Below are 112,860 nucleotides of genomic sequence, written 5' to 3' on the forward strand. Positions count from 1 at the left end.
TGCCCGCCAACGTCGCCTCGCGAGCCAGTGGTAGGCCCACGTATCCGAGCCCAAGTATGACTACGTCGACAGCCACGGTCGCTCCTTCTTGCTGGGTGAACTAGGCCCCGTGTGCCCAGCCGGGTCGAACAAGCTCAGGCGAGTACGCCCGAGCCGAACTTCGCGCCTGAATCCAACTACTACATCCAGAATCGCGAGGACGCTCTACGCGCGCCGCGACGCATCCGACCTAGCCGCCGGAAAGGCAGGTCAGGTACGGAACAACTGACTCCTTGAAGGTCTCCAGGTTCCGCGGGGTGTCATCGAAACGCCAGTCCGCAGTGGAATGCGGCGGCGGCGCCTGGGTCCAGATCAGTCCGATGACGTTCGGATGGGCGCGCATCCAGGGTCCCAGACTAGTCATCCACTGGGCCTTGTTGACCCCAGCCACACCGGTCTCGGCAAGAACGACCGGTTTGGAGTATCGATCAAGAAGCTTCATGGTGGCATCGAACGTCTGGCTCGCCGCGGACTCGAACCCGAAGGTGCGACTCCCAACCCCGTAACCGGTGAAGCCGACCAGATCGACCCAGCTGTCACCCGGCCAGAACTGATGGATGCTTTGCACCGCTGCGCCACGAAGGATGTTCGGAGCCCAGAGCCACAAAACGTTGGTCGCGCCCGCCTTACGGAACAGCGTCACCACATGCCGCCACGCCTTGACGTACTGGTCCGGCGTATTGCCGTTGACACCGGCCGCCCACGGTGACCAGTTCCCATTCATCTCAGGCGCGTAACGGATCACTACCAGGTCGCCATATTCGACAACGATGTCCGCAACGGCCCGCAGCTCTGAATCGCGTTTACCCGAGGCGACCGACGCGAGCGACCAGCGCTTCTGCTCGACGATCGAGCCCAGGTCCTTTGGCTGCACGGTCAGGAAGGGAACACCCGCGGCATCGGTCAGCCTGGACATCTCGAATGGGGCCCCGATGGAAGCGTAGACGCCTCGCCACACCGGCCGACATCCAGTCTCTTTCGCAATCAGATCAGAATCTTCTGTAGCTACCTTGTCCGACGTGACACCGAAGACGGGCTTGTCCGCCCGAAGCATGGAGACGTTGGCATGGATCGGACTAGCGCGTAAAGCCGGATCGGTCGCGCTCGCCGCGGACTGCCGGCCCTGGAAAGAAGATGACGGTTTCATCGCGCATCCAGCCAGTAGCAGCAGCGGCAGCACCAGCAAGTACCTTTTCATGATCACCTCCGATCGCCACCTCGATCTGCTGACGGGTGCCCCACTTGAAGCTCATGCAGGAGGCGATGGCCCAGAGCCGCCACACTCGCAACACCGACCACTGCCACAGGGTCGCAACCGGAGCAAGGAACAGGAACCAACCCAGTTGTGCCGGCCTCGTTTGATCGGACCGTCGCACCGTGAAGATCCGCAACAGTTGGACGTACCCGAACACGATAAGCATTCCGAGCGCCAGCAAAAGCATCTTTGCGTCCGCTACCAGCGCGTCAGTTCCCGCCCCGCGCAACCAGGCGACGGCATCGGCCACCGGCTTCACCAGGACGAGCGAGAACACGACGATGGTGGAGGCGATGGCCTGCACCCACTTCAGTGCGTGCAGCCAGTACGCGATCCGGTGCACGGGCAGGTACTTGAAACGCCAGAAGGATCGGATGAACGATCCGCGCAACCAACGCATGAACTGCCGGCGGTGGTTGGAGAGGCGCTCCGGCATGATGCAAAACGCGAAGGCGTTTGCCTGCTGGACGGTCTTGCCCCGGAGCAACGCCTGCAGCGTCAAGTAGGAGTCGTCGGAGAACTCGACGCGACGTCCGAAGAACTCCTCATTCGCGTAACCATGGCGGCACTCGTCGATCACCCGCGCGCGGTACAGCGAGATCCCGCCCGAGTTGACGAGCACCGAGCCCAGCGCCGACGTCGCGGACCTGTCGGTCAACTGCGACGCCGTGCAGATCAGATCCACCGCCCGGGCGATCGGTCCCTTCAGGTTGTAGGTGAGGAACACGCCCGCGACCGACATGACCTTGGGATCGGCTAGCGGCTTGATCAAGTTCTCAAGCGCGTCCGGCGCGAGCACAGAGTCGGAATCGATCGTCAGGTACGCGTCGGCCCAGCCGGCGAAGCGTAGAGACGCGGCGACGTGAGTGGCCCGCTTGCCCCGATTCCGGTCGCGCACCCACACGAGCGGAAGTCCCACCTTGTTCGCGGCTTCGATTGCCCACAGCTCAGTGGGCAGGTAGTCCACCTTGTTCGATCCGTCATCGCGAACAAAGATCGCGTCCGGAAGGCGGGTCTGCCCGAGAAGACCGCGGATAGTGGCGATTACCGCATCGACGTCCTCGTTGTAGAGCGGGACGACTGCCACCACCTTCATCTTTGCCAACGCGGCAGCTTGCCTGGGCTTAACCTGTCTGGGGCGATCGAAGGTCGCAAGAACGACCTGCAGAAAGAACATGAGGTAGGCGAACGCGTAAACTACCTCAAACGCGGACACAGTGTCGACGTCCTCGAACCGGGTCACATGGTGGAAGAGCCACAGCGACGCGACACCGAGCATGAGGATCACTGCGGGCAGGGCTCGCCCGGGCGTCCATCGAGCGGTCTTGGCGGCCTTCGTCACGGCCTCATCCCGCGCCTCCAGAAGAGGCGCACGCCCAACGCGAAGGTCGTCACCACGCCGACTGCAGCGAAAAGGATCTCGAACAAGCCAAGGTGGGAAGGCACGCGAACTCAGCTCTCATCAGGGACGGCCGCTCGCGACGGCCCACGACATGCTACAGCCGGACGGCATGTCGCACCGCCCCCGTTCTCTGGAGTGACAAAATTCTCCAGCACCGCGGGCATATTCGGTGTTTTCATCCTTGTTGCTGCACCTCGGAGTCCCCTCCCGGGGCTGGCGTACCAGCAGGTACTCAGATCGCTGGCGTACTCCGCGCCGCGCTCTTACGCTACGGTGTGCGCCATGACCTACGACTACGGCGAGGGCGCACCCCCACGTGATCGGGGTCAGTTCCGGGATCGCCGGAACGATTCAGCCGACGTCGGCGCTTCCCCGCACAGCGACGGTCGGCCCCAGCCGCCCTCCTACGAGCCGCGCCGCCAATGGGCTGGCGAGGGCCAGCACGGCAGTCCCCCGTATGCCGCAGGTTACCGCGAGCCGCAGGCGCCGCAGTGGGACCAGGCAGCGCGGCCGGCCGGCTTCCAAGCGCCCCGCCAGCACCCAGCGTGGCCGAGTGACGTGGCTCAGCGGACCGGTCCGCATCGAAACGGCGAGCACGGCGTCCCCAACCAGAACGGCAACGCCAACCCGTACGGCATGGTCGGCGACCCGACGAAGTATGGCCGCCATCCGCGCCAGAGCAGCACTGCCGCGTACGGTGGCCAGTCCGGCGAACATGGCGCCGGCCCGAGGCGTGTGCCTGAGCAGTACGGAGCGCCCCGCCCCCAGTTCCAAGCGACCTTTCACGAGTCCGACAGGGCCGACGCGGGGCCGAAGGCCGGGCGTCGGTCCCGCAAGCCGCTCGTCTTCGCGGTCATCTTCGTGGTGCTGGTGATCGGCGGCGGCGCCGGCTGGTACTTCCTGCAGGGCTCAGCCAATCGACCTCTCACCGAGCAGGAGCGTAGGGTCGCGGACCAGCACGTCGACCCCGTCCCGCTGACCGCGGCCGAGGTTTTCGGCTCCGCGGCGATTCCCGGCGCCGAGGGCAAAGAGTCTTACAAGGTCCTCAAGACGCAGGTGTCCACCGAGTGCAAGGTGGCGGCCGGCGGTGCCATCGCGGAGCAACTGACGACGGCTGGCTGCACCCAGGTCGTACGGGCAACGATGATGTCGCTCGACGGCGAGCTGGTCATCACGGCTGGCATCTTCAACCTCGAAAGCCAGCAGAAGGCCGAGAAGGCGGCGGCCGCGATCAAGACTGCCGTCGATGCCCAGAAGGGCCGGTTCAGCGGCATGGTCGCGGGCGGCGCGTCGGACATGGTCAGTCGGGCCGCCGCGAACCTGGCATGGGACGTGCGCGGTCACTACCTGACGTACTGCCTCGTCGCGCACGCGAAGGGCAGCGCGATCGCGGCGGACGACCCCCGCACCGAATCGGTGCGACACGACCTGGTCGAGAGATACCTCGGCGACGTTGTCATTCACAAGCGCCAGACCGCCGCCGGTCCGACGGCGCCTCCGTCGTGACCGCATATTTGGGACATCCCGCTCGCCTTTCCCGGAAGTCTCGAAAATGGGTCAAACGGCGGTAGGGCGGAGGCCTTTCACCTGGTGATACCCCATATGAGATACTTCGGCCGTGCCCCTCAGAAAGACGCAACTGATCGCTGTACTCGGTAACGAGTTGTGGTGCTCGACCCTTTCCCCCAACGCGCCCTGGCTGAGTGCCGAGCTACGCGAACGGATGAAGCGGCCGCGCATCGGTGACATGGTGGTCGAGTTCTCTGCCGGGCAACGCGGCGACCCAGACGGCGTCGGATGGCTCCGCGGCATCGAATTCGCGGACGGCCGCGGGGGTGAGCACGTGAACATCGACGGCAGGCGCGTTGTCGACGCGTGGGTGATTGAGCCGATCGACAAGCCCGGGCAGACGATCCGATGGAGCAACGCGACATTCTTCGCCATACCGACACAGAGCGCGCGACAGTGGCTGGCTCAGTAGCGCTCCGTCCATAAACGTCACCCGGACCCGGCCGCGATCTTCCAACCCTTTCTACTGGCGGCAGGGGGCAGCCGCCGGTCAGGATCGCTGCGTGGCAGGCAACCTCTCCGCCGTCGTCGGCGTGCTCTCCCTCGGCACAGCGCTGGCCGCAGCCGTGTACGCGGTCGTCCGGCTGCGCGCCCGGCGGGGCATCGCCACGGCCACCCAGCGGGCCACGTACGAGGTGTTGCACACCGCCGGGCTGGCCGCCGATCCGCTGCGCGCCGGACTGACCGAGGCGGGCGCGACGAAGGCCGTACGCCACCTGCGGGCCCTGGTGGGGGCGGTCGGGCTGGCCCTGACGGACCGGGACCGGCTGCTCGCCCTCGACGGGCGCGGCGGGCACCACGGCGACCAGCTGCTCGCGGCGGCCCGGCGGGCGGCGACGGCCGGACGGTCGGCCGTGCTGGGGGAGTCGGAGCTGCACTGCGACCGCGTCGACTGCCCCGTCCGCGGGGCGGTGGTGGCCCCGCTGCGCGCCGACGGCCGGGTGGTCGGGGCGCTGGTCGCCGTCACGGACGGTCCCCCGGCCCCGGGGCTGGTGCAGGCCACCCTGGAGACCGCCCACTGGGCCGGCAACCAGCTCGCCCTGGCCGAGCTGGACCGCTCCCGCGAGCGGCTGGCCCGGGCGGAGGTACGCGCGCTGCGCGCCCAGATCAGCCCGCACTTCATCTACAACGCGCTGACGGCGATCGGCTCGTTCGTCCGCACCGACCCGGAGCGGGCCCGGGAGCTGATCCTGGAGTTCGCCGAGTTCACCCGGTACTCGTTCCGGGCGCACGGGGAGTTCACCACGCTGGCCGAGGAGCTGCGGTCGATCGACCGCTACCTGACCATCGAACGGGCCCGGTTCGGCGACCGGCTCCAGGTGCGGCTGCAGATCGCCCCGGAGGTGCTGCCGGTGACGCTGCCGTTCCTCTGCCTCCAGCCGCTGGTCGAGAACGCCGTCCGGCACGGGTTGTCACGCAAGCCCGGCACCGGCATGGTGAGCATCGAGGCCCGGGACGCGGGCGCGGAGTGCCACATCACGGTGGAGGACGACGGAGTGGGCATGGACCCGACGACGCTGACCGCCGGCATCGCCGAGCTGGCCGGCGCCGGCAGCGACCCGACCGACGACCCGGGCCAGCACGTCGGCCTCTCGAACGTCGACGAGCGGCTCCGCTCGGCGTTCGGGGACCGGTTCGGCCTGGTCGTCGAGACCGGGCTCGGCTCCGGTACGCGGGTGAGCCTGCGGGTGCCGAAGTTCCACCCCGGCGTACGGGCCGGTTCGTGACCGCGGCCCCGCCCGGTTTCCTCCGGGTGCTGGCGGTCGACGACGAGCCGCCCGCGCTGGACGAGCTGGCGTACCACCTGCGCGCCGACCCCCGGGTGGCCCGGCTGCACACGGCGGGGGACGCGACGGAGGCGCTGCGGGTGCTCCGCGACGGCGACATCGACGTGGTCTTCCTGGACATCCGGATGCCCGGGCTGGACGGCATGGAGCTGGCCCGGGTGCTGCGCCGGTTCGCCCGGCCCCCGGCGATCGTCTTCGTCACCGCGTACGACGACGGCGCGGTGGACGCCTTCGACCTGGGCGCCACGGACTACGTGCGCAAGCCGGTGCGGGCCGAGCGGCTGGCCGAGTCGCTGCGCCGGGTGATCGGCTCCCGGGTGGTGCCGACGCACCCGGCGGCGCTGGCCCGGGCGGAGGAGGACCCGACGATCCCGGTCGAGCTTGCCGGCACCACCCGGATGCTGCCGCGCTCGGCGGTGCGCTGGGTGGAGGCGCAGGGCGACTACGCCCGCCTGCACACCGCCGACGGCTCACACCTGGTCCGGGTGTCGCTGGCCACCCTGGCCGAGCGCTGGGCGGACGCCGGTTTCGTCCGCATCCACCGGTCGTACCTGGTGCAGCTGAAGCTGATCGCCGAGCTGCGGCTGGTCAACTCCGGGTACGTGGTGGTGGTCGACTCCACCGAGCTGCCGGTGAGCCGCCGGCACACCCGGGAGCTGAAGGACAAGCTGGTCCGCGCGGCGAAGCAGGACTGGAACCGCTGAGCCGTACTCGGCCGGTCAGTTCCGCGCGAACGCGGCTGCCCACAGCGTTGTCCACCGGGTTATCCACAGGTGTGGAGAGTTCTCCACAGGTTGTTCACAACGCGCCCCACCGATCTCCACGGCCGCTGCCTACAGTCACTTCCCATGAAGGAGCGCAGGGTGCTGGTGGTCGAGGACGAGCGGACGATCGCCGAATCGGTCGCCACCCGCCTGCGGGCCGAGGGCTTCGCCGTGGAGATCGCGGCGGACGGGCCCGCCGCCGTGGCCCGGTTCCGGGCGTGGCAGCCCGACCTCGTCGTCCTCGACGTGATGCTGCCCGGGTTCGACGGGCTGGAGGTGTGCCGGCGCGTCCAGGCCGACCGGCCGGTGCCCGTCCTCATGCTCACCGCCCGGGACGACGAGACGGACCTGCTGGTCGGGCTCGCCGTCGGCGCGGACGACTACCTCACCAAGCCGTTCTCGATGCGTGAGCTGGCCGCCCGGGTGCATGTGCTGCTGCGCCGGGTCGAGCGGGCAACCGTGGCCCCGCCCGCCGCGGTTACCCTCGGCGACGTGGAGATCAACCAGTCCGAGCGGCGGGTGTTGCGGGCCGGCGTCGAGGTGCACCTGACCCCGACCGAGTTCGACCTGCTGGTCCATTTCGCGGGCCGGCCGCGTACGGTGCTGGCCCGGGAGCGACTGCTCGCCGACGTGTGGGGCTGGGCCGACGGCTCCGGCACCCGTACGGTGGACAGCCACGTCAAGGCGCTGCGTCGCAAGCTGGGCGCCGACCTGATCCGCACGGTGCACGGCGTCGGCTACGCGCTGGAGGTGCAGCCGTGATCGAGCGCCAGGTCACGTGGCTGAACCGGGTGCTGCCGCGTCCCCTCGACCCGGTCCGCTCGATCAAGGCGAAGCTCGGCCTCCTGCTGGTCGCCTCGGGCGCGGCCGGGATGGGCTACTTCTGGTACGCCATCGGCTGGCTGCCGCCGATGACCTCCGCGACCGCGATCGGCGTGGCGCTGCTGACCTCGCAGGTGCTGGCGCACGGGATGACCTCGCCGCTGCGGGAGATGACGGCGGCGGCCGGGGCGATGGCCCGGGGCGACTACTCCCGGCGGGTGCGGGCCACCTCGCGGGACGAGGTGGGCGAGTTGGCCCAGGCGTTCAACAAGATGGCCGCCGACCTCGCCGCGGCCGACCAACGCCGGCGCGAGCTGATCGCGAACGTCTCGCACGAGCTGCGTACGCCCATCACCGCGTTGCAGGCCGTGCTGGAGAACCTGGTCGACGGCGTCGCCCCGACGGAGCCGGCCGCGCTGCGGGCCGCGCTGGCCCAGACCGAGCGGCTCGGCCACCTCGTCGCCGACCTGCTCGACCTGTCCCGGCTGGACGCCGGGGTGGTGCCGCTGCGCCGGGTGGCCATCGACCTCGACGACTTCCTTGAGGACGCGGTGAAGCAGGCGGCGGCGACCGCCACCGGGGTCGGGCGGGACGTCCGGTTCCGGCTCCGGCCCCTGCCGGCCCCACTCACGGTGTACGCCGACCCGTGGCGGCTGCACCAGGTCTTCGCCAACCTGCTGGACAACGCCGCGCGGCACAGCCCGGCCGGCGGGACGGTGCTGGTCAGCGCGGAGGAGCGGGCTGGCCAACTGCACTTCGAGGTGAACGACGAGGGCGAGGGCATCCCGGTCGCCGAGCGGTCCCGGGTGTTCGAGCGGTTCACCCGGGGCGACCGTTCCGGCGGTGGCGGGACCGGGCTGGGCCTGGCAATCGCGCGCTGGGTGGTCGAGCTGCACGGCGGGAGCATCGCCGTCCTCGACCCTCACCCGGGGGCCGACGGCTCCCACCCGGGCTGCCGCATCCAGGTCACCCTTCCCGTGACCACCCCGGCCTGACCGCCGTTCTTCCTCTTCCCTTCCTTCTTGAACCCATCGTGTCCGTCCGTGGACCGATCGTGTCCTTCCGTGGACCCATCGAGGAGTTGTCGTGCCCGAAAAAGGCGAAATGCCAGCAGAGTCAGGCTCGGAGAAGCCCACCACCGACAGCCCCTTTGCTCTGCACCCACCCATGCAACAGGCACGGGCGGTAACCGGTGCGCCGACGGGTGCAGAGCAAAGCGGGCCGAAAGACACGTCCCGCCAGGCGGCGGCGGACAAGGCGGGCGCGAGATCTTGGTGCGAAACGGCCCCTGGAGGGGCACCTTCGTACCAAGATTCGAGTTCGTCAACCGAGCTGCCCGCACGCCAGGCCGCGACCGGTGAGGTGCGAGGGGTTCCGGGCGGGCAGGCCCCGCCGGGGCTGCCGCCGCGCCAACCGTCCTTCTGGCAGCGTCGCTGGCCGGGTCCGACGGCAGCCGCCCGGCCCGTCGTGCTCGGCGCGGTGGCCGTCGCCGCCGCGGTGGCGGCGTCCGTCGTCCCGCTCGACCGCCCCGGCCTCGGCTGGCTGCTGGCCGCGCTAGCCGCCACCGCCGCCCTCGTCCCGGCAGCCCGCGCCTCCGCGTCGGCCAAGACCGGCGCCGGGCCCGCCGGAACCGCATCAACCAAGACCGACCAGGACAAGTCTTCGCCGGCCGGAACCGCCGCCACCCGAACCGTCCAGGACAAGGTCCCGCCAGTCGGCACCGCACCCACCCGCACCAGCCCCGACAAGGCCCCGCCGACCGACATCGCAGCCGTCACCACGGGCAGCACCGACAGCGCATCCACCACCAGGAGCAGCGCGGAGAACGGCGACATCCGGGTCGCGGTCCGTCCCGACGCCACGGGGGCGCCGGGCCGGACGGCGAGCCGGCTGGTCTGGGCCGCCGCCACGATCGCCCTGGTCTCCGTCGGGTACGTCCGGGCCGCCGGCTGGCTCTTCGTGCTCTGCCTGCTCGCCGCCCTGGTCACCGGTGCCCTCGCCGTCACGGGCGGCCGGACGCCGCTCGGCATGCTGGCGGCGGCCGTGCTCACCCCGGCCGCACCGTTCCGGGCGCTCCCGTGGGCGAAGCGCGGGCTGCCCCGCTCCGGGCCCGGCCCGTCGGCGCTCGGGCGCGGGCTGGCGACCGCCGCCGCCTCGGTGGGCCTGCTGGCCGTCTTCGGCCTGCTCCTCTCCTCGGCCGACGCGGTCTTCGCCGACCTGCTCGCCACCGCGCTGCCCGAGTTCTCCGCCGGCGGCACGGTCGGCTGGCTGTTCCGCTTCGGGCTGGTCGGCGGCGGCCTGCTCGGCGGGGCGTACCTGCTGGCCGCGCCGGCCGACCTGGACGGGCTGCGGGCGGCCCCGGCCCGGCCCGTCCGCCGGCTGGAGTGGGCGGTCCCGCTGGCCCTGCTGGACGCGCTCTTCGCCGCGTTCGTGCTGGTGCAGCTCACCGTGCTGTTCGGCGGCTCCGACCACGTGCTGCACACCGCCGGCCTCAGCTACGCGCAGTACGCCCGCAGCGGCTTCTGGCAGCTCCTCGCGGTCTCGGCACTCACCCTGCTCGTGCTGGCCGGGGCGGCCCGCTGGGCGCCCCGGTCCACCTGGGTGGACCGGCTGCTGATCCGGTTCCTGCTCGGTACGCTCACCGCGCTCAGCCTGGTCGTCGTTGCGTCGGCGCTGTACCGGATGCAGGTCTACGCCGACGCGTACGGGGCGACCCGGCTGCGGCTGGTCGTGGCGACCGCCGAACTGTGGCTCGGGGTGCTCTTCCTGCTGGTCGGGGCGGCGATCGTACGGTTGCGCGCCGGCTGGCTGCCCGGGCTGGTCGTGGGCACGGCGGTGCTCGCCCTGCTCGGTTTCGCGGCGGTGAACCCGGACCGGCTGATCGCCGAGCGCAACGTCGACCGGTACGAGCGGGTCACGCGGATCGACCCGGAATACCTGTCCCGGCTCTCCGCCGACGCCGTGCCGGCGCTGGACCGGCTCCCAGAGCCGATGCGCTCCTGCGTGCTGCGGGAGATCGCCGCCGAACTGCCGGACGACGGGTTCCGGACGGCCAACCGGGGCCGCGCCACCGCCCGCGACCTGCTCGCCCAGGAGCCCGTCGTGACGAGCACGCACGACTGCCCCGGCTTCCTCTACCGGTGACGCCGGCCCTTGACATTCCCGGCAATCCGGCAAGACTGCCGGGGTGGCCGCTCCCGACGACCCCGTACCGGCCCCCCGCACGCCGGCCCCGCCCGGAACGCCGGCCGACCCGCCACCGGCCCCACGCCGGGCGCCGGCCAACCCGCCACCGGCCCCGCGCCGGACGCCGGCCGACGGGCCGGCGGCCGTCGCCCCGGGGCGCACCCGGATCGTGCTGGCCGAGGTGTCCCGGCGGGACACCGGCGCCGATCGCACCCGCGTCGAGCTGACCCAGCAGACCCAGGTCGGTGAGGCGCTGGTCCGGGGCCTGGTCCGGGCCCAGCTCGCGCTGGCGCTGCGGCTGAGCCTGGTGGTCGCGATCGGCCTCGGCGGCCTGCCGTGGCTGTTCGCCATCGCGCCCTCGGTGGGCCGGGTAACCGCGTTCGGGGTGAACCTGCCCTGGCTGCTGCTCGGGGTGGCGGCCTTCCCGTTCCTGATCGCGGTCGGCTGGGCGTACGTGCGGTTGGCGGAGCGCAACGAGCAGGACTTCACCGACCTGGTCCAGCGGCCGGAGCGCTGAGATGCACAACGGGTACGTCGTCCCGGCGATCGTCGCCGTCACCCTGGCCACCCTCGGGATCGGCTTCTACGGGCTGCGGCTGGCCCGGACCACCTCCGACTTCCTGGTCGCCTCCCGGACGGTCAGCCCGACCTGGAACGCCGCCGCGATCGGCGGGGAGTACCTGTCGGCGGCGTCGTTCCTGGGCGTGGCCGGCCTGATCCTCAAGTACGGCGTGGACGTGCTCTGGTACCCGGTCGGCTTCGCCGCCGGCTACCTGGCCCTGCTGCTCTTCGTGGCCGCCCCGCTGCGCCGCTCCGGCGCGTTCACCCTGCCCGACTTCTGTGAGCTGCGGCTCGGCTCGCGCCGGCTGCGTACCCTCGCCACCGTCTTCGTGATCTTCATCGGCTGGCTGTACCTGGTGCCGCAGCTCCAAGGGGCGGGGCTGACGCTGGCCACGGTGACCGGCTCGCCGTACCCGGTGGGGGCGCTGGTGGTGGCCGGGGTGATCACGGCGAACGTGGCGCTGGGCGGGATGCGGGCGGTCACGTTCGTCCAGGCGTTCCAGTACTGGCTGAAGCTCACCGCGCTCGCCGTACCCGCGATCTTCCTGATCCTGCAGTGGCAGGCCGACGGCCGCCCGGCGGTGACCCCGCCCGACGGGCCGGCGTTCCGGACCGCGACCACCGTCGTGGTCGAGCACCGCGCGACCCTCACCCTCGACGACGGCGACATCCGGGAGGTACGCCCCGGGGACCGCCTCGACTTCGCCGCCGGCGACCCGGTGCCGCAGGTCAGCGGTACGGCGACCGACGCCGCCGACTGGCTGCTGCCGAACGTGGCCGGGGACGACGACCGGGGGCTGTTCGCCACGTACTCGCTGATCCTGGCGACGTTCCTCGGCACGATGGGGCTGCCGCACGTGCTCGTGCGTTTCTACACCAACCCGGACGGTGCGGCGGCCCGCCGCACCACCCTGGTCGTGCTGGCCCTCGTCGGCGCGTTCTACCTGCTGCCCACCCTGTACGGCGTGCTGGGCCGGATCTACGCCCCGCAACTGCTGGTCGCCGGGCAGACCGACGCGGTGGTGGTGCTGCTGCCCGGGGCGGCGCTCGGGGACGGGACGACGGGCCGGCTGCTGGCCGCCCTCGTCTCCGCCGGGGCGTTCGCGGCGTTCCTGTCCACCTCGTCCGGGCTGGTCACCAGCGTCGCCGGGGTGATCTCCACCGACGTGCTCGGGCACGGCTCGGTACGCGGCTTCCGGCTGGCCACGCTGATCGCGGGCGGGGTGCCGGCACTGCTCGCGCTGAACGTCTCGGGGATGGACGTCTCGCAGGTCGTCGGGTTGGCGTTCGCGGTCGCCGCGTCCAGCTTCTGCCCGCTGCTGGTGCTCGGCATCTGGTGGCGGGGGCTCACCGACGTGGGGGCCGCCGCCGGGGTGCTGGTCGGCGGCGGCGCGGCGATCGGCGCGGTACTGCTCACGGTGCTGGGCGCGCCGCTGACCGGCTGGCCGGCCACGCTCACCGCGCAGCCGGCCGCGTGGACAGTTCCGCTCGCGTTCACCGTCATGGTGGCGGTGTCGGCGGCGACCCGCCGCCGCCTCCCGCCCGGCGTCGGGGCGACGATGCTCCGCCTGCACGCCCCCGAGACGCTCCGCTTGTAGGGGCGGTCACGGCGGGCCGGCCCCGCCGTGTCGGCGACATGGCGGTATCCGCGCCACCCCGACCCCGCCATGTCGGCGACATGCACCGCTACGCGCGTGGCCCGGGTTCCTCGTCGAGCAGAACGGCCGCGGCACTTTCCACCTCGGCGCAGACGTGGTCGGGTGGGCTCAACTCGCCGGGCCATGCCTGGCCTCTACTTATCCAGACGGTCGAGAGCCCCGCCGCGCGGCCGCCCGCCACGTCGAGCGTGGGGCTGTCACCGATCACCCAACCCCCGTCGTCCAGCCGGACACCGCATCCGCGTGCCGCGGCCTCGAACAGTCCCCGCGCGGGCTTCCTGATTCCCAGTTCGCCGGACACCGCCCACGCATCCACGTGCTGGTCCAGCCCGGTGCGGCGGATCTTGCCGAGCTGGTTGTCGGCCTGACCGTTCGTCACGATCGCGATCCGCCAACCTCGCTCCCGCAGCGAGGTCAGCAGGTTCCGCACCCCCGGGCGGCAGCTCACCAGCTCCGGCATCCGGCGCCGGTACTCCTCCCACAGGTGGTCGGCCGGCGCGGCGAGACCGAACCGCTGCCGCACCTCGCCGAAGAACCAGTCGCGCGGCACGAAGCCGTCCCCGTCGGTGGCGAGCAGCCAGGCGAGGGCGTCTTGCGGAAGGTCGTGCTCCGCGCAGAACCCGGCCGCCCAACGCCGGAACGCCTCGCTCCTGTCGACCAACGTGTTGTCGAGATCGAAGAGCGCCAGTCGCTGCACGATCACGGACCCTACCGGTCACCCGGATCCGACACGCTCGTCGCGAGCCGCCGCTGTTCCATGGACCCGGGCGTCAGGCGCTCTGGACCTGCCCCGGCTGTGCTACCGCCCTGGTCTACGAGACACGGGTGGATGGCCGACTCGGGTCCCCGGTAGCGCAGGCGGGGCAGCTCCACAGTGAGCACTTCGAGTAGGTGCAGGAGGACGAACGTGCGCGCCACCCCGAGCCCCCAGCCGGACAGGGGCCGCCAGGCGTCACCGGCGTCGCATGAAGGCGTACACGAGGTTGCTGCTGTTGACGCTGGTGACGTTGACCAGGTCCCACCCGTAGTGCGACAGGTGCTCGACGGCCTCCATCAGCTGGGACACGCCGCTGCCGGTGAACCCGGGGCTGGCGACCAGGGCGAGGTGCCGGTGGGGATAGGCGCGCAGGTCCACCTCGTTGCGGAGCACGGCGTCCGCGTTGGCGATGCGGGTCTGGGCGAGTGGCTGCCGGGTGAACGGGGACATGCCCGCACGGTAGATCACCCGCGCACGGAAGCTCGTCGCGGACGGCAGGCGGCCACTTGGCCCGGAGCTGCACAATGGGCCGGTGCCCGTCGTCGAAGCGGTGACGACCGTCCCGGTGCCGCCCGAGCTGGCCTTCGCGGTGTCGCAGACCGTCGCGCCCGTCCGCTACCGCTGGGATCCCTTCGTACGGGAGCAGCACTTCACCGACGGCGCCACGCGCCCGGGCAAGGGGGTACGCACCTTCACCCGGTCCCGGCACGGCCTGACCATGGTCAGCGAGTACGTCTCGTTCGCGCCGCCGAGCCACGTGGGCATGAAGATGGTCCAGGGACCGTGGTTCTTCGAGTCGTTCGCCGGCGGGTGGCGGTTCGCGGCCGGCCCCGAACCGGGTACGACGATCGCCACCTGGCGATACAACTTCCGCTGCCGGCCCGCGTTCCTGCGCCCGGTCGCCGACCGGGTCGGGCTGTGGCTGCTGGGGCGGGACATCCGCCGCCGGATCGCCGGGTACGCCGCCGGTTGCGCCGACCCGGAGGTCCTGGCCGCCGCCCGCCGCTCGTTGCCGGCGGGCGACTGAGGCTCAGTCCCTTCGGGTCTCACCCGTCGCCAGCGCGACGAAGCGGCGCCAGGCGTCGGGGCGGAAGGTGAGCACCGGGCCTGACCGGTCCTTGCTGTCCCGCACCAGCACCACCCCGGGCACATTGCCCGCCACCTCGACACAGTTGCCTGAATCATGCGAACGGGTGGACGTACGCCAGCGGGGAACCACGTCGATCATGGCGTTACCTTCAGCTTGTTGATCAGATCCAACGATGCGCGTTGCGAAAGCGCCTCACCCAACAGACTCTCCCACTTGCGCAGCATCATGCCAATCCACTCGGGATAGTCCACGATTTGTCCTCGGGCCGCGTTGTCGAGACACAACATGCCCTCGTTGCCCGGCATCTCCGCGATCACGAAGCCGCCGCCGAGCGAGACGTGCGCGCCGACGTCGAGGGGGAGAACGTGCAGGCTGACATGAGGCAGTTCGGCAGCCTCCATCAACCGGCCGAGTTGACGGTCCATCACAGCCGGTCCGCCGATCGACCGGTGCAGGGCGCTTTCGTCGATGACGAAGACGCACTCCGGCGGGTCGTTCCGATGCAACATCTGTTGCCGGCTCATGCGTAGCGCGAGAAACTGCTCCACCTCCTCGCCGCGCTGGAGACCCCCGGCCGAGAAGATCGCTTTGGCGTATTCCTCCGTCTGCAACAGGCCAGGGACCAGGCAGGGCTCGAAGTTGCGCAGCCTGACTGCTCTCTCCTCGTGGTCCCGCCAAGCGGTGAACCACAGATGAGAGCGATCCGATTCGGGTTCTTCGAGCAGGCCGGCGAGGAGGCCGCCCGTACCCAGGACCTCGTCGGCGGCCACCGCGAACTCCATGGTTGGCCGGCGGCGGCCGGTTTCGATCGCCGCCACCGTGGACGGACTCCACCTGATCAGGGTCGCCAGCCCCTCCTGCGACACCTCCGCCCCGGCCCGGGCGGCCTTCAACGCTCTGATCCACTTCTCGTAGTTCACCGCTTACCTCTCCGGTAAGTACGCGACCGCGCTGCGTAGTAAGCCCTGGCATCCTCCCCTGTCCGGCACTTCGAGTCCAGGGTGGAGGGCACGCGGCCCGGCTGGTGGAGGCGACGACCCGGCGGCCGGTCCTGCGCGGGCCGCCCCGGTCACTCCCCCTGGGCGGGGCGGCCCCTCTACCGAAGGAGGCCACCATGTTCCCGCTGCTCCGTCGGCTCCGCCGACGCAACGCCGCCGCGCACGCGTACCAGACGACGGTGCCGCCAACCCGCCGGAACCCCGTGCCGGACTGGGCGTCGTGGCCGACCGTGGCATACCCGCGGCCGGGCCGGGCGGGCTGGCTCACCCCGGCCCAGACCTGGCGGGCGAACGGTGGCCGGTGGTGACGCCGCCGGCCCGGTCGGGGCACGGCGGAGCGACCGGGCGGTGAGCCGGTACGTCCCGCACGTGGCGATGCGCCCGCTCTGGCGGTGCCGGGCCTGCGGCGCGCCGTGGCCCTGCCAGCCGGCCCGACTGGGTCTGCTCGTCGAGTACCGAGGGCAGCGGACGGCCCTGCTGGTGTACCTGGCCGGGCTGCTGGCCGAGGCGGGCGACCAGCTCGGGCAGCTCGGCGGGCACGCCCGCCCGGCTGACCTGCACGACCGCTTCCTGGGCTGGGCGCGCGCCCGGTCGACGCCCGACGGCTTGAACGTTGACGGTAGAACGGCACGGATTCGGCGTGTCGCAGTCGCTCAGCCGTCAACGCTGACATCAGACCAAGCGATACCCGGCGACACGATGACCGAAGGCCGGGCGACGCGCCACAAGCCACCAGGCGACGCGCGGCCGAGCGGCGAATCCCGCGCCGCTGCCCGGGTCACAATGTTTCACGTGAATCATGATCCGGGCGCCGAGATCCACCACACCGATCCGTTCGCCGTACCCGTCGGTCAGAGGTCCCCGGCGCGACGGCTGCGGGGTCGCCTCGCGGCGCCGGTGACGCTCTGGACGGCGCCCGGGCCCGCCGGGCTGACCGTGTCGTCCACGCTGGTCGCCGAGGGCGAGCCGGACCGGGTGCTCGGGCTGGTCGACGCCGAGTCGGACCTGTGGGCGGCGGTCGAGGAGGCCGGGCGGTTCGCGGTCGCGCCGCTGGGCCCGCCGCACCGGCAGCTCGCCGACCGGTTCGCCGGCCTGTTCCCGTCGCCGGGCGGCCTGTTCGCCAACGGCTCGTGGACCGACACGGAGTACGGGCCGGTCCCGGCCGACGCCGGCGGCTGGGCGGGCTGCCGGCTGGACTCCGCCCGCGAGTACGGCTGGGCGCTGCTCGTCGAGGCCACGATCGAGGCGGTCGACCTGTCGGAGGAGACGGCACCGCTCCTGCACTACCGGGGGCGCTACCGCGAGCTGACCTGACCGGCGCCGGGTCGTCGCCATATCGGCGACATGGCGGTGTCCGGGCCCGTCGATACGGCCATGTCGCCGACATGGCGGCATCGGCGCCGGCATCGACGCGGGCATCGCGCCGACCGGTCACCGGAGTGACCTGGGTCACTCGGCGCAGGAGGGGGACCGTTCAGCGCAGGGGGTGACCAGGCTCGATCTGGCCCTTCCCGGGCGGGGGACACCGTTTCTACGGTGCCCGAAACTCCCCTCGCCTGTGAAGGTGGTGATCCACAGATGTCCACGGACACACCCGCGCCGGACACGCCGGTGCCGGCCGAGTCCGCCGCCGAGCGGTACCTCGCCGTGCAGCGGTCGGACGAGTTCGCGGGGCTGCGTCGCGCCCTGCGCGGCTTCGTCTTCCCGATGACCGTCGCGTTCTTCCTCTGGTACGCGCTCTACGTGATCCTCTCCGCGTACGCGCGGGACTTCATGGGCGCGAAGCTGTTCGGCAACATCAACGTCGCCCTGGTCTTCGGCCTGCTCCAGTTCGTCTCCACGTTCCTGATCGCCTGGCTGTACTCCCGGTTCGCCGACCGGCGGATCGACCCGGTGGCCGACCGCATCCGCGCCGAGATCGGGGAGGTGACCCATGAGCACGGTCCTCGCGGCTGAGGCGGGCGGCAGCACCGCCCGGAACCTGACCATCACGCTCTTCCTGATCTTCGTGGCGGTCACCCTCGCGATCACGATCTGGGCCAGCCGGCAGACCAAGACCGCCACCGACTTCTACGCGGGCGGCCGGTCGTTCTCCGGCTTCCAGAACGGCATGGCGATCGGCGGCGACTACATGTCGGCCGCGTCGTTCCTGGGCATCGCCGGGCTCATCGCCCTGTACGGCTACGACGGCTTCCTCTACTCGATCGGCTTCCTGGTCGCCTGGCTGGTCGCGCTGCTGCTCGTCGCCGAACTGCTGCGCAACTCCGGCCGGTACACGATGGCGGACGTGCTGGCGTTCCGGATGCGCCAGCGCCCGGTGCGTACGGCGGCGGCGGTCTCCACGATCACCGTGTCGATCTTCTACCTGCTGGCCCAGATGGTCGGCGCGGGCGCGCTGGTGGCGCTGCTGCTCGGCATCAAGCCGGGCACCACCTTCCTGGGCATGGACGCCGACACGGCGAAGGTCGCCACGATCATCCTGGTCGGCGCCCTGATGATCATCTACGTCACCGTGGGTGGCATGAAGGGCACCACGTACGTCCAGATCGTCAAGGCGTTCCTGCTGCTGTCCGGCGCGCTGCTGATGACCCTGCTGGTGCTGGCCAAGTACAAGTTCAACCTGTCGTCGCTGCTCGGCGACGCCGCCGCGTCCTCCGGCAAGGGCAGCGCCTTCCTGGAACCGGGCCTGCGGTACGGCGTCGAGGTCGCCGGTAACGCCACGCAGACCTTCTACAACAAGATGGACCTGCTCTCGCTGGGCATCGCCCTGGTGCTCGGCACGGCCGGCCTGCCGCACATCCTGATCCGCTTCTACACCGTCCCGACGGCCAAGGCGGCGCGCAAGAGCGTGCTCTGGGCGATCGGCATCATCGGCGCGTTCTACCTGCTCACCCTCGCACTGGGCTTCGGCGCGGCGGCGCTGGTGGGCGGCAAGGAGATCGTCGCGCAGGACAAGGCCGGCAACACGGCCGCCCCGCAGCTCGCCGAGGCGCTCGGCAAGGACTTCCTCGGCGGGAACCTGGGCGGGGCCACCCTGCTCGCGATCATCGCGGCGGTCGCCTTCGCCACCATCCTGGCCGTGGTCGCCGGTCTGACGCTCGCCTCGTCGTCCAGCCTGGCGCACGACTTCTACGCCAACGTGGTGAAGAAGGGCCAGGCGTCGGAGCGCCAGGAGGTGACGGTGGCCCGGCTCTCCGCCCTGGTCATCGGCGCGGTGTCGATCGCGCTGTCGATCTACGCGCAGAGCCTCAACGTGGCCTTCCTGGTGGCGCTGGCCTTCGCGGTGGCCGCCTCGGGCAACCTGCCGGCGATCCTGTACAGCCTGTTCTGGAAGCGGTTCAACACCTCCGGCGCGGTCTGGGCGATCTACGGCGGCCTGCTCTCCGCGGTGATCCTGGTGTTCTTCTCGCCGGTCGTCTCCGGCGCGCCGACCTCGATGTTCCCCGAGCACGACTGGCAGTGGTTCCCACTGTCCAACCCGGGCATCCTCTCCATCCCGTTCGGCTTCCTGTGCGGGTGGATCGGCACGGTGATCTCGAAGGAGCACGACGAGGAGAAGTACGCCGAACTGGAGGTCCGCTCGCTCACGGGCGCCGGCGCCCACTGACCCTGGCCCGCTCGGCACCGCACCTGCCGGGCACACGGCGAGCCCCCCGCCGGACGGCAGGGGGCTCGCCCACTTCTGCCCCTCCTACTCAGCCGATGCCAGGTCGGCTGAGTAGGCTGGCCGGCATGAAGGTTGCTCCCCGCTTCGGCTCCGGCCACCGCGTCCTCGTCACCGGCGGCGCCGGCTTCGTCCCGTCGCACCTGGTGGACTCCCTCATCGACCGTGGCTGCGCGGTCGTGGTGCTGGACAACTTCGTCACCGGATCCAAGGACAACATCGCCCACCTGGTGGAGAAGCCGACCTTCACTCTGGTCGAGGCCGACATCTCGGAGGGGCTGCCGAGCCACCACCCGGCGCTGGCCGAGCGGTTCGACGCCATCCTGCACATGGCCTCCCCGGCCAGCCCCACCGACTTCGAGAAGCTGCCGGTGGAGATCCTCCGGGTCGGTTCGGTGGCCACCCTGCACCTGCTGGACCGCGCCCTCGCCGACGGCGCCCGCTTCCTGATGGCGTCCACCTCCGAGGCGTACGGGGACCCGAAGGAGCACCCGCAGCGCGAGACGTACTGGGGCAACGTCAACCCCATCGGCATCCGCAGCGTCTACGACGAGGCCAAGCGGTTCTCCGAGGCGGCCACCATGGCGTACCACCGCAGCCGGGGGCTGGACGCGGCGATCGTGCGGATCTTCAACACGTACGGCCCGCGGATGCGGCCGGACGACGGCCGCGCCATCCCGACCTTCATCTCCCAGGCGCTGCGCGGCGCGCCGATCACCGTGCACGGCACGGGCAACCAGACCCGGTCCATCTGCTACGTGGACGACCTGGTGCGCGGCATCCTGCTGCTGCTCGACTCGACCGAGACGGGGCCGATCAACTGCGGCACGGAGCACGAGCTGACCATGCGGGAGCTGGCCGAGCTGATCGTGTCGCTCTCCGGCAGCAGTTCGGAGGTGACCTACGTCACCCGCGCGTCCGACGACCCGGAGATGCGCCGCCCGAACCTCACCCTGGCCCGCGAGCTGCTGGGTTACGAGCCGACCGTCGCGCCCGAAGAGGGCCTCCGGCGCACGATCGAGTATTTCCGCGAGCGGCTAGGGTAACCGACGCGCACCGCCCGCGGGCTCGCTTCACGGCAGGACTCGACGGGGCTACGTACTCTCGGTTACATGTCAGCGACCACTCCCGCCGGGGCCTCCCTCCCGTACCTGCACCGCAGTTCCGGGCGTGCCTCGGTGCCCGGCCGGGGCTCGCCGGGCCGGGCCCACACCCCTCAGGCCCAGTGGCACCCCTCGCACGACGACCGGCCGTACGGCGGCGGGCCGGGCGGCCCCGCGGGACCGGGCGGCCCCGGCGGCCCGCGTGACCCCGGTGGGTCGGGCCGACGCGGCCCGCGTCCGCGGTGGGGCCGGATCGGCCTGGTGGCCGGCGTCGCGGTGCTGGTGCTCGCGCTGCTCGGCGGGGCCGGCGCGTGGTTCTACGCCCGCAACCTCAACAACGACCTGGCCCGCACCGACCCGTTCGCGGAGCTGACCGGCGGGCGGCCGGCGAAGCAGGTGGACGGCGCGCTGAACATCCTGCTGGTCGGCAGCGACTCCCGGGACCCGGACGCCCCGGTGGACCAGCGGAGCCAGTGGCGGGCCGACACGATCATCGTCATGCACATCCCGGCGGACCACAAGGAGGCGTACCTGGTCTCCATTCCCCGGGATCTGTACGTTCCGGTCCCCGAGAACGCCCAGGCGGAGTGCGGCTCCGGGCAGCGCCACAAGATCAACGCCGCGTTCGCGTTCGGGGGCCTGCCGCTGGCGGTCAAGACGGTGGAGTGCTTCACCGACGTCCGCATCGACCACGTGATGGCGATCGACTTCGCCGGCTTCAAGGAGGTCACGGACGCGCTCGGCGGGGTCGACCTGAAGGTGGAGCGGACGATCACCTCGATCCACAAGCCGTACCGGAAGTTCACCAAGGGCGTCAACCACATGAACGGCGCCGAGGCGCTGGACTGGATCCGTCAGCGCAAGCAGTTCCCGGACGGCGACTTCGCGCGGATGCGCCACCAGCAGGAGTTCCTGCGGGCGCTGATGGACAAGGCGGCCAGCAGCGGGACGCTGACCAACCCGGGCAAGCTGAACGCGTTCCTCCAGGCGGTCACCAAGGCGGTCACGGTGGACGAGGGCTTCTCCGTGGTCGACATGGCGCTGCAGTTCCGCAGCCTGCGCGGGGAGAACCTGACGTTCGTCACCAGCCCGAACCTCGGCGGCCAGATGGTCAACGGCGAGTCCGTGGTGGTCTCCGACCGGGAGAAGGCGCTGGCCATGTACCAGGCCATGTCGGCGGACACGATGGCCGACTGGGTGCAGGCCAACCAGCCGGCCGGGGGCGCGAGCAACGCGAACTGAGTCGCGCCACTTCGACGGGCGTCATCGCGGCCGGCGGTTGGATCCTTGTCCTCAGGGCTCCAACCGCCGGCCGGTTGTATTCATTTGGACGTTCGGACGATTGTCACCGGCGGCTACCCGGAAGAACGGAAATTGTCCGGCTGACGAACTCGCCATGACGGGAAGCGGTACGTAAAGTTGTCCCGCCCCCCGATCACGCGAGCTGGAGCACGCATGCCGGTTCAAGCCAGCCGTCGCCCCTCGTCACTGGAGCCCGCCGGGCCGTCCGCGCGGATGTCCCCGCAGCGCTCCAGCGGCGGTCGGCGATCCGGCGGCGCCGCGAAGAAGCGGACCCGCCGCAAGGACCCCCTCTGGGCCCGCCTCACCCTGATCTTCGGTGCGGTCCTGATGCTGACCAGCGGCATCGCCATCGTCGGCAGCAAGGCGATCATCAGCCAGGCGACCGCAGGCATCGCGCAGGGCAACCTGCTCGGCGACGCCGGCAAGTCGGGCGCCGAGGGCGGCAAGAACCTCGACGGCCCGATCGACATGCTGCTGCTCGGCGTGGACGCCCGCGAGCGCTGGGCCGCCGACGACGTCCGGGCGGACAGCATCATCGTGTTGCACATCCCCGCCTCGCACGACCAGGCGTACATGATCTCGATTCCGCGCGACACCCAGGCGGACATTCCGGGCCACGGGCCCAACAAGATCAACGCAGCCTTCCAGTACGGCGCCCAGAACGGGGGCGGCTGGGAGGGCGGCGCCCAGCTCATGGCCAAGACGATCAAGAGGATGACCGGGGTCAGCTTCGACGGCGCGGCGATCATCAACTTCGGTGGCTTCAAGAAGATCATCGACACCCTGGGCAGCGTGCGGATCTGCGTCAGCCAGCAGGTGACGTCGCACCACATGTCCTACGTCGACGGCAAGCCGATGTGGAACGCCGAGGCCAAGAAAACGGGCAGGACGATGACCCCGGTGGTGCACAAGAAGGGCTGCCGGGAGATGAAGGGCTGGGCGGCGCTGGACTACTCCCGACAGCGCTACGGCCTGGACGGCGGCGACTACGACCGCCAGCAGAACCAGCAGCAACTGATCAAGGCGATGGCGAAGAAGGCGACCGAGAACGGGACGCTGACCAACCCGGTGAAGCTCAACGCGCTGATGAAGGCGGCCGGCAAGGCCCTCGTCCTCGACGTCGGCGGGGTGCCGATCGCCGACTTCATCTTCACCATGCGCGGGGTCACCGGCAACGACCTGACCATGCTGCGTACCAACGGCGGCAGGTTCAACCCGACGGCCGACGGCAAGGAAGCGCTGAGCCCGCTGAGCCTGCAGATGTTCCAGGCGGTGAGGAACGACAAGCTGGCCGAGTTCGTGTACGCGAACCCGAGCGTCCTGTCGACGCGGAAGTAGCCCGACGCCACTCCCGCCGCCGCTCCCGGCGGCCGACCTGCGCAAAGCCGCCCGGGGCCCGGAGGCTTCCCCGTAGCCTGACCTGAGCGGGTCTCACGTACGGCGGCGGGGAGGACGTCACGGCCAGGTCAGGGCGAACCGGACGGGACCGAGGCGGCCCCGCCGGCCGGCGCGTACCCCGGCGGAGCCGCGCGCTGCTCGGGGTCGGCCTGGCCCTGGTGCTGCTGGCCGGCGCCGCGGTGGCCGCGATCGAGATCCTCGGCCGGCGGTACGACCGCGCCGTGGCGCGTGAGCAACTGCTCGACCCGAGCGCCCGGCGGGACCGTACCGACCTCGGCGGCTCGCTCAACTACCTGCTCGTCGGATCGGACCGCCGCCCAGGGGAGAGCGGGCCGGACGAGCGGTCGGACACCATCCTGCTGGTGCACGTGCCGGCCGGCACGAAACAGGCGTACCTGATCTCCGTCCCCCGGGACCTGCTGGTCAGCATCCCGGCGGCCCCGAACGGGTACGGGGGCGGCAGCGACAAGATCAATTCCGCGTACGAGCACGGTGGGGGCGGCGAGGCCGGCGTCCGGCTGCTCTCGGCCACCCTCGCCCGGCTCACCGGCCTGCGCTTCGACGGGGCGGCGCTGGTCGACTTCGCCGGGCTGCGGCAGGTCGTCGACCTGCTCGGCGGGATCCGCATGTGCGTCGACACCCCGGTGCGCTCGATCCACACCGGGCACGACTTCGCCGCCGGCTGTCAGCAGATGGACGGCGCACGGGCGCTGGACTACGTCCGCCAGCGGTACGACCTGCCCGGCGGCGACTACGACCGGCAACGCCACCAGCAGCAACTGCTCCGGGCGATGCTGGACCGGGCCGGCGAGACGAACCTGCGCGGCGACCCGGTACGGCTGGACCGGCTGATCCGGGCGGTCGGCGCGTCGCTGACCGTCGACACCAACGGCGTACCCCTGGAGGACCTGGCGCTCACGCTCCGCGGCCTCCCCCCGGACGGGCTGACCGGGGTGCAGCTTCCCTCCCACCCCGAGACCATCGACGAGGTCTCGTACGTGGTGCTGGACGACGGGGGCGACCAACTCTTCGCGGCGGTCCGAAGCACCCGGATGCCCAGGTGGGCCCAGGCGAACCCCCGCTGGGTCACTCGGCTCTGACCGCCAGGAGGGCTCCCGCGCACCCACGGCGGCCCCCCGAGGATCTAGGCTTGGTAGCCGTGTTCGGACCCCAGATCCCCAGCATCCCCGTGACCGAGATCAGCGACGACACCTACCTGCTCGACGTCCGTGAGGACGCCGAGTGGGCCGCCGGGCACGCCCCCGGCGCCCACCACCTGCCGATGATGGAGCTGCCCGGCCGGCTCGCCGAGGTGCCGAAGGACCGGGAGGTGGCCGTCATCTGCCGCTCGGGCGGCCGGTCCGCGCACGTCGTGGCGCACCTGGTGCAGAACGGCTGGGACCGGGTACGCAACGTCGACGGCGGAATGTACGAGTGGGCCTCCGCCGGGCGGCCCGTGGTCGGCGAGGACGGGCAGCCGGGCCAGGTCGTCTGAGGCAACTCGACAGATGGGTGCCCCCCTCGTCTTCGCGCACCGCGGCTCCTCTGCCGACCTGCCGGAGCACACCCTCGCCGCGTACCTGCGGGCCCTCGACGAGGGCGCCGACGGGCTGGAGTGCGACGTCCGGTTGACCCGCGACGGCCACCTGGTCTGCGTACACGACCGGCGGCTGGATCGGACCAGCAACGGCACCGGGCTGGTCAGCGCGCGCACGCTGGCCGAACTGGAGGCGCTGGACTTCGGCTCCTGGCACCCCGGGTGCGTCCCGGTCGACGGCGACGAGCCGCCGGACGAGTCGCACACCCGGCTGCTCACCCTGGAGCGGCTGCTCGACGCCGTGCTGGCCGCCAACCGGCCGGTCCGGCTGCTGATCGAGACGAAGCACCCGACCCGGTACGGCGGGGACGTCGAGCGCCGGCTGGTGACTCTGCTGCGCCGGTACGGCCTGGCCGAGCCGGGACCGGACGACCCGGTCCGGGTGACCGTGATGTCGTTCTCGCCGTTGGCGGTGCGCCGGATCCGCGACCTCGCCCCGCAGCTGCCGACGGTGCTGCTGCTGGAGGTGCTGCCGCGCTGGCTGCGGCTGGGTCGGCTGCCGTTCGGCACCCGGATAGCCGGGCCCGGGGTCGCCCTGCTCCGGGCCCGCCCGCAACTGCTGCCCGCGCTGCGGGCCGCCGGGAACCAGGTGTACGTCTGGACGGTCAACGCGCCGGCCGACCTGGAGCTGGTGCTCGACGCCGGGGTGGACGGGATCATCACGGACCGGCCGGCCCAGACGCTGGCCCGGCTGGGCCGGTGAGCGGGGCGACGGGGTGGAGGTGCGAGAACAGGCGTCCGGCCGGCACCGCTCGCCCGACCCGGCACACCTCGCGGCCCACCTGTCCGGACGGCACCGCTCGTGGGACGTCGCGCAGCTCCCGGCCCACCTGCCCGGACAGCACCGCTCCCCGGACGTCGCACAACTCCCGACCGGCCTGCCCGGACAGCACCGCTCCCCGGACGTCGCACAACTCCCGGCCAGCCTGCCCGGACAGCACCGCTCCCCGGACGTCGCACAACTCCCGGCCAGCCTGCCCGGACGGCACCGGGAGCGTGATCGGCCGGGGGTGTCGGCGGGCCGACCGGCGCGGCACACTCGGGACATGCCGGAGCGCATCGCCCCCGCCGCTCTCCTCGCCGGCCACGACGTCGTGATCGACATGATCAACTCTGACGGTGCGGGGCTGCCGGACCTGCCCCGGCTGCTCGAGGTCATCGGGCCGGCGATCGGGGCGGCGGGCACGGCGTTCGTGGAGTTCACCCCGACCGGCGGCCGGGTCGTCGCCGCGGCCGGAAGCGCCGGGTGGGCCGTCGGCCGACCGGTGTCGCCCACCGACCCGGCGACCGTCTGCCTGCTCGCCGGCCCCCGCGTGCGCGAGGTCGACGTCAGCCGGCTCCCGGACCCGTTCGGCGACGAGCTGGCGAGGCACGGGCTGCGTCGGATGGTGGTCGCCCGCGCCGAAGTCGGCGGGGTCACCGTCGGCAGCCTGCACGCGTTCTACCCGGACGAGGACGACCCGACCGGCACCGGGCGGCACGAGGTGGTCGCGTACCTCGCCACCTGCATCGCCAACAGGTACGGCGACCGGACGGGCCAACCGGCGCACGGCGACGGCCCGATGGTGGCGCTGGCCGACGGGCTGGCCGTGGTCGACCGGGACGGCCACGTCCGGCTCTGGAACCCGGCCGCCGCCCGGGCCACCGGCCGGTCGGCCGCCCAGGCGCTGAACCGCCCGCTGCCGTTCCCGCTCCCGGAGCCCGGTCAGGTTCTCGACCACCGGCTGCCCGACGGGCGGTGGGTGCGCGTCACGTCGGGGGAGGTGCCCGGCCCGGGCGGGCTACGGGTGGTCACCCTCCGGGACACCACCGAACAACAGCTGCGCGACGAGGACCGCGACCTGTTCGTCGCGGTCACCAGCCACGCGCTGCGCACCCCGGTCACCGTCATCAAGGGGTACGCGGACACCCTCACCGACCACTGGGACTCGCTGACCGACGCCGACCGGCGGGAGGCCGCCCGGATCATCGGGCAGCGGACCAACGAGCTGGCCCGGCTGGTCGACCGGCTGCTCACCTCGGCTACCGACCGGAGCCCGGGCGAGCCGCCCGCGCCGTTCGACCTCGGGGACGCGCTGCGGTCGGCCGTCGCCGACCTGCCCGCCGACCTGCGCCACCGGATAGTCCTCGACCTGCCCGCCGATTTGCCGAAGGCGCTCGGTGACCGGCTGAGCCTCGTCACCGTGCTGACCGAGCTGGGCACCAACGCCGACAAGCACTCCCCGCCGGACTCCCCGATCGAGATCGCCGCCACCGCCACCCGGCGGTACGTCTCGTTCCGGGTCAGCGACCGGGGGGTCGGCATCCCACCCGAACACGTGGAGCGGGCGTTCGAGCGGTTCTGGCAGGGCGAGACCGACGGCCGGCGGGGCCAGCCGGGCGCCGGTCTCGGCCTGTACCTGGTCCGGCGGATCGTCGAACAACAGAATGGATGGGTATCCCTCCGACCGAGGTCAGGTGGGGGTACGGTCGCAGAGGTGCGGCTGCCGCGCCGGTGAGCACCGGCGAGCGGGGCGGCTCGGCGGGGCGAGTGAGGAGCGGCGGTGGCGACAGGGCCGGTCGAGCGTTCATGGTGCGTGGTCGTGCCGCACCAGGCCACCGGTGCGCGGCTGGCCCGGCACCGGCTCGCCGACGAGCTGGGCGGCCTGGTCTCCCCCGTCCTGCTGGCCGACCTGGTGGCCGTTCTGGCCGAGCTGGTCGGCAACGCGATCCGGCACGCCGACCCGCTTCCCGGCGGGGTGGTCCGGGTGGCCTGGCGGCTGCGCCCGGTTTCCGGCGGGCAGGTCGTCCAGCTCCGGGTGACCGACGGCGGGGCGACCGTCGGCCCTCGGCTGCGGGCGGCCAGCCCGGACGCCGTCGACGGCCGTGGCCTGCACATCGTCGCCGGGCTCGCCAGCCGGTGGGGCGTCGACCGGGACGGCCTGGGCCAGTGTGTCTGGGCCGAGTTCGACCCCGCGTGCGCCGACCGACCCGACCTGCTCGTCGCGGGCTGACCGGCGATCGTACGGTGCGAGGGCGGGTCGTCCCCACGCCGTTCCGCTTCGGCCTCTAGGCTGTCTCGCCGTGAGCAAGCGTCGAAAGAGCCAGCGGGCCGCCGAAGCCACCCCCAAGCGGGAGAAGGTGCGGGACGTCTTCGTGCCCCGACCGTTCGAGGGCCTGACCGACGAGCCCGAGTGGATCGCCCTGCGCGAGCTGGTCCCGGCGGCGTCCGCGCCGCTGCGGCTCGCCCCCGCGTTGGTCGAGGAGTACGGCGACCGGCAGGTGACCCTGGCGACCGTGCTGCCGATGGCCGCCCCGGCGATGAGCAAGCCGGACGGGCGGGTGTTCATCGGGCTCCAGCGCCACCAGCAGTCCGGGGACGTCTCCCGGGACCTGGCCGACGCCCTGCTCTGCGCACTGGGTACCGAACCGGGCAAGTCGGTGTCCGTGCCGCCGCTGCCGGGGCCCGGGCCCCGGCTCCAGGACGCCCTGGTCGACGGCTCGCTGGAGATCACCATGCACGACGGGTTCGAGTTCTGGCTCGACCCGGGCGCCGCCGACGACCCGACCGTCCAGGCGTCGCTGGAGCGGGCCAACGCGGCGATCTATCCGACCGTACGGCTCGCCGCCGCCCGCGCCGCGTACTGGTGCCAGGTGCCCGAGAAGGCGCACGTGCGCTGGGTCCTCCCGGACGACGAGGACGCCGCGCTGGACGCGCTGGCCCGGCTGAGCGCGGCCGGCACGCTGACCCTCGGCGGCAACACCCGCTTCGCCGGCATGTTCCGCGCGCACGGCCGCCTGGTGCCGGTGTGGGACCTGCCCGAGGACGTGCCGGCCGCCGAGTGGGAGGAGCCGGTGACGGAGTTCGCCAAGCGGTACGCCGAGGCGCTGGAGGACAAGGACCCGCTGGACGCGGCGGGCCGGCGGGCGCGGCACGGGCTGCTCGGCCGCCAGCTCACCCTCCGCTGAGCTGCCCCTCCTCACCGCTTCAGCGGCTCGCGGACCAGCGGGCAGGACATGCACCGGGGGCCGCCCCGGCCGGAGCCCAGCTCGGAGCCGGCGATCGGGATCACCTCGATGCCCGCCCGTTCCAGCTGGGCGTTGGTCTCGGTGTTGCGTTCGTACCCGACGCAGAGCCGGGGGGCGAGCGCGAGGGTGTTGTTGCCGTCGTCCCACTGCTCCCGCTCGGCCGTCACCGGGTCGAGGCCGGTGTCGATGACGCGGAGCTGGTCGAGGTCCATCGCGTCGGCGGCGGCGCGCAGGAACGGCGCGGGCCCGTCCACCTGCGGCTCCCCGTCCGGGCCGGCGACCACCGTGTACGCGGACAGCGTGGTCGCGACGTTGGGGTACATCAGCACGGCGTCGACGTCGACCATGGTGCAGACCGTGTCCAGGTGCATGGTGGCCCGCTCCTGGGCGATCGGGACCACGAGAATGGTGTGTGCCAGCCCGGCGGCGAACACCTGTCGGGCGAGGCGCTCCGCCCCGGCGGGGGTGGTCCGCTCGCCCACCCCGACGGCGAGCACGCCCGGGGCGAGCAGCAGCACGTCCCCGCCCTCCAGGTGCTCCAGCTCCGGCCCGTAGACGAACCGGGTGCCGGCGAACCGTGGGTGGTAGCGGTAGATGGCGTGGGTGATGGTGCTCTCCCGGCGGCGGGCGAGCATGGCGAGGCTGGTCACCCCGACCCGGTCGGCGATCCACAGTGAGGAGTCGCGGGTGAACAGCAGGTTGGGCAGCGGGTCGATGACGAAGTCGTGCCGGTCCATCAGGGCGTAGACCAGCCCACCGGGCCGCTCCTGGCTGATCCGCAGCTCCTCGTGCGCGAGACCGGCGATGAGTACGTCGGCGAGGGCGGCCGGGTCCAGGTACGCGAGGTGGTCGGCGATCCGGCGGCGCAGGGCGTCGCCGAGCCGGGGCGAGCGCAGCACCTGCTCGGTCAGCTCGGCGCGGGCATCGGTGACGGCGAGGGTCTCGGCGAGCAGGGTGGCGAGGTACAGCACCTCCACCCCGCGCTCGCGCAGCGCCGCGGCGAACGCGTCGTGCTCCTCCTGCGCGCGGCCCACCCATGGGATAGCGTCGAAGAGGAGTGAGTCGTTGTTGCGGGGGGTGAGTCGGGCCAGCTCCGGGCCCGGTCGGTGCAGCAGCACCGTGCCGAGCCGGCCGACCTCGCTGTCCACGTAGTGGGTCACCCGCCCCAGCGTAGGGCAGGGATTGGCGGCATCCGGTAAAACGACTGTGGATGAATATGGCATTCATCCACACTCACTCCGGCCGTTAGACTTGCCGGGCACCCGGTCTGGCGACGTAGGGTAGTGAGAAGATAACTTCGAGGGACCTTTTGCCGGAGGTCGCGATGACTGTCTTTCCCGCACGCCGTGTCGGACCTACCGCCCGGGCACTGCCGCCCGTCGCGGTGCCACACCCCCGGGCCGAGGCGCCGGGGGCGCTGGAGCCGGTTCGCCCGAACCCGCTGGAGTGGGCTCGTCGCCGGCGCGCCGAGCGCGGCGCCCGCCGGTTGGAGGCGGCCGGGGCGCGGGCGCTGAGTCGGCTCGACCACCTCGGTCCGGCCTGGCACGTCATCGAGTGGCCCCGCACCGACGCGGCGGATCTCCTCTTCGACCAGGCCCAGGACGATCGCGCGGGTTTCCTCGCCATCGGCCCCGGCGGCCTGTACGCGGTGACGATCGCCGACCACGGCAGGGCCCGGGTGCTGGTGGCCGGCGACGTCGTCCAGATCAACGGCAAGCGACCGCCCTACGTCGCCGAGGCCCGCAGGGACGCCAAGCGGGCGAGCAAGGCCCTCTCCCAGGCGGTGGGGCTGCAAATCCCGGTGACGCCGGTGCTGACCTTCGTCGGCTCCGGCGTCATCAGCGTCTACGGCCTGCCGAAGGACTGCCTGATGGCCACCCACCGGGAGCTGGACCGGCTGCTCGTCGCCGGGGGAAACCGGATCAGTCCGACGACCGCCGAGAAGCTGGCCCGGGTCGCGCAGCACCCTGGCACCTGGATGAACGGCACGTACCGTCCAGCGGCCGACTACCGGTGGTACGACGCGGGCCGAACGGCGGCTGACAAGCCGGCCAACCGCCGGTAACGTCTCCGGCGACGCCACGCGTTCCGGTCCGTACGCAGAGCAGCAATCCGGCCGCGCCGTCGCCGGCCGCCCGGTCCAGGGCAACCGACCACCGGCGGCTCGGTGGCGCCAGCGCGGCCAACGCTCGCTGGTCGACCGGCTAGCGTGGACAGACAGTCGGTGCACATAGGAGGCGCGGTGGCTCACGTCGAACTCTCGCTCTCGGAAGTGTTCGTGCCCGACGCCCGGACACCGCCGGCGCAGGAGTCCGACAACTTCGGGCAGTGGTCCGTCACGGTCTCCTGCGCGGCCGAGCCGTGTCTGCTCATCGACGCCGAGACCCGGGTCGTCGCGGTCTCGGCGTCCGGCTGCGAGCTGCTCTGCCTCGGCTGCCCGGAGGACGTGATCGGGCTGCCGCTGCTCGACGGCTGCCTGCGCCTGCTCGACTTCACCGCCCACCGCGGAGAGTTGACCGAGCAGGAGACCGACAAGATCCCACCGCTGCTCGCCCTGCATTCCGGCCGCCTCGCGCGCGGGCTGCTACGGGTCCAGGCCGCGGCGGCGGGTTGCCCCGACCCGACCGTGGACGCCATCTCCACGCCGGTGCTGACCGACGGCCAGGTCGCCGGGTCGCTCACCTTCTTCGCGGCGGTCTGATCCGCCCAGCTTCACCGTGACCAGCATAAATGTGGCGTTCGCCGCACCGGCGGAGCTGGGGCGTCGAGCCGCTCAGGCCGTAAGGTGCCATCATGCTCGATGTCGCTCTGCTGCCGGGAGAGTACGCGGTGTGCCGGCTGGCCACCGACGCCGCCCTCCGGCCAGCCCTGTGGGCCGAGCTGGGCGACAGCGAGGTGGTGAGCGTCAGCTGGTCCATCGACGGGGTCTCGGTGATCTGCCCGGCCGCCCGCGCTCCGGCAGAGGCCGAGACCGACTGGCGTTGCCTGCGGGTTGTCGGGCCGCTCGACCTGGCGGTGACCGGCACACTCGCCTCGTTGGTCGCCCCGCTCGCGCAGGCCCGGGTCAACGCGGTGGCATTCTCCACCTACGACACCGACCACGTGCTCGTGCCGGCCGTCCGGCTGGGCGAGGCCACGGCCGCGCTGCGCCGCGCCGGGCACCGGATTCTCGACTGACGGCACCGCCTCCTCGACTGGCCCGCATCGCCGCGCCGCGGCTGACGGCATGGCCCGTGCCTCAGCTGACGGGCACGGCCCGCGTCCTGGCTGACTGGCACGGCCCGCGCCTCAGCGCCACCGACCCGGCACGGCGTCGGTCCGGACGCCGCGACCCGGCCGGTCGCGTACCGCCGGCCGCCGCTCTTCACCGGCGCGCCGGCAGCTTCTACGATGGGCTCGGCCATCCGGCCGCAACGATGTTCTCCGATGCAAGGATCGGCTCGTGCCGCCCACCACCCCGCACCGCACCGCGCCCCGCCGGCCACCCACGACGGTCACGCTGCTGGCCGTCGCCTCCCTCGCCGCCGTGACGCTGGGCGGCTGCGGGGTGCCGCCCGAACTCCGCCTGCCGGCCCAGTCGCCCAGCCCCACGGCGGCGGGCGCCTCGCCCACCCCGGGCCCGTCCACCGCGCCGACGGTCACCCCGCCCCCGTTCGCCCCGCCGACCACCGCCGCCGCCGACCTGGTCGCCACCGACTGCCGCAACGGCCCGTCGGGCAACCGGGTGGTCTCGCTCGTGCGCGGCAGCGCCGGGGTGCTGCCCCGGTCGGCCGAGGTACGGGTGCGCCAGGGCCCGCTCTGCGCCGGGGACTGGCAGTACACCGTGCTCCGGGTGACCGGGCACGAGGAGCTGCAGGTGGTCACCCGGGGCCGGCCGGGCGCGTTGAAGCTGGTCACCGCGGGCACCGACGTCTGCACGATCGAGGTACGGGTGTCCGCGCCGGGCGGCATCCGGGCGCTCGCGTGCGACGGCGGCACGGCCGGCGTACCGGGTGCGTAGGCTGGCGGTATGCCGGGAACACCACCCACCCGCTTCGCCTACCTCGGCCCCGAGGGCACCTTCGCCGAGCAGGCGCTGCGCACCGTGCCCGCCGCGGAGCACGGCACCCGCACGCCCGCGCGCAGCGTCGGCGAGGCGCTGGAGAGCGTACGGGCCGGGGACGCGGACGCCGCCCTCGTGCCCCTGGAGAACTCGATCGGCGGCGCCGTCGGGGTCACCCTCGACGAACTGGCCGAGGGGGAGCCCCTGGTGATCACCCGGGAGGTGATCCTGCCGGTCCAGTTCGTGCTCGGCGCCCGGCCGGGGACGACGCTGGCGTCGATCCGCTCGGTGGCCGCCCACCCGCAGGCGTCCACCCAGTGCCGGGGCTGGCTGCGGGCGTACCTGCCAGACGCCGTAGTGATCGACGTGCTGTCCAACGGGGCCGCCGCCGCGGGCGCGGCCGCGGGCGAGTACGACGCCGCGATCTGCGCCCCGATCGGGGCGGCCCGGCACCGGCTGGCCGTGCTGGCCGACAAGATCGCCGACCACCCGGACGCCGTGACCCGGTTCGCCCTGCTGTCCCGGCCCGGCCCGCCCCCGCCCCCCACCGGGGACGACGTCACGTCGCTGGCCGTGTACATCGCCCACGACCGGGTGGGTGCCCTGCTGTCGGTGCTGATGGAGCTGGCCGTGCGCGGGATCAACCTGACCCGGATCGAGTCCCGCCCGACGGGCGAGGCGCTCGGCCGGTACGTCTTCTTCCTCGACTGCACGGGGCACGTCGCCGACGTCCGGCTCGGGGAGGCGTTGCAGGGTCTGCGCCGGGTCTGCGCGGACGTACGCTTCCTCGGGTCGTACCGCCGGCACCGCTGGGCCGAGGGGGCGACCGAGCGACCGGTCCCCCCGCCCGCCGGTCTCTCGGACGTCGACTACGCCGACGCGGCGGCGTGGCTGTCCCGGCTTCGCGCGGGGGAGCTGAGCTGACCGCGCGGGAGGGCTGAGCCGAAGCGGGGTCCGGCTGCCCGCCGGACGAGCCGAGCGCGCGGGGCGCCCCCGTCGCCGGAGCGCCCCGCCGCCGGTCAGCTCAGCAGGCCGCCCAACAGGCCGCCCTGCTGCTGCTGGGCCCCACTGCCCATGACCGGCGGCTCCTCCGACGGCTGCACCACCACGAAGCCCTGCCCCGCGAAGCTCATCGTGAACGCCTCGCCGGTGGTGCGGCCGAGCAGCGTGCCCAGGCCGAGCTGCTCGGCCCGGTGGTAGCCGGTCTGGAGGCTGGCCGACCAGCAGACGGCGGCCTGCGGGTCCACGTACGTCGGCGCGTCGACGTTGAGCACGACCGGCGTGCCCTTGGTCGTGATCGCGATCCGGCCGTAGCCGGTGAAAACGCAGTTGAACAGGCCGGAGGAGGAGGCCATGCCGGCGCCACCGACCATGCGGATGTCGTACTGGAGGGTGGAGTCGAACGCCAGCACGCTGGAGCCGTTGATGGAGAGGGCGTCGCCCGGCTCCAGGTCGATGATGTGCACGTCCTTGGCCAGCTCGGCGAGGAAGACGTCGCCCCGGCCGGTGAGCTTCATCAGCGGAACGCCCTCACCGGTGAGCTTCTGCTTGATGAACTTGCCCAGGCCGCCGGAGCCGAGCGCCTGGAACTGCACCTGCCCCTGGTAGGCGACCATCGACCCGACCCGGGCCATCGCCTCGCCGTTGAGTTCGATCTTCAACATCTTGGAGTTCTGCAGCCGCATGCCGGGCTGGGCGGACTCCTTCTCCAGGTTCTCTGCCGAGAACAGCGCGCTGCGCATCGAGGTGCCTCCTGACGGGGAAAGTGCCTGTCCGGAGGGTAGGCGACGATCGCAACCCGGGCACATCGCCCGGAACGGTGGCGGGGGCAGACTCAGGCCCAGCCCAGCTCGTGCAACCGGTCGTCGTCGATGCCGAAGTGGTGGGCGATCTCGTGCACCACCGTCACGGCCACCTCGTCGACGACGTCCTCCTCGCTGTCGCAGATCCGCAGGATGGGACGGCGGTAGATGAGGATGCGGTCGGGCAGGACGCCGGAGTAGTCCCAGCCGCGTTCGGTGAGGGCGTGCCCCTCGTACAGGCCGAGCAGGTCCTCGTCGCCCGGGGGCGGGTCGTCCTCGACCAGGATCACCACGTTGCTCATCAGCCCGAGCAGCTCTTCGGGAACCTCGTCGAGGGCCTCTCCCACGAGCTCCTCGAAGCGCTCCCGGCTCATCTCCATCGCCACGCCCCCATCTTCGCCGACCCGGCCCGCCGCCGCCCGACCCGCAAGATCCACGCCGGACGGAACAATCCCCGGCGGGCGATTCCTCCGGGGCCGGCCGTGCGGCGGGGGCCGGGCCGTGCGGCGGGGGCGGGGCAGATCCTCAGGAGGCGAGGCGGGCGGTGAGGCTGATCTGCGCGCCCGGGGACAGCAGCCGCGAGATCGGGCAGTTCTCCTTGGCGGTCTCGGCCAGCTTGGCGAACTGGGCGTCGTCCAGGCCCGGGGCCTGGCCGACCGTTTCCAGGTCGATCCGGGTCACGGTCATGCCCGCGTCGGTCTTGTCGAAGTGCACCTTGGCCGTGGTCTCGACGGAGGTGCCGGTGGCGCCGGCGTCGGCGAGCTGCTTGGACAGGGCCATCGAGAAGCAGGCCGCGTGGGCGGCCCCGATCAGCTCCTCGGGATTGGTCCCCTCGCCCTCCTCGAAGCGCGACTTGAACGAGTAGTTCCCCTGGAGTCCGCCCTTGCCGGTGCGGACCGTGCCGGAGCCCTCGGCGAGATCGCCCTGCCAGCGTGCGGAAGCGGTACGGATAGGCATGTCCCGACGCTAACGGAAAGCCCGGCGCCCCGGCGACCGACTGCCCCCCGATCCCACCCAGGGAACCACAGACCGCGCGAATCCCGCCGATGCGGCCACCTGTGTCATGATTCGCCTCAGGCCCGCGAGCGGCGGAGAGGTGGCCCATGTCCCAGGATCTCCCCATTCCCCGGCAGGACGACCGATCCGATGGGGCGGCCGTCGTGGAGTGGGGCGGTACGGAGCGGCCCCCACCCGGCCGGGCGGGCCGGCCCTTGTCCGGGCTGACGCGGGACCGCCGCTTCCCCCTGGTGCCCGCCGGCCTCGGCGCCGCGGCCGCGTTCGCCTCGCTGGCCGGGGAGTGGCTGGTGATGACCGTGCCGAACAGCGGCCCCGACGGGAGCACCAGCCTGCGGGTGCCGGCCGGGGTGTCCGACATCGGCGGGTTCGGGACGGGCTACCTGTTCGGGCTGTTCGGGCTGGTCGCGGCGGTCGCCCTCGCCCTGCACGGCACGGCCGGCGCGCGGCGGAACGCGCGGGTGGCCGGCCTCGCGCTGGCCGCGGCCGGGCTCGGCCTCCTGGCGGCCATGACGTTCGCGCTGGACGAGGTTGGCCGACGGATGCTGTTCTACACGTCCGAGGACGGCTTCAAGGTCGAGTACGGCCGGGGGCTGGAGATGGCCTTCGCGGCGTGCGCGCTGCTGGCGGTGGCGCTGCACCTCGCCGGCCGGCTCGACGCGCCCGGCGACGCCGCCGCGCGCGGGGACGCTCCGGGCGAGGCCGGCCCGGAGGAGGACGACGCCTCCGCCGACGGGAGCGGTCCCGGCCGGGCGTGGAGCTGGCGGGGCGCGGCGCGGCGTCCGTCGTCCCGGGCCGACGACCTGCCGCCCGCCCCGGCCGACCTCACCGTCCAGCCGACCGTGCCCTTCGCCCGGCCCGAGCCGCCACGCTGACCCGACCCGGGGACACCCGGAGGTCGCCCTCCGTTGGTGCCCGATTCGTCAGGAAGCCATGGTTGCGGCCTGTTCGGCGAGGTACGGTTGCTGCCCGCCGTCCTACCGGTCGAGGCACCGACGACCGAGAACGGCCGGTGCGACGGCGGCGGGCGAAGGAGGAACCATGACCCGCCCGGGCCTGCCCAAGCTGATCGCCACGGACCTCGACGGCACGCTGGTCCGCAGCGACGACACCGTCTCCGCGTACACCCACGGGGTGCTCGACCGGGTGCGGGCCGCCGGCATCCCGGTGGTCGGGGCGACCGGCCGGGGTCCCCGGCTCGCCGAGCTCACCCGCAACGACATCCGCGCGGCCGACTACCTCGTGATGGCCGGCGGCGGCCGGGTGGTCGACCAGAGCGACCCGGCCGGCCCGGTGGTGCTGCGCGACGAGCGGCTCGCCCGGGACGTGCTGGCCCGGTTGCTGGCCGACCTGGAGGCCGAGGTCGGCCCGCTCACCGTGATGGTCGAGGCGTCCGACGAGCACGACGCCCCGCTGTGGGGCGACTACCACCCGAGCTGGCCGTACCCGGACCGGTTCGAGGCCCGCACCCGCGACGAGTGCCTGGCCGTCGACGTGATCAAGGCGTTCGCGCGGACGGCCGACCACCACGTGGACGTCCTGCTGGAGACCGCCTGCCGGATCGTCCCGCCGGAGGTCGCCACGCTCACCCAGGCCGGGCTCGGGTTCATCGAGATCTGCCCGCCCGGGGTGGACAAGGCGTCCGGGCTGAGCGTGGTGGCGCAGCGGCTCGGGGTCGACCCGGCCGAGGTGCTGGTCTTCGGGGACATGCCCAACGACCTGCCGATGTTCGAGTGGGCCGGATGGGCGCGGGTGGCCGTGGCGAACGCGCACCCGCTGGTCCGGGCCGCCGCGGACGAGGTGACCCTGCGCAACGACGACGACGGCGTCGCGATCTACCTGGACCGGCTACTCTCCCGGTGATGGGAGAGACTCCACGGCTGGTGGCCAGCGACATCGACGGCACTCTGCTCGACGACGAGCGGACCGTCAGACCGCGCACCCGGGACGTGCTGACCCGGCTGGCCGCGCGGGGCACGCCGGTCGTGCTGGTCACCGGCCGTCCCATCCGCTGGCTCAAGCTGGTGTACGAGCAGCTCGCCGAACCCCTCCCGGCGATCTGCGCGAACGGCGCCGTGGTGTACGACCCGACGGCAGACGAGGTGCTGCGGGCCGACCCGCTGGCGCCGGAACTGCTCGCCGAGGTGGCCCGCCGGCTGCGCGCCGAGGTGCCCGGGGTCACCTTCGCGGTGGAGATCGTGGACAGCCGCGAGATGCGGCACGAGGCGCACTACCCGCTGCGCTGGGACGCCGACACCGACCTGATCAGAGCGATCGAGTCGCCGGAGGAGCTGCACTCGATGCCGGCGGTGAAGCTGCTGGCCCGGGCCGGCGAGCAGGACCCGGACGTGTTCGTCCAGGTGGTGGCGGGGGCGCTGCGCGGGCTGGCCGAGGCGACCCACTCGTCGTACTCGGGGCTGGTGGAGATCTCGGCGGCGGGCGTGACGAAGGCCGCCGGCCTGGCCTGGTACTGCGCCCGGCTGGGGGTGGACGCGCGGGACGTGCTGGCGTTCGGGGACATGCCGAACGACGTGCCGATGCTGACCTGGGCCGGGCGCGGGGTGGCGGTGGCCAACGCGCACCCCGCCGTCCTGGCGATCGCCGACGAGGTCACGGCGGCGAACTCGGAGGACGGCGTGGCGGCGTACCTGGAGAAGGTCTTCGGGGTGGGCTGAGCGCGCCGGGCCGGGCGGGGCCGCTGCGCCCGCTCGCCGGCCCGGCGCCGCCGGTCAGAGGTACTGGCCGGTGCCGTGGCCCTCGCCGCCCTGCGGCTGGCCGATGCCCGGCATGCCCGGGATCATCCCGCCGGGGCCGCTGGGCAGGGCGGCCCGGCCGGAGCGCATCTGCTCCAGCTGCACCCGCGCCGCCATCTGCTGGGCGACCAGCGCTGCCTGGATGCCGTGGAACAGCCCCTCCAGCCAGCCGACGAGCTGGGCGTGCGCGATGCGCAGCTCACCCTCGCTGGGCGCCTTGTCCTCCGTGAAGGGCAGCGAGATGCGCTCCAACTCCTCGCGGAGCTCGGGGGCCAGGCCCTCCTTCAGCTCGACGATCGACCGCTCGTGGATCTCCCGCATCCGGTGGCGGCTGGCGTCGTCCAGCGGAGCGGCCTTGACCTCCTCCAGCAGCTGCTTGATCATGCTGCCGATCCGCATCACCTTGGCCGGCTGCTCGACCAGGCGGGTCGGGTCCTCGCCCGCGCCCTCGTCGGTCTGCACGGTGCCGACCGGCCGGCCGTCCGGGCCGACCACCACCACCGTGCCGGAGTGACCGGTGCCGTCGTGGCCCGGCTCGTCGTTGTGTCCAGGGGAACGCGCTTCGGTCATGCGTTCCATCTTCGCGCAGCGGGTGCCGTGGACGCTCGCCGGGACCGGTAAGGGTGACAGCGTGGCGCGGCCGGGCACGCTACCGTCGCCGACGTGTCCGCCGATCCCCGCGCCGTACTCAGCCGCCCCGCCCCGCCCCCGGACGCCACCGTCGCGTACGGCGGGCACCCGGACCAGATCGCCGACCTGCGCCTCCCGGCGGGCGACGGCCCCGCGCGGCCCCTGGTCGTCGTGGTGCACGGCGGCTTCTGGCGGGCCGAGTACGACCGCACCCACACGGGTCCGCTCGCGGCGGCCCTGGCCGCGCTCGGCCACCCGGTCGCGCAGTTGGAGTACCGGCGGACCGGGCAGCCGGGCGGCGGCTGGCCGGGCACGCTGACCGACGTGCTCACCGGGGTGGCGGCGCTGCCGGAGCTGGCCGCGCCGGTGCTGGGGGACCGGATGCCGCCGGGCCCGCCGCTGCTGGTCGGCCACTCGGCCGGCGGCCACCTCGCGCTGTACGCCGCCGCGTCCGCCCCGGCCACGGTCGGCGGGGTGCTGGCCCTGGCCCCGGTCGCCGACCTGGCCGAGGCGTACCGGCTGGACCTGGACTCCGGCGCGGTGGCCGCGCTGCTCGGCGGCGGCCCGGAGGAGCACCCCGAGCGGTACGCCGCGGCCGACCCCCGCACCCTGGTGAACGGATCGACGCCTACCGTGATCGTGCACGGTCTGCTGGACCGCCAGGTGCCGGTGGCGTTGAGCCGCGCGTACGCCGAGGCGGCGCGGGCGGCGGGCAGCCCGACGCGCCTGGTCGAGCTGCCGGAATGCGAGCACTTCGGGCTTATCGATCCGGAGTCGGCGGTCTGGCCGACGGTGGTCGATGCGGTGCGGTCCTTTCAAGTGATCAGTGAGCATTGACGCAGCGTGCCCGACCGGGTAGGAACGCCGAGGGGCCTATCTGCCCTGCTCAGATCCCCGGAAGGAACGCGGTGTCCCAGATGAACCGTAGGCGGGCACTCCAACTGTTGGCCGCTCTCGGTACCACCGGCCTGACCGCCGCCTGCGGCACCGACGGCGACGGCGACGCCGCGTCGGCCCCGGCAGGCGAACCTATCAAGATCGGTCTGATCGCACCGCAGTCGGGCGGCTACAAAGCCATCGGCGAGGAGATCACCGACGGTTTCCAGCTCTACCTGGACCTCCACGACCAGCGCCTGGGCGGGCATCCGGTGACCCTGCTGACCGCCGACGAGGGCGACAGCGCGGAGACCGGCACGGCGGCCGTGGAGAGCCTGCTGAGGCAGGGTGCCCTGGCCCTCACCGGGGTGGTCAACTCGATCGTGATGGCGGGCATCCGGGACACCGTGGAGAAGGCCCGGGTCCCGCTCATCGGCTCCAACGCCTCGCCCCAGAGCCTCCAGAGCGTCGTCTACATCTGGCGCGCCTCGTACGTGCTGAACGAGCCGGGGCGGGCGCTCGGCCCGTACCTGGCGCGGAAGCTGCCCACGGGCAGCAAGGTCGCCATCATCGCGCCGGACAACGCCGCGAGCCGGGACGTGATCGACGGCTTCAAGGGGTGGTTCGGCACGGCGGGCTCGTCCGACCCCCGCATCTCGGACGCGGTGATCTGGACCAACCCCACCGACTCTCCGGGGGGCACCACCTACGCCGCCGACATCCGCAAGGCGCTGAACCGCAACCCGGACGCGATCTTCTGTGACTTCGCCGGCTCGGCGGCTGCGCAGTTCGTCAGGCAGCTGTACCGGGAGGGGTACCGGGGCCCGATCTACGCCCCCGGGTTCCTCACCGAGGGCACCGTGCTCAGCGACGTGCAGGAGGCGGAGTCCCGCAACATCGTCACGGCCCTGAACTACTCCGCCGACCTGAACAACACCGCCAACCGGATCTTCGCCTCGGCGTACCGGAAGCACCACAACGTGTCCCCCACCACGTACGCGATGGCCTCGTACGACGCCGCGCAGGTGCTGGACAAGGCGATCCGGCTGGCTGGGTCGAACCCGAGCTCACAGCAGGTGAACCTGGCGCTGGGCAAGATCGGCCAGGTCGACAGCCCGCGCGGGGCGTGGCAGTTCAACCAGCCGCGCACCCCGCAGCAGAAGTGGTACCTGCGCAGGGTGCAGCGGGACGGCCGCCTCGTCTCCAACGTGCTGATCAACGAGCTGGCCACGCTGGGCTGATCCCCGGTCGGGCGGGTCCCTCCCTCCGGGGGGCCCGCCCGCCCGCGCCGTCAGGTGACCCGCGGGGTCAGTGGCGCAGCTCGGCGATGCAGCACTTCACGCTGCCGCCGCCCTTCTTCAGCTCGGCCAGGTCGACCGGCACCGGGTTGTACCCGGCGGCCTTGAACTTGCCGGCGAGCCGGGTCGCCTCGCTGTTGAGGACGACGTTGAGCCCGTCGCTGACCAAATTCAGGCCGAAGGCCAGGGCGTCGGAGTCGTCGGCGATCACCGCGTCCGGGAAGAGTTGGGCGAGGACCTTCTGGCTGGCCGCCGAGAACGCGCCGGGGTAGTAGACGATGTTCGCGTCGTCGATCGAGGCCAGCGCCACGTCCAGGTGGTAGAAGCGCGGGTCGACCAGGCGCAGCGACACCACCGGGCGGCTCAGCGCCTCCTGCGCCTCCGCGTGCGCCGGGAGCTCGGTACGGAAGCCGTGGCCGGCCAGGATCAGCCCGCCGTGCGCGTCCGGCAGGTACGCGAAGTCACCCTCGCCCTCGTTGGTCTCGTTCGGGGCGACGAACCGCCAGCCGTGCCCCTCGTAGAAGGCCCGGTGCGCGGCGGCCTCGGCGGCCCGCTGCTCGTGCTTGAACTGGGCGCCGTAGACCGTCCCGTCCACCACGAACGCGCCGTTGGCCGCGTACACCATGTCGGGCAGCCCGGCCTGGGGCGTCAGCAGGTGCACGTCGTGACCGAGATCGATCAGCGCCTCCCGCAGCCGGTCCCACTGCTTGACCGCCAGGCCCGCGTCCACGGGGGTGGTGACGTCCATCCACGGATTGATCGCGTACTCGACGGCGAAGTGCTCGGGCGAGCACATGAGATATGTCCGCTTTCGCGCGACTCGCTGCTGGTCCACGATGACCAAGGGTAGGTAGGCTACACCTTTGGTAACAGCCACAACCATTGCTTCCCGAAGGCGGAACGTTGCAGATAGACGCCGTAGATCAGCGAATCATTGCGTTGCTCGTGGCCGACGCCCGCGCGTCGTACGCCGACATCGGCAGCCGCGTGTCGCTGTCCGCTCCCGCGGTCAAACGCCGGGTCGACCGGCTGCGCGCCACGGGCGTGATCCGGGGCTTCACGGCGGTCGTCGACCCGGCGGCGGTCGGCTGGACGACCGAGGCGTTCGTGGAGCTGTTCTGCGCCGGACGGACCACTCCGGCCCAGATCGGCGTGGCCGCCCGCCGGCATCCCGAGGTGGTCGGGGCGTACACCGTCTCGGGGGAGGCGGACGCGCTGGTGCACCTGCGCGCGGCGGACATCGCCCACCTGGAGGAGGCGCTGGAGCGGCTCCGGGCCGAGTCGTTCGTCACCTCGACCCGGAGCACGATCGTGCTCTCCCGGCTCGTCGAGTCCCCCGGCGTCGGCCCGTCCACCCCCTGACGCGGCCCCACGTCGCCCGGGCGGCGGGACGTCGCCCTGAGGCTCCGTCGGCGCCCACCGGAACCGCAACCGGACGGCCGGCGTCGAACCGGGCATGGCACGGGGAACGGTAACCGCCGCGGCCGGCACGCTGGCCGCGTTGACCCTGCTGGCGGGTAGCGCGACCGGGCTGCCGCGCGGCACGACGGAGCCCTGGACACCCCCGGCGGGGGCCGTCCGGCTGGTGTCCTTCGACTCGTGCGCCGACGCGCTGGCCCGGCTACGCGCGGCGGCGACCGAGTCGGTCAGCCCGTGGGGCCTCGCGCCTGAGGCGATCGACCTGCTGGGCGGGCCCGTCCCCGCGATGGGCGACGTGCGGAAGTCGCGGGCCGGCGCGCCGGGCGGGGAGGCCGCGCAGGCGGATCACTCGACCACCAACAACCACGAACCGGACGCCGACGAGCCGGACCTGGTGAAGACCGACGGACGGCGGATCGTCACGGTCACCGGCGGCGTGCTGCGGGTGGCGGCCCCGGCGACGCGGCGGATCACGGGCCGGCTGGACCTGGCGGCGGGTGACGACCCCACCCTGCCCACCGACTGGCCCGCCGCGAGCCTGCTGCTGCACGGCGACCGGGCGCTGGTGCTGGTCCGGTCGGCGCCGCGGATCCCGGTCGTGGGCGGGAAGCGGCCGGCCGACAACGGGGAGCCGGGCCCGCGGCTGCTGCTGGTGGACCTGGCCGGGCCGCCGACGCTCGTCGGGACGTACCGGATCGACGGGAGCCTGCTCGACGCGCGGCTGACCGGGGCGACGGCCCGGGTGGTGGTCCGCTCGCATCCCCGGCTGACCTTTCCGTACCGGCAGGACGCCACCGACGAGGAGCGGCTGGCGGCGAACCGGGCGGTGATCGCCGCAGCCGACCTAGACGCCTGGCTGCCGGCGTACGAGTGGACCGAGGGTGACCGGCGCGAAGCCGGCAGGGTCGGCTGCGACCGGCTGAGCGCGACGGCCGACAGCACCGGCAGCGCCGTGCTCACCGTGCTCAGCTTCGACCTGACGACCGGCCGGCTCGGCGATGGCGACCCGGTCAGCGTCGCCGCCGACGCGGACACCGTCTACGGGACGGCCCGCAGCCTCTACCTGGCCGGCTCGCGCCACCCGGCCGGCCGGCCCTGGCGGACCGGGTGGGTTCCCACGGCCGGGCCGGCGGCCACCGCGATCTACCAGTTCGACACCGCCGCCCCGGGCCGCCCCCGCTACCTGGCCGCCGGCGCCGTGCCGGGCACGCTCGTCAACCAGTACGCGCTGTCGGAGTGGCAGGGTCGGCTCCGGGTGGCCACCACCAGCGGCGATGCCTTCGGTCCGCCGCCGGCGAGCGAGTCCGCCGTGTACGTGCTGACCCGGCGCGACGGCACCCTGGCCCGCACCGGCTCGGTCACCGGGCTCGGTCGGGGCGAGCGGATCCACTCGGTGCGCTTCCTCGGCCCCACCGGGTACGTGGTGACGTTCCGGCAGACCGACCCGCTCTACTCGCTCGACCTGACGGATCCGGCCGCGCCCCGGGTCACCGGGGAGCTGAAGATCACCGGGTACTCGGCGTACCTGCACCCGGTGGGCGAGGGCCGGCTGCTCGGGGTGGGTCAGGAGGCGGACGAGCGGGGGCGGACGCAGGGCCTCCAGGTCTCCCTGTTCGACGTGGCGGACCCGGCCCAGCCCGCCCGGCTGGCCAGGTACCACGTGCCGAAAGCCGCCTCCACGGTCGAGTTCGACCCGCACGCGTTCCTGTACGACGCCCGGACCGGCCTGGTGGCGCTCCCGGTCGACAACGCGCTGCGCCTGCTGCGGGTCACCGGCTCGTCCGTCGGGGAGGTCGGCCGGGTCGCGCACCAGGGTGGCGCCCCGGTCACCCGGTCGCTGCTGGTCGGCGGCGTCCTGTGGACCGTCTCCGACACCGGCCTGCGGGCAAGCGACCCGGCCGGCGCCGAACAACTGGCCTGGCTGCCGGCGAGCTGACTCACAGGTACATGCCGGTGCGGTGCTCGCCCTGGTCCCGCCGGCCGGGCTTGTCGCCCTCGCCGAAGAAGCGCTTGCCGCCGAACTCGCCGTGCAGCCGGTCGTCCAGCTCGTCGGCGAGGCCGGTCATCACCTGCACCGCCAGCATCAGGTGCGTCGCCTGGAAGTTGCGGCCGAACACCGGGATGGACGCCCAGACCGTGTCGTCGGCGCAGTAGAGCCTGCCGATCGGCATCCGGTTGGTCAGCTCGGAGAGCTTCACGTAGAGCCGCTCGGTCGGCTCCACCTCGGTGAGCACGGGCGAGAAGACGTCGACCAGAGGCGGGTTGTCGCGTACCCGGACGAACACCATGGCCGACCCGGCCCGGATGCTGATGTCCCCGTCCGAGTCGACCTGCACCTGGTCGGCGTTGGACTTGAGCATCGTGGAGACGACCGTCCGGACCCGCTCCGCCAGGCCCAGCACGTCCTCCTCCGCCGCCTGCGCGGCGGCGGCCAGGGCCTCGTCGAGGTCGGTCTCGGCCGCGCGGTCCGGGCCGAACTCGCCGCGCGCGGTGCCCAGCGGCTCCACGGTCACGGGCTCGCCGTCGGCGCCCTGCACCACATAGACCAGGAACGCGGGGTGCGGGGCGCCATAGACGTCGCGCAGGGTACGCGAGAGCAGGGCGGCGATCCGGGTCGCCTCGGCGGTGTCGCCCGCCAGGCCGAAGTGCTCGCCGGAGCCGGCGACCACCCCGGGCGGGGACCAGCCCAGCGCGACCATGTCGGCCACGGCGGCGCGGTCCAGCCGGTAGCCCTGGGGAAGGGTGGCGTTGCCGACCGCCTGTGCGGAGAGCCGGCCGGAGTCCGCGATGTCCACACTGATCGAGTAGACGGCGTCGCCGGTGCCGGAGGCGGTCGGGTCGAGGGTCAGCTCGACGTGCGACCCGGTGGGCAGCTCGCGCAGCCGGTCGGCGAGGGCGCGGGCGAACTCCCGCCAGGCCTCGGTCACCTTGGCCCGCAGGTCAGCCGTGGTCGGCTCGTCGAGCAGGATCGACTCGACCTGCTCAGGCGCGCCGCCGGGCGGGTTTCCGGCCGGCGTCGAGGGGTGGCCTACCGACATGATCGCCTCCGTCCGTCCCGATCACCCTACCCAGCGCGCCGGGGGGCCCAATCAGCCGGACGAGGATCGGACAACGGGCCCGAAACCGGGCCCCCCTGCAAGGCATGGGGCGGGGGTATCGGTCGCGCACGGCACCCGGGTGTCGGTCGCGCACGGCGCGGGTGTCGGTCGCGCACGGCGCGGGTGTCGGTCGCGCACGGCGCGGCCTGGAGGGGGTCAGGCGGAGGGCGGCCCGCCCAGTTCGACCGGCCAGGTGGCGGCCAGCTCGCCGAGGCGGGCAGCCGCCGCCGCCGGCTCGGCCCCCCGCCCGACGGCCAGGCCGAGCAGGTACGCGGTGACCGGGGCGCCGGGCCGTAGTACCTGGTGGGCGACGTCCCTGGCCAGGTCGAGCACGACCGGCACCGGCACCTCGACCGGGTCGAGGCCCAGCTCGGCGCAGGCCGCCGTGACCCACTCGTCCATCACCGTCATCGCGTCCACTCCTCCGCCCGGCGTACGTCCTCGTCAGTGTCGCAGTCGAACCAGGGCGGCGGGCCGTCGCCGGACCAGTGCACCTCGTGGACGGCGAGGCCGTCGAGCAGCGCGCGCAGGGACGCGCCGTCCACCGAGCCGCCCCGGGCGGCCGCGAGCCGGTCCACGGCGGCCCGCAGCACGGGTACCCGCCAGACGCCGCACAGGGTCTGCCGCCGCCCCTCGTCGTCGACGTAGCAGGCGCCGTCCACGCCCGGTTCGGCGAGCCGCTCCCGCAGCGCCCCGATCGCGGGCCGGGTCAGCAGGGGCAGGTCGCCGGCCAGCACGGCGACGACCGTCGTACCCGGAGGGAGCAGGGCCAGGCCGGCGGCGACGGCCGCGACCGGGCCACCGCCGGGCGGGCTTTCCCGGGTCGACCGGACGTCCTCGGGCACCGGCCGGGGCGGCCCGACCAGCACCCGGGCGGCGGCGTCGGCCACGGCGTCCAGCACCCGGTCGCGCATCGGGCGGCCACCAACGAGGAGGTCCGGCTTGTCCGCGCCGCCCATCCGGCGGGCCGCCCCGCCCGCCAGCACGATCGCCGCATAGCCGGTCATCCGCCCACGGTACCGCCGAACGCCGCGCACGGCGTTCGGCGTGCGCCTGCGGGTCGGCCGTCACCGGACCCGTGCGCACGCGGACTCCCAGGGAGCTGCGTTTCGCGCGATAGGAAACGATTCGCGGCTCCGACGAATCGCCATTTTCGCCGCAATTCAGCGAATCCCTTTTGAGACCGCCCGGCACCACCCCCCACTTCGCTGCAAGCGCCCACGACAAAGGCAATGACGAGGTTGTTCGTGCGCACACACACCCGAAAATCGGGGGACGCCTCACCGGGGCTCGGAACCCAAACCGTCAAAACCGGCACAAAAGCGCGGATCCTATCACCCCGAGCACCGGCTTCGCCACGGATTGTGCGGCAACCCCGGGGCCGGCACACGGGATTCAAGTCTATGAATTTCTCGTAACTCTTTTTACAGTGACGGCGGCCGGGATGGCCAACCTCGGTTCCCGACTGGCGCTTGTCGGATATGCGCCACAACGGTTCGCGGCACCCGGATGACCCCGTTCTTGTCGAAACGGACAGGAGGGTACGCATGCCCGAAGGAGACAATTCCCCACTGCCCGTGCTGGTCGGCCGCGACCGGGAACGGGACATTCTGCACAAGGCGCTGGGCCAGGCCCGTCACGGGCACGGCGGGTGCGTCTTCCTGGTCGGCGGCGACGGGACGGGCAAGTCCCGCCTGGCGCTGGAGGCCGTACGCCGGGCGCGGCAGTGCGGGATGTCGGTGCTGCCGGGGCGGACGGGCAGCACCGGTCCCGCCGTGCTGCTCCGCCCCCTCACCGAGGCCCTGGCCCACCTGTTCCGCACCGAAACCGTCCTGGAACATCCCAGCCTGCGCCCCTACCGGTCCGCCCTGGGCGGGCTCATCCCCGAGTACTCCTCCCCTGGCGCCGCCCCAACACCGGCGTCGCCGGTGCTCCTCGGCGAGGCGGTGCTGCGGCTGCTGTCGGTCACCGGCACCCACCGTGGCTGCCTGCTCGCACTGGAGGACCTGCACGACACCGACCCCGAGACGCTGGCGGTGGTGGAGTACCTGGCCGACAACATCGCCGGCCAGGGCACCCTGCTGCTCGCCACCGTCCGGCAGGGCCCCGGGCCGGCGTGGGACCTGGCGCAGGCGCTGAGCCGGCGGTGCAGCGGCACCGTCCTGCCGCTGGACCCGCTCGGCCCGCCGGCCGTACGCCTGCTCGCGGCTTCCCGGCTGGAGCTGGACCCCGCGCGCGTCCCGGACCCGGTCGTGGACCGGCTCTGCCGGGACAGCGCCGGCAACCCGTTCCTCGCCGCGGAACTGCTGCGCGCCATGCTGGACAGCGGCACCCTGGTCGTCGACCGGGCCGGATGCCGGCTGGTGGACACCGTACGCACCGAGGTGCCGTCGACGGTCCGGCACACCGTCGCCGGCCAGGCGGCACGGCTCGGGCCCGCCGGGCGTCACCTGCTCACCGCCGCGGCCGTGATCGGCGAGCGGTTCCCGATCTCGGTGCTCGGCCAGGCCCTGCGGCTGGACCGGGACGACCTGCTGCGGCACGTACGCGCGGCGGTCACCGCCGGGCTGATCGCCGCCGACGGCGACCACGACTGGTACGCCTTCCCCAGCCCGACGACCGCCGTCGCGCTGCTCGACCTGCTCACCCCCGCCGACCAGGCCGCCCTCGCGCAGCGGTCGGCCGAGGCGGTGCACGAGCTGCATCCTGACCTGCCGGGGGACTGGTGCGCGTTCGCCGCCCGCCTGGCCGGCCGCGCCGGGGACGTGCCGGAGGCCGTCCGCCTGCTCACCCTCGCCGGCCGCCGGGCGCTCAACGCGGGACGGCTGTGGTCGGCCACCGAGGCCCTGGAGCGGGCCTGGGAGCTGGCGGAGACGTCCCTCGACGGCCCGCTCCGCGTCGACGTGCTGCACGAGCTGCTGTGCGCGCTCGTGGAGAGCGGCGAGGCCGGGCGCGGACTGCGGCTCCTCGACAGCCTCGACGACCTGTGCCACCCGGCCGTCGCACCCGAGCGGCTGGCCGCGGTGCACGTCCAGTTCGCCCGGCTCGCCTGCCTCGCGGGCCGGCGGGCCGACGCGGTCGTACAACTCGAGGCCGCCCGGACGGTGCTCGGCCCGGACGCCCACGGGCGGCAGACGGCGCACCTCGACGCCGTCGCGGCCCACCTCGCCGTGGACACCCCCGAGCAGGCAGCCCGGCTCGCCGACCGGGCGGTGGACGAGGCCGAGCGCGCCGGGCTGCCCGCGGTCGCCTGCCTCGGCTGGCAGACCCGGGGTGTGCTGGCCCGACGACGGGAGACGGACGAGGCGCAGGCGTGCTTCTTCCGGATGCGACAGCTGGCCGACCGCCACCATCTGCCGCTGTGGCGCGCCCGCGCCACCGTGCTGCTCGCGGAGCAGCGGTGGCTGCTCACCGGGGACGCCGACGCCCTGGTCCGCAGCGCCGAACGGACCCGACGGAGCGGCGCCCAGACCCTGCGCCACACGGTCGGCTCCCTGCTCGCCTGGGACCACGCCCTGCGGGGCCGGTACGCCGAGGCCGAGCGGCTCGTCGCCGAGAGCGCCGCGGAGGCGCACCGGTTGGGACTGCACGACGTGGTCGCCCGGTCGGCCCTGGTGCGCGCGATCTGCGCCGGGCACCAGGGCCGGCGGCAGGAGCTGGACGGGGCGCTGACCGAGCTCAGGCGCGGCGGCGGGGCCGGATCGCCGTACGCGGCGCTCGTGCACGGCATGGCGTACGCAATCTGCGCGCTGCTGGAGGAGGACCGGGACCGGGCGCGCGAGGAGCTGGCCCGGGCGGCCCGGTGCGACGCCGACCAGCCGGCTCCCTACCCGCTGGCCGGGAGGCACGGGCTGGGGCTGCTGCTCGACGTGCTGCGCGGCGAGGCGGACTGGAACCACTGCCGCGAGCTGAGCGCCGGCGGCGCGGGCCGGCTGCACTGGAACCGGCAGTTCGGGCTGCTGGCCGAGGCCGTCCTGCTCGGCCGGCGCGGCCGGCGCGACGAGGCGACGGCCGCGGTGACGGCGGTGCGACGTGCCGCGCACCCGCACCCGGTGGCGGTCCACCTCGGCCTGCGCCTCGTCGCGGGGGCGGCCCGGACGGACCGCTGGGGGGACCCGGTCGACTGGCTGCGCCAGGCCGAGGAGCACTTCCGCCAGGCCGGGCTCCCGGCCCCCGCCCGCGCCTGTCGCGCCGAACTGCGCCGCTTCGGCGTGGTGGTGCCGCACCGCCGCGACGCCAGCCGGGTGCCGCCGCCGCTGCGGTTGAAGGGGGTGACCGAGCGGGAGTACGAGGTCCTGGAACTCATGGCGGACTGGTCCGACAACCGCAGCATCGCCAGCGAGCTGTTCATCTCGCCGCGCACGGTGGAGAAGCACGTCGCGAGCCTGATCGCCAAGACCGAACAGGCGAACCGGGCGGCGCTCAGTCGCTACGCCGCCCGGTTCCGGAAACAGGTCAGTCCGGACTGACGGCCCGGTAACCGCCGCCGAAGAAGACGGCCGGCTCGGCACCGGCCCGCGCCTCACACCAGTACGGCGCGCCCAGCACCAGCGCATGGTCGGCGACCCCGATCACCTGGGTCACGGTGCACACCGCGACGGCCATCGCCCCGTCGAGCAGCGGCAAGCCGTCCCGGCTGTGGTGGAGCACCCCGGCGAAGCGGTCCGGGACGGTGGCGGCGAACTGGTCGGCCAGGTGGCACTGCCGCCGGTCCAGCAGGTTCACCGCGAACGCGCCCTCGGCGGTGACGGCGGCCAGCGTACGGCTCGCCCGGCCCAGTGAGACGAGCAGCAGGGGCGGACGCAGCGACACCGACGTGAACGCGTTCACCGTGCAGCCGACCGGTCGCCCGTCGACGTGGCTGGTGACCACCGTCACGCCCGTGGCCCAGTTCCGCATGAACTCCCGCAGCATCGGGCCGCTCACCCCGCCGGCCGCGATCGGTTCGGCGGGTCGGGAAGCCTCGGCGGGTCGGGAAGCCTCGGCGGGTCGGGAAGCCTCGGCGGGTCGGGAAGCCTTGGTGGCTCGCAGGGCCTCCGCGGCCTGCCCGACGCCGACCTCGACGCGGTGCTCGGTCGCGCCGGCCTGGGCACCGGCCCGCCCGACCGAGGTCGAGTCCCTGGGCGAGGCGGTGGTGGTCATCGCGCGCCGGCCAGGTCCAGCCGCTCGGCCGCGCTGGCCGCCTCGTCGGCCCGACAGGCGTCGGTGTCCCCGAGTTCCGCGTGGCAGCGGGCCCGCCGGCTCAGCAACTCCCCCCGGTCCGCCCCGGGCAGGTCCAGGGCGCGGCTGTAGTCGGCCACCGCGTCGGCCCAGCGGCCCGCCGCCTCGTGGACGAAGCCCCGGTTGTACAGCAGGTCCGGGTTTTCGGGCTGGGCGCCCAGCGCCGCGGTCAGGTCCGCGACCGCCGTCGCGTGGTCCCCACCGTCGAACGCCAGGGTGGCCCGGCTCGCCAGCGCGGCGACCAGCCCCGGCTCGGCGCGCAGCGCCGCGTCGAAGTGCCGCCGCGCCTCGTCGCCGTCGTCGTCCGCCAGCGCGAGCACGCCGCGCAGGTGCAGCAGGCGGGCCTCGTCCGGGTGCCGCAGCAGCCCCTCCTCCAGGTGCGGCCGGGCCTCGTCGACCAGCCCCTCGTCGAGCAGCAGGCTGACCAGGTTCACCCGGGCGTCGAGCTGGTCGGGCTCCAGCTCGACGACGTAGCCGAAGTCGGCCACCGCACCGGCGAGGTCGCCCAGCTCGGCCTTGATGTCCGCCCGGTTGTAGTACAGCTCGTAGAACGGGGGTGACAGGCTGATCGCGGTGTCGCAGTCGGCGATGGCGCCGACCAGGTCGCCCAGCCGCCGCCGCACGTCCGCCCGGTCGAAGTAGTAGTCGGCGTAGTTCGGGTCCAGCTCGATCACCTTCGTGAGGTCGACCAGCGCCTCCTCCAGCCGGCCGAGCGCGAGGTACGCCTTGCCCCGGTTGTGCACCAGCACCGAGCGGTGCAGCCGGTGCTTGTCGCCGGGCAGCTCGCGGTCGAGCCGCCGCAGCCCCTCGTCGACCAGCCGCAGCGCCGCCGGCAACCGCCCCAGCCGCATCTCGATCAGCGCCAGCCCGTTGTTCTGGAACACCGAGTGGAACGCCCGCTTCTGCAGGTCGGGCAGCAGCGACGCGATCGCGATGGAGTTGTTGATGTAGCCCCGGGCCAGGTGGTGGTCCTTCAGCTCGTCCGGGTGGAAGCGGGTGTAGAGCATCGCCAGCGCGTACCCGGTGGACATCTGCAGCTCCGGGTCCCAGTACCGGCTGCGCAGGTCCAGGTACGTCGGCTCGGCCTCCGCCGTGCGCCCGAGCACCACCATGGCCGAGCTGGCCCGGGTGCTGAGCAGCCAGAACCGTTCCATCTGGGTGTCCGGGTCAACGATGGCCCGGCCGCGGGTCCCGTAGTCGATCACCGCGTGGTAGTAGCCCATCGCGCCGCAGTGCCGGGCCGCCTCGTACAGCGCCTCCGCGCCCGCCCCGGCCGGATCGCTGCCGCGCTCCAGGTGCCAGGGGATCGCGCCCAGTTCCAGGCTCCACTCGCCGCGCTCGCGCAGCAGGGCGGCCCGGGCGTCGTGCAGCGCCACCCGCACATCCGGGTCGGCCTGCTCGTACGCGGCCAGCTCCGCCGGGTCCCTGGAGGTGCCGTCCGCGTCGACGTACGCCCGCAGCAGCTCGTCCGGGCCACGGCCGGCGGCGGGGCCGGGCCGGGGCGCGTCCGGCAGCCGGGTCGCGTACCGGTCGAGCGCGGCGGTCAGCTCCGGCTCCAGTGGCCCGCCGCCGGTGCCGACCCACACCGCGACCCGGTCCGGCCCTACCCGGCGCAGGAAGATGGCGAGGAACTCCTGGTCCGTCGGGTCCGCCTCGTCCACCCGGTCGAACGCCACCCGCAGCGGCAGCCGGCCGGCGCGGGTGGCGTACCCGGCGATGAACTCCGTCGCCCCGTGGGCCAGCCGGCGGGTCCGGTTGGCCGGGTAGATCCGGGTCCGCTCCTCGGGCACGGCGAGCGACGTCAGGGTCTCCGGGGCGGCGTCGATCGCGCCGCGCAGCTCCGGAGCGGCGGAGAGGATCTCGGTCAGGTGTCCCCGGACGAGGTCGGGCCAGCGCTCGTACGCCTCCGGCACGATCAGCCGCAGCAGGCTGCCCAGGCCGGTGTACGGGCCACGCAGGCCCCGGTGGGAGTCGACCGCGAAATCGGCCCGCTCGCCGTCGGCCGGCGACGGCCCGACCCGCCATTGGTGTGCAGTCATGCCGTTGCTCCTCGGTTGGGGGGTGGATCTGGCGACGCGGTGGCCGTGATGGGTGGTCGTGGGGACGGTCAGCCGGCCGGAGCGGGGCTCGGGCTCGCGGCGCGCCGGCGCCGGGTACGCCCGGCCAGCAGCGGCAGCAGCACGATCTCGAACGCGACCAGCAGGAGGGTGGCGACGGAGTCCCAGAAGCCGGGCCCGGTGGGGGTGCCGTCGACGAGGGCGGTGACGACCCGGGTGCCGAACTCCCAGATCAGGGGCGCGGTCCACAGCGCGACGGTGACCAGCAGGACCCCGACGCCGGCGCAGGTGATCAGCGCGAACCAGGGCGCGAGCTGCCGGTCGCGCGGCGACCAGTTCCCCTTGGCCCAGTCGGACCGGCGCACCCAGGGCAGCCAGGAGAACCGGTCGCGCAGGTACGCCCGGCTCACCTCGTCCAGGTTCGTGCAGCCCAGGGCCGTGGTGGCGACGTAGTACATGTCCGTGCGCAGGAAGACGTAGAACTGCCAGGACATCCGCAGGAGCACGGTGTACGCCACGGCGAGCGCGAGCCGTCCCGCCCAGGACAACCCGCCGGACAGGTCGGCCGCGGCGGCGAGCACGAGCGCGCCGAAGAGCACCGCGTCGGCCAGCAGCCCGGCCAGCATCGGCAGGTAGCGCTGCCGCGCCGGCACGGTGAGCAGGGCGTCCAGTTCGGTCTCGACCACGGCGTAGTAGAGCCGGCGGCCGATCCGCATGCGCGTGGGCAGGCCGAGCCGGCGGGCCGCGAGCAGGTGGTACCACTCGTGCCACAGGATGGCCGGCGACTGGCAGAGGGCCAGGCCCAGCTGCACGGCGAGCAGGGACGGCACGAAGAACACGTTGCTGGCCTGCGGGCGCAGCTCCGGCCGGCTCACCATGGCGACCGCGGCGGCGGCGATGACCAGCGCGTACGCGGCCCAGGCGAGCGGGGAGAAGGCCGCCCTGCCGAGCCGGCGGAAGCGGACCTTCGGCGGCGTGGCCAGGGGCTCCCCCTCGGCCCGGACGAATCCCAGCTCGCGCATCGCGTCCACGAAGTCGGCCATGTCGACGGTCTCGCCGTAGGTGCGCAGGTACCACTGCTCGGCCACGGCGACCGGCATTCCGTCGGCGAGGCGGCGCAGCAGCGCGACGCCGTCCTCCGGCAGCACGGCGAAGGAGGCGGCGTCGACACGGCCGACCGTGACACCGTCCCGCTCCTGGACGTACGTGAGCGGGTGGAACTCCAGGCGGGTGGTTGACATCGGTCCTCCATCACGGTGAGGGCCGGTGACGGCCGCCCCGGCGCCGCAGACGCCGGGGCGGCCGGACCGGTCAGCAGCAGTCCGTGCAGTACAGCGGCGCAGACGTGGTGAGCTTGATGGAGCCGGTCTTGCGGATCGTGATCTTCTTCATGACGTTCACCTCCTCGGACGGCGTCGTGGGGGGGGTTGGCTGGCCGGCCTGGGCCTGGGGAAGAACCTGCCAGCCCGGCGGGCCGTGCGGCATGGGGAGCGGCCCCCAAACTCCGGGGGCCACCCGCCGCCGAAGATGGGGCCGTTCCCCCATTTCCGTGATCGACCCGTCACGCCACGCTGTCGCAATGCGAGATGACGCGCTTTCGGTGATCGTCTGTGGCTCCAGCGCCGCGATGGCGACCTCGGGGTACCTGTCCTGGCTGCGCCAGGAGATCGACCTGCCGCTGCGGGTGCTGCTCACGGCGAGCGCCGAGCGGTTCGTGCAGCCACAGGTGGCCGCCTGGTACGCCGACGAGGTCTACACCAGCGCCGATCCCACCCTGAACCCCACGGAGTTCGCGAAGCGGTCCCTGGGCATCGTGGTCCTGCCGGCCACTGCCAACACGATCGCCGCGGCGGCCCTCGGCCTGGCCGGCAACCCGGCGCAGACCGCACTGCTGGCCGGCGACCGCCCGTCGCTGTTCTTCCCCAGCATGAACCGCTCGATGTGGGTCAAGCGGGTCACCCAGCGGCACGTGGCGGCGCTGCGGGACGAGGGCCACACGGTGGTGGAGCCGCAGGAGCGGGTCATCTTCGAGTTGTGGCAGCGGGAGAACGCGGTCGGCATCGCCATGCCGCCGCCAGACGCCGTGGCCGAGCTGATCGTCAGCTGGCTGGAGGCCACCCTGTCCGCCGAGGTCGAGGCCGAGGTCGAGGCCGAGGTCGAGGCCGAGGTCGAGGTCGAGGTCGAGGCTCCCGCCGACGCCGAGGCCGCGGGTCCCGCCGGGGCTTACGATTTGGTGCGCGATAGCTGACCCAGGGTGCGCAGCCGTACGCCGGGCATGCCGGGCACGGCGAACCCACGAGCGGCCAGCAGTGGACGGATCTCGCCCACCGCTCGGGTGATGGTGGCGCGGTCGACGTTGTAGAACAGGGCCAGGGCGGCGTGCGGGAGTTGGAAGCGCAGCACGACCAGGGTGGCGATGACCCGGTCGGTGAAGGTCAGGTCATGGTCGGGGCCGGCGCCGGCAGCGCGGATGCGGTCACGACCACGGCGTTCGCGCAGCCTTGACTCCTGCTGCGCGGTCCATGGGTCGGCCAACTCGACGATCAGCTTGGCCAGCCGTCGGCGCGGAATCCCGGTGCAGATACGATGAGACAAGGCCGTGCGGGCCCATCCTGACGTCACAATCACGATCGTCCCGCACGGCCGTTTCCATGATCAAAGCGGGTCGGTCAGCTATCGCGCACCAAATCGTTAGACCGCCGGTCCCGCCAGCGTTGAGGCCGCCGGCCGCACCGGGCTTAGACCGCCGGTCCCGCCAGCGTTGAGGCCGTCTGCCACGCCGAGGCTGGGACCGCGATCGCCGGCCGCGCTGGGGCTGGGACCGCGATCGCCGGCCACGCCGGGGCCGAGGGGCCTGCCGGGGCCGAGGAGTCCGTGGGCCCCGCCGCCACCGCCTGAGTCCCCCGGCCCTTTCGTACGGGAGGTCCCGGCGTCGGTCGCCGGTGTGCGGGGTGGGCGGTTCGGGCAGGATGGCGGGATGGGACGGGCGACGGACCGAAGGAGCGTGCTCCGGGTCGACCTCGACGCGGCGGCGGACGGGCGGGCGACGGTACGCCGGCCGGACAGCCTCGCGGTGGAGGAGCCGTTGGAGATCCGCGTCGGGCCGGGCGGCCCGGGCCGGCGGCGCCCGCTCGCGGTGACCATGCGTACGCCCGGCGACGACCTGGACCTGGCGATCGGGTTCCTGCTGACCGAGGGGCTGATCCGCTCCGACGCCGACGTGCACACCGCTCAGCTCTGCGCGGGCGCGGAGACACCGAACACGTACAACGTGGTGGACGTGGTCCTCGCCCCCGGCGTGCCCGAGCCGAACGTCGACCCGGCCCGGAACTTCTACACCACCAGTTCGTGCGGCGTCTGCGGGAAGGCCAGCATCGACGCGGTGCGGACCCGATCCCCCTTCGCCGTCGCCGACGACCCACTCACCGTGCCGGCCACGCTGCTGGCCGAGTTGCCCGACCGGTTGCGGGCGGCCCAGCGCGCCTTCGACCGCACCGGCGGGCTGCACGCGGCCGGGCTGTTCACCGCCGACGGGGAACTGGTGGTGCTGCGCGAGGACGTCGGCCGGCACAACGCCGTCGACAAGCTGGTCGGCTGGGCGGTACGGCAGCGGCGGCTCCCGCTCGCCGGCCACCTGCTGCTGGTCTCGGGCCGGGCGAGCTTCGAGCTGACCCAGAAGGCGTGGATGGCGGGGATACCGCTGCTCGCGGCCGTGTCCGCGCCGAGCACCCTGGCGGCGGACCTCGCCGACGAGGCGGGGATGACCCTGGTCGGCTTCCTGCGCGGCCGGACGATGAACGTCTACACGGCAGCTCACCGGGTGAGCGCCGACAGCGCCTGACCGGCGCGCGGGCGCGACTTGACCCAGTGCACGGCACGGCGCGACCTGACCGGGCGCACGGCACGGCGCGACCTGGCCGTGGATCGGCCGGCTGACCGCATGATCGACTCTGTGTCGCCGACATGGCGGCATCGACACCCCCACATCCGCCCCATACCGCCGACATCGCGGCACCGACACCCCCACGTCCGCCCGATGTCGCCGACATCGCGCGGCATCGGCGCCCCCACCGAGCCGCCCGACGCGGTCGCGGCTCCGGTCAGGTGGGGCGACGGGGGCGGCGGCGACGCGGACGGAGCACGGCGGGCGGGTTGACCGCCGGCCAGCCGTCCAGCCGGGACGGGGGCACCCCGGCGCGGAGCAGCTCGTCGAGAAGCAGCGCGAGCGAGTACCCGGGATGCGCCGCCAGAACGCGCTCCAGCGCCACCGCCGCCAGCGCGCCCTGCCCCGCCCGCCAGGCGGCGAACGCGAGCAGGCAACCCGGGGCCGCGATCAGCTCCGGGGCGGCGCGACGCAGCACGTCCGTCCACAGGTCGATGTCGCCGTCCCGCCCGTCGGTGCGTTCCCACGCGTGGTCGCGGATCGGAAGGTGGGTCAGGAGCACGGTCAGCCAGGCCACCTCGTCGTCGGGGAGCCGCTCGCCCCTGCGGTGCCGGCGCAGGGCGGCGCGGACGGCGTTCACCCCCGCCCGGCGCAGGGTGCGTCCGCCGATCAGGTCGGTCGTCGGCGCTCCCGCCAGCAGGGCGTCCCTGCGGCGCTCGGCACGGGCGACCGCCGCGCGCATGGCCGACGCGGCGGGGCCGCCGAGCGGGGCCACCTGCGCGGTCAGTGCCGCCCGGTCGGGCAGCGCCACCTGGCCGGCGAACACGGCCGCCGCGCTGACCTCGCTGGCCCCGGCGTCGTACGGGGTGCCCTCGGCGGGGCAGCAGGCGGGCTCGGCGCACAGGTACGACCAGTAGCGCCCGTCGGTCACCCGTAGCGCGTCGAGCACGGCCAGCCCGGCGGCGGTCAGCGACCCGCGTACCGCGTCGACGGCGGGGGTGACCCGGGCCGCCTCGCCGTACCCGAGCACGGTGGCGGACTCCGCGCCCTGCCGCGCGATCACGCCGGCGAGGTGGCTGGCCGGGTCGAGCGGGTCGGCGCCCGGTCCGGGCAGGTCGGCGCGGGCGGCGAAGACGATCCGCGGGCCCCGAAGTGCGACCACCACCACGCTGTCGGCGGGATGGAAGCCGAGCAGGTACGGCACGGCGGCGATCAGGTCGGCGGGCGAGCGGACGGCGAGCCGGGGGCGGTCGGTCGGAGTCATGGGGGCAGCCTGGGACGCCCGGGGGCGCCCCGGCAGGCCCTGTGGACGACACGCGGGTTGTCCACAGACACGGAGAGTATCGGCGCAGGTCAGCGCGATTCACCGCCCGGCGAACAGGCGCTCCGGTGGCGCGGGGCGTTCACCGGTGGGACCACACCGGCTACCTTGCGCTCATGGACCTGGCGTACCTGCGGTCGCACCCGGAGCACCTGCCGACGTTCCTCACCCATCAACGGATCAGGGAGACCCCGGTCTCCGGCGGCAGCATCTGCGCCGCCTCCCGGCTGACCCTGGACGACGGGCACTCCGTCTTCGCCAAGTCCTGGCCCGAGGGTGCGGGGCGGGCGGTGCCGGCCGAGTTCTTCGCCACCGAGGCGGCCGGGCTGCGCTGGCTGCGGGAGGCCGGCGGGGCGCCCGTACCGGAGGTGGTGGTGGCGCTGCCGGAGCTGCTGGCGCTGGAGTGGCTGGAGCCCGGCGAGCCGACGCCCGAGGCCGCCGAGCGGTTCGGCCGCGAGCTGGCCGCCACGCACCGCGCCGGGGCCCCCGCCTTCGGCGCGGAGTGGACCGGCTTCATCGGCGCGCTCCCGCAGGACAACACCCCGGACGCGGGGCCCTGGTCGGCCTGGTTCGCCCGCGCGCGGCTCGCGCCGTACCTGCGGATGTCGGTCGACAACGGCGCGCTCACCGCCGCCGAGGCCGCCCTGGTCGAGGAGGTCGTGGACCGGATCGGCGAGTTCGGCGGCGACGAGCCGCCGGCGCGCGTGCACGGCGACCTGTGGCCGGGCAACCTGCTGTGGGGGGCGGACGACCGGGTGTGGCTGGTCGACCCGGCGGCGCACGGCGGCCACCGGGAGACGGACCTGGCCCTGCTGGCGCTGTTCGGCGGGCCGCCGCACGCGGACCGGATCATGGCCGCCTACCGGGAGGCGTGGCCGCTGGCCGACGGGTGGCGGGAGCGGGTGCCGCTGCACCAGCTCCACCTGCTGCTGGTGCACACCGCCCTGTTCGGCGCCGCGTACCGCGATGCGGTGGGCGACGCCGCCCACGCCGCGCTGCGCGGGGCCGACCGCGCGACCGCCACGCCACCGACCGCGCCGCGCGGGGCCGACCGCGCGACCGCCACGCCACCGACTGCGCCGAGCGGGGCCGAGCGCGCTACGGTCGAACGGTGACCGCCGCGCCACCGACCGACGGCGTCCTCGTCGACCGGTACGGCCGCGTCGCCCGGGACCTGCGCGTCTCGCTGACCGACAAGTGCAACCTGCGCTGCACGTACTGCATGCCGGCCGAGGGGCTGCCCTGGCTGGCCGGGCCGCAGCTGCTCGACGACCACGAGGTCGTGCGGCTGGTCCGGGTGGCGGTGGAGCGGCTCGGGGTGACCGAGGTGCGGTTCACCGGCGGGGAGCCGCTGATCCGCCCGGGGCTGGTCGGCATCGTCGCCGCCGTCGCCGCGCTGGAGCCCCGGCCCCGGATCTCGGTGACCACCAACGGCATCGGGCTCGGCCGGCTGGCACCCGCGCTGCGGGCCGCCGGGCTGGACCGGGTGAACGTCTCGCTGGACACCCTCGACGCGGAGCGGTTCACCCGGCTGACCCGGCGGGACCGGCTCGCCGACGTGCTCGCCGGCCTGGCCGGGGCCGCCGCCGCCGGGCTCACCCCGGTCAAGGTCAACAGCGTGCTGATGCGCGGGGTGAACGACGACGAGGCTCCCGCGCTCGTCCGCTTCGCCCTGGCGCACGGCTACGAGCTGCGGTTCATCGAGCAGATGCCGCTGGACGCCCAGCACGGCTGGGACCGGGACAGCATGGTCACCGCCGAGGAGATCCTCGCCGCGCTGCGTACCGCGTTCGAGCTCACCCCGGACCCGGCGGAGCGGGGCGCCGCGCCGGCCGAGACGTGGCTGGTCGACGGCGGGCCGGCCCGGGTGGGGGTGATCGGCAGCGTGACCCGGCCGTTCTGCGGCGACTGCGACCGGACCCGGCTCACCGCCGACGGCCAGGTCCGGGCCTGCCTCTTCGCGACGGAGGAGTCCGACCTGCGCGGGGCGCTGCGGGCCGGGGCGGACGACGGGGAGCTGGCCCGACTGTGGCGTACGGCGATGTGGGGCAAGCGGGCCGGGCACGGCATCGACGACCCGGCCTTCCTCCAGCCGGCCCGCCCGATGTCGGCGATCGGAGGTTGAGCGTGCTGACCGTCCGCTACTTCGCCGGGGCGCGGGCCGCCGCCGGCACGGCCGAGGAGAGCGTGCCCGCCGGCGGCTGCCTGGACGAACTGGTCGGCGAGCTGGCCGAACGGCACGGCGAGCGCCTCGCCGCCGTGCTGCGGGCTGCGAGTTTCCTGGTCGACGGCGTCGCCTGTCATGATCGTGGGGCACCGCTGCCGGCCGGCGCCACGATCGACGTGCTGCCGCCGTTCGCAGGCGGCTGAGAGGGGATCCGTGTTGGCGGCTGTGCTGTCCGTGGTCGTGGTGCTCGTCGTCCTCGGCCTGATCCACTTCTACCTGTGGAGGCGGGTGGTCCGGGACACCACGGGCCCGGGCCGGTGGCGCCGCGTCGGCGCCGTCGCGGCGGTGGTGCTGGGACTGCTCATCCCCGCGACCCTGGCGAGCGTCCGGGCCGACTGGTACTGGCTGTCCTGGCCGGGGTACGTGTGGCTCGCGCTGATGTTCTATCTGCTGGTCGTGCTCGCCGTGCTCGAGGTGCCGATGCTGGCCGTCCGGCTGGTGCTGCGCCGCCGGGTGGCCGCCGCCGAGCCGACCGCCGCCGCGCCCGAGCCGGTGCTCGTGGGTGCGACCGGCCCGGCGGACCCGCCGGCCGCCGCAGCCGTGGACCAGCCCGACCACGACCCCGACCGCCGGCTGCTGCTGGCCCGCGGCGCGGCGATCTTCGCGGGTCTCACGGCCGCCGGCATCACCGGGTACGGGGTACGCAACGCGCTGGGCCCGCCGCGGCTGGACCGGGTGCAGATCCCGCTGGCGAAGCTGCCCCGGGGCATGGACGGCCTGCGCATCGCCACCGTCTCGGACATCCACCTCGGGCCGTTCCGCGGCCGGGCGCACACCGAGCGGATCGTCGCGATGATCAACCGACTCGACGCCGACCTGGTCGCGGTCGTCGGCGACCTGGTGGACGGCTCGGTCGCCGAGCTGGGCGAGGCGGCGGCGCCGCTGCGTGACCTGCGCTCCCGCTACGGCAGCTTCTTCGTCACCGGCAACCACGAGTACTACTCCGGGGTGGAGGAGTGGGTGCAGGAGGTGGACCGGCTCGGGCTGCGGGTGCTGCAGAACGTCCGGCAGGAGATCCGTACGCCGGGCGGCGTGCTCGACCTGGCCGGGGTGAACGATGTGAGCGCCGCCGGCACGGGGCTGGCCGCCCCCGCCGACTACGCCGCCGCGCTCGGCGACCGGGACCAGAGCCGCCCCGTGGTGCTGCTGGCCCACCAGCCGATCGCCGCCGTGGAGGCAGCGAAGTTCGGCGTCGACCTGCAACTGTCCGGCCACACCCACGGCGGTCAGATGGTCCCGTTCAACCTGCTGGTGGCGATGCAGCAGCCGGTGGTCTCCGGGCTGGGCGAGGTGGACGGCACGAAGGTCTACGTGACCAACGGCGCCGGCTTCTGGGGCCCGCCGGTCCGGGTGGGCGCGAACCCCCAGATCACCCTGGTCGAACTCCGCACCCCCTGACGCACCGGCTACCACCTGCCCCCCGCCCCGTCCCGGCCGGACTCCGCCTCGTTGATCATGGAGTTGACGGCACCGAATCAGACGATTTGCCCCGCCAACTCCATGATCAACGCGGGTCCAGGGGCGGCGGCGGACGCATAGCGGCGAGGGCCGCGCATGTCCAGAGGTGGATTGCTCAGGTCACGCGTACGCGTGGCGGAGAGCGGCGCGCCGGGGCGGCGTGGCAGGATGCGGCGTGCCTCCGTTCAGCGCCGCACCCCCCGGTGGCCCCTCGCCGTTCGTCGCGGACCTGCACATCCACTCGAAGTACTCGCGCGCGTGCAGCCGCGACCTGACCCTGCCGAACCTGGGCTGGTGGGCCCGACGCAAGGGCATCGGCGTGCTCGGCACCGGCGACTTCACCCACCCCGCCTGGTACGACCACCTGCGCCAGACGCTGCACCCGGCCGAGCCGGGCCTGTACCGGCTCGGCCCCGAGGCGGAGCGGGACATCGCCCGCCGGCTGCCGCCCCGGCTGGCGAGCGAGGCTGAGGCGGACCCCGTCCGGTTCATGCTCAGCGTCGAGATCTCCACCATCTACAAGCGGGACGACCGCACCCGCAAGGTGCACCACCTGGTCTACCTGCCCGACCTGGACGCGGTGGAGCGGTTCAACGCCGCTCTCGCCCGGATCGGGAACATCGCCTCCGACGGCCGGCCCATCCTCGGCCTCGACTCCCGGGACCTGCTGGAGATCACCCTCGAGTCCAGCCCGGACGGCTACCTCGTGCCCGCGCACATCTGGACGCCGTGGTTCTCGGCGCTGGGCTCGAAGTCCGGCTTCGACGCGATCGCCGACTGCTATGCCGACCTCGCCGAGCACGTCTTCGCCGTGGAGACCGGGCTCTCCTCCGATCCCGAGATGAACTGGCGGGTCGGCAGCTTGGACCGCTATCGGCTCGTCTCCAACTCCGACGCCCACTCCCCACCGGCGCTGGCCCGCGAGGCGACGGTCTTCGCCACCGGCCGGGACTACTTCGCCATCCGGGAGGCGCTGCGCACCGGCGACGGACTGGCCGGGACGATCGAGTTCTTCCCGGAGGAGGGGAAGTACCACGCCGACGGGCACCGGCTCTGCGGCGTCAACTGGTCGCCCGAGCAGACCCGGGCCGCGGGCGGGCGCTGCCCCGAGTGCGGCAAGCCACTGACCGTCGGCGTGCTCAGCCGGGTGGAGGAGCTGGCCGACCGACCCGAGGGGCACCGTCCCGCGCACGCCCGGGAGGTCACCCACCTGGTGCCGCTGGCGGAGATCCTCGGTGAGATCAACAAGGTGGGCCCCCGGTCGAAGAAGGTCGAGGGGAAGCTCAACGACCTGGTCGCCGCGCTCGGCCCGGAGCTGGACATCCTGACCCGCGCCCCGCTCGACGAGATCGGCCGGGTCGGCGGGGAACTGCTCGCCGAGGGCATCGGCCGGCTGCGGCGCGGCGACGTGCGCCGGGTTCCCGGCTACGACGGCGAGTACGGCGTGATCACCCTGTTCGACCCGGGCGAGCTGGGCGGGACGGCCGCGGGGCCGCAGGCGGAGACGCTGTTCGACGTACCCGTGCCGGCGCAGCGGGCCCCGGAGCCGGCGGCGAAGGCCAAGGCCCGGCGCCCGGCGGCGAAGGCCGAGCCGAAGCGCAAGGCGCCCCCGCCGCCCCCGCCGATCGCGCCGCAGCCCTCCCCGCACGAGCCGTTCGAGCCGATGCTCGCCGGCATGGAGGAGGTCGGCACCGGGCTGCTGGACCGGCTGGACGCCATGCAGCGGGTGGCCGCCTCCGCCCCGGGCGGGCCGCTGCTGATCGTCGCCGGGCCGGGCACCGGCAAGACCCGGACGCTGACGCACCGGATCGCGTACCTGTGCGCCGAGCTGAACGTCTTCCCCGAACGCTGCCTGGCGATCACCTTCACCCGGCGGGCCGCCGAGGAGCTGCGCCACCGCCTCGACGGGCTGCTCGGGCCGGTGGCCGAGGACATCACCGTCGGCACGTTCCACTCGCTGGGGCTGACCATCCTGCGGGAGAACGCGGGGACGGCCGGGCTGCCGGACGACTTCCGGATCGCCGACGACGCGGACCGCGCGACGGCCCGGGACGAGGCCGGCGACGATCAGGCCGCCTACACGGCGCTGCTGCGCAAGCGTGACCTCGTCGACCTCGACGAGCTGCTCACCCTGCCGGTGGAGCTGCTGCGCGCCGATCCGAGGCTGGTCGACCGGTACCGGGACCGGTGGCGGTGGATCTTCGTCGACGAGTACCAGGACGTCGACGCGGTCCAGTACGAGCTGCTGCGGCTGCTCAGCCCCGCCGACGGCAACCTGTGCGCGATCGGCGACCCCGACCAGGCGATCTACTCGTTCCGGGGTGCGGACGTCGGCTACTTCCTGCGCTTCTCGCAGGACTTCACCGACGCGCGGCTGGTGCGCCTGAACCGCAACTACCGCTCCTCCACGCCCATTCTGGCCGCCGCCGTGCAGGCCATCGCGCCGTCGTCGCTGGTGCGGGACCGCCGGCTCGACCCGGCCCGGCTCGACCCGGAGTCTCCGCTGGTCGGCCGGTACGCCGCCGGGTCCGTCGCCGACGAGGCCGACTTCGTCGTACGCACCGTCGACGAACTGGTCGGCGGCCTGTCCCACCGCTCGCTGGACTCGGGGCGGATCGACGGCCGGTCGACGAACCTGTCGTTCTCCGACATCGCCGTGCTGTACCGGACGGACGCGCAGGCCGCCCCGATCATGGACGCCCTGGCCCGGGCGAACATCCCGGTGCAGAAGCGCTCGCACGATCGGCTGCGGGACCGGCCCGGCGTGGCCGCGATCGCCCGCGAGCTGCGGCACGCCGACGGCCTCGGCGGCGGGCTGCCCGCCCGGGTCCGGCTCGCCGGCCAGGTGGTGGCCGACCGGTTCGCCGCCCCCACCCTGGACGGCTCCGGCACCGTACGCCCCGAGGAGGTCCGGGCGGCGGTCGACCTGCTCACCCCGCTGGCCCGCCGCTGCGGCGACGACCTGGGGCTGTTCCTGTCCCAACTCGCCACCGGCGCGGAGGTGGACGCCCTCGACCCGCGCGCCGAGGCGGTCACCCTGCTGACCCTGCACGCCGCGAAGGGGCTGGAGTTCCCCGTGGTCTTCCTGGTCGGCTGCGAGGACGGCCTGCTCCCGCTGCGCTGGCCGGGCTCCGAGCCGGACGACGACGCGATCGCCGAGGAGCGCCGGCTCTTCTTCGTCGGCCTCACCCGCGCGCAGGACCGCCTCTACGTCAGCCACGCGGCCCGCCGTACGCGCCACGGCGCGGAGCGCGACTGCCGCCCGTCCCCCTTCCTGGACGTGATCGACCCGGGCCTGTTCGAGCGCCTCGGCGAGGCGGAACCCCGCCGCCCCAAGGACCGCCAACTCCGCCTGCTGTGAAGGGAAGGTGGGGTGGGCGGCGGTAGCGGCGCGGGCGCGGCTCAGGTCAGGAGGACGGCCAGCCAGGCGCCCGCCAGGAGGGCCGGCCCGAGGGGCAGCAGGGTGTCCCGGCGGACGCGGCGGGCGGCCAGCAGGCCGAGCACGGCCGACCCGTGCAGGACGTGCGGCAGGACCAGCCCGGCCAGCAGCGTCGGCCAGCCCAGCCAGCCGAGCGGCAGCCCCAGCGCGGCGGCCAGCTTCACGTCGCCGAACCCGAGCCGGGCGCCCGGCAGCAGTGCCAGCAGCGCGTACCCGGCGAACGACAGGGCCGCCCCGGCCAGCGGCGTGAGGAGCCGGTGCGGCTGGCCGCCGATCCCCGCCGCCGCGCCCAGGCCGGCCACCGCGGCCAGCGCCGCCGCCCCGACGAGCCGGTCCGGCAGCCGGAGGCAGGCCAGGTCGACCACGGCGAGCACCAGCCCGACCGCCGCGACCGCCAGGAACGCCGGCAACGCCGGACCGACACGCGCGACGCCGAGGCCCGCGAAGACGACCGCCCCGACCGCCGCCGTCACGCCGGCCGCCGGCAGGTCCCGGTCGCCGGGGGTGAAGCGCCGGGCCAGCCACGGTGCAGCGGCACCGGCCGCCCCACCGAGCACCGCGACCCCGGCCAGCAGCCAGAAGGCGGGATAGCCGGCTGGCAACCCGAGCACGGCCGGCAACCCGAGCACGGGAAAGCCGGCCAGCGGTTCGGCCGAAGCGACGAGGGTCAGCGGACCGGCGGACACCGGCCGGACGTTACCGCCGGGCCGTACCGTCCGCCGCCCCGGCGGGCCGTCCGGGGCGTTCCGTGCTGACCACGAGCGCCACCCCGGCGACGATCACGGCCCCGCCGAGGAGCACCTGGGCGGTGACCGGTTCGGCGGCCAACAGCGCGCCGAGCGCCACCGCGACCGCCGGGTTCACGTACGCGTACGTGGCGACCAGGGAGATCGGCGCGTGGTGCAGCAGCCAGACGTACGCGGTGAAGGCGACCAGCGAGCCGGCGACCATCAGGTACGCCAGGGCCAGCCAGGACCGCCCGCTGACCGCCGCCGGGTCGAAGTCCCGCAGTTCGCCCCGGCAGGCGGCGAGCACGGCCAGCGCCACGGCCCCGGCGATCATCTCGTACACCGTGGCGACGAACGGGTCGGCGGGCATCCGCAGGCGTCCGGAGAGGAGCGATCCGATCGACCACGAGACGGCCCCCGCGACCACGGTCAGCGCCCCGGCCAGCGGCACGGCCGCCGACCCGCCGGAGGGCAGCACCAGCAGGACCAGGCCGAGGAAGCCGACGCTCACGCCGGCGAACGTCCAGAACCGGGGCCGGTCCCCGGTGGCCGCCCGGAGCAGGACGACCAGCAGGGGAACGATGGCGATGAGCAGCGCGGCGATGCCGGGGGGCACCGCCGTGCCGGGCCGGCCGGACTCGGCGAGCACGACCAGGCCGTTGCCGCCGGCCAGCAGCAGCACCCCGACCAACGCAGCCGACGCGAGTTGCCGCCGGTCGACCCGCAGCGCGCCCGCGCCCCGGCGTACCCGTAGGACGAGCGCCAGCACGGCGGCGGCCGCGGCGAACCGGAGGCCGGCCGAGGCGAGCGCCGGCAGCGACTCCACCGCGACCTGGATGCCCAGGTAGGTCGATCCCCACAGGACGTACACGACGGCCAGCGCCGCCCAGATCAGCGCGGGGCGGGCCGTCGTCCGCCCGGCCGGCCGGGCGGCCGGGGCGGCGGCAGAGGTCACGCCCGGGGAGGATGAGCTCATCGGTGGGCCACGCTACGGTGACTGGGCGTCGGTGTCCCTCATTGGTGGCCGGCCTCACCACCTGGGCAGGAGGGTGCGCATGTCGAACTACGGACCGCCGGGCGCGGGTCCCGGGCCGTGGCCGGGACGAGGGCCCGAGGAGGGGGACGACCCGAACACACCCTGGCCGGGACGACGGCGCGACGAGGGGTACGGCCACCCGACGGCGCCGTGGCCGCAGCAGCGACCCGACGACAGGTACGACCCACACCCACCCTGGCCGCAACAGCGCCCCGAGGAGAGGTACGACCATCCGGGCCGGCCCTGGCCGGACGCCGACCGGGGAGCGGCGCATCCGGGGTACCCGCCACGCCACCAGCCCGGTCCCGACCCGGGGCGCACCGGGGCGTACCCGCCGGCGTACTCCGACGACGGCTACGCGGACCTCCCGTACGGCGGCACGCCTCACCCGCGCTTCGGCGACACGCAGCCGTACGCCGAGGAGCCGGCGCCGCCGCCGGAGCGCCCGCGCGGGCGGGGCCCGCTGCTCGCCGTGCTCGCCACCCTGGTGGTGCTGCTCGCCGGCGGGTCGACAGCGTGGTATCTGCTCGGCCGGGACGACGCGCCGCCGGCGGCGGGTCCGGCTCTGCCGAGCAGCGACGGGGTGCCCGAGAACGCCCAGGACGACTCGACGGCCCCCGCCCCGACCGGTCCGGCTCCCGAATCGTCGGCGGATCCCCGGTTCGTCAAGGTCGGGCAGTGCGTCCGCAACGACGGGCCGACGGGCGGCAAACCCAAGCTGCTCATCGCCCCGTGCGCGCCGAGGACGTACGAGGTGCTGCGCCGCTTCGACGGGCAGACCAGCGGCGAAAAGGACGCCGAGACGAAGTGTGCCAAGGTGGAGGGCTACACGAACTGGTACTTCTTCGACAGCCAGCTGGACACCCTCGACTTCGTGCTCTGCCTCAAGCTCCGCTGACCGATTGCTCGCCGATCGCCACACCCCTGGGGTAGAAATGTCATCATTCGGACCACCCGGCTCCGGCTCGCCCGACGACCCGTACGCCCGGCCGCCGGGCGGTTCCGGCGGCGGCACGCCGGTCGACCCGACCCTGCCGCAGTGGGGCCCGCCGCCGGTCGGCGGGGCCGAGCCCCCGACCGCCCCGCTGTGGAACCAGGCGCCCGGTGGCGGATACCCGCCGCCCGCCGGTGACCAGCCGCCGGCCTCCGGCTACCCGCCGCCCGCGCCGGGCGGCGGACAGCCGGGCGGGTACCCGCCGCCGACCAGCGGCGCGCCGGGCGGGTACCCCCCGCCGGGGCCGTTCCCGCCGGCCGGGCAGCCGGGCGCCGCTCCCGGCGGCCCCGTCCCGCCCGTCGGGCAGCCGGCGCCGGCGGGGCCGTGGGGTCCGCCGCCGCCACCCGGGTACGGCCCCGGGCCGGTCGCCCCGCCCGCCAAGGGGAACGGCCGGCGGGTCGGCCTGATCATCGCCCTGGTGGTCGTGCTGGTGCTCTGTCCCTGCCTCGGCCTGGCCGGCTGGGGGATCTACCGGGCGGCCGACGTGGCTGACGACCCGGTCGTGCCGGCGCCGAGCGTCTCCTCGGGCCCCGTGGAGCCCAGCGACGAGCCGTCGGCGGCCCCGACCACGGCCGAGCCGAGCCCGAGCGAGGACGACGACGATGAGTTCGCCAAGGGCGACTGCGTCGTCAACGACGGCACGGACGACGACGCGGAGCTGCGCAAGGTGCCGTGTGGGCCGAACACGTACAAGATTCTGCTGCGCATCCCGGCGACCGCGGACGGCGATCGGTGCGAGACCCTGGCCCCTGAGTCGACCGCCAACTACGTCCACGACAACTCGGTCGACTTCCTGGACTACGTGCTCTGCCTCAAGAAGCTCAAATAGCCCCCGGTAGCCGAAACTAGGGCTGTCTAGCATCCACGCTAGACAGCCCTAGTTTTGTCTCGACGGCCGATCCCACTGCCCCCGGCGGCCGGCGACACGGCGGTAGCCGCATCTACGGATGTCTAGCCTCGCAGCTAGACAGCCCGATACTGTGCGATTCGTGGATCCGGTCCGCAACCCGTACGCCCCGGGCGCCGGCCAGCGCCCGCCCGAGCTCGCCGGGCGGGCGCGGGAACTCGACGTCTTCGACGTGGTGCTGGAGCGCATCGCGCGCGGCCGCCCGGAACGCAGCCTGATGCTCACCGGCCTGCGCGGCGTCGGCAAGACCGTGCTGCTCAACACCCTCCGCTCGCAGGCCATCGGGCGGCTCTGGGGCAGCGGCAAGATCGAGGCCCGGCCGGACCAGTCGCTGCGCCGCCCGATCGCCGCCGCCCTGCACATGGCGGTCCGCGAGCTGGCCCCCCGGCACCGGGCCCCGGACCGGATCGAGGCGTTCCTCGGGGTGCTCAAGGCGTTCGCCCAGCGGTCCGCGCCGCCCGGGCGGGCCGGCGCCGCCCCCAGGCTGCGCGACCGCTGGCAGCCCGGCATCGACGTGCCGGCGGCCACCGGCCGCGCCGACTCCGGGGACATCGAGATCGACCTGGTCGAACTACTCAGCGACGCCGCCGCGGTGGCCGGCGACGTCGGCACCGGCATCGCGATCTTCATCGACGAGATGCAGGACCTCGGCGCCGAGGACGTCTCGGCGCTCTGCGCCGCCTGCCACGAGCTGTCCCAGCTCGGCGCCCCGCTGATCGTGGTCGGCGCCGGCCTGCCCCACCTGCCCGCCGTGCTCAGCGCCGCCAAGTCGTACTCCGAGCGGCTGTTCCGCTACCAACGCATCGACCGCCTCGACCGGATCGCCGCCGACCAGGCGCTCTGCGCGCCCGCCGAGCGCGAGGATGTCGAGTACGAGCCCAAGGCCCTCGACCTGCTCTACGAGAAGTCCGGCGGCTACCCCTACTTCGTCCAGGCGTACGGCAAGGCCACCTGGGACCATGCGCCGCGCTCCCCGATCACCGCGGCGGACGTCCGGGTGGCCGCCCCGGAGGCGGAGGCCGAACTGGCCGTCGGCTTCTTCGGCTCCCGCTTCGAGCGGGCCACCCCGGCCGAGCGCGAGTACATGCGGGCGATGGCGACGCTGTCCCTGGTGGAGGGGGATGCCGGCGGCCGGGACGACATGGACGCCGCGGTGCCGACCGCCGAGATCGCCCGGTCGCTGGGGCGGAAGCCGGCGAGCCTCTCCCCGGCCCGGGACGCGTTGATCAAGAAGGGGTTGATCTACTCCGGGGAGCGCGGGACGGTGGCGTTCACCGTTCCGCACTTCGGCCGGTACCTGCGCACCCAGCCCGCCTGACGGCCCACTACCCGCCGGACGGCGCGTCAGACCTTCGCCCAGGGCGACGGGAAGAGCACCTCGCCGCGCGGCGCGAGGCCGTCCCCACTGGAGCTGGCCGGCAGGACCAGCGCCTGCCAGGGGTCGCCCAGGCCGGACCACGGGCTGGTCAGCCCCAGCCGGTCGGCCCGGGTGAAGCCGAAGCGCCGGTAGAAGGCGGGGGAACCGAGCACGACCACCAGCCGCTCGCCCAGCTCGGTGGCCGCGTCCAGGCCCGCCTGCACCACCGCCGTGCCGTGCCCGACCCGCTGCCGGTGCGGCGCCACCGCCACCGGCCCGAGGGCCAGCGCGGGGGCGTCCCCGCCGTCGCCTCGCACCCGCACCCGGGTGAGCAGGGCGTACCCGACGACCTCCCCGCCGTACTCGGCGACCATGGCCAGTTCGGGAATCCAGGCGGCGGTGCCGCGCAGCTCCTCGACCAGCCCCACCTCTGGCGGCGCCAGGACGTCCGGGCGGGCGAAGGCCGTGGCCAGCACCCGGCCCACCGGGCCGGCGTCGGCCGGGCCTTCCGGGCGGAGCCGCAGCGTCGTCACCCGGGCGAGGTTACCGTCCGGAGCGGGTCCACCAGCGACTGTCACCGAGATCGGCGTGGCGCTGGGACCTGTCCGACCCGTCCCGACGCCGATCGGATCGCGCCGTTGCGGGGGTAGCCGACCGGACGAAGGGGTATGACTATTTCATGAAACCCGTGCGCTCCCTCGCCCGCGTCATGTTGAGCGGCATCTTCGTGGTCAGTGGCGCCCGCAACTTCCACAACCCCGGTCGGCTGGTCCCGGCCGCGAAGCCGGTCACCGACCGGGTCGCCCCGTTCATCCAGCAGGTCGCCCCCAGCCTGCCCACCGACGCCGAGACGCTGATCAGGGTCAACGCGGCCACCCACCTCATCGGCGGCCTGATGCTGGCCACCGGCAGGTTCGCCCGGCCGGCCGCGCTGCTGCTCGCCGGCACGCTGATTCCGACCACCGCCGCCGCCCATCCCTTCTGGAGCAACGACGACCCGGCCCAGCGGGCACAGAACCAGGTCCATTTCCTCAAGAACCTCGGGCTCTTCGGGGGGCTGCTGCTGGCCGCCGCCGACAGCGGTGGCAAGCCGGGCCTGCGGTGGCGCGCCGGCCACCGGATCGACCACTCGCGACGGTCCGTGCGGCGCGCGGTCAGCACCGCCCGCCGCGAGGCCCGGATCGCCGTACGCTCGGCGGCTGCCGCCCGCCGCCTGCCCGGCTGACCTGCGGATCTCCACCCCCTCCCGGCCCCCGCTGCCGCCCCCGTAGAAAATCACCTGAACCACCCGCTAGGCGTTAACGCGGTGGAAATGTCAAAAACATGTGTGGGATCGGACACGGTCGCATAACGCGGGAGGCATCAACGTGAGGCGCCGTTCTAGGCTGCCTGCTGGACCTGGACGGGTAGGACGATCTTGGTACGGGGGTGGCCACGCCATGCCGGCGACCGTCGGACGACGGATGGACCGCCTCGCCCCGGTCCGCCGTATGACCCGTGGCCTCGACCGCAGGACTGCCGTCCGCGCCGGGATCATCGCCACCGTCGCCTACGCCGCGTGGCTCGCCGTCGGCGCCTTCGGGCGGCCGTACAACTTCTTCGACATGAAGATCTACCACGGCGCGGTGGTGTGGTGGGCGAGCGGCCATGACCTGTACGAATTCATCGCCCCCTCCACCACGTTGGGCTTCACGTACCCGCCGTTCGGGGGCCTGGTCATGCTGCCCATGGCGCTGGTCCCGGTGGCGGCCGCCGGGTGGCTGAACGCGCTGGCCAGCATCGCCGCGCTGGCGCTGGTCCTGGCCGCGCTGCTGCGGCCGATCATGGACCGGCTCGGCTGGCCGTTGTGGTTCACCGTCGGCATCGCGACGCCGATGGCGGTGGCCATCGAGCCGGGCCGGGAGACCCTCGGGTACGGGCAGGTCAACCTGCTCCTCTTCGCCCTGATCATGGCCGACATGGTCGGGCTGCGCTGGCGGGCGAGGCGCGGCACCCGGTTCGACCCGGCCGACAGTCCGCTGCGCCGGTTCGTGTTCAGCGGCGTCTGGGCCGGGGCCGGCATCGGCCTGGCCACCGCGGTCAAGCTGACCCCCGCGCTGTTCATCGCCTACCTGATGATCACGCGGCAGTGGCGGGCGGCGGCCACGGCGATCGGCACTGCCGTCGGGGTCACCCTCGCCGGCTTCGCCCTCGTGGGCACCGAGTCGCGGACGTACTTCGGCGGCGTGCTGTGGCAGACCGAGCGGGTCGGCGCCGCCGACATGACCCCGAACCAGTCGCTCGCCGGTCTGCTGGCCCGCCTCTACGACTCGATCGAGACGCCCGGCCTGCTCTGGCTGTCGTTCTCGGTGCTGGTGCTGGCGCTCGGGCTGTCCCGGGCCGCCACCGCCCGCGCCGACGGCGACGAGTTGACCGCGTTCACCCTGGTCGGGCTCACCGCCAACGTGATCAGCCCGATCTCGTGGTCGCACCATCTCGTGTGGGTGATCCCGGCGATCATCGTGCTCGCCGACGCCGCCGTACGGCGCCGGGAGGCCAGCCGCGGCCTGGCACAGCGCGCAGGCCAGGTGTTCCCGTACGGCGGGGTGCCGGGGGTCAACGGCCTGCGCCCGCCGATCTGGTACCCCACGCTGACCGGGCTCCGGCACGGCGTGGCCGCGGTCGGGCTCTACCTGCTGTTCCTCGTCTCGCCCATCTGGCCGTACGAACACCAACTCCCCGAGGTGTCGCACTACCAGGACGGCCTCTTCGGGGCGCTCATGGAGAACTCGCTGGCCGTGGCGCTGATCGTGCTGGTCGCCGCGCTGCCCTGGCGGCCGGGCGCCGAGCCGGCCTTCTACGCCGACCGGCTGGGCCGCGCCGCCTCGGCGTACGCCCGCCGCTGACCGGCGCCGGCCGACGCACCGCGGCCGGCCGTCAGGGGCAGTTGACCCACTCCTCCGTGCCGTCGGCGAAGACCTGCCGCTTCCAGATCGGCAGCCGGGCCTTGACCTCGTCGACCAGCCGGGCACAGGCGGCGAACGCGGCGGCCCGGTGCGCGGTGCTCACGGCCGCGACCAGTGCCACGTCGCCGATCCCGAGCGGGCCGACGCGGTGCGACACCGCGACCGCGTACACGTCGGGGTCGGCGGCGACCTCGGCGGCCACCTCCCGGAGCACGGCTGCGGCGCTCGGGTGACCCTCGTACTCCAGGCTGGTGACCGCGCGGCCGTGGTCGTGGTCGCGGACGACGCCCTGGAACGACACCACCGCGCCGGCCCGCCGGTCGGCGACCGCCTCCTCGTGCACGGCCAGGTCCAGCGGCTCGTCCGTCACGGTGCCGAAGATCGTCACCGCGCCGGCGTCCGTCGCCGCGTCCGCGCCGAGGGGGCTGCCCGTGGCCACGCCCGCTCCGCCGGAATTCGGGGCGGCCGTCACCACGCCCGCTCCCCAGGCTGGAGGGGCAGCGGCACGACCGGCACCCGGTCGCCCGGCTCCCCGGCGGTGCCGGGGCGGATGACCGCGAACCCGTCCGCGCCGGCGAGCCCGCGCAGCATCGCCGAGCCGACGTGGCGCACCGGGTGGGCGGTGCCGGCCACCCGGTCCAGCCGGACCAGGGCCAGGTGGGTGTAGTCGCCCCGCCCCGGCACCGGCTCTGCGAGCGTGGCGTGCGGCAGCACCGGCTCCGGCCGGCCCGACAGGCCGGCGAGCAGGGGCGCCACCAGCGACACGAGCGCGACGATCGCCGACTGCGGGTTGCCGGGGAGGCCGGCGACGAAGCGGACCCGACCGTCCGGGTCGGTGAGCCGGGCGAGCAGCATCGGGAATCCGGGACGAACCGCCACCGTGTTGACCACGTAGTCCGCGCCGAGTTCCGCGAGCGCGGGGTGCAGGTGGTCGACCGGGCCGTGCATCGTGCCGCCCGTCGTGCAGACCAGGTCGGCCTCGGCCAGCGCCGCGCGCAGCGCCCCGACGTGCGCCGGCAGCGTGTCCGCCACCGGGCCGGTCACGTCGACCGGGCGCACCTCGCAGCCGTACCGGCGCAGCCAGGCCGGCACGGCGGGGCCGAGGGCGTCGCGGACCCGGCCGGCGGCCGGCGGACCGGAGGTCAGCAACTCGTCGCCGAAGACCAGCAGCGCGGCCCGTGCCCGGCGGCGCACCCGCAGGGTGTCGTGCCCGCAGGAGGCGGCCAGGCCGATCAGCGCCGGGTCGACCGGCGTGCCGGCTGGGAGCAGCTCCTCACCGGCGTACGCCTCCTCGCCCGGCCGCCGCCACTCGGGGTGCGGCCGCGGCGTGCCCGCGATGCGGCCGTCGGCCGTCCGGGTGGACTCCTCGACCCGCAGGATGGCGGTGACCCCCTCGGGCACCATCGCGCCAGTGGCGATCTCGACCGTCGTGCCGTCCTCGGCGAGCGGCGGCGGGCTGCCACCGGCCAGCACCCGGCCGACCACCCGCCACGGCCCGTCGCCCCGCACGGCCCAGCCGTCGACGCTGGAGGTGGGGAACGCGGGCAGGTCGGTGGCGGGGGTCAACGGCTCGGCGAGGGTGAGTCCGTCGGTGTCGGCGAGCGGCCGGTCGACGGCGGGCAGCGCGGCGGACCGACCGGCGGCGTACGCCCGGGCCCGGGCCTCCGCCCAGTCCACCACCGACGGTACGGCGGCCCGCTCCGCGGCGGACGCGGTTTCCGTGCTCAACGGTGCCGTTCCTCCGTTCGCGACCGCGGGGCGACTCCCCGCGTCCACCGGGCGAGCCTATCGCCGGACGGCCCGCCCTGCCGGTTCAGTGGTCTCCGCCACGCAGCTGGTCGACGGCGTGGGTCAGGATCGGCCCGAGCACGGCGAGCCCGTCGCGGGCCCCGCCGGTCGAGCCGGGCAGGTTGACCACCAGCATCCGGCCGACCACCCCGGCGACGCCCCGGGAGAGCGCCGCGGCGGGCACCCTGTCCCGGCTGTACGCCCGGATCGCCTCGGCGATGCCGGGAATCTCGTAGTCCAGCAGCCCGCGCGTCACATCCGGGGTCCGGTCGGTGGGGGTGATCCCCGTCCCGCCGCTGGTCAGCACCACGTCGATCCCGTCGGCCCGGGCGGCCCGCAGCGCCGCCGCGACCGGCTCGCCGTCGGGCACCACCACCGGCTCCTCCACCTGGCAGCCCAGCTCACGCAGCCCGGCGACCAGCAGCGGGCCGCTCGTGTCGGCGTAGACGCCGGCGGCGGCGCGGTTGGAGGCGACCACCACCCGGGCGCGGATCACGGCCGATCCTCCGGCCGCAGCCACCGGCCGGTCTTGCCGCCCTCCTTGCGGAGCACCCGTACCGCGTCGACCGACGCCGCCGGGTCCACCGCCTTGACCATGTCGACCAGGGCGAGCCCGGCGACCGCGACGGCGGTGAGGGCCTCCATCTCCACCCCGGTCCGATCGGCGGTGCGCGCCGTGGCGGTGATCTCGACGGTGTCCTCGGTCAACGCCAGGTCGACGGCGACCCCGTGCAACGCGATCGGGTGGCAGAGCGGGATCAGGTCCGGGGTGCGCTTCGCACCCATTATGCCGGCGAGCCGACCGACGGCGAGCGCGTCACCCTTGGGCAGCCCGTCCCGCCGGAGCAGGTCGATCACCTCCGGCGTGGTACGCAGGCGGCCGGCGGCCACCGCTAGCCGACCGGAGACCTCCTTGGCGGAGACGTCGACCATGCGGGCGGCACCGGCCGCGTCGACGTGGGTGAGCTGCGCGGGTTCGGTCACGGCGGCGAGCCTATCGTCCGGGTACGACGCCCACCGGTTACCGGTGTCCGCCCGGCCGCCCGGCCGCGCCGGTCGCGGCCGTCCGGCAGGGGCGACGACAGCGGCCCGGAGATGCCCTGCGGCGCCCCGGAGATGCCCTGCGGCGAGCGGAGGTGCGAGGCATGCAAAGGGTGCGGGGCGGCACCCGGACCAGGTGGCCGTGGTGCGACGCGACCACGGCTTCCCGGGTGCCGCCCCTTCCCTGTCGACCCGCCGCCGGCCGCTGGGACCCTCGACGGCGGGCGCTGTCGTCGACCCGGTCCTGCCCCGGCCAGAACCACCCCCGTACGGTCGACGGGGAGGGACGCTACAAAGCGCGGCGATAAGAAATCGATAAGTCGCGTCTTCCCTGCTCACCCGCCGGACTGCCCGCCCTCCTCGGCGTCTGCCGCCGGCTCCGCCAGCCGGATCCGCATCTCGAAGCGCTCGGGTACGCCCATCCGCTCGAAGATCGCCAGAGCGCGCCGGCGGTACCGGCGGGCCTCGTCGGGGTCGTCCCCGGCGAGGTGGTCGGCCAGGGCGGCGAGTGCCCGGCCCTGCTCGTAGGGGTGGGCGACGCGGGTGGCCAATTCCAGCGCCCGCCGGTGCATCGTGACCGCCTCCGCCTGGTCACCCAGGCGGCGAGGGTCAGGCCGAGGTGGTTCAGGGCGCCACACTGGGCGTGCGGCTCCCCGTAGTCCCGGGCGAGTTCCAGCGCCAACTCGTGCTGGCGCCTCGACTCCGACAACCTCCCCATGCCCCGATAGGCCACCCCGAGGTGATTGCGTAACTCGGGCTCACCGTAACCGTGCCCGGTCCGCTCCCGATCTCAGCCGGAGGCGGTCGCCATGGTCACGCCGAGGTACTCGGCGAACGCGCGCACGCTCATCCGTAACGCTTCGCGTAACGCGCGGACCTCCCGTCCGGTCCACCGGCCGACGACCGTCGGCCCGCACCTGCACGGCACCGGACAGGCAGTCACTGGAGACGTGAGCGGGGCCGGTGGTGTCGCGGCTTGCTGGCGTTCCTGGTCGGGTGCGTGAACTTCTTGTGCGTGGAAGTCCCGCACGAGCGCGTGCACGTGGTCGAACATGGCCAGCAGGGCTCCGTGTGCGCCGAGGGCCGCGTCCGCGTTATGCCAGAAGAGGCGGGTGGTGTTGTCCCGGCCGACTTCGACGTTGGCGATCTGGCTTCGGGAGTAGCAGATGAGCTTGGCAAGATCGACCTGTCTCAGCCCGGCGCTGGCACGCCACTGGGCCAGTTGCCGGCCGAGATCTTTGCGCGCGTCGGCCACTTGACCAGGGGTGATTCCGCCTGCCACGCCGGGACGGCGCGACACCGCAGGCCCCTGCCGTGCCATCGTCCCCGGCCGTGAGGGCTGCGTACGGATCATTGCTGGTTCCGCCTCTGTTCGATCGGGTACACCCGCGCTCCACCGATGGCCATCGGCCCAGTGACCACGGGCCGGGTAAGGCTGACGGGATCGGCATCACCGGGATCGATCAGCACCCGGACCGGCCCGGCCACGACCGCGACCCGGCCAGGCGGCGCGACGTCGTGGCAGACCACCGTGACCGCCGCCCCGTGCACACTCACCTGCACCACCGCCGTCTCGGCAGGCGCGAGCGGCCCCCCGTTCGTCACCTCGGGCGTGACGGTCAGTCGAAGGGCGGCGGCCGGCGGTGTTGGCGCGTGGAGGTCAGGCGACGCAGCCTGGGACAGTTCCGCAGGTGGGGGTGGCTCGACCGGTGCGACGTCGGGATCGTTGGTGTGGCCCTGGATGATGAAGAAGCCGAGTTCGGCGTCGGTGGCCTTGCCCAACACCGCGCGGAGCGCGGTGCGGTAGTGCGCGGACGGCCATCTCGTCTGTCCGCGCTCCAGTGTGCCGATGTAGCCGGCGTGGATGGCGAACCGCCGCCCCGCGTGCTCGTGGAGGTAGGAGTTGACCGCCTCGGCCAATTCCTGCCGCGACATTGGCCGACCTGATCCGGAGGGGGACCGCAGCGCCTGCCTCGCTGCGCGGAGCAGGTCGTTCGGTCCCGGTTGATAGGCCACGTTGTAAGTCCAAACTTGGTCTGTGCTTGTCCCTGCGAGGTGGGGCAGAACGAGTGAATACGAAGACGTGCGACCCTCACGCCTCAACCCGCCCGCCCGGGGTCTAGTGGGTGTGCCGGGCGCGAGCGGTGTCACGCGGGCCGGAACTCGAAGGCCGCCCCGGCGGTCGTACGGTCGGAACGGTGAGATGGTCGAGCGCCGCCAGGTCCGCGGTGCGCGAGGTTCGGGTTACGCGACTGGTTCGCTGTCGCCGCTGGTGAGGATCACGGCGTATTCCTGGTCGAGCCAGATGCGGTGGCGTCCGTCGTCGTAGGCGGTGATGCCGAAGCGGCGGATGCTGGGAAGCTGCCACCGGTTCCAGCGTTGCCAGGTGTCTTCGATGGCGGGCCACAGGGCTCGGGGTCCGCCGTAGGTGACGGTGGCCTTGTCGGGTCCAGGCCGGTACTGCACCCAGGAGTAGTCGTTTTCGCTGTGCAGGAAGATGCCTTCGCCGCCGTCGGGCAGGTGCTTGCTGATCGGTCCTAGGCCCGGCACGGCCAGTTGCAGCAGGAACAGCAGCTCGCGTTCCTCGAAGGCATCGGCGGGGATGTCGGTGGTGCTCTGCGTCGGGTTGGTGAAGTCGAACCTGGCGGCCGGGTCGCTACCGTCGCGTAGCGGGTGGTCAGCGCGGGCGCGCAGCCACATGAAGTGACCGGGGATGTCGTGGAAACGCCCTCGGACCTGGTGCGGGCCGGTCTTCTCGGCCACCAGCAGGGTGGAGGTGAGTTCACCTCGGATGTCGGCGACGATCTTCCCGGCGGGCGCGAGCTGGGTGATCCAGGCGGGCGGGATGGCCGAGACACCAGCGGTGGCGATGATCCGGTCGAACGGGGCTCGGCCGGGGACTCCGGCCGCTCCGTCGCCGGCTACGAGCTGCGGGCGGAAGCCGAGCCCGGCCAGCCGAGCTCGTGCGGTCTCGACGAGCGTCGGGTCGATGTCGATGCTGGTCACGTTCGCCTCGCCGAGGCGGTGGCACAGCAGAGCGGCGTTGTACCCGGTGCCGGTACCGATCTCCAGCACCCGCATTCCGTCCGTGACGTCGAGCAGGGTGAGCATCTGGGCCATCAGGCTCGGGCGGGTCGAGGAACTGGTCGGCCAGTAGAAGCCTCCGCCGGGGTGTGGAGCGATCTGGGTGACCAGCGAGTCATCGGCGTATACGACCGCTAAGCCCTTGGGCGTGCCGGTGCTGACACGCTGGTCGTTGTCGAAGAAGTGGGGCACAAACATGTGCCGGGGTGTCGTGGCGAACGCCTCCCGCCAACTCGGAGCCAGGACCGCCTTACGGGTCAGCTCCTTGACCAGCGCGTCCGCGTGCTCCTGCCAGGCACTCATGCCCAGGTTCCCTTCATCAGCAGGTCGGCCAGTACGGCAGCGATCGGCGCGCCGGTCTCGTGTTCCAGCCACAGCCACTGACCTGCCGGGTTGCATTCGAGCATGACCCATCGGCCCTCGGGGTTGATAACGAAGTCGAACGCGCCGTAGCTCAGCCCCAGCCGGATCAGGAAGCGGCGGATCCCGGTGGCGACGGCGTCGGGTACGTCGATGTGCTCGTAGGTCAGCGAGTCGTAGTCGGCCCGCCAGTCCACCTGCCCGGCCTGTGAGCTGGATCGGATCGCGACCGCGATCGGCAGCGTGCCGACCACGGTCACCCGTGCCTCGAATGCCTTGGGCACGTACTCCTGCACCAGGTGCGCGGTCGCCGCAAACGCCTCGGGGTGCACGTCGGCGGGGTCGATGATCGTGGTGTAGCACTTGGTCGGCTGCTGGCCGTCCTCGGTGAACACCAGCGACGACAGCGGCTTGCACACAACCGGCCCGCCGACCTTCTCGGCGAACGCGGCCACGTCGGCGGCGACGTTGCTCAGCAGGGTACGCGGCACCGCAAGCCCGCACCGGGTGGCGACCGCCAGTTGCAGCGGCTTGTATTCGGCGGCGGCGGACTTGACCGGGTCGTTGACCCACAGCGCATCCAGGCTGGCGAGCAGGCCACCGAAACCGTGGCGGGCCTCGACGGCCGCGAACACCTCATCGGCCGGTGACATCCCGGCAGGCAGCCGAAACCTGGTCGGCCGCCAGTAGAACACCGAGCGCACCCGCTCCAGATCGAGCGTGTCCGCAGCGCCGCTCAACATGCCGGCCCAGCCGCCTTCCGCCGTGGTTGTTGCCGACAACCGCAGCTCCATCGGGAAGTCACAGGTATCAAATCGCGCGACCTTGCCACCGGCCTGCGCCAACGCAGCCGTCACAGCGTCGGCTGTCGGGTCGTCGGCGCTGGTCAGGACCAGGATCGTGTCTTTGGTGTTCACGGCCGTCGCCCCCGCTTCCTAGCTGTCCGAGCCGGTGTCGGTCTGGTTGTCGCGGGTCACCTTGCCGTCTGAGGACCTCTCGGTCGCCATGGAGGTCCGCGGGGAGGTGGAGGTGGTGTGGTGCTTGCCTTGAAGTGGCATCGGCACGGCCAGGCTCGCCGCATACGGGCGCAGGGCGCCCGGGGTGTGGATCATCGGGTAGGCCACGCCGCCGGGCTCACCCATCGGCAAGAGCGCCGTGGGCGAGAACAGCGGAGCAACCACCCTGGGCAGGGTTGACGTTCTCATCGGGGTGGTCCTTCCTACCGCCGACGCTGGCGGCGTCGACTGTCAGTCGTCGGTGGGCTGCTTGTCGGCGTCGCAGGTGGCGGGCTGGTCATCGTCGGTCTGTCGAATCGGCTCCTGCGGTGGGGTCACGGTCGGGGTCACCTCCTTCCGTCCGGTGAGCGGTGTGTTGGGTTGCCCGCGCGGTGTGTAGCTCCGCGCGGGCAACCATCCGGCCGCCTTGCAGGGGCGTCAACGGCCGGAAGCCTTTCGGCCGCCGGGGCGCACCGAACGCATGGAACGGTGTGCTGTCGGCGGTGGTGAAGTCACCGTTGGGGCCGATCAGTTGAAGGGGCTGCCTTCGGGGAAGCTGCCGGTCGTGGCCGAACAGCGCCACGTGCGCGATGTTGCGCTGGCTGCACGGCTCCATCTCGCCGCACGCGAGGCACCGGCCGCCGCGATCGGAGCGCAGATGCGCAGCGATCGCGCGACGTGCAGCCTCCGCGCCCTGCAAGGCGGTGCCGTTCACCAATGCCCGCGCGGTTGCCGTCACCATCACGCACCTCGCTTGCCGGGCGGTGCCTGCGCGGCCCACCGCGACCGGATCTCGGCAACGGTGGCCCGGCCGTCGTCGGTCAACCGAACCGTCAGCGCGCGTGCGCGCGGCACGATCTCCATCAGCCCGTCGCCGAGCAGGAGATGCAGGGTCGTGCGTACGGCCTCCACCGACACCTCTGGCAGCAGCGAGGCAAGTTGACTGACCGTCCAGTCCCGCGCCGGCTCGGCGAGCAATGCGTCGTAGATGCGCTGGCGCGGGACGCTTGCGACGGTCAACACGGTGGCGCTAATGGCCTTCACAGCGCGTCACCCCCGTCTGCCGCGAGCACCCGCTGCGCCCAGCGAGCTTGCGGGCACGGGAACCACGCGAACGAGCACGACAGCTCTCGCCGACGCGGCTCACCGCTCACCCCTTGTGCCGTAGCCGGTGCGCTGGCCGAAGGTCATCGGCACGTTCGGCATGATCTGCGTCGGCTCGCAGTACCAGCGGCTGTTGCGTAGCCGCTCGGCCTGGTTGAGGATCCGCTGCTGCGCCGCGGCCTGCTCGACGGCCTGGTGGCGTTGGCCGGTGCCGGGCGGCGGGGGCGGGTCGGACCGCCGCAGCAGCCACCGCACGATGTCCCGCAGCTTGGACCAGAACCCCACCGTGTCGCCTCCCTCGTTCGCGGAAGGGGCGGCGACGGCAGCTCGCACACATCGCAGGAATGGGATTCACCGCCGCCGCCACCCGGTGGCGGATCGGCCCAGACGGGGGCCGGGCCGATCCGCCACAACGGAACGTAACTAGGCGGGCACACCTGCGGGTGGGGCGCGCTGTCCTACTCAGGCGGCATCTCAGATAGCCGGGTGGGATGTGGTGTCCTACCTGGACACGCCCACCCGGTCAGCGAGGGCGACCAATCCAGGCAGACGCTGCCGGGACCGGCGCGGCAGCAGTTCCTCCACACATACCCGCGCCAGTGTCTGGTGATCCAGCACCTCGGGTGCGAGACGGTCCACACGTCGCAGCGTGTCCACGGCGTCTTGACTGCGCCAGTCGGCGGTCTGCGCCCAGGCCACGCCCAGCAGGTAGCGGGCGTGCATCGCCGTGGGCACCCGGTCCGGGTGTTCGACCCGCTCAGCGAGCCGGATCGCCGTACGCGGGCGGTCCGCCGTCACCGCCACGTCGACGGCCTTCATGGCGGCCACTGTCGGCCCGAACCCCGCCGCGTACCGGGTCGCCCGGTCGCTACCGAGCCGCGCGGCGGCGGCCTGCACCAGGCCCAGCAGATCCCGGGCGTCGGCGTGCCGGCCCGACCGCGCCACCGCCGTGCACCCGTAGCGCAGCAGCTCACCCCACACGGCAACCTGGTCCGCGCTGGCCTGGGACAGCCGGGGTTCGATGGCGTCCGCCGTGGACGTGGCCACGTGTTCCGACTCCGCCCACAGACCCTGCCGGGACAGCACCCACGCCCGCGCCGCCTGCACGGAGGCATGTAGCAGCATGTCGCCGGCCGCCTCGGAGGCACGGTCGGCGGCGGTCAGCGCGAGGTGGGCAAGATCCTCATTGGCGAGGTGGGCGAGCAGGCTCCCGGACAACTGCATCACCTCGGCCAGCAGCGTGGATGTCACCGCCTGGTCGCGGGACGCCGCCGAACCGGCCAGGGCCCGCGCCTGGTTGATCCGGTCGGGTAGCTGCCGCGCGAGGTGGGCGTACCTACCAGCCCAGTAGGCACCCCACAGGTCCGCGACGGCAGCCTGCATCGCGTCGAGGGCGGGCGGTTCCACCATCAGCGGGGTGAGGCCGAGCACGGCCCGCCGGAGCGCACCGAGTTCGCCGTCTTCGGCCCCGCCGGCCAGGCCGCGCGGCTTGTCGAGCAGGTCCGCCATGGTGACGTCCAAGGCGGCAGCGAGGCGGGCGACCGAGTCCAGGCCGACGCGTTGGCGCTGCCCCTGCTCGATCTTGCGGATCAGGTCGACGCTGACTTCGGCGGCGGAGGCGAGGGCGGTCTGTGTCATCTGCCGTCTGGTGCGCTGTACGCGCACCTGACGGCCAAGGGCGCTCACGGCCACGGTGCGTCCTTCCCAGGTAGCGGTCTGGGTGGTGGGCCGCCGGCCGCTACAACCGGCGGCGCCGCCATCGACAACGATACGCCCGAGAAGCAGGTGGGGCACCCACATGGGGTGCCCCATCGCGTCTCGGGTCAGACGACACCCCACCTGCGGAGCGCCCTGACAGCCTGCTGCTGTTCCCGCCCGGTGAGCCCGCGGCCTCGAATCCAGAGCGTCAATCTGGCGGACGGTCGATCCGGCGTCGGTCTGGCCAGGGCGACCGTATTGGTTGCCACCGGCTTGCGGCGGCGACCTATGTGACCTGACGTTATGGACTCGTCCCGTACCGGAACTACTACATCGGTAGCAGCGTTCGTACCACCAGGGTCTCCTCGGCCTGGCCGAAGTCGCCCGCCGCCACCCGCTCGCGCGCTCGGCGGCACTCTCGGAGGAAGCGGAAGATGTCGATCCGGTCCTCCTCCAACCGCAGCCGGTACCCGTGCCCTTCACGGGAGATGAGGCCACGACCTCGGTCGGTCGCGTCGAAGGTGCGACGCAGGTTGGCGGCGTAGGTGCGCACGTTGGCCACTGCGGAGGGGACGGGGAGTCGGACCAGATCTCGTCGATCATCGCCGCCCGGGACACCAGGCGGCCCGGCGCCGTGGCGAGCATCGCCAGCACCACCTGCTGCTTGGGCGTCCCCAACCCGAGCCTGGTCGGTCCACAGCGATCCAGGGCGCCCAGGAGCCGAACCCGCACCACCCGTTCCTCCTTGTGGGAAAGGCTCACGAAGACGAAACAACGTCGAATTCTATAGGAATTGCCCGCGAATCAGGGGCACACCGATATGCCGAGACAAAACCGAGCAAAGTATTACGAAAAGCGCGACCGAGACGAGGGCCAGCAAGAGACACTAACAAGAATCTATGACAATTCTCCGCTCCGTTAGGGCCGGCAAGACCCGGGAGCCCGCCGCCACCGCGGCAGTTACCCGACGCCCTTACTGGAGAGACACCCCGGCCACACTCCGATAATCGAAGCTGGAACCCACACGGGTTGGGCATTGAGTTTTCGCACCGGAACTCTGAGTAACAGGGCAGCCTGGTCTTGCCGCATACTGCGCATATGGACATGGAATACCCCGAACACGGCTGAAAGGGCATAACATCTGCTCGTCGGCCAGGCCCGGGCGGGCGCCGACCTCGGCGATTCTCAGACGGAAGGTGGCAGCCATGAAGGCTCACGACTGGCTCTGATCGGGTCCTTCACCCGCGACCTGACCGGCCGTAAAGTCCGAGACACGCACTGCCAGAAATCGCCTGCGGCAGAGGATGAGACGTGACCCGGACCGTCAACAACGACAGTGAGACCGATCGGCGGCTGGTGCTGCTTGTCGGTCTCGTCGTGTTCACCGCCGCGGTGGCGATCCTTCTCAGCCTTCATTTCCTCCGGCTCGTAGGCGCACCGACCGCACACGATCTCGCCACTGCGGCGACGGTCACCTTCCTCGTCGCCGTGGGAGCGACGGTCAACGTCCGGGTACGTATCCGGGCCACGACCCACGGCATCTCCTGGACGGAGGTCGCCGCGGTCATCGGGCTCGCCGTGGCGCCCGTGCCCTGGGTGATCCTCGCGACCGGCCTCGGTGTCGGCATAGCCCGCGCGATCGTCCGGGTGACACCCATCAAGCTCGCGTTCGGCGTGGCGAAGGACACCGTCACCGCCGCGGCCGGCGGGCTCGTGCTGCTGTTGGCCGGCTGGTCCTGGCCGATGACCGGCCCCCTCCACCGCGCCGTGCCGACCCTCGTCGCGGCGTACCTGGTCCTCGTGGTGCTGGACGAGGCGCTGACCTTCCCGGTCATCGCCCTCGCCACCCGGACCCAGATACGGGCGCTCTTCACCGAGCACTACGACCTTCGCATCGCGAGTGCCATCGCCAGGTTCCTGGTGATCGTCTGCACCCTGCTGATCCTCAACCACAACCTCAGCTTCCTCATCGTCGTGCCGCCACTGGTGTTGAGCCTGCATCTCGCGTACTCCAGCCGGGTCCGCAGCCGCGCGGAACGGAACGCGTGGCAGCGGCTGGCGCGCACCACGGACGCGCTCAACGTCGTCGACCTCGACAAGGTCCTCACCACCGCCGTCACCCAGGCCGCCGAACTCTTCTCCGCCGACGAGGTCGAGATCGCGCTCCGCGAGGGTGACCGGACGGTCCGCGGCGCCGCCGGCGCGCTCACCTACGACGGGCCGGCCGAGCGGACCAGCGAGGTGGACGGGTCGGTGATCGAGGTACGCCTGGAGGGGCACGACCGCAGCGTCGACCTCGGCGTGCTCCGGTTGCGTTTCCGGGGTCCGGTCCAGCTCTCCGAGCGGGAGCAGTACACCCTGCGTACCTTCGCCTCGGCCCTCTGCACGGCGGTCCGCAACGCCCAGGCGTACGCCGAACTGGCCCGCGTCGCCGCGGAGCACGCGTACGCGGCGACCCACGACACACTGACCGGGCTGGCCAACCGTCGACAGCTGCTGGAGCAGGGCGGCGAGCAGCTCGACGCCCGGCGCGCCGACGGGATCACCGCGCTGGTGCTCGTCGACCTCAACCACTTCAAGGAGGTCAACGACACCCTCGGCCACGCCGCCGGGGACCGGATCCTCACCCAGGTCGCCGACCGGCTGTGCGGGGCGGCCCAGACGGGCGACCTGGTGGCCCGCCTCGGCGGCGACGAGTTCGCCGTACTGCTGCGCGGCCTGCCCGCCCCGGCGGTTGCCGCGCACCGGGCGGAGGCGCTGCTCGCCGCCCTGCACGAGCCGCTCGACCTGGACGGCATGCGGATCAGCGTGGAGGCCAGCGGCGGCATCGCCGTCGCCCCGACCAGCGGCGGGATGCCCGAGCTGCTGCGCCGCGCCGACGTGGCGATGTACCAGGCGAAGAGGGCCGGCCAACGGATCTCCACGTACGCCCCGACGCGGGACACCGGCGACCTCGGCCGGCTGACCCTCGGCGGGGAGCTGCCCCGCGCGGTCGCCGACCAGGAGTTCACCGTCAACTTCCAGCCCATCGTCGACCTGGGCACCGGCGAGGTCACCGGCGCGGAGGCGCTGGCCCGGTGGCGCCACCCCGTCCACGGGCTGATCGACCCGCTGCGCTTCCTGGAGGCGGTGGAACGCTCCGGCCTGCTCCCGGCGTTCGCCGAGGCCATCCTCGACCAGGCGCTGATCGCGGCGGGCAGCTGGCGCAAGGCCGGCTTCGACCTGCCCGTGGCGGTCAACGTGTCGCCACGTAGCCTGCTCGACGCCCGCTTCCCCGGTTCCGTGCTGGCCCGGCTGCGCGCCCACGACCTGCCGCCCGACCGGCTCGTCCTCGAACTGACCGAGACGCTGACGCTCAGCCAGCTCGACGTCGTCGACCGGGTGCTCAGCCGGCTGCGGGACGAGGGCGTACGCCTGGCCCTCGACGACTTCGGCACCGGCTACTCCTCGCTCTCCCTGCTCTCCCGCATCCCCGTGCACGAACTGAAGATCGACCGCAGCTTCGTGATGGCGATGGAGGGGTCGGCCGAGGCCGCCGTCATCCGGTCCACCCTCGACCTCGGCCGCAGCCTCGGCCTCGTCGTGGTCGCCGAGGGCGTGGAGAGCGAGCCGCAGCGCCGCACGCTCTGGGACCTGGGCTGCGCCGCCGGACAGGGGCACCTGTTCGGGCGCCCCGTGTCGGCCGGATCACTGCTCTCCACCCTGCGGCGCGGCTTCGACGGACGCCCCGGTGCCCTGGCGCCCCCGCTGCACGACGTGGGCGCGGTGGTCCGACTCCCCGCCGGCCGGCGGCAGTCCGGCCGGGGCCGCGGGGAGCGTCTGCCACACTTGCCCGCGTGACCGCCGCCGTCGACGACCGGACCGCCCGTACGCCCGGCAGCTGGCGGCGGGTGGACGCCGCCGCCGGCGGCCTCGGCCTCGACCTGGGCCTGTACGCCGCCTCGGCCGTGTTCGCCGGGGTCACCGCCGGCACCTCGACCCTGCTGCCGCACCGCGCCTGGGGAGCGGTCGCGGCGGTCGGGTACCTCCTCGCCGCGCTCGCCGTCGCCGGCCAGTTTGCCGCCCGCCGCCGCGACCCCGGCTCGACGCTCGCCGGGCTGCCGGCCCGCTGGGCGGTCACCGGCTTCGCCTGGGCCACCACCGCCCTGCTGCCCCTGATCTGGCAGGGCGCGCAGCGGGCGGCCGGCCGCACCGACCGGGCGCAGGAGGAGGTCGTCGTCGTCGAGCACGCCGCCGCCCGGCTGGTCGACACCGGCACCCCGTACCTCGGGCACGACGCGATCGCCGCGCTCCCCGCCGACGAGCGGCTGCTCGGCTACACCCCGTACCAGCCGGGAATGGCGCTGTTCGGCCTGCCCCGCGCCCTCGCGGACGGCTGGTGGACCGACGCGCGGGTGTGGTTCGCGGTGGGCACCGCCGTCGCCCTCGCGCTGGCCGTGCGCGCCCTGCGTCCCGCGTCCGCGCCCGGCCGCGAACTCGGGACGGCGGCGGTGCTGCGCGGCGTGCAGGCCGCGACCGTACTGCCGGTCTGCGCCCTCACCCTGGCCACCGGCGGCGACGACCTGCCCGTGCTCGCCCTGTGCCTGCTGGCCCTCGCCCTCGCCGCGGCCGGCCGACCCGGCCGGGCGGGCCTCGCGATCGGGCTCGCCGGCGCGTTGAAGCTCTTCGCCTGGCCGGTCGCGCTCGTACTGATCGTCTGGGCGGCGACCCGCCGGTCCACCGTGCGACTCGCCGCCGGCGCGCTCGGCGTGCCGGCGCTCGCCCTCGTCCCGGCCCTGCTCGTCGACCGCGACGCGCTGGTCGAGAACGTGCTGCGCTTCCCCCTCGGCCACGGCCTGGTCACCAGCCCGGCGCAGTCCCCGTTTCCCGGGCACCTGATCGCGACCGCGCTGCCCGCCGGCCGGGTGGTCGCCGCCGCGCTGCTCGTCGCGGCCGGCGTCGGGATCGCCGTCCGGCTGCTGCGCCGCCCGCCCCGCACGGCCGTCGCCACCGCCGCGATCTGCGGGTACGGGCTGCTCGCCGCGATCCTGCTGATGCCCTCGACCCGCTTCGGGTACCTGCTGTACCCGATCGCCCTGCTGGCCTGGGCCCCCGCCCTGACCGGCAGCGTCCGGCGGTCCGCCGCCACCCCCTGACCGGGCCGGTTCCCGCCGACTGCCCGCGCGGGCCGGCCGGCAGGGCGTACACCTTAGGAATGAGGATCTACCGCAACCGGGACGAGGCCGGCCGGATACTCGCCGACCGGCTCGCGGGACTGACCGGGCAGCGGGACGTCACCGTGCTCGGGCTGGTCCGCGGTGGGGTGCCGGTGGCCCAGGTCGTCGCCGAGCGGCTCGGCACGCCCCTCGACGTGCTGGTGGTACGCAAGCTCGGCGTGCCCTGGGCGTCCGAGGTGGCCTTCGGCGCGCTCGGCCCGAACGGGGTCCGGGTGCTCAACGAGATGGTGGCCGCCCGGCTCACACCCGAGGACATCGCCGAGGTGCAGCGCCGCGAGCAGGCGGAACTGGAGCGACGCGAACGCCTCTACCGCGCCGGCCGACCACCGCTGGAGCTGACGGGACGCACCGCCGTCATCGTCGACGACGGCCTGGCCACCGGTGCCACCGCCCGCGCCGCGGTCGCCGTGTCCCGGCAACTCGGCGCCCGCCGGGTGGTGGTCGCCGTCCCCGTCGGCTCCCAGCAGGCGTTCGAGATGCTGTCCGCCGAGGCCGACGAGGTGATCTGCGACCAGCGGCCCGTCGACTTCGGCGCGGTCAGCCAGTACTACGAGGACTTCCGCGAGGTTTCCGACGACGAGGTGACCGAGGCGCTTTCCGCGACCGCGTGACGGAACCGGGTACCTTCGGGTAATGCATCTCACCTGTCCCAAATGCCACGGAGACATGCGCCAGTACGAGCGCAGCGGAGTCGTCATCGACCAGTGCGGCGAGTGCCGGGGGATCTTCCTCGACCGCGGCGAACTGGAGAAGCTGTTCGAGGCGGAGGCGAACTGGAACCGTCAGCAGGCGGCGGCCGCCCCGACCTCGGCACAGCCGGCCCAGGCGCCCGGCGGGTACCCGCCGCCCCCGCCTCCGCCGCCCGCGCACCAGGCGCACCCTCCGCACCAGCCCGGCTACGGCACGGTGCCGCCGCCCCCACCCCCGCCGCCCGCGCACGGCTACCCGCCGGCACCCGCGCCGGCACACGGCGGGCACTACGGCTACCACGGCCACTACCGCCGCAAGAAGCGCCACGGCTTCCTCGGCGAACTGTTCGACTGAGCCGGTCTGGAACCGGCGCGCCGCCGGGCGGGCAGCATTCGCCCGGCCCGCGCGCCGGTCGCCGGCCGTGGTCCCTGGCCGCGCCCTGACCCCTGGCTCCTGCACCACCTCGACCTGGTGGTGGACCTCCCGGACGCCCCGCCGCCCGCCGAACTGTCGGTCCGGGTCGCGGTGACCTCCCTGGCGGGCCTGCTCCCCGACGACGCGGTCCACCCGGCCGACTGGGACGACGACCGCGAGTTCCTGCTGAAGGCCGCCGGCCGGGTGCCGCTGACGGATTCCGACCGGCTCGCGCTCGGCGAGGCCGCCGGCTGGTTCCCGCTAATCGGCTGACCGCCGCCGACTCGCCTCGGCGTACCCGCCGGATTAACTCGGGGCCGGCACATCCGGCGGCAGGCCGAAGGCCGGCAGCAGGTCGGCGGCGAAGCTGACCACTTCCGCGACCCGGCACCCAACCACGTCGAGCACCAATGAGCCCGAACGGCCGTTGCGGCGGCATTTCGCAACCAGTCCCGCCACGGCTTGACCCAAGGCAGCACCGCCACGCCAGCACGTCTGCCGGGCAGGCCGGGCAGGCCGGGCAGGCCGGGCAGGCCGGGCTAATTGGCCTCTGCCAGACCAAGCATTCGCCTAGCCACGACCGCTTTGCGATTCAGCGCAGTTGTTGCCCCGTCGTAGAGCAGGCCCACAATCTTCTCCGCAGATCCGCGAGTGGTGCCCACCGTGAAAATAGTCTTGTGGGGTCGCACAGAGAGCCTACACGCCAACCGCGACTCAAGGAATTCGGTGAACGGTCGAAGAATCCTCTGGGATCCCACTAGCCTGAACTGGGAGAAGTAACGTCCATCTCGCTTATCCCTGTAAATCCCGAGCGACCCGTCACCGTCCACCACTCCCCGCCAGAAATCTCGGGACTCCGCCAACTCCAAACTGACGACACCTTCGTATCGTCCCAACTTAAGGAGCCTATCGGCGAGCCGGGACGAACGCACCGAAAATTGGCACGCCTGGCGACCTTCAGTAGGACCGGAGATGCTACTCGTTGAGCCAAGAAAAGCCTTCAGCGCAACCAGGTGATCCCGGTCCCGCACTGCCAGGCCAACAGATATTTGAGGAAGGTACCCCGGACGACTCGTGATCGAACCATCAGCGAAGAGGAAGCCTGCCCAATAGGAGGCATCGGATGTCAGGTGATCAAAAGCATCATGCCGGAGCGTGTGAACAGCTTTCCGCAACGGAACCCCACGGCGCACCAGGAGACCACGGACGGAAGGCTCCGCGATGCCATAAATTGCTGCGATTTGACCCATCGCGGAACCTTGCGTATACAGCCCTATTATTTCTTCCCTGTCCGCGGCACTAAGCTTTCCGCTACGCCGAGGAGGGATGCCCCTGCGGCGCAGAATCCCGCGTATCGCCTGCCGGGTCACGCCATACAATTCGGCAAGGCACGTTAAAGTCTCGCCAGCGGCCGCCTTGTCTACGATCTCCACCTTCTGCACTTCGGATAAGCGCCGAGTTGGCAGCGTCACACGATCGCCATGTCAACGAATCGGGACAAATGGAGTTGCGCGGCGACGGTAATGCTATCAGTCGGCCCATTCCTATGCTTAGCCACAATAAAATCCGCTTCGCCCGCCCGCGGCGACTCCTTGTCATAGTAGTCGTCCCGGTGCAGAAGGATCACAACGTCAGCATCTTGCTCGATCGAGCCAGACTCGCGCAAATCGGACAATTGCGGTCGCTTGTCCGTACGCTGCTCGGGGCCACGGTTGAGCTGGCTCACCGCGATAACCGGGCACTCGACCTCCTTGGCCAGCAGCTTGAGGCCACGTGACAGGTCCGCGACCTCCTGCTGCCGGCTCTCGGTGCGCTTCGGCGACGTCATGAGCTGGAGATAGTCGACCACGATCAGCTTGAGGTCGTGCTTCTGCTTGAGCCGGCGCGCCTTGGCCCGAATCTCCATCAGGTTCATGCTCGGCGTGTCGTCGACGAAGAGTGGCGCCTCGCTGATCTCGCCCATGCAGCGGGCCAGCTTGGTCCAGTCGTCGTCCGAGAGCTGCCCGCTGCGCAGCACGTGCAGCGGCACCCGGGCCTCGGCCGAGAGCAGTCGCATGACGATCTCGACCTTGCTCATCTCCAGCGAGAAGATCGCCGACGCCTGGTTGGCCCTGATAGCGGCATTTCGGGCAAAGTCCATACTTGCCGTTGACTTACCCAAACCGGGCCTGCCTGCAACGATAATAAGTTGGCCGGGGTGCAGGCCGTTGAGCAGCCGGTCCAGGTCGGTGAAGCCGGTCGGCACGCCGGTCATCACACCGCCCTGCGCGCCGACCGCCTCGATCTCGTCGAGGGTCGGCTGGAGCATGTCCGCCAGTACGGCGAAGTCCTCGCTGACCCGGCGCTCGGTGACCTCGTACACGGCCTGCTGGGCCAGGTCGACGACGTCGTCGACGTCCCGGCTGCCGCCGTTGCCGGTGCCGTACCCGAGCTGAACGATCTTGGTGCCGGCCTCGACCAGCCGGCGGAGCACCGCCCGCTCGCCGACGATGCGGGCGTAGTAGGCGGCGTTGGCGGCGGTGGGCACGCTCGCGATCAGCGTGTGCAGGTACGGGGCGCCGCCGATGCGGGCCAGGTCGCCGGAGTCGGCCAGGGCGGCGGCCACGGTGATCGGGTCGGCGGGCTCGCCCCGGCCGTAGATGTCGAGGATGGCGTCGAAGATGGTGGCGTGCGCCGGCCGGTAGAAGTCGTTGGACTTCAGGATCTCGACGACGTCGGCGATGGCGTCCTTGGACAGCAGCATGCCGCCGAGAACGCACTGCTCGGCGGCCACGTCCTGGGGCGGAGTCCGCTCGAACTGGGCGTCGCGTTGCGCGGGGGCCGGCGGCTGGCCGCCGCGCTGCTCCGTCCGCATGTCGTCGGTGACCGACACCGGGTCCCCCCCTCCGCTGCGTCGGCTGCGTTAGCGCTCGACCTCCGGCAGCCGCCGCAGATCGTCGCCGCCGGGCGCGACTGTTTCCAATCGGACCGGTCGGGTCGATCGGGGGGTCATCGCACCGTCGGTCGAGAGGCAACCATACGGAACCCGAGGTCAGCGACTCAACCGCAGCGGTGGACGAGCCTCGGGACAACCTGTGGACGCCGGTGGACAAGCATGTGCGCAGGGTGTGCACAGACTGTGGACAACTGTTGGGGAATTCTCGCTAACAGCGCTGTGAGCTGCGAAAACTCAATCCACAGCCTGTGGATGAAAATTTCCGCTGAACTCGGTCAGCCCTTCGGCCCGTACGTCCGGCAAACGGCTACACCTCGACGGGCCGTGCGAGTCGCCCGCCCGGCCGGAGCCGTGACGGGTCTGCCACGACGAACAGGGCCCGCACCGGCGAACCGGTGCGGGCCCTGTCGTGCTGCTGGTGGGTGTCAGCCCTTGACGACGCTCAGGTCGAACTTGGCGGTGACCTCGGGGTGCAGCTTGACGCTGACCGGGTACGCGCCGAGCGACTTGATGGTGCCGGGCAGCTCCAGCCGGCGACGGTCGAGGACCGGGCCGCCAGCCGCCTTGACGGCGTCGACGATCTCGGCCGGGGTGACCGAGCCGAAGAGCCGGCCGCCGTCGCCGGCGCGGGCCTTCAGGCTGACCTTGAGACCCTCGAGCTGGGCCTTGACCTCGTTGGCGTGGCCGAGGTCGCGGATCTCGCGGGCCGCGCGGGCCCGCTTGATGACCGTGACCTGCTTCTCCGCGCCCTTGGTCCAGGCGATCGCGAAGCCCTGCGGCAACAGGTAGTTACGGCCGTAGCCGTCCTTGACCTCGGCGATGTCGCCGGGGGCACCGAGGCCGGACACCTCCTGAGTCAGGATGATCTTCATATCGGTGCCTCCTCTCAGCGGGTCGTGGCCGTGTACGGCAGGAGCGCCATCTCGCGGGCGTTCTTGACCGCACGGGCGATCTGCCGCTGCTGCTGCGAGGTCACGCCGGTCACCCGCCGAGCGCGGATCTTGCCGCGGTCGGAGATGAACTTGCGCAGCAGCGCGGTGTCCTTGTAGTCGATGTAGGTGATCCCGTCCTTGTCGAGCGGGTTCACCTTCTTCTTCGGCTTGCGAAGTGCCGCAGCCTTGGCCATTGCTCTTGCTCCTGGTTTGCGATCGCGGGCGCTCGGCGCCATTAGAACGGGGGCTCCTCGTCGAAGTTTCCGCCACCCGAACCACCGCGCGAGGGTGCCGGAGCGGCCGAGGCCCAGGGGTCGTCGAAGTTGCCTCCGCCGCCCTGGCCACCACCGCCGCCGAAGCCGCCGCCACCGCCGCCGGAGCGGGACATCTTCTGCACCTTCGCCGTGGCGTAGCGCAGCGACGGGCCGATCTCGTCGACCTCGAGCTCGATGACGGTGCGCTTCTCACCCTCGCGGGTCTCGTACGACCGCTGACGCAGCCGGCCCGACACGATCACGCGGGCGCCGCGCTGCAGCGACTCGGCGACGTGCTCGGCGGCCTGCCGCCAGACGGTGCACGAGAGGAACAACGGCTCGCCGTCCTTCCACTCGCCGGACGCCTTGTCCATGAACCGGGGCGTCGAGGCGACCCGGAACTTGGCGACCGCAGCCCCGGAGGGGGTGAACCGCAACTCGGGGTCATCGGTCAGATTGCCGATGACCGTGATGGTGGTGTCTCCTGCCATGACCATCTCCTCGCGCACTCATCGTTCGCCGTACAGGCTCTCAGAGCCCTCTGACAGCGTCGATGAGGCTGGTCCGGGTGAACCGGGTGTGGATGCTTAGCGCATCTCCGGCCGGATGACCTTGGTGCGCAGCACGGACTCGTTGAGCCGCAGCTGGCGGTCCAGCTCGGCCACCGCCGCGGGCGTCGCCTGCAGGTCGATGACGGCGTAGATGCCCTCGGCCTTCTTGTTGATCTCGTACGCGAGGCGCCGGCGGCCCCACACGTCGGTCTTCTCCACCGAGCCACCCGCGGTCCGGATCACGTTCAGGTACGTGTCGAGCGACGGGGCGACGGTGCGCTCCTCGAGGCTGGAGTCGAGGATCACCATGATCTCGTAATGACGCAAGACGTGCTCACCTCCTGTGGGCTAGCGGCCACGGTCCTTCCGTGGCAGGAGGTCGTGCGTCGTGGCCCACTCCGGAACGGGGGGACCCGGCCGGACGCGGACAACCGGACCAGGATACCCGGCCCGGACGATCACGCCCGGGCAGGTCGGGCGGACCGGGCGCGGCACCGGGGGCCCGGGCCGACGTCGCGTCGGACCCGGGCCCCCGGTCACGAGGCCGCGGGGCGTCCCGTCCGCATTCCTTGGGTGGGACCTGGGGAGGAACGACCACACCGATGAGGTTGGACCGGAGACGCCCCGCGGAGCTTTATCACGTTGTTATCTGACGGTACTACGGCTCTCGTCACATGTGGGCGGAAATAGAACTTTTCCCCGACATCCTGTGGCGATCCCCTGGGAATGAGCACCGGGACGGTTGCCGGCCCGCCGGGCCGCGCGCCGGGTGTCCCGCTGCTCCGCCGGCTCGGGCCCGGCGCGCGTTGTGGCCCGCGCGCCGAGAGCTGGCCGTCGATCCCACCCGGTCAACGACCGGGCGCGCCCCGGGGTGACGCCGGCCGATCGAAGGGACACCGCCACCCGGCCCCACCGTCACCCCGGGCGTCGGCCCCGGGACGTAGGCTCGCCTGCATGCGTATCGGAGCCCACGTCGATTCCGCCGACCCGCTGTCGGAGGCGGCCGCCCGGAGGGCCGAGGCCGTTCAGTTCTTCCTCTCCGACCCGCAGGGCTGGAAGGCCCCGACACCGCGGGAGGACGCCGACCGGTTGCGTGCGGCCGAGGTCGACCTCTACGTCCACGCGCCGTACGTCGTCAACGTGGCGACGCTCAACAACCGGATCCGGATCCCGAGCCGCAAGCTGCTGCTCGGCCACGCCACCGCGGCGGCCGAGATCGGCGCGAAGGGCCTGATCGTGCACGGCGGCCACGTCAACGCGGGTGACGACCTGGCCGTCGGGTTCGACAACTGGCGCAAGACGTTCGCGTACGCGGCGGAGTCCGGTGGCTTCGCCCTGCCGGTGCTGATCGAGAACACGGCCGGCGGCGACAACGCCTGCGCCCGGCGTCTCGACGCGCTGGCCCGGTTGTGGGACGCCGTCGGCGAGTACGAGGTGGGCCTCTGCCTGGACACCTGCCATGCCCACGCGGGCGGCGAGGAACTGCTCGACCTGGTCGACCGGGTCAAGGCGATCACCGGGCGGATCGACCTGGTGCACGCCAACAACTCGAAGGACGGGTTCGGCTCGGGCCGGGACCGGCACGACAACCTCGCGGGCGGCACGATCGACCCGGAGCTGGTGGTGGCCGTGATCCGGGCGGCGGACGCGCCGGTGATCGTGGAGACCCCGGGCGGGGCGGACGGCCAGGGCGGCGACATCGCCTTCCTGCGCGACCGGCTCGGGGCGGAGGGTGCGACCGCATGACGACCGACCAGTCCGGCACCGCCGGCAAGGAGCGGGTCCAGCAGCCGTCCGCCGGGGAAGCTGGCGGAAAGACTCCCGAGAGGGAGGAAGACCACGCGGACGCCGCCGCCGGGCCGGCGTCCGGGCACGACGAGGGCACGGTCGGTGGCAGGAACGCCGACGCCGCCGAGGGCACCGACGGCAAGGACAACGGCGACGCCGGCCAGAACAGCGACACGGACAAGAACAGCGACACGGACAAGAACAGCGACACGGGCAAGGACGGCGACACGGGCAAGGACGGCGGCACGGGCAAGGACGGCGGCACGGGCAAGGACGGCGACACGGGCGACGCCGGCAGGAGCGGGAACGGCGACGCTGGAGAGAGCGGCGACGCCGACAAGCCGGCCGACGCGGACAAGGCAACCGACGGGGACAAGCCGGCCGACGGGGACAAGCCGGACCCGTGGCAGGCGTTCGCCCCCGCAGCCGAGCCCGTGCCGGGGCGGGTGCGCCGGGTGCTGCGGGCGGTGGGCCGATTCCTCGTCCACGAGTGGACGCTGGCCGTGCTGGCCTCGCTGGCGCTGGCCGTCGCGCTCACCTGGCCGACACTGCGCTACCCGCTCTACACGCTGCCGCAGGACTACTGGGACCCGAGCCTCCAGGCCTGGCAGATGGCCTGGTCGGGGCACATCCTGCTGACCAACCCGGCGCAGCTGTGGCAGTCCAACACCTTCTTCCCCGAGCCGTGGAGCTTCGCCTTCTCGGACACCCTGCTGGGCTACGCGCCGGCCGGCATGCTCGGGACCGGCCCCGGGGCCGCCATACTGCGCTACAACATCATGTTCGTGCTGGCCCACGCGCTGGCCACGCTCGGCGCGTACGCGCTGGCGCGGCAGCTCGGCGCGGGCCGGGCGGGCGCGGCGGTGGCCGGGGCCGGCTACACGTACGCCCCGTGGCTGCTCGCCCAGGCCGGGCACCTGCACGTGGTCTCCAACGGCGGCATTCCGCTGGCGCTGGCCATGCTGGCCCGGGGGCACGGCTGGTCCCTGCGCCACGGCTACCGTCCGGAGCGGCGGCACGCCGGCTGGGCGGGCGCCGGGTGGGTCGTGGCGGCGTGGCAGCTCAGCCTGGGCTTCGGCGTCGGGCTGCCGTTCGCGTACTTCCTGGCGGGGGCGACGCTGGTCGCCACGGTGGCCTGGTTCGTCCGGCGCCGGTCGGCCCGGCGGCCGTTCGGGTTCCGGCTCCTCGTCGCCGACGGGCTGGGCGCGGCGCTCTTCGCCGGGGTGGGCGGCCTGCTGGCCGTCCCCTACTTCAAGGTCGCCGAGCTGCACCCGAACGCGGCGCGGACCCTCGCCGACATCAACGTCTACTCCCCGCCGTTCTGGGGCTTCTTCACCGCCCCCGCCGAGTCCCGGGTCTGGGGAGACCTGCACGAGGGCGCGCGGTCGGCGCTGCCCTGGCCCCCGGAGATGACCCTGCTGCCCGGCTTCGTGCTGTACGCGCTGGCCGCCGGCGGGCTGTTCTTCTCCGTGTGGCGGGTGCGGCACCGGCTGCTGCTGCTGGCCGGGGTGCTGGTGACCGCCGTGCTCGCGATGGGCACCCGGTTCTTCGACGGCACGTTCACCTACGGTCTGCTGTTCGAGTACCTGCCGGGGTGGAACGGGCTGCGCACCCCCGGGCGGATGATGCTCTGGACGACGCTCCTGCTCGGCCTGCTCGCCGCCGGCGCGGTCAGCGCCTTCGCCGTGCGGGTACGCGAGCTCGCCGCCGAACGGGTGCCGCCGTGGCCCGGCCCGTGGCTGCGGCTGGCGACCGTGTTGCCGCTGCTGCTGGTGATCGCCGAGGGGCTGAACGCGACGCCGCACCCGGTGGTGCCGGCCCAACCCGCCGCGATGCGCCTGGTGGACGGCCCGACCCTGGTGCTGCCGAGCAGCCAGAACCTCGACCAGCCGGTGATGCTCTGGTCGACCAGCCGGTTCCAGGACGTCGTCAACGGCGGCAGCGGCTTCACCCCGGCCCGGCAGGCCGAGATCCGTCAGGTCACCGAGACCTTCCCGAGCCAGGCCAGCGTCACGTACCTGCGTGACCTGGGCGTCCGCAACGTGGTGCTGCTGCGCGACCGGATCGCCGGCACGCCGTGGGAGACGACGGTCGACGCCCCGGTCGACGCGCTGGGCGTCACTCGCGAAGAGATCGGGAACGCGGTGGTCTTCCACATCCCGCGGTGAGTGCTCCGAGGGACCGCCGGTCGTGGCACGCCATGGCCGGCGGTCCCTCGTTCCCGGTCGGGTTCAGGCGATGCCAGCGACCGCCGGTACGGCCACCGTGTCCGAGGACCGGTGTCGCCGGCGGAGGTACCACGGCGCGTCCGGGGCCCCGTTCAGCACCCCGCCGTCCGGGTCGTCGAGGTACGTGTGCCGCACGACGTCGCGCTCCGGCCGCAGGATGTCCCTGACGACGAGGACGCAGAGCAGCACCACCGTGCCGAGCCGCAACGACGAGGCGAGGACGAAGACCCCCTCGGGGAAGACCGGCCGGCCGGTGGAGGCGCCCAGCAACTCTCCGTAGAACGCGGCGAAGTAGCAGACCTCGGCGAGCTGCCAGGCGAGGAAGGCGCCCCATCGGGGCCGGGCGAGCACCGCCAGCGGCAGCAGCCAGAGCACGAACTGCTGCGACCACACCTTGCTGAAGATCAGGAACGCCGCGACCACCAGGAAGGAGAGCTGGGCCAGCCGGGGTCGGCGGGGCGCCACCCAGACCAGCGCGGCCACGCCGAGGCAGGCCAGGCCGAAGAGGGCGTACGAGAGGTAGTTCAGGGTGGGGATGTTGGCGTTCAGCCACTGGAACGGCCCCTGCTCGCCGGGTAGCCCGATGTTCACCTTGCCGTCCAGGTACCGGCCGATGTACCAGAGGGTGCCCCAGTCGATGGGGCGGGTGGTGTTCAGCTCGAAGAAGCGGTCCCAGTTGTCGCGGTAGGGAACGGCGGCCGGCAGGTTCACCGCCACCAGGGCGACCACGGCGGTGGCCAGCGCGGTCAGCGCGGCACGGAGCTTGTTCGCCCGCAGGGCGAGCACCAGGATCGGCCCGAGCAGGAACAGCGGCCACATCTTCGCGGCGCCGGCCAGACCCAGCAGCACCCCGGCCACCGCCGGCCAGCGTCTCGCCCAGGCCGCGAGCCCGAAGGCGGCGAGCCCGATGGCGAGGAAGTCCCAGTTGACCGTGGCGGTCAGGAAGAGCGCGGGGGCCAGCGCGAAGAGGGCGGCGTCCCAGGGTCGTCGCCGGCGCAGGGCGAGGATCACCGCGGCCGTGCCGACGGCGAGCGCGCTGAGGGTGAGCGCGTTCAGGTTGTAGAACCACTGTCCCTGGTTGACCTGGGGGTCCTCGACGCCGAGGGCGTGCACCGGCAGGCCGAGCGCGCCCATGAAGTAGCCGGTGAGCACGGGGTATTCCACCGGGTGGTCCCGGTACGGCACCTTGCCCTCGTTGAGCCCCTCGGCGTAGTAGAGCGCCAGCACGTCGGTGTAACACATCCGGGTGTACTGCACGTTGTTCTGCCAGGCGCCGTCCTGGCAGGGCGACTTCTGCACCCAGTGCAGCGCGAGGGTCAGGCAGGCCAGGGCCAGGACGATCCGGGCCGCCGTCCAGAACCGCCGGTCGTGGCCGGCGGGACGGTCCAGGGCCGCCGCGTGCTCGCCGAGCGGGCCGCCGATCACCTCGGACGCGCCGCGGACGAATCCGTCCGAGCGGGACGGGTGGTCGGTGCTCCCGGCGTCGTCGATGCCGGCCGTCGACTGGGTGCTCATGAGAAGGCATCCTGCCGTACATCGGCCGCACGGACGAACACTCGCGGCTACGAGAAGGGTGCCGGACACGCGAACGGCGGCCGGAAGGTGATCCGGCCGCCGTTCGCGATGGTGCCTGTCGTCGCTACTCCCGAACGCGGGGCAGAGCGGTGGGCAGCAGCCCTCCGCCGGTCCCGCCCCCGCCCGGCCGGGGATCGGTCGGGCCGCCCGGGCCGTTGGGGTTCGTGGGGGTGGTCGGGGTCTGCTGCGGGCATCCGAAGATGCTCATCGGCCCGCAGTCCTGCTGTCCGGGCGTCGGCGTCGGCGGGGGCGGCTGGGTGCCGTTGCCGGCGTCCTGGTCGCCCATGCCCGTGACCGACGGCAGGCTCTCCTTGTCCCTGCCGTCCAGCGCCGCGTTCATGTACCGCTGCCAGATGGCGCCCGGCAGCGCGGAGCCGCCGATGTCCTTGCCGTTCTTGTCCCTGATCTCCGGCTTCTTCGGGTTCTTGCTGCCCACCCAGACGGCGGTGGCGATCTGCGGGGTGTAGCCGACCATCCAGGCGTGCGCGTTGTCGTCGCTGTCGTACTCCCAGGTACCGGTCTTGCCGGCGGCCTCCCGGCCGTTCTCCAGCGAGCGGTTGTTCGGCCCGGGGATCTGCTTGAGGACGGCGGTGACCTCCTTGGCCACGTCGCTGCGGATCCGCTGCTGCGGCCGGAGCCGCTCGCCGCCGACCAGCTTCCACTTGCCGGTGTTCTGGTCCTGCTGCTCGACCTTCACCACGAAGTGGGCCTTGTTGTACTTGCCGTCGTTCGCGAGCGTCGCCAGGCCGTTGGCGTGGTCGAGCACGGTCACCGGGTACTGGCCGTAGCCGATCACGTGGTAGAAGGGCGAGGGCGCGACGTCCTCGCCCTTCTTCTTGGTCAGGTCGACCGGCTTGGGCGGGTTGTCGGACGTGGTCCACATGGTGGTGACGCCGGCCGCCCGGGCGATGTCGACCACCTTCGCTGGCCCGATCTTCTCGGTGACGTGGTAGAAGGGCACGTTGTACGACCGGATCGTGGACTCCTCCAGGGTGCACCACTTGCCGCAGACACCGGCGCCGCGGCCGGCGTTCTGCACCTCGTTCTTGAAGCCCTTGGGCTTGAACGGGGTGGCGTCCCAGTGCGACTTCACGGAGATGCCGTCGTTGATCGCGGCGGCCAGCGTGTAGACCTTGAACGACGAGCCCGGCGGGTGGCCGCCGGTGAGGTTGCCGTTGGAGTCGGTGTTCTTGCCGGCGTAGTCGAAGTCCGCGCCGCTGTCGCCGCCGTAGTACGCCAGCACCCGGCCGGTCTTCGGGTCGACCGACACCACCGCCGCCATCAGGTTGGCAGGCTGGTCGGCCAGCTCGGAGTTCTTCTTCGCCCGCATGGCGGTGTTCTCGGCCGCGGTCTGCAGCTTCGGGTCGATCGTGGTCTGGATGCGGTAGCCGCCGTCGCGCAGCGCGTCGACGCAGCTGATCTTTCCGGCCGCCCCGGAGTTGGAGCAGATGCCCATCTGCTCCATCTCCTCGCGGACGTAGTTGATGACGTTGCCGCGCGGGGTCTGCACGCCGAAGGCGGCCGAGCCCGCCTTCTTCGGGTCGAGCGTCTTCGGGTACTGGGCGTCGGTGGGCCGCTGCGGCCTGTTCGCCGCATTGAGCCAGCCCTCGGCGACCATGCCGTCGAGCACGTACGTCCACCGCGACTTCGCGTCGGTCGGGTTGACCGCCGGGTCGTAGCCCTTGTGGGTCTCGCTCGCGACCGGCTGCTTGATCAGCGCGGCGAGCACCGCCGCCTGGGCCACCGTGAGCTGCTTGGTGTGCACCCCGAAGTAGGTCTGCGCCGCGGCCTCGATGCCGTACGCGCCGCGCCCGAAGTAGATCACGTTGAGGTAGTGCTCCATGATCTCGGGCTTGGAGTACTTGTCGTTCAGCTTCGAGGCGAGGATCGCCTCCTTCACCTTCCGGGCGTACGTGTCGTCCTTCAGGTTGTCGTAGGCGTTGCGGGCGTACTGCTGGGTGATGGTCGACGCGCCCTGCTTGTCGCCGCCGGTGAAGTTGTTCCAGGCGGCCCGGACGATGCCCTTGTAGTCGACGCCCGAGTGCCGGTAGAAGTTCCGGTCCTCGGCGGCGGCCACCGCGTCCTGCACGTGCTGCGGGATCTCGCCGATCTTGACGAGCTGGCGGTTCTGGTCGCCGAGCTTGGCGAGGACCGTCTTGTTGTCCTTCGCGTACACGGTGGTGGACAGCGGCATCGGCACCTGTTCGGGCAGCACCACGGTCGTGGAGTAGTAGGTGAAGCCGACGACGCCAATGCCCGCGAGCATGATGAAGACGGCGAAGCCGGCGATCATCATGTTGATCTGCCGGCGCTTCTTCGCCCGCGCGACGGCGTCCGGGTCGGCCGGACCGCCACCGCGGCGACCGCCACGACCCGGCCCGGTCGGCCCGCCGGGGCCACCCGGGCCACCCGAGTCATCCGGGCCACCGAAGCCCGGGGCGGACGCGGCCCTACCGACGGAGGCCCGACCGGCCGGCCCGCCCACCGCCGCGGCACCGACGCTGGCCCGGCCGGCGGAGCCGACGCTCGCCCGGCCCGCCGAACCGGCGCCGACCGAGGCGCGCCCGGCCGGCGCGCCACCGGTTGCCGGAGAGACGGGCACCGAGGCGCGGCCCGCGCCGGCCCGACCGGCCGGCGCGCCGCCGGGAGCCGGCGACACGGGCACCGACGCGCGGCCGGTGCCCCCGCGCCCGGCCGAGGCGGAACCCACCGAGGCCGAGCCGGACGCGCCGCCGCGCGGCGGCACGGACGCGGAGCCGCCCACCGACGCCCGGCCGGCGGAGGCCGCGCCCCGGGGCGCCACGGAGGCACGACCCGGCGCTGCCGCACCCTCTGATGACCAGCTGCCGCGGGCGGCACCGCCGCGGTGGTACGCGTCGCCCGCGCCGGGGTCGCCGTCGGCGCCCGGGACCTGGGCCCGCCCACGCGAAGAGCTGGGATCGTACGAGTTCATTCCTCACACCCTGCCGGTCGCGGTGGGACGCAGCCGCGTCGCCACCGGGTTGCCGTGAGCTGAAACACGCGATGTCGCCGCCCGAGCCAGCCGGGTCGGTCGCGTAGCTTTCGGATCAATCGGACTATTCGCGCCAAAGCGCATCCGGTCGTCCCGCCTCCTCCACCTCGGGCCAACCGGGTCAGCCGCGTTCACCGTTGCGCCTCTCGCCTCCGCCGGGCGACCGGGCCGGTACCCGCAGTCGACGCGGCCGGACCGCCGGCCGCGTCCCGCTCCGTACCGTTCTCCGCGTCGCCGACCAACCCGTCCCGGCCGAGCAGGAACTGCTGGACGAGATGGTTCCAGTCACAGCCGGGACACACCTCCACCACGAAGACCTGGAACTCACGCAGCGTCATCGCCAGGACGGACAACTCGGCCAGGTTACGCGCCTGACCCGCAGACTGCTTGAGTTCGTCACCGTAAATGTAATGGACATACACGAGGTTCTCGCTGCGACATATCGGGCAGCGCTCCTCCGTCGGCTCACCGTGGAACCGGGCGGCGTTCTTCAGGTACGGCGACGCGTCGCAGACGTCGTGAGTGCTGACCCGGCTGGTCAGGAGCTCGCGCAGCACCGCTCGCTTCCGGAGCGAGTAGTCGACGACCCGGCGCTGCGTACGCATGCGGAAGAGGGTACGCGGTCCGGCCCGACGAGGCGACCGTCGTCACAATCAGTGACCCCGACACCCCGAAACAGGGGTTTGCCCTGATCATGGGTGAGCCGCTACCGTGCGATGTATCGGACCGATACATCGCGGTGGTTACCTCTCCGCGTCGGGGGTAAAAGGGGGTGGCCCGTGCTCGAGCTCGCCATCCTCGGTCTCCTGCAGGAGTCCCCGATGCACGGCTACGAACTCCGCAAGGAGTTGGCGGCCAAGTTGGGTGCGATCCGGGCGGCCATCAGCTACGGCTCGCTCTACCCGACCCTGCGCCGACTGCAGGCGGCGGGGTGGATCATCGAAGCCGCCACGACACCCGCGACCGCCGAGGAGGTTCCCGCGCTGACCAGCCGACGAGGTCGGGTGGTCTACGAAATCACCGCAGAGGGCAAGGAACGCTTCGCCAAACTGATCGCGCAGGCCGGTCCCGAGACGTACGACGACACGGGATTCGGCGTGCACTTCGCGTTCTTCGCCCGCACGGACCAGGCGACCCGCCTGCGGATACTGGAGGGTCGCCGCCGCAAGATCGAGGAGCGCCGCGAGGGGCTTCGCGACGTGCTGGCCCGGGCGGCGGAACGCCTCGACGCGTACACCCTGGAACTGCAACGCCACGGTCTCGATGCCTGTGAGCGTGAGGTCCGCTGGCTGGAGGAGCTCATCGCCAACGAGCGCTCCGGTCGTGCCCCGACGGTCCCGCAACCCGGGACGGCCGGCGGCAGAGCAAACGAAAGCCCGCCTCCACCTGGAAAGTCCAGGCAAGAGCGGCCGTGATGAAAGAAGAAGGAGGCAGACGCTATGGGCTCCGTCCGCGTCGCCATCGTCGGTGTGGGTAACTGCGCCTCGTCGCTCGTTCAGGGCGTGGAGTACTACCGGAACGCCGACCCGAACGACCGCGTCCCGGGTCTCATGCACGTCACCTTCGGCGACTACCACGTCTCGGACGTGGAGTTCGTCGCGGCGTTCGACGTGGACGCCAAGAAGGTGGGCATGGACCTCGCGGAGGCGATCGTCGCCAGCGAGAACAACACCATCAAGCTGTGCGACGTGCCGCCGACCGGCGTGACCGTGCAGCGCGGCCCGACGTTCGACGGCCTGGGCCAGTACTACCGCGAGATCATTGAGGAGTCGGACGCCGAGCCGGTCGACGTGGCCCAGGCGCTGCGCGACGCCCGGGTCGACGTGGTCGTCTCCTACCTCCCGGTGGGCTCCGAGCAGGCCGACAAGTTCTACGCCCAGGCCGCGATCGACGCCGGCTGCGCGTTCGTCAACGCCCTGCCGGTCTTCATCGCCTCCGACCCGGTGTGGGCGAAGAAGTTCGAGGACGCGGGCCTGCCGATCGTCGGCGACGACATCAAGAGCCAGGTCGGCGCCACCATCGTGCACCGCGCCCTGGCGAAGCTGTTCGAGGACCGCGGCGTCGAGCTGCTGCGCACGTACCAGCTCAACTTCGGCGGCAACATGGACTTCATGAACATGCTGGAGCGCAACCGGCTGGTCTCGAAGAAGATCTCGAAGACCCAGTCGGTCACGTCCCAGATCCCGCACGAGATGAGCAAGAGCGACGTGCACATCGGCCCGTCGGACCACGTGCCGTGGCTGGACGACCGCAAGTGGGCGTACATCCGCCTGGAGGGCCGCTCCTTCGGCGACGCCCCGCTCAACGCCGAGCTGAAGCTCGAGGTGTGGGACTCGCCGAACTCGGCCGGCGTCATCATCGACGCCGTCCGGGCCGCGAAGATCGCCCTGGACCGCAAGATCGGCGGCCCGATCCTGTCGGCCTCGTCGTACTTCATGAAGTCCCCGCCGGTGCAGTACGCCGACCACGAGGCGCACGCCGCCGTCGAGGCGTTCATCGCCGGTGAGGTCGAGCGCTGACGCGCTGACCACAGCACGACCGAGGGCCGGGCCCGCACGGACCCGGCCCTCGACGCGTCAGCAGGCCCGGTCAGCTGCCGGACCAGGCGCGTCGCAGGGCGACGCCCGCTTCCAACTCCAGCAGCGTCACCTTGCGCGGCAGCCCGCCGCCGAAGCCGACGAGCCTGCCGCCCGCGCCGACGATCCGGTGGCAGGGCACGATCACGGGAATCGGGTTCCGGTTGCAGGCCACCCCGACCGCCCGGGCCGCCCCCGGGTCCCCGAGCGCCTTCGCCACCTCGCCGTAGGTCAGCGTCTCCCCGTACGGGATGCGGGTCATCTCCCGCCACACCGCGCGCTCGAACTCCGAGCCCCGGCGCACCAACACCGGGACCGTGAACTCGGTCAGCTCGCCGGCGAAGTACGCCCGCAGCTCCGCCAGCGCCCGGCCGGACAGCTCGTCGACCGGCGTCTCGGCCGCCGACTCCACCCGACCGAAGTGCGCGCCGCACACCCCGTCGTCGTCGGTGGCCACGGAGAACTCGCCGATCGGGGAGTCGAGCACGGTCCAGCGCACCCGCCGATTATCCCTCCGGGTCCCGCCCGGTGATCGGCACCAGGGTCTCCCCGGCGAGGGTCCTCCCGGTCGCGTCGAGCGGGGTCACCGGGACGGCCTCGTCAGCCTCTGTCAGAACGGGCGCGGGGACCAGGAACACCTGGGAGTGGACGCTCGCCCGCACCGCCGCCTCGCCCGACCCCACGGAGACGGCCTGCGCTCCGGGCGTCGGCACGCGACCGACGAGCCCGCCCAGCACCTCGCTCACCTCGTACCCGGTGCCGCCGCCCCCACCCGCCGCGCCGACGGCCGCCTCGTGCCGGTTGGCGGCGAGGCGCTCGACGTACCAGCCGGACGGTCCCGTGAAGAGGCGCAGCGTGTGGTCGCCCGGCAGGACGACCGTGTCGGCGAGGGCGTAGCCCTCGGGCGGTCGCCACTGTTGCCGCGGCTGGGCCGGCGAGTCGGGGGCGAACACGACGACGGCCGCGACGACGAGTGCGGCGGCGGCGAGCCCGAGCAGGCTCCGCGCGTTCGTCCGGGCCCTGGAGGCGTCCATCACGCCATCGTCGCAGCCACCCGCCACCGCCGGCATCCCGGTAGCGCCGCCGGGGGCGTTGCGTCGCGCCGGTACGGTCGGGCCGTGGCCACGGGGACCCTCATCTTTCTCGTCATCGGCGGCGCGGGCATCGGCGTGCTGGCGCTGGCTCTGCTCGGCACCGAGTTGCTCCACCTCGGCCACGCCGACGTGGACGGGCCGGTGTCGGTCGAGACGGTCGCGGGGTTCGCGGGCGCGTTCGGCTTCGGGGCCGCGATCGTCAACGAGCTGCTCGGTGGGCGTACCCCCGGCATGATCGCGGCGGCGGCGGCCGGCGGCGCGCTCGCGGCGGTGCCCACGGCGTGGCTCGCGGCCCGGCTCAGCCGGTCGGCGCGGAACATGCGCACCGACCCCACCCCCACCCGCAACGACCTCGTCGGCGCGCTCGGCCTGGTCGTGACGCCGGTGCCGGCCGCCGGCTACGGCGAGGTACGGGTCCGCGTCGCCGGCCAGCCGGTGAAGCTCAACGCCCGCGCCGACCGGCCGATCCCCTTGGGCGCCCGGGTCTTCGTAGTGGAGGCCCTCAGCGAAACCAGCGTGCACGTCGAGACCTACTGAATCTCGCTCCTTCCCGCAGAGACGGAAAGTCCCATGCCTCTCGTCATCGCCATCGGCGGCGCGGTCCTCCTCGCCGTCGTACTCGTCCTGTTCGTGCTCTCCCGGATCAAGGTCGCCGGGCCCAACGAGGCGTTCATCGTCACCGGGCGCAAGGGCCGCACCACCCAGACCGCGGACGGCGGTCGGTCCACCGACATGTCCGGCCAGAAGGTCGTCCTCGGCGCGTCGGTCTTCGTCCTGCCGGTGGTGCAGAAGCTGCAGTCGCTGGACCTGTCCAGCCGGCGGATCGACGTCGGCATCAAGGGCGCCGTGAGCAAGCAGGGCATCCGCACCGAGCTGCACGGCGTGGCCATCGTCAAGGTCGGCGGCACCGAGGACGCCATCCGCGCCGCCGCGCAGCGTTTCCTGCACCAGCAGTCCGAGATCGACAACTTCACCCGGGAGGTGCTGGCGGGCGCGCTGCGCTCGATCGTCGGCCGGCTCACCGTCGAGGAGATCATCCGGGACCGGGCGGCGTTCGCCAGTGCGGTCGCGGAGGAGGCCGAGCACTCGATGACCAACCAGGGTCTGGTGCTCGACACGTTCCAGCTCCAGGACATCCTGGCCGAGGGGTCGTACCTGCAGGACCTGGGCCGGCCGGAGGCGGCGCGGGTGCTCAAGGACGCCTCGATCGCCGAGGCCCGGGCCCGGCAGCAGGCCGAGCAGGAGCGGCTGCTGGCCGAGGGGGCCATCGCCGAGGCGAACCGGAACCTGGCGCTGAAGCAGGCCGCCATCCAGGCCGAGATCGACGCCGCCAAGGCGAAGTCGGCGGCGGCCGGGCCGCTCGCCCAGGCCGAGCGGGACCAGGCGATCCTCTCCGAGCAGCAGAAGGTGGCGGAGCGCAACGCCGAGCTGAAGCAGCGCCAGCTCGACACGGAGGTGCGCAAGCCGGCCGACGCGGCCCGGTACAAGGTCGAGCAGGAGGCCGAGGCGGCCCGCAACGCGGCGGTGCTCAACGCCGACGCGCAGCGGCAGGCCACGATCGCCGCCGCGCAGGCCGCCGCGGAGCAGGCCCGGCTCACCGGTGAGGGCGAGCGGGCCCGGCGGGCGGCGCTGGCCGAGGCGAACGCGATCGAGGGCGTCAAGGAGGGCGAGGCCGAACAGCGCCGGCGTACCGCCATCGCCGAGGCGGTCGAGCGGGAGGGTCAGGCCGAGGCCGCGGCCATCCTGGCCAAGGGTCAGGCGGAGGCCGAGGCGATGGCCCGCAAGGCCGAGGCGTTCGCCGCGTACGGGGAGGCCGCCGTGCTGGACCTGCTGGTCCGGGTGCTGCCGCAGGTGGTCGAGGCGGCCAGCGCCCCGATCGGCGCGATCGACAAGATGACGGTGATCTCCACCGACGGCGCGTCGTCGCTGACGAAGTCGGTGGCGAGCAACGTGGCGCAGGGGCTCCAGCTCGGCACCGACCTGACCGGCATCGACCTGGCTGGCCTGCTCGCCCGGCTCTCGTCCGCCCGGTCGGGCGACGGCGCGGTCGCGGTCGCGGGGCCGGCCGACGGCACGCCGGCCCGGAGCTGATCCGCAGGCGACACATCCGATGGCCGGGCCCGGTGACGGGCCCGGCCATCGTCGTTTGAGGCCGGAAACGGGCCCGGCCAGCATCGTTCGGGGCCGGAAACGGGCAGCGCCCGCCGGCCACGCCGGTCGTTCAGGGCCGAAAACCGGCGGCGCCCACCGGCGCCACCCCGGTCGGGGCGGTGCCGGCGGGCGCCGGGTGGTGCTGGTCCGTCAGGCGATGTCGATGGTGAACTGCTCCCAGGAGCCGACGGAGGTGCTCTTGGCGATCAGCGGCTTGCTGCCACCGCTGTCCGCCTTGACGATCTTCAGGTTCGCGTTCGCGTACAGGTGGACGGTGCCGTCCGGGTGGTGCCAGTCGACGTAGTACGCCTCCCAGGCGTTGATCGAGCTGGCCTTGGCCAGCAGCGGCAGGGAGCCGCCGCTCTGCGCGGTCACGTACCGGTTGTTGACCAGCGCGCGGAGGGCGATCCAGCCGTCACCGAGGTCGACGAGCTCGAACCTCTCCCAGGTGCTGACCGAGCTGCTGCGGGCGAGCAGCGGCTTGCTGCCGGCACCGTCCGCCGCGACGTACTTGCCGTTCGCCTTGGCCTTGATGCTCACGGTCGGGTTCGGCGCCTCGAAGTCGAACTTCTCCCAGCTGCTGATCGCGCTGCTCTTGGCGATCAGCGGCTTGCTGCCCGCGCCGTCGGCCGCGACGTACTTGCCGTTGGCCATGGACTTGAGGCTGACGCTGCCGTCGGTGTTGTCGACGAGCGCGAACTTCTCCCAGGTGCCGATCGCGCTGCTGCGGGCGATCAGCGGCTTGCTGCCGCCGCTCTCCGCCACGACGTACTTGCCGTTGGCCTTCGACTTGAGGGCCACCAGCCCGCTGCCGAGGGACACGACGTCGAACTTCTCCCACGTCTGGAGCTGCCAGCTCTTGGCGAGCAGCGGCAGGCTGCCGCCGCTCTGCGCCACGACCAGGCTGTCGTTGATCCGGGCCCGCAGGCCGACGGAGCTGCGGGTGATCACCGCCGACCCGACGTGCAGCAGCCGGTCCACGCTGCCCGTGGGGCCGACCACCGCGCCGGAGATGCCGGTGGTGACGATGCTGTTGCGCACCTGCTGCGGGGTCCAGCTCGGGTTCTGGGCGAGCAGCAGCGCCGCCGCGCCGGCCACGTGCGGCGCGGCCATCGAGGTGCCGTTCAGCGTCGCCGTCGCGGTGGTGCTCCCGATGTAGGCGGAGGTGATGCCGACGCCGGGGGCGAAGATGTCCAGGCAGGAGCCGTAGTTCGAGAACCCGGCCTTCATGTCGATCCGGTCGGTGGCGCCGACGGTGATCGCGGCCGACGTCCGGGCCGGGGAGTAGGCGCAGGCGTCGTCCGCCTCGTTGCCCGCGGAGACGGTGTAGGTGACGCCCGCGGCGATGGAGGCGGCGACCGCGTCGTCCAGGGGCAGGTCCGTCGGGCCGCCGAGGCTCATGTTCGCCACGGCCGGCTTGTCGGAGGCCTGGGCCTGGCCGGTCACGAAGTCGATGCCGGCGACGACCTCCTCGGTGGTGCCGAAGCCTTCGCAGTCGAGCACACGCACCGCGACCAGGTTGACGTCCTTGGCGACGCCGTACCGGGTGCCGCCCACCGTGCCCGCGACGTGCGTGCCGTGGCCGTTGCAGTCGGTGGTGATGCCGTCGTAGACCGCGTTGAAGCCGAAGCTCGCGCGGCCCCCGAAGTCCTGGTGGTTGATGTCGATGCCGGTGTCGATGATGTACGCGGTGACATCGCTGGCCGACGCCGACGGGTAGTTGTAGGTGCCGCCCAGCTTGGGGGTGGTCTGGTCGATCCGGTCCAGGCCCCAGGAGGGCGGGTTGGACTGGCTGCCGTCCAGCTTGTACCGGCGGACCGGCTGGACGTACTCGACGTCCGGGTCGGCCGCCAGGCGCTTCGCCTGGGCGGGCGTGAGCTGCGCGGAGTAGCCGCGCAGGCCACTGGTGAAGATCTTGCGGACCGTGCCGCCGTTGCTCTTCGTCAGCGCGTTCACGGCGCTGCGGGTGGCCTTCGGGGTGGCCTTGTCGTTCTTGAGCTTCACGATGTAGCGGCCCGGCACGACGGCGCCGATACCCTCCCGCGTCTGCGGGCGGGCCGGGGCGGTGAGGGTGGGCCGTACCGGGTTGGCGGCTTCCAGGCCGAGCGGGTCCGGGCTGGCCTGGGGGGCCGGGGTGGTGGTGGGGTCGGCCATCGCGGCACCGGCCGTGGTGGCGCAGACGATGGAGGTGACGGAGGCGAGGGCGATCCCGGCCACCGCGGTGCGGCGCATGCCGCCACGGAATCTCACTGAATGATCTCCCCGTTGGGTCATCGGCCGTCCATGCCGAACGGCCGGAAACGATGAGACAGCCTCGTCTGACGACACGAGGCCGGAACGATGTTCCACCATCATGGATGCTGGTGAAAGGAAATTACCTCAGTCGATCGGGCGATACGACCACATACGGTTGTCACTTTTCCGACCGTTCGGATGATCTTAGGACCGGACGGGGTACCGGGGACACGGGCGGCCCCCTCAGTCGGTGACGCCCTGCTCGCGAGCCCAGCGGAGCAGCTCCGCCTCGGCCTCCTCGCGGTCCAGCGGGCCGCGTTCCAGCCGCAGCTCCTTGAGGTACTTCCAGGCCCGCCCCACGATCGGCCCCGGCGGTACGCCGAGCAGCTCCATGATCGCGTTGCCGTCCAGGTCGGGGCGGACCCGGGCCAGGTCCTCCTCCGCCGCGATCCGGGCGATCCGCTCCTCCAGCGCGTCGTAGTCGGCGGCGAGCTGGGCGGCCTTGCGACGGTTGCGGGTGGTGCAGTCCGATCGGGTCAGCTTGTGCAACCGGGGCAGCAGGTCGCCGGCGTCGGTGACGTACCGGCGCACCGCCGAGTCGGTCCACTCGCCGCGGCCGTACCCGTAGAAGCGCAGGTGCAGGCCGACCAGCTTGGCCACCTGGGTGGTGACGTCCTTCGGGTAGCGCAGGGCCTTCATCCGGGCCTTGGTCAGCCGCGCGCCGACCACCTCGTGGTGGTGGAAGCTGACCCGGCCGTCCGACCCGACCGCCTTGGTGGCCGGCTTGCCGACGTCGTGCAGGAGCGCGGCCAGCCGCAGGATGAAGTCGCAGCCGTCCGTCTCGTACGACACGGCGTTACGGACCACGGTGAGCGTGTGCTCGTAGACGTCCTTGTGCTGGGCGTGCTCGTCGATCTCCAGCTTGAGCCCGGTCAGCTCGGGCAGGAAGCGGTCGGCCAGCCCGGTGTCGACCAGCAGCCGCAGCCCGGTGACCGGGTCCGCGCCGCAGAGCAGCTTGGTGAACTCGTCCCGGATCCGCTCGGCGGTGATCCGGTCCAGGTCGGCGGCCATCGCGGTCATCGCCTCGCGTACGTCCGGGTGCACGGCGAAGCGCAGTTGGGCGGCGAAGCGGGCCGCCCGCAGCATCCGCAGCGGGTCGTCGCGGAACGACTCGACGGGGGTACCGGGGGTGCGGATCACCTTCGCCGCGAGGTCGTCGAGGCCGCCGTACGGGTCGGCGAACCGGTGCTCGGGCAGGCTCACGGCCATCGCGTTGATGGTGAAGTCGCGCCGCCGCAGGTCCTCGGTGAGGCTGGTGCCGTACTCGACGATCGGGTTGCGGCTCACCTGGTCGTACGCCTCGGCGCGGAACGTGGTGATCTCCAGCCGCAGCCCGTCGCGCTGGCAGCCGATGGTGCCGAACTCGCGTCCGGTCTCCCAGATCGACTCCGCCCAGCCGCGGACGATCCGCACGGTCTGGTCGGGGTGGGCGTCGGTGCAGAAGTCGAGGTCCTCGCCGAGCCGGCCGAGCAGGGCGTCGCGCACGGAGCCGCCCACCAGGTGCAGCTCGTGGCCGGCCTTCGCGAACCGGCGACCCAGTTCGTCGGCGACCGGGGAGACGCGGAGCAGTTCGGCGACGGCGTTGCGCTGGGCGGCGGTGAGCTCGCGGCGGTC

The 112,860-nt window shown here is 72.9% G+C and carries 110 protein-coding genes and 1 pseudogene (2 of these 111 running past the window's edge); 59 read left to right on the top strand and 52 right to left on the bottom strand.

The window, feature by feature from the left end; translation table 11 throughout:
- The 3 genes from ACGFIZ_RS00260 to ACGFIZ_RS00270 all read right to left on the bottom strand — a co-directional run.
- Window positions 1-76 carry the beginning of a nucleotide sugar dehydrogenase gene (locus ACGFIZ_RS00260; protein WP_393413836.1) on the bottom strand. The gene continues 1,181 nt to the left of window position 1, outside the view, so 76 of the gene's 1,257 nt are visible here — the first part of the coding sequence; its start codon is at window positions 74-76; its stop codon lies off the left edge, out of view.
- A gap of 153 nt (window positions 77-229) precedes the next feature.
- The gene (locus ACGFIZ_RS00265; RefSeq protein WP_393413839.1) at window positions 230-1,219 is read right to left on the bottom strand and encodes a glycoside hydrolase family 26 protein; all 990 of its coding nucleotides are present in this window, start codon (window positions 1,217-1,219) and stop codon (window positions 230-232) included.
- Window positions 1,116-2,636, bottom strand: coding sequence for a glycosyltransferase (locus tag ACGFIZ_RS00270; protein ID WP_393413842.1), 1,521 nt, complete (start codon window positions 2,634-2,636; stop codon window positions 1,116-1,118). Before ACGFIZ_RS00270 ends, ACGFIZ_RS00265 begins: the two co-directional genes overlap by 104 nt.
- 342 nt (window positions 2,637-2,978) lie before the next feature.
- On the opposite strand from ACGFIZ_RS00270, the gene ACGFIZ_RS00275 reads away from it, so the two are divergent.
- From ACGFIZ_RS00275 to ACGFIZ_RS00315, 9 genes are all read left to right on the top strand, one after another.
- Entirely contained in the window at window positions 2,979-4,202 is a 1,224-nt protein-coding gene (locus tag ACGFIZ_RS00275) for a hypothetical protein (protein WP_393413845.1), read from the top strand.
- Window positions 4,203-4,314: 112 nt separating this feature from the next.
- A complete protein-coding gene (locus ACGFIZ_RS00280) occupies window positions 4,315-4,677 on the top strand; it encodes a hypothetical protein (RefSeq protein ID WP_393413848.1) in 363 nt (120 codons plus the stop codon).
- A 91-nt stretch (window positions 4,678-4,768) separates the two neighbouring features.
- A complete protein-coding gene (locus tag ACGFIZ_RS00285; RefSeq protein WP_393413851.1) occupies window positions 4,769-5,992 on the top strand; it encodes a sensor histidine kinase in 1,224 nt (407 codons plus the stop codon).
- Window positions 5,989-6,756: a LytTR family DNA-binding domain-containing protein gene (locus tag ACGFIZ_RS00290; protein WP_347667316.1), complete on the top strand. Its 768-nt coding sequence runs from the start codon at window positions 5,989-5,991 to the stop codon at window positions 6,754-6,756. Before ACGFIZ_RS00285 ends, ACGFIZ_RS00290 begins: the two co-directional genes overlap by 4 nt.
- A gap of 144 nt (window positions 6,757-6,900) precedes the next feature.
- On the top strand, window positions 6,901-7,578 hold the full coding sequence (locus tag ACGFIZ_RS00295) for a response regulator transcription factor (RefSeq protein ID WP_393413855.1): 678 nt from the start codon (window positions 6,901-6,903) through the stop codon (window positions 7,576-7,578).
- A complete protein-coding gene (locus ACGFIZ_RS00300) occupies window positions 7,575-8,633 on the top strand; it encodes an ATP-binding protein (protein ID WP_393413858.1) in 1,059 nt (352 codons plus the stop codon). Before ACGFIZ_RS00295 ends, ACGFIZ_RS00300 begins: the two co-directional genes overlap by 4 nt.
- Before the next feature lie 367 nt (window positions 8,634-9,000).
- Window positions 9,001-10,782, top strand: a complete 1,782-nt coding sequence (locus ACGFIZ_RS00305) for a DUF4153 domain-containing protein (protein WP_393413861.1) — start codon at window positions 9,001-9,003, stop codon at window positions 10,780-10,782.
- 208 nt (window positions 10,783-10,990) lie between these two features.
- Window positions 10,991-11,341, top strand: coding sequence for a hypothetical protein (locus ACGFIZ_RS00310; RefSeq protein ID WP_393414815.1), 351 nt, complete (start codon window positions 10,991-10,993; stop codon window positions 11,339-11,341).
- Window position 11,342: 1 nt separating this feature from the next.
- Complete coding sequence (locus ACGFIZ_RS00315; RefSeq protein WP_393413864.1) at window positions 11,343-12,983, top strand: cation acetate symporter; 1,641 nt, start codon at window positions 11,343-11,345, stop codon at window positions 12,981-12,983.
- An 88-nt stretch (window positions 12,984-13,071) separates the two neighbouring features.
- On the opposite strand, the gene ACGFIZ_RS00320 is transcribed toward ACGFIZ_RS00315, so the two are convergent.
- Both ACGFIZ_RS00320 and ACGFIZ_RS00325 read right to left on the bottom strand, forming a co-directional pair.
- Entirely contained in the window at window positions 13,072-13,740 is a 669-nt protein-coding gene (locus ACGFIZ_RS00320; protein ID WP_393413867.1) for an HAD family hydrolase, read from the bottom strand.
- Between the two features lie 255 nt (window positions 13,741-13,995).
- The gene (locus ACGFIZ_RS00325; RefSeq protein ID WP_393413870.1) at window positions 13,996-14,250 is read right to left on the bottom strand and encodes a hypothetical protein; all 255 of its coding nucleotides are present in this window, start codon (window positions 14,248-14,250) and stop codon (window positions 13,996-13,998) included.
- A gap of 82 nt (window positions 14,251-14,332) precedes the next feature.
- Here ACGFIZ_RS00325 and ACGFIZ_RS00330 point away from each other — a divergent pair, with 82 nt between their 5' ends.
- Window positions 14,333-14,827, top strand: coding sequence for an SRPBCC family protein (locus tag ACGFIZ_RS00330; protein ID WP_393413873.1), 495 nt, complete (start codon window positions 14,333-14,335; stop codon window positions 14,825-14,827).
- Between the two features lie 3 nt (window positions 14,828-14,830).
- Here the strand turns inward: ACGFIZ_RS00330 and ACGFIZ_RS00335 are convergent, their stop codons facing one another.
- Together ACGFIZ_RS00335 and ACGFIZ_RS00340 are read right to left on the bottom strand one after the other, a co-directional pair.
- On the bottom strand, window positions 14,831-15,028 hold the full coding sequence (locus ACGFIZ_RS00335) for a DUF397 domain-containing protein (protein WP_393413876.1): 198 nt from the start codon (window positions 15,026-15,028) through the stop codon (window positions 14,831-14,833).
- Complete coding sequence (locus tag ACGFIZ_RS00340; RefSeq protein ID WP_393413879.1) at window positions 15,025-15,810, bottom strand: Scr1 family TA system antitoxin-like transcriptional regulator; 786 nt, start codon at window positions 15,808-15,810, stop codon at window positions 15,025-15,027. Before ACGFIZ_RS00340 ends, ACGFIZ_RS00335 begins: the two co-directional genes overlap by 4 nt.
- Window positions 15,811-16,004: 194 nt before the next feature.
- Here ACGFIZ_RS00340 and ACGFIZ_RS00345 point away from each other — a divergent pair, with 194 nt between their 5' ends.
- From ACGFIZ_RS00345 to ACGFIZ_RS00405, 13 genes and pseudogenes are all read left to right on the top strand, one after another.
- Window positions 16,005-16,196, top strand: a complete 192-nt coding sequence (locus ACGFIZ_RS00345; RefSeq protein ID WP_393413882.1) for a hypothetical protein — start codon at window positions 16,005-16,007, stop codon at window positions 16,194-16,196.
- Between the two features lie 475 nt (window positions 16,197-16,671).
- Window positions 16,672-17,202, top strand: a pseudogene (locus ACGFIZ_RS00350) (flavin reductase family protein); the annotation flags it as partial.
- Between the two features lie 264 nt (window positions 17,203-17,466).
- On the top strand, window positions 17,467-17,844 hold the full coding sequence (locus tag ACGFIZ_RS00355) for a DUF485 domain-containing protein (protein WP_393413884.1): 378 nt from the start codon (window positions 17,467-17,469) through the stop codon (window positions 17,842-17,844).
- Entirely contained in the window at window positions 17,822-19,495 is a 1,674-nt protein-coding gene (locus ACGFIZ_RS00360; RefSeq protein ID WP_393413887.1) for a cation acetate symporter, read from the top strand. Before ACGFIZ_RS00355 ends, ACGFIZ_RS00360 begins: the two co-directional genes overlap by 23 nt.
- Window positions 19,496-19,620: 125 nt before the next feature.
- The gene (locus ACGFIZ_RS00365; protein ID WP_393413890.1) at window positions 19,621-20,598 is read left to right on the top strand and encodes an NAD-dependent epimerase/dehydratase family protein; all 978 of its coding nucleotides are present in this window, start codon (window positions 19,621-19,623) and stop codon (window positions 20,596-20,598) included.
- Between the two features lie 66 nt (window positions 20,599-20,664).
- Window positions 20,665-21,897: an LCP family protein gene (locus ACGFIZ_RS00370; protein WP_393413893.1), complete on the top strand. Its 1,233-nt coding sequence runs from the start codon at window positions 20,665-20,667 to the stop codon at window positions 21,895-21,897.
- A 213-nt stretch (window positions 21,898-22,110) separates the two neighbouring features.
- A complete protein-coding gene (locus ACGFIZ_RS00375) occupies window positions 22,111-23,295 on the top strand; it encodes an LCP family protein (protein WP_393413896.1) in 1,185 nt (394 codons plus the stop codon).
- Between the two features lie 218 nt (window positions 23,296-23,513).
- Window positions 23,514-24,455: an LCP family protein gene (locus tag ACGFIZ_RS00380; RefSeq protein ID WP_393413899.1), complete on the top strand. Its 942-nt coding sequence runs from the start codon at window positions 23,514-23,516 to the stop codon at window positions 24,453-24,455.
- A gap of 59 nt (window positions 24,456-24,514) precedes the next feature.
- Entirely contained in the window at window positions 24,515-24,850 is a 336-nt protein-coding gene (locus ACGFIZ_RS00385) for a rhodanese-like domain-containing protein (protein ID WP_347667334.1), read from the top strand.
- 13 nt (window positions 24,851-24,863) lie between these two features.
- Window positions 24,864-25,655, top strand: a complete 792-nt coding sequence (locus tag ACGFIZ_RS00390; RefSeq protein WP_393413903.1) for a glycerophosphodiester phosphodiesterase — start codon at window positions 24,864-24,866, stop codon at window positions 25,653-25,655.
- 343 nt (window positions 25,656-25,998) lie between these two features.
- Window positions 25,999-27,450, top strand: coding sequence for an ATP-binding protein (locus tag ACGFIZ_RS00395; protein WP_393414818.1), 1,452 nt, complete (start codon window positions 25,999-26,001; stop codon window positions 27,448-27,450).
- Window positions 27,451-27,528: 78 nt separating this feature from the next.
- Complete coding sequence (locus ACGFIZ_RS00400; protein ID WP_393414821.1) at window positions 27,529-27,945, top strand: ATP-binding protein; 417 nt, start codon at window positions 27,529-27,531, stop codon at window positions 27,943-27,945.
- Between the two features lie 70 nt (window positions 27,946-28,015).
- A complete protein-coding gene (locus tag ACGFIZ_RS00405) occupies window positions 28,016-28,900 on the top strand; it encodes a DUF5926 family protein (protein ID WP_393413906.1) in 885 nt (294 codons plus the stop codon).
- An 11-nt stretch (window positions 28,901-28,911) separates the two neighbouring features.
- Here ACGFIZ_RS00405 and ACGFIZ_RS00410 read toward each other — a convergent pair whose 3' ends face one another.
- The gene (locus ACGFIZ_RS00410) at window positions 28,912-30,120 is read right to left on the bottom strand and encodes an arginine deiminase (RefSeq protein WP_393413909.1); all 1,209 of its coding nucleotides are present in this window, start codon (window positions 30,118-30,120) and stop codon (window positions 28,912-28,914) included.
- 164 nt (window positions 30,121-30,284) lie between these two features.
- On the opposite strand from ACGFIZ_RS00410, the gene ACGFIZ_RS00415 reads away from it, so the two are divergent.
- The 5 genes from ACGFIZ_RS00415 to pheA all read left to right on the top strand — a co-directional run bounded on the left by ACGFIZ_RS00415 (window position 30,285) and on the right by pheA (window position 33,926).
- The gene (locus ACGFIZ_RS00415) at window positions 30,285-31,025 is read left to right on the top strand and encodes a hypothetical protein (protein ID WP_393413912.1); all 741 of its coding nucleotides are present in this window, start codon (window positions 30,285-30,287) and stop codon (window positions 31,023-31,025) included.
- A 177-nt stretch (window positions 31,026-31,202) separates the two neighbouring features.
- Window positions 31,203-31,661 carry a hypothetical protein gene (locus ACGFIZ_RS00420; protein WP_393413915.1) on the top strand — a complete coding sequence of 153 codons (459 nt, stop codon included), beginning with the start codon at window positions 31,203-31,205 and terminating at the stop codon, window positions 31,659-31,661.
- Between the two features lie 92 nt (window positions 31,662-31,753).
- A complete protein-coding gene (locus ACGFIZ_RS00425) occupies window positions 31,754-32,137 on the top strand; it encodes an ACT domain-containing protein (protein ID WP_393413918.1) in 384 nt (127 codons plus the stop codon).
- Window positions 32,138-32,459: 322 nt separating this feature from the next.
- A complete protein-coding gene (locus ACGFIZ_RS00430; RefSeq protein ID WP_393414824.1) occupies window positions 32,460-32,960 on the top strand; it encodes a hypothetical protein in 501 nt (166 codons plus the stop codon).
- A gap of 9 nt (window positions 32,961-32,969) precedes the next feature.
- Window positions 32,970-33,926 carry a prephenate dehydratase gene (pheA, locus tag ACGFIZ_RS00435; protein ID WP_393413921.1) on the top strand — a complete coding sequence of 319 codons (957 nt, stop codon included), beginning with the start codon at window positions 32,970-32,972 and terminating at the stop codon, window positions 33,924-33,926.
- A gap of 95 nt (window positions 33,927-34,021) precedes the next feature.
- On the opposite strand, the gene ACGFIZ_RS00440 is transcribed toward pheA, so the two are convergent.
- The 3 genes from ACGFIZ_RS00440 to ACGFIZ_RS00450 form a co-directional block, all read right to left on the bottom strand.
- Complete coding sequence (locus tag ACGFIZ_RS00440; protein WP_393413924.1) at window positions 34,022-34,744, bottom strand: AIM24 family protein; 723 nt, start codon at window positions 34,742-34,744, stop codon at window positions 34,022-34,024.
- 92 nt (window positions 34,745-34,836) lie between these two features.
- Window positions 34,837-35,184, bottom strand: coding sequence for a metallopeptidase family protein (locus ACGFIZ_RS00445; RefSeq protein ID WP_347667405.1), 348 nt, complete (start codon window positions 35,182-35,184; stop codon window positions 34,837-34,839).
- Window positions 35,185-35,329: 145 nt separating this feature from the next.
- Complete coding sequence (locus ACGFIZ_RS00450) at window positions 35,330-35,761, bottom strand: OsmC family protein (protein ID WP_347667343.1); 432 nt, start codon at window positions 35,759-35,761, stop codon at window positions 35,330-35,332.
- 146 nt (window positions 35,762-35,907) lie between these two features.
- Here ACGFIZ_RS00450 and ACGFIZ_RS00455 point away from each other — a divergent pair, with 146 nt between their 5' ends.
- The 3 genes from ACGFIZ_RS00455 to ACGFIZ_RS00465 all read left to right on the top strand — a co-directional run bounded on the left by ACGFIZ_RS00455 (window position 35,908) and on the right by ACGFIZ_RS00465 (window position 38,493).
- Window positions 35,908-36,693, top strand: a complete 786-nt coding sequence (locus ACGFIZ_RS00455) for a hypothetical protein (RefSeq protein WP_393413928.1) — start codon at window positions 35,908-35,910, stop codon at window positions 36,691-36,693.
- A 166-nt stretch (window positions 36,694-36,859) separates the two neighbouring features.
- Window positions 36,860-37,681 carry an HAD family hydrolase gene (locus tag ACGFIZ_RS00460; RefSeq protein WP_393413931.1) on the top strand — a complete coding sequence of 274 codons (822 nt, stop codon included), beginning with the start codon at window positions 36,860-36,862 and terminating at the stop codon, window positions 37,679-37,681.
- Window positions 37,681-38,493 (top strand): HAD family hydrolase, encoded by an 813-nt coding sequence (locus tag ACGFIZ_RS00465; protein ID WP_393413933.1) that lies wholly within the window; start codon window positions 37,681-37,683, stop codon window positions 38,491-38,493. Before ACGFIZ_RS00460 ends, ACGFIZ_RS00465 begins: the two co-directional genes overlap by 1 nt.
- A 54-nt stretch (window positions 38,494-38,547) precedes the next feature.
- On the opposite strand, the gene ACGFIZ_RS00470 is transcribed toward ACGFIZ_RS00465, so the two are convergent.
- The gene (locus ACGFIZ_RS00470; RefSeq protein WP_393413936.1) at window positions 38,548-39,150 is read right to left on the bottom strand and encodes a bacterial proteasome activator family protein; all 603 of its coding nucleotides are present in this window, start codon (window positions 39,148-39,150) and stop codon (window positions 38,548-38,550) included.
- A gap of 84 nt (window positions 39,151-39,234) precedes the next feature.
- On the opposite strand from ACGFIZ_RS00470, the gene ACGFIZ_RS00475 reads away from it, so the two are divergent.
- Window positions 39,235-40,038 carry an alpha/beta hydrolase family protein gene (locus ACGFIZ_RS00475; RefSeq protein ID WP_393413939.1) on the top strand — a complete coding sequence of 268 codons (804 nt, stop codon included), beginning with the start codon at window positions 39,235-39,237 and terminating at the stop codon, window positions 40,036-40,038.
- Between the two features lie 71 nt (window positions 40,039-40,109).
- Complete coding sequence (locus ACGFIZ_RS00480) at window positions 40,110-41,318, top strand: ABC transporter substrate-binding protein (RefSeq protein WP_393413942.1); 1,209 nt, start codon at window positions 40,110-40,112, stop codon at window positions 41,316-41,318.
- A gap of 67 nt (window positions 41,319-41,385) precedes the next feature.
- Here ACGFIZ_RS00480 and ddaH read toward each other — a convergent pair whose 3' ends face one another.
- The gene (gene ddaH / locus ACGFIZ_RS00485) at window positions 41,386-42,219 is read right to left on the bottom strand and encodes a dimethylargininase (RefSeq protein WP_393413945.1); all 834 of its coding nucleotides are present in this window, start codon (window positions 42,217-42,219) and stop codon (window positions 41,386-41,388) included.
- 59 nt (window positions 42,220-42,278) lie between these two features.
- On the opposite strand from ddaH, the gene ACGFIZ_RS00490 reads away from it, so the two are divergent.
- Complete coding sequence (locus ACGFIZ_RS00490) at window positions 42,279-42,737, top strand: Lrp/AsnC family transcriptional regulator (RefSeq protein ID WP_393413947.1); 459 nt, start codon at window positions 42,279-42,281, stop codon at window positions 42,735-42,737.
- Between the two features lie 94 nt (window positions 42,738-42,831).
- Window positions 42,832-44,730: a beta-propeller domain-containing protein gene (locus tag ACGFIZ_RS00495; RefSeq protein WP_393413950.1), complete on the top strand. Its 1,899-nt coding sequence runs from the start codon at window positions 42,832-42,834 to the stop codon at window positions 44,728-44,730.
- A 1-nt stretch (window position 44,731) separates the two neighbouring features.
- On the opposite strand, the gene ACGFIZ_RS00500 is transcribed toward ACGFIZ_RS00495, so the two are convergent.
- From ACGFIZ_RS00500 to ACGFIZ_RS00510, 3 genes are all read right to left on the bottom strand, one after another.
- Window positions 44,732-45,832: a hypothetical protein gene (locus tag ACGFIZ_RS00500; protein ID WP_393413953.1), complete on the bottom strand. Its 1,101-nt coding sequence runs from the start codon at window positions 45,830-45,832 to the stop codon at window positions 44,732-44,734.
- Window positions 45,833-46,048: 216 nt separating this feature from the next.
- The gene (locus ACGFIZ_RS00505; RefSeq protein WP_393413956.1) at window positions 46,049-46,303 is read right to left on the bottom strand and encodes a DUF6457 domain-containing protein; all 255 of its coding nucleotides are present in this window, start codon (window positions 46,301-46,303) and stop codon (window positions 46,049-46,051) included.
- Complete coding sequence (locus ACGFIZ_RS00510) at window positions 46,300-46,899, bottom strand: molybdenum cofactor guanylyltransferase (protein ID WP_393413959.1); 600 nt, start codon at window positions 46,897-46,899, stop codon at window positions 46,300-46,302. The genes ACGFIZ_RS00505 and ACGFIZ_RS00510 overlap by 4 nt, the downstream gene beginning before the upstream one ends.
- 540 nt (window positions 46,900-47,439) lie before the next feature.
- On the opposite strand from ACGFIZ_RS00510, the gene ACGFIZ_RS00515 reads away from it, so the two are divergent.
- Entirely contained in the window at window positions 47,440-50,361 is a 2,922-nt protein-coding gene (locus ACGFIZ_RS00515; protein WP_393413962.1) for an ATP-binding protein, read from the top strand.
- Here ACGFIZ_RS00515 and ACGFIZ_RS00520 read toward each other — a convergent pair.
- The 3 genes from ACGFIZ_RS00520 to ACGFIZ_RS00530 all read right to left on the bottom strand — a co-directional run bounded on the left by ACGFIZ_RS00520 (window position 50,348) and on the right by ACGFIZ_RS00530 (window position 54,410).
- A complete protein-coding gene (locus tag ACGFIZ_RS00520) occupies window positions 50,348-51,034 on the bottom strand; it encodes a flavin reductase family protein (RefSeq protein ID WP_393413965.1) in 687 nt (228 codons plus the stop codon). The genes ACGFIZ_RS00515 and ACGFIZ_RS00520 overlap by 14 nt on opposite strands.
- The gene (locus ACGFIZ_RS00525; RefSeq protein ID WP_393413968.1) at window positions 51,031-53,151 is read right to left on the bottom strand and encodes a tetratricopeptide repeat protein; all 2,121 of its coding nucleotides are present in this window, start codon (window positions 53,149-53,151) and stop codon (window positions 51,031-51,033) included. The genes ACGFIZ_RS00520 and ACGFIZ_RS00525 overlap by 4 nt, the downstream gene beginning before the upstream one ends.
- 68 nt (window positions 53,152-53,219) lie before the next feature.
- Window positions 53,220-54,410, bottom strand: a complete 1,191-nt coding sequence (locus tag ACGFIZ_RS00530; protein WP_393413971.1) for a hypothetical protein — start codon at window positions 54,408-54,410, stop codon at window positions 53,220-53,222.
- Window positions 54,411-54,748: 338 nt separating this feature from the next.
- On the opposite strand from ACGFIZ_RS00530, the gene ACGFIZ_RS00535 reads away from it, so the two are divergent.
- Entirely contained in the window at window positions 54,749-55,417 is a 669-nt protein-coding gene (locus ACGFIZ_RS00535) for a flavoprotein (RefSeq protein ID WP_393413974.1), read from the top strand.
- On the opposite strand, the gene ACGFIZ_RS00540 is transcribed toward ACGFIZ_RS00535, so the two are convergent.
- Window positions 55,393-55,764 carry a transposase family protein gene (locus ACGFIZ_RS00540; protein WP_393413977.1) on the bottom strand — a complete coding sequence of 124 codons (372 nt, stop codon included), beginning with the start codon at window positions 55,762-55,764 and terminating at the stop codon, window positions 55,393-55,395. The two genes, ACGFIZ_RS00535 and ACGFIZ_RS00540, sit on opposite strands and share 25 nt — an antisense overlap.
- A 382-nt stretch (window positions 55,765-56,146) precedes the next feature.
- Between ACGFIZ_RS00540 and fdhD the strand changes: the two genes are divergently transcribed.
- Window positions 56,147-57,010 carry a formate dehydrogenase accessory sulfurtransferase FdhD gene (gene fdhD, locus ACGFIZ_RS00545; protein ID WP_393413980.1) on the top strand — a complete coding sequence of 288 codons (864 nt, stop codon included), beginning with the start codon at window positions 56,147-56,149 and terminating at the stop codon, window positions 57,008-57,010.
- 259 nt (window positions 57,011-57,269) lie between these two features.
- Here fdhD and ACGFIZ_RS00550 read toward each other — a convergent pair whose 3' ends face one another.
- The gene (locus ACGFIZ_RS00550; protein WP_393413983.1) at window positions 57,270-58,316 is read right to left on the bottom strand and encodes a DUF4192 domain-containing protein; all 1,047 of its coding nucleotides are present in this window, start codon (window positions 58,314-58,316) and stop codon (window positions 57,270-57,272) included.
- A gap of 173 nt (window positions 58,317-58,489) precedes the next feature.
- On the opposite strand from ACGFIZ_RS00550, the gene ACGFIZ_RS00555 reads away from it, so the two are divergent.
- From ACGFIZ_RS00555 to ACGFIZ_RS00575, 5 genes are all read left to right on the top strand, one after another.
- Window positions 58,490-59,488, top strand: coding sequence for a fructosamine kinase family protein (locus tag ACGFIZ_RS00555; RefSeq protein WP_393413986.1), 999 nt, complete (start codon window positions 58,490-58,492; stop codon window positions 59,486-59,488).
- A complete protein-coding gene (gene moaA / locus ACGFIZ_RS00560; RefSeq protein ID WP_393413989.1) occupies window positions 59,485-60,498 on the top strand; it encodes a GTP 3',8-cyclase MoaA in 1,014 nt (337 codons plus the stop codon). The genes ACGFIZ_RS00555 and moaA overlap by 4 nt, the downstream gene beginning before the upstream one ends.
- Complete coding sequence (locus ACGFIZ_RS00565; protein WP_347667362.1) at window positions 60,495-60,743, top strand: MoaD/ThiS family protein; 249 nt, start codon at window positions 60,495-60,497, stop codon at window positions 60,741-60,743. Before moaA ends, ACGFIZ_RS00565 begins: the two co-directional genes overlap by 4 nt.
- Window positions 60,744-60,756: 13 nt before the next feature.
- The gene (locus tag ACGFIZ_RS00570; RefSeq protein ID WP_393413992.1) at window positions 60,757-61,998 is read left to right on the top strand and encodes a metallophosphoesterase; all 1,242 of its coding nucleotides are present in this window, start codon (window positions 60,757-60,759) and stop codon (window positions 61,996-61,998) included.
- Window positions 61,999-62,233: 235 nt separating this feature from the next.
- Window positions 62,234-65,419, top strand: coding sequence for a UvrD-helicase domain-containing protein (locus tag ACGFIZ_RS00575; RefSeq protein ID WP_393413995.1), 3,186 nt, complete (start codon window positions 62,234-62,236; stop codon window positions 65,417-65,419).
- Between the two features lie 41 nt (window positions 65,420-65,460).
- Here the strand turns inward: ACGFIZ_RS00575 and ACGFIZ_RS00580 are convergent, their stop codons facing one another.
- Both ACGFIZ_RS00580 and ACGFIZ_RS00585 read right to left on the bottom strand, forming a co-directional pair.
- The gene (locus ACGFIZ_RS00580; RefSeq protein ID WP_393413998.1) at window positions 65,461-66,183 is read right to left on the bottom strand and encodes a prepilin peptidase; all 723 of its coding nucleotides are present in this window, start codon (window positions 66,181-66,183) and stop codon (window positions 65,461-65,463) included.
- A 10-nt stretch (window positions 66,184-66,193) separates the two neighbouring features.
- A complete protein-coding gene (locus ACGFIZ_RS00585) occupies window positions 66,194-67,180 on the bottom strand; it encodes an EamA family transporter (protein WP_393414001.1) in 987 nt (328 codons plus the stop codon).
- Between the two features lie 544 nt (window positions 67,181-67,724).
- Between ACGFIZ_RS00585 and ACGFIZ_RS00590 the strand changes: the two genes are divergently transcribed.
- The 3 genes from ACGFIZ_RS00590 (at window position 67,725) to ACGFIZ_RS00600 (ending at window position 70,480) form a co-directional block, all read left to right on the top strand.
- Window positions 67,725-68,159, top strand: a complete 435-nt coding sequence (locus ACGFIZ_RS00590; RefSeq protein ID WP_393414827.1) for a hypothetical protein — start codon at window positions 67,725-67,727, stop codon at window positions 68,157-68,159.
- Window positions 68,160-68,658: 499 nt separating this feature from the next.
- Window positions 68,659-69,084, top strand: coding sequence for a hypothetical protein (locus ACGFIZ_RS00595; RefSeq protein ID WP_393414830.1), 426 nt, complete (start codon window positions 68,659-68,661; stop codon window positions 69,082-69,084).
- Window positions 69,085-69,244: 160 nt separating this feature from the next.
- Window positions 69,245-70,480 (top strand): ATP-binding protein, encoded by a 1,236-nt coding sequence (locus ACGFIZ_RS00600; RefSeq protein WP_393414004.1) that lies wholly within the window; start codon window positions 69,245-69,247, stop codon window positions 70,478-70,480.
- Window positions 70,481-70,506: 26 nt separating this feature from the next.
- Here the strand turns inward: ACGFIZ_RS00600 and ACGFIZ_RS00605 are convergent, their stop codons facing one another.
- Entirely contained in the window at window positions 70,507-71,052 is a 546-nt protein-coding gene (locus ACGFIZ_RS00605; RefSeq protein WP_393414007.1) for a GNAT family N-acetyltransferase, read from the bottom strand.
- 146 nt (window positions 71,053-71,198) lie between these two features.
- Here ACGFIZ_RS00605 and ACGFIZ_RS00610 point away from each other — a divergent pair, with 146 nt between their 5' ends.
- Window positions 71,199-71,744 (top strand): DoxX family protein, encoded by a 546-nt coding sequence (locus tag ACGFIZ_RS00610; RefSeq protein WP_393414010.1) that lies wholly within the window; start codon window positions 71,199-71,201, stop codon window positions 71,742-71,744.
- A 214-nt stretch (window positions 71,745-71,958) separates the two neighbouring features.
- Window positions 71,959-73,404, top strand: coding sequence for a glycosyltransferase 87 family protein (locus tag ACGFIZ_RS00615; protein ID WP_393414013.1), 1,446 nt, complete (start codon window positions 71,959-71,961; stop codon window positions 73,402-73,404).
- A 31-nt stretch (window positions 73,405-73,435) separates the two neighbouring features.
- Here ACGFIZ_RS00615 and ACGFIZ_RS00620 read toward each other — a convergent pair whose 3' ends face one another.
- From ACGFIZ_RS00620 to ACGFIZ_RS00690, 15 genes are all read right to left on the bottom strand, one after another.
- A complete protein-coding gene (locus tag ACGFIZ_RS00620; RefSeq protein WP_393414833.1) occupies window positions 73,436-73,852 on the bottom strand; it encodes a molybdenum cofactor biosynthesis protein MoaE in 417 nt (138 codons plus the stop codon).
- An 80-nt stretch (window positions 73,853-73,932) separates the two neighbouring features.
- Window positions 73,933-75,192 (bottom strand): molybdopterin molybdotransferase MoeA, encoded by a 1,260-nt coding sequence (locus tag ACGFIZ_RS00625; RefSeq protein ID WP_393414016.1) that lies wholly within the window; start codon window positions 75,190-75,192, stop codon window positions 73,933-73,935.
- Window positions 75,193-75,277: 85 nt separating this feature from the next.
- Window positions 75,278-75,748: a molybdenum cofactor biosynthesis protein B gene (locus ACGFIZ_RS00630; protein WP_393414019.1), complete on the bottom strand. Its 471-nt coding sequence runs from the start codon at window positions 75,746-75,748 to the stop codon at window positions 75,278-75,280.
- Window positions 75,745-76,236, bottom strand: a complete 492-nt coding sequence (gene moaC, locus ACGFIZ_RS00635; RefSeq protein ID WP_393414022.1) for a cyclic pyranopterin monophosphate synthase MoaC — start codon at window positions 76,234-76,236, stop codon at window positions 75,745-75,747. The genes ACGFIZ_RS00630 and moaC overlap by 4 nt, the downstream gene beginning before the upstream one ends.
- A 392-nt stretch (window positions 76,237-76,628) precedes the next feature.
- Window positions 76,629-76,865 carry a hypothetical protein gene (locus tag ACGFIZ_RS00640; RefSeq protein ID WP_393414024.1) on the bottom strand — a complete coding sequence of 79 codons (237 nt, stop codon included), beginning with the start codon at window positions 76,863-76,865 and terminating at the stop codon, window positions 76,629-76,631.
- A gap of 218 nt (window positions 76,866-77,083) precedes the next feature.
- Complete coding sequence (locus tag ACGFIZ_RS00645; RefSeq protein ID WP_393414027.1) at window positions 77,084-77,548, bottom strand: helix-turn-helix domain-containing protein; 465 nt, start codon at window positions 77,546-77,548, stop codon at window positions 77,084-77,086.
- Between the two features lie 95 nt (window positions 77,549-77,643).
- The gene (locus tag ACGFIZ_RS00650) at window positions 77,644-78,213 is read right to left on the bottom strand and encodes a hypothetical protein (protein ID WP_393414030.1); all 570 of its coding nucleotides are present in this window, start codon (window positions 78,211-78,213) and stop codon (window positions 77,644-77,646) included.
- A gap of 324 nt (window positions 78,214-78,537) precedes the next feature.
- A complete protein-coding gene (locus ACGFIZ_RS00655) occupies window positions 78,538-79,680 on the bottom strand; it encodes a methyltransferase domain-containing protein (protein WP_393414033.1) in 1,143 nt (380 codons plus the stop codon).
- Window positions 79,677-80,654, bottom strand: a complete 978-nt coding sequence (tgmB, locus tag ACGFIZ_RS00660; protein WP_393414036.1) for an ATP-grasp ribosomal peptide maturase — start codon at window positions 80,652-80,654, stop codon at window positions 79,677-79,679. The genes ACGFIZ_RS00655 and tgmB overlap by 4 nt, the downstream gene beginning before the upstream one ends.
- Before the next feature lie 18 nt (window positions 80,655-80,672).
- Window positions 80,673-80,942, bottom strand: a complete 270-nt coding sequence (locus tag ACGFIZ_RS00665; RefSeq protein ID WP_393414039.1) for a hypothetical protein — start codon at window positions 80,940-80,942, stop codon at window positions 80,673-80,675.
- An 88-nt stretch (window positions 80,943-81,030) separates the two neighbouring features.
- Window positions 81,031-81,474 (bottom strand): hypothetical protein, encoded by a 444-nt coding sequence (locus ACGFIZ_RS00670; RefSeq protein WP_393414042.1) that lies wholly within the window; start codon window positions 81,472-81,474, stop codon window positions 81,031-81,033.
- On the bottom strand, window positions 81,474-81,776 hold the full coding sequence (locus tag ACGFIZ_RS00675) for a hypothetical protein (RefSeq protein ID WP_393414045.1): 303 nt from the start codon (window positions 81,774-81,776) through the stop codon (window positions 81,474-81,476). Before ACGFIZ_RS00675 ends, ACGFIZ_RS00670 begins: the two co-directional genes overlap by 1 nt.
- A 99-nt stretch (window positions 81,777-81,875) precedes the next feature.
- The gene (locus ACGFIZ_RS00680; protein WP_393414048.1) at window positions 81,876-82,121 is read right to left on the bottom strand and encodes a hypothetical protein; all 246 of its coding nucleotides are present in this window, start codon (window positions 82,119-82,121) and stop codon (window positions 81,876-81,878) included.
- Between the two features lie 216 nt (window positions 82,122-82,337).
- On the bottom strand, window positions 82,338-83,648 hold the full coding sequence (locus ACGFIZ_RS00685) for a helix-turn-helix domain-containing protein (RefSeq protein ID WP_393414051.1): 1,311 nt from the start codon (window positions 83,646-83,648) through the stop codon (window positions 82,338-82,340).
- Window positions 83,649-83,862: 214 nt separating this feature from the next.
- Window positions 83,863-84,087, bottom strand: a complete 225-nt coding sequence (locus ACGFIZ_RS00690) for a hypothetical protein (protein ID WP_393414054.1) — start codon at window positions 84,085-84,087, stop codon at window positions 83,863-83,865.
- Window positions 84,088-84,845: 758 nt separating this feature from the next.
- Here ACGFIZ_RS00690 and ACGFIZ_RS00695 point away from each other — a divergent pair.
- The 5 genes from ACGFIZ_RS00695 to ACGFIZ_RS00715 all read left to right on the top strand — a co-directional run bounded on the left by ACGFIZ_RS00695 (window position 84,846) and on the right by ACGFIZ_RS00715 (window position 90,127).
- Complete coding sequence (locus ACGFIZ_RS00695; RefSeq protein WP_393414057.1) at window positions 84,846-87,374, top strand: putative bifunctional diguanylate cyclase/phosphodiesterase; 2,529 nt, start codon at window positions 84,846-84,848, stop codon at window positions 87,372-87,374.
- The gene (locus ACGFIZ_RS00700) at window positions 87,371-88,669 is read left to right on the top strand and encodes a glycosyltransferase 87 family protein (RefSeq protein ID WP_393414060.1); all 1,299 of its coding nucleotides are present in this window, start codon (window positions 87,371-87,373) and stop codon (window positions 88,667-88,669) included. Before ACGFIZ_RS00695 ends, ACGFIZ_RS00700 begins: the two co-directional genes overlap by 4 nt.
- A 59-nt stretch (window positions 88,670-88,728) precedes the next feature.
- Window positions 88,729-89,361: a phosphoribosyltransferase gene (locus ACGFIZ_RS00705; protein ID WP_393414063.1), complete on the top strand. Its 633-nt coding sequence runs from the start codon at window positions 88,729-88,731 to the stop codon at window positions 89,359-89,361.
- A gap of 22 nt (window positions 89,362-89,383) precedes the next feature.
- The gene (locus ACGFIZ_RS00710) at window positions 89,384-89,794 is read left to right on the top strand and encodes a zf-TFIIB domain-containing protein (RefSeq protein WP_393414066.1); all 411 of its coding nucleotides are present in this window, start codon (window positions 89,384-89,386) and stop codon (window positions 89,792-89,794) included.
- 117 nt (window positions 89,795-89,911) lie between these two features.
- Window positions 89,912-90,127, top strand: a complete 216-nt coding sequence (locus ACGFIZ_RS00715) for a hypothetical protein (protein ID WP_393414069.1) — start codon at window positions 89,912-89,914, stop codon at window positions 90,125-90,127.
- A 33-nt stretch (window positions 90,128-90,160) separates the two neighbouring features.
- Here ACGFIZ_RS00715 and ACGFIZ_RS00720 read toward each other — a convergent pair whose 3' ends face one another.
- The 6 genes from ACGFIZ_RS00720 to rpsF all read right to left on the bottom strand — a co-directional run bounded on the left by ACGFIZ_RS00720 (window position 90,161) and on the right by rpsF (window position 94,853).
- Complete coding sequence (locus ACGFIZ_RS00720; protein ID WP_393414072.1) at window positions 90,161-90,313, bottom strand: hypothetical protein; 153 nt, start codon at window positions 90,311-90,313, stop codon at window positions 90,161-90,163.
- A gap of 1,009 nt (window positions 90,314-91,322) precedes the next feature.
- Complete coding sequence (gene dnaB, locus ACGFIZ_RS00725; RefSeq protein ID WP_393414836.1) at window positions 91,323-92,708, bottom strand: replicative DNA helicase; 1,386 nt, start codon at window positions 92,706-92,708, stop codon at window positions 91,323-91,325.
- Between the two features lie 506 nt (window positions 92,709-93,214).
- Complete coding sequence (rplI, locus tag ACGFIZ_RS00730; RefSeq protein WP_393414075.1) at window positions 93,215-93,661, bottom strand: 50S ribosomal protein L9; 447 nt, start codon at window positions 93,659-93,661, stop codon at window positions 93,215-93,217.
- Between the two features lie 14 nt (window positions 93,662-93,675).
- The gene (gene rpsR / locus ACGFIZ_RS00735) at window positions 93,676-93,915 is read right to left on the bottom strand and encodes a 30S ribosomal protein S18 (RefSeq protein WP_013289355.1); all 240 of its coding nucleotides are present in this window, start codon (window positions 93,913-93,915) and stop codon (window positions 93,676-93,678) included.
- 41 nt (window positions 93,916-93,956) lie between these two features.
- Window positions 93,957-94,484, bottom strand: a complete 528-nt coding sequence (locus ACGFIZ_RS00740) for a single-stranded DNA-binding protein (RefSeq protein ID WP_176731587.1) — start codon at window positions 94,482-94,484, stop codon at window positions 93,957-93,959.
- Window positions 94,485-94,562: 78 nt separating this feature from the next.
- Window positions 94,563-94,853 (bottom strand): 30S ribosomal protein S6, encoded by a 291-nt coding sequence (gene rpsF, locus ACGFIZ_RS00745; RefSeq protein ID WP_120683045.1) that lies wholly within the window; start codon window positions 94,851-94,853, stop codon window positions 94,563-94,565.
- A 627-nt stretch (window positions 94,854-95,480) separates the two neighbouring features.
- On the opposite strand from rpsF, the gene ACGFIZ_RS00750 reads away from it, so the two are divergent.
- On the top strand, window positions 95,481-96,272 hold the full coding sequence (locus ACGFIZ_RS00750; protein WP_393414080.1) for a deoxyribonuclease IV: 792 nt from the start codon (window positions 95,481-95,483) through the stop codon (window positions 96,270-96,272).
- Window positions 96,269-98,482, top strand: a complete 2,214-nt coding sequence (locus ACGFIZ_RS00755) for a hypothetical protein (RefSeq protein WP_393414083.1) — start codon at window positions 96,269-96,271, stop codon at window positions 98,480-98,482. Before ACGFIZ_RS00750 ends, ACGFIZ_RS00755 begins: the two co-directional genes overlap by 4 nt.
- 63 nt (window positions 98,483-98,545) lie before the next feature.
- Here the strand turns inward: ACGFIZ_RS00755 and ACGFIZ_RS00760 are convergent, their stop codons facing one another.
- From ACGFIZ_RS00760 to ACGFIZ_RS00770, 3 genes are all read right to left on the bottom strand, one after another.
- Window positions 98,546-100,057, bottom strand: a complete 1,512-nt coding sequence (locus ACGFIZ_RS00760) for a glycosyltransferase family 87 protein (RefSeq protein WP_393414085.1) — start codon at window positions 100,055-100,057, stop codon at window positions 98,546-98,548.
- A gap of 124 nt (window positions 100,058-100,181) precedes the next feature.
- Entirely contained in the window at window positions 100,182-103,070 is a 2,889-nt protein-coding gene (locus tag ACGFIZ_RS00765; RefSeq protein ID WP_393414089.1) for a transglycosylase domain-containing protein, read from the bottom strand.
- A gap of 191 nt (window positions 103,071-103,261) precedes the next feature.
- Window positions 103,262-103,735 (bottom strand): DUF5318 domain-containing protein, encoded by a 474-nt coding sequence (locus tag ACGFIZ_RS00770; protein ID WP_393414092.1) that lies wholly within the window; start codon window positions 103,733-103,735, stop codon window positions 103,262-103,264.
- 174 nt (window positions 103,736-103,909) lie between these two features.
- On the opposite strand from ACGFIZ_RS00770, the gene ACGFIZ_RS00775 reads away from it, so the two are divergent.
- Both ACGFIZ_RS00775 and ACGFIZ_RS00780 read left to right on the top strand, forming a co-directional pair.
- Complete coding sequence (locus ACGFIZ_RS00775; protein WP_393414095.1) at window positions 103,910-104,545, top strand: PadR family transcriptional regulator; 636 nt, start codon at window positions 103,910-103,912, stop codon at window positions 104,543-104,545.
- Window positions 104,546-104,569: 24 nt separating this feature from the next.
- A complete protein-coding gene (locus ACGFIZ_RS00780) occupies window positions 104,570-105,649 on the top strand; it encodes an inositol-3-phosphate synthase (RefSeq protein ID WP_393414097.1) in 1,080 nt (359 codons plus the stop codon).
- Window positions 105,650-105,719: 70 nt separating this feature from the next.
- Here ACGFIZ_RS00780 and ACGFIZ_RS00785 read toward each other — a convergent pair whose 3' ends face one another.
- A complete protein-coding gene (locus ACGFIZ_RS00785) occupies window positions 105,720-106,205 on the bottom strand; it encodes a methylated-DNA--[protein]-cysteine S-methyltransferase (RefSeq protein WP_393414100.1) in 486 nt (161 codons plus the stop codon).
- 7 nt (window positions 106,206-106,212) lie between these two features.
- Window positions 106,213-106,740: a hypothetical protein gene (locus tag ACGFIZ_RS00790; protein ID WP_393414103.1), complete on the bottom strand. Its 528-nt coding sequence runs from the start codon at window positions 106,738-106,740 to the stop codon at window positions 106,213-106,215.
- 84 nt (window positions 106,741-106,824) lie between these two features.
- Here ACGFIZ_RS00790 and ACGFIZ_RS00795 point away from each other — a divergent pair, with 84 nt between their 5' ends.
- Both ACGFIZ_RS00795 and ACGFIZ_RS00800 read left to right on the top strand, forming a co-directional pair.
- The gene (locus tag ACGFIZ_RS00795) at window positions 106,825-107,337 is read left to right on the top strand and encodes a hypothetical protein (RefSeq protein ID WP_393414106.1); all 513 of its coding nucleotides are present in this window, start codon (window positions 106,825-106,827) and stop codon (window positions 107,335-107,337) included.
- Between the two features lie 33 nt (window positions 107,338-107,370).
- Window positions 107,371-108,891 carry a flotillin family protein gene (locus tag ACGFIZ_RS00800; RefSeq protein WP_393414109.1) on the top strand — a complete coding sequence of 507 codons (1,521 nt, stop codon included), beginning with the start codon at window positions 107,371-107,373 and terminating at the stop codon, window positions 108,889-108,891.
- Window positions 108,892-109,101: 210 nt separating this feature from the next.
- Here the strand turns inward: ACGFIZ_RS00800 and ACGFIZ_RS00805 are convergent, their stop codons facing one another.
- Window positions 109,102-111,201, bottom strand: a complete 2,100-nt coding sequence (locus tag ACGFIZ_RS00805; protein ID WP_393414111.1) for a S8 family serine peptidase — start codon at window positions 111,199-111,201, stop codon at window positions 109,102-109,104.
- A gap of 228 nt (window positions 111,202-111,429) precedes the next feature.
- A protein-coding gene (locus ACGFIZ_RS00810; RefSeq protein WP_393414114.1) for a CCA tRNA nucleotidyltransferase crosses the window boundary here: on the bottom strand, window positions 111,430-112,860 show its 3' portion. The gene runs 30 nt beyond the window's last position; only the last 1,431 of its 1,461 coding nucleotides appear in the window; its start codon lies off the right edge, out of view; its stop codon occupies window positions 111,430-111,432.

This window comes from Micromonospora sp. NPDC048830 (assembly GCF_043198215.1).
In the GTDB taxonomy this organism is placed as follows: Bacteria; Actinomycetota; Actinomycetes; order Mycobacteriales; family Micromonosporaceae; genus Micromonospora.

Excerpts from the sequence above, each read along its gene's own strand:
- ACGFIZ_RS00275 (WP_393413845.1), top strand. The coding sequence starts at position 2,979 with ATGACCTACGACTACGGCGAGGGCGCACCCCCACGTGATCGGGGTCAG.
- ACGFIZ_RS00295 (WP_393413855.1), top strand. The coding sequence starts at position 6,901 with ATGAAGGAGCGCAGGGTGCTGGTGGTCGAGGACGAGCGGACGATCGCC.
- ACGFIZ_RS00315 (WP_393413864.1), top strand. The coding sequence starts at position 11,343 with ATGCACAACGGGTACGTCGTCCCGGCGATCGTCGCCGTCACCCTGGCC.
- ACGFIZ_RS00325 (WP_393413870.1), bottom strand. The coding sequence starts at position 14,250 with ATGTCCCCGTTCACCCGGCAGCCACTCGCCCAGACCCGCATCGCCAAC.
- ACGFIZ_RS00335 (WP_393413876.1), bottom strand. The coding sequence starts at position 15,028 with ATGATCGACGTGGTTCCCCGCTGGCGTACGTCCACCCGTTCGCATGAT.
- ACGFIZ_RS00345 (WP_393413882.1), top strand. The coding sequence starts at position 16,005 with ATGTTCCCGCTGCTCCGTCGGCTCCGCCGACGCAACGCCGCCGCGCAC.
- ACGFIZ_RS00355 (WP_393413884.1), top strand. The coding sequence starts at position 17,467 with ATGTCCACGGACACACCCGCGCCGGACACGCCGGTGCCGGCCGAGTCC.
- ACGFIZ_RS00360 (WP_393413887.1), top strand. The coding sequence starts at position 17,822 with ATGAGCACGGTCCTCGCGGCTGAGGCGGGCGGCAGCACCGCCCGGAAC.
- ACGFIZ_RS00365 (WP_393413890.1), top strand. The coding sequence starts at position 19,621 with ATGAAGGTTGCTCCCCGCTTCGGCTCCGGCCACCGCGTCCTCGTCACC.
- ACGFIZ_RS00370 (WP_393413893.1), top strand. The coding sequence starts at position 20,665 with ATGTCAGCGACCACTCCCGCCGGGGCCTCCCTCCCGTACCTGCACCGC.
- ACGFIZ_RS00375 (WP_393413896.1), top strand. The coding sequence starts at position 22,111 with ATGCCGGTTCAAGCCAGCCGTCGCCCCTCGTCACTGGAGCCCGCCGGG.
- ACGFIZ_RS00390 (WP_393413903.1), top strand. The coding sequence starts at position 24,864 with ATGGGTGCCCCCCTCGTCTTCGCGCACCGCGGCTCCTCTGCCGACCTG.
- ACGFIZ_RS00395 (WP_393414818.1), top strand. The coding sequence starts at position 25,999 with ATGCCGGAGCGCATCGCCCCCGCCGCTCTCCTCGCCGGCCACGACGTC.
- ACGFIZ_RS00415 (WP_393413912.1), top strand. The coding sequence starts at position 30,285 with ATGACTGTCTTTCCCGCACGCCGTGTCGGACCTACCGCCCGGGCACTG.
- ACGFIZ_RS00425 (WP_393413918.1), top strand. The coding sequence starts at position 31,754 with ATGCTCGATGTCGCTCTGCTGCCGGGAGAGTACGCGGTGTGCCGGCTG.
- pheA (WP_393413921.1), top strand. The coding sequence starts at position 32,970 with ATGCCGGGAACACCACCCACCCGCTTCGCCTACCTCGGCCCCGAGGGC.
- ACGFIZ_RS00440 (WP_393413924.1), bottom strand. The coding sequence starts at position 34,744 with ATGCGCAGCGCGCTGTTCTCGGCAGAGAACCTGGAGAAGGAGTCCGCC.
- ACGFIZ_RS00445 (WP_347667405.1), bottom strand. The coding sequence starts at position 35,184 with ATGGAGATGAGCCGGGAGCGCTTCGAGGAGCTCGTGGGAGAGGCCCTC.
- ACGFIZ_RS00450 (WP_347667343.1), bottom strand. The coding sequence starts at position 35,761 with ATGCCTATCCGTACCGCTTCCGCACGCTGGCAGGGCGATCTCGCCGAG.
- ACGFIZ_RS00455 (WP_393413928.1), top strand. The coding sequence starts at position 35,908 with ATGTCCCAGGATCTCCCCATTCCCCGGCAGGACGACCGATCCGATGGG.
- ACGFIZ_RS00460 (WP_393413931.1), top strand. The coding sequence starts at position 36,860 with ATGACCCGCCCGGGCCTGCCCAAGCTGATCGCCACGGACCTCGACGGC.
- ACGFIZ_RS00465 (WP_393413933.1), top strand. The coding sequence starts at position 37,681 with ATGGGAGAGACTCCACGGCTGGTGGCCAGCGACATCGACGGCACTCTG.
- ACGFIZ_RS00470 (WP_393413936.1), bottom strand. The coding sequence starts at position 39,150 with ATGGAACGCATGACCGAAGCGCGTTCCCCTGGACACAACGACGAGCCG.
- ACGFIZ_RS00495 (WP_393413950.1), top strand. The coding sequence starts at position 42,832 with ATGGCACGGGGAACGGTAACCGCCGCGGCCGGCACGCTGGCCGCGTTG.
- ACGFIZ_RS00500 (WP_393413953.1), bottom strand. The coding sequence starts at position 45,832 with ATGTCGGTAGGCCACCCCTCGACGCCGGCCGGAAACCCGCCCGGCGGC.
- ACGFIZ_RS00505 (WP_393413956.1), bottom strand. The coding sequence starts at position 46,303 with ATGACGGTGATGGACGAGTGGGTCACGGCGGCCTGCGCCGAGCTGGGC.
- ACGFIZ_RS00510 (WP_393413959.1), bottom strand. The coding sequence starts at position 46,899 with ATGACCGGCTATGCGGCGATCGTGCTGGCGGGCGGGGCGGCCCGCCGG.
- ACGFIZ_RS00515 (WP_393413962.1), top strand. The coding sequence starts at position 47,440 with ATGCCCGAAGGAGACAATTCCCCACTGCCCGTGCTGGTCGGCCGCGAC.
- ACGFIZ_RS00520 (WP_393413965.1), bottom strand. The coding sequence starts at position 51,034 with ATGACCACCACCGCCTCGCCCAGGGACTCGACCTCGGTCGGGCGGGCC.
- ACGFIZ_RS00525 (WP_393413968.1), bottom strand. The coding sequence starts at position 53,151 with ATGACTGCACACCAATGGCGGGTCGGGCCGTCGCCGGCCGACGGCGAG.
- ACGFIZ_RS00530 (WP_393413971.1), bottom strand. The coding sequence starts at position 54,410 with ATGTCAACCACCCGCCTGGAGTTCCACCCGCTCACGTACGTCCAGGAG.
- ACGFIZ_RS00535 (WP_393413974.1), top strand. The coding sequence starts at position 54,749 with ATGCGAGATGACGCGCTTTCGGTGATCGTCTGTGGCTCCAGCGCCGCG.
- fdhD (WP_393413980.1), top strand. The coding sequence starts at position 56,147 with ATGGGACGGGCGACGGACCGAAGGAGCGTGCTCCGGGTCGACCTCGAC.
- ACGFIZ_RS00550 (WP_393413983.1), bottom strand. The coding sequence starts at position 58,316 with ATGACTCCGACCGACCGCCCCCGGCTCGCCGTCCGCTCGCCCGCCGAC.
- ACGFIZ_RS00555 (WP_393413986.1), top strand. The coding sequence starts at position 58,490 with ATGGACCTGGCGTACCTGCGGTCGCACCCGGAGCACCTGCCGACGTTC.
- ACGFIZ_RS00610 (WP_393414010.1), top strand. The coding sequence starts at position 71,199 with ATGAAACCCGTGCGCTCCCTCGCCCGCGTCATGTTGAGCGGCATCTTC.
- ACGFIZ_RS00615 (WP_393414013.1), top strand. The coding sequence starts at position 71,959 with ATGCCGGCGACCGTCGGACGACGGATGGACCGCCTCGCCCCGGTCCGC.
- ACGFIZ_RS00640 (WP_393414024.1), bottom strand. The coding sequence starts at position 76,865 with ATGCACCGGCGGGCGCTGGAATTGGCCACCCGCGTCGCCCACCCCTAC.
- ACGFIZ_RS00655 (WP_393414033.1), bottom strand. The coding sequence starts at position 79,680 with ATGAGTGCCTGGCAGGAGCACGCGGACGCGCTGGTCAAGGAGCTGACC.
- ACGFIZ_RS00665 (WP_393414039.1), bottom strand. The coding sequence starts at position 80,942 with ATGAGAACGTCAACCCTGCCCAGGGTGGTTGCTCCGCTGTTCTCGCCC.
- ACGFIZ_RS00670 (WP_393414042.1), bottom strand. The coding sequence starts at position 81,474 with ATGGTGACGGCAACCGCGCGGGCATTGGTGAACGGCACCGCCTTGCAG.
- ACGFIZ_RS00685 (WP_393414051.1), bottom strand. The coding sequence starts at position 83,648 with ATGGGGCACCCCATGTGGGTGCCCCACCTGCTTCTCGGGCGTATCGTT.
- ACGFIZ_RS00705 (WP_393414063.1), top strand. The coding sequence starts at position 88,729 with ATGAGGATCTACCGCAACCGGGACGAGGCCGGCCGGATACTCGCCGAC.
- ACGFIZ_RS00710 (WP_393414066.1), top strand. The coding sequence starts at position 89,384 with ATGCATCTCACCTGTCCCAAATGCCACGGAGACATGCGCCAGTACGAG.
- dnaB (WP_393414836.1), bottom strand. The coding sequence starts at position 92,708 with ATGCGGACGGAGCAGCGCGGCGGCCAGCCGCCGGCCCCCGCGCAACGC.
- rplI (WP_393414075.1), bottom strand. The coding sequence starts at position 93,661 with ATGAAGATCATCCTGACTCAGGAGGTGTCCGGCCTCGGTGCCCCCGGC.
- rpsR (WP_013289355.1), bottom strand. The coding sequence starts at position 93,915 with ATGGCCAAGGCTGCGGCACTTCGCAAGCCGAAGAAGAAGGTGAACCCG.
- ACGFIZ_RS00750 (WP_393414080.1), top strand. The coding sequence starts at position 95,481 with ATGCGTATCGGAGCCCACGTCGATTCCGCCGACCCGCTGTCGGAGGCG.
- ACGFIZ_RS00755 (WP_393414083.1), top strand. The coding sequence starts at position 96,269 with ATGACGACCGACCAGTCCGGCACCGCCGGCAAGGAGCGGGTCCAGCAG.
- ACGFIZ_RS00760 (WP_393414085.1), bottom strand. The coding sequence starts at position 100,057 with ATGAGCACCCAGTCGACGGCCGGCATCGACGACGCCGGGAGCACCGAC.
- ACGFIZ_RS00765 (WP_393414089.1), bottom strand. The coding sequence starts at position 103,070 with ATGAACTCGTACGATCCCAGCTCTTCGCGTGGGCGGGCCCAGGTCCCG.
- ACGFIZ_RS00770 (WP_393414092.1), bottom strand. The coding sequence starts at position 103,735 with ATGCGTACGCAGCGCCGGGTCGTCGACTACTCGCTCCGGAAGCGAGCG.
- ACGFIZ_RS00780 (WP_393414097.1), top strand. The coding sequence starts at position 104,570 with ATGGGCTCCGTCCGCGTCGCCATCGTCGGTGTGGGTAACTGCGCCTCG.
- ACGFIZ_RS00790 (WP_393414103.1), bottom strand. The coding sequence starts at position 106,740 with ATGGACGCCTCCAGGGCCCGGACGAACGCGCGGAGCCTGCTCGGGCTC.
- ACGFIZ_RS00800 (WP_393414109.1), top strand. The coding sequence starts at position 107,371 with ATGCCTCTCGTCATCGCCATCGGCGGCGCGGTCCTCCTCGCCGTCGTA.